This window comes from Rhizobium sp. KDH_Rht_773_N (assembly GCF_052946295.1).
On sequence record NZ_JBRFNB010000002.1, the window covers coordinates 1140746 to 1256088 of the forward strand.

Sequence of the window (115343 nt, forward strand, 5' to 3'; positions counted from 1 at the left end):
ATGACGGGCTTGTGCTCACCCGCGAATTGCGGGCCGGTAAACACAAGGCGACGCCGATCCTGATGCTGACGGCCCGCAGCGACGAGATGGACCGTATCATCGGGCTGGAAATGGGCGCCGACGACTATCTGCCGAAGCCCTTTGCCGCGCGCGAATTGCTCGCACGCATCAAGGCTGTTCTGCGCCGAACCCGCGCCCTGCCGCCCAACCTGCAGATTTCAGAAGCCGGACAGTGGCTTCGTTTCGGCGACTGGCGCCTCGATACGGTCGGCCGGCATCTTCTCGACAAGCAGGGTACGGAAATTGCTTTGAGCGGCGCCGAATATCGGCTGCTGCGCGTCTTCATCGATCATCCGCAGCGGGTCCTCAACCGCGACCAGCTCCTGAACCTGACCCAGGGCCGGGACGCGGACCTCTTCGACCGCTCCATCGACCTGCTTGTCAGCCGCGTTCGCCAACGGCTCGGCGACGATGCCCGCGAACCGACTTACATCAAGACGGTGCGCAGCGAAGGATACGTCTTTTCCGTTCCGGTGGAGATTGAAGAGGCAAGGTCATGAATCTCGCCGCCGCTCTTCGTTCGGGCTTTTGGCCGAGCACGCTGCGGGCCCGGCTTTTCCTTATTCTGCTGCTGGGTCTGGCGGTTGCCTACGGTCTGTCCTTCACGGTCCTCTTCGTCGAGCGTTCCATGTCGGCTACGGCCGTCATGCTCGGCACGCTGGAAAGCGACGTCGCAACGTCGATCGCCGTTCTCGACCGCCTGCCGGCGGATCAGCGCAGCGGCCTGCTCGATCGCCTGAGCCGCGGCAACTACCGTTTCGTGCTTGGGCCGGGCCTGCCCGGTGTCCCAGACAATTCCGCCAAGGGCAGGGAAATCGGCAGCAGGATCGAAGAGGCGGTGGGCGGCGCATACCCGATCCGTCTGGAATCCATTCCGGGCAATATCAGCCGCCTGCAGGCGCACCTGACGCTGAGCGACGGGAGCCCCTTGACGATCGACATCACACCGCGCCCGCCCATGCCGATAGCGGCATGGCTGCCCTATGTGCTCGCCGTCCAGATGCTGCTCCTCGTGCTTTGCACCTGGTTTGCCGTGCGCCAGGCGATCCGCCCGCTTGGTGCATTGGCGGCTGCCGCCGACGCGCTCGACCCCAACAGGAAAGGCCCGCCGCTCAGCGAGCGCGGGCCAAGCGAGGTGGCGCATGCGGCGCGCGCCTTCAACGCCATGCGCGAACGGATTGCCCACTATCTCGAGGAGCGGGTGCAGATCCTTGCGGCAATCTCGCATGATCTGCAGACACCGATCACGCGCATGCGGCTGCGCGCCGATATGGCCGACGATTCTCCCGAAAAGGACAAGCTGGTGCGTGATCTCGGGGAGATCGAGCGGCTTGTGCAGGACGGTATCGCTTATGCTCGCAGCGCCCATGGCAACGGCGAGAAATTTTCCCGCATCGATCTCTCGTCCTTCATCGACAGTATCGCCTACGACTATCAGGACATGGACAAGGCCGTCAGCGTGGCCGGCCTCGTGCAGGGCGTCGCATCGACGAAACCGCACGCCCTGCGCCGCATCCTGACCAATTTCATCGACAACGCGCTGAAATTTGCGGGGCGCGCCGAAATCGGCGTCGAGCGAAAAGATGACGGCGCGATCGCCATTACGGTGATGGATCGCGGCCCCGGCATTCCCGATGCCATGCTGGAGGCGGCAATGCAGCCCTTCTTCCGGCTGGAGCAGTCGCGCAACCGCGAGACGGGGGGGGCCGGTCTCGGTCTCGCCATCGCCCAGCAGCTGGCGGCCGCAATTGGCGGTTCGGTGCGGCTCTACAATCGCGAGGGCGGCGGTCTGGCCGCAGAAGTCACAATTCGCGCCAGCTGATCTTGGCCCTGTCTTTGTGTGCGAGAATGTCCGGTTAAGCTGGCGCTACGTTTTGATACAGTTCGGCCGAATTTGGAAACATGGGGGATACGTCATCAGGGCAAAACCGCTCCGTCATCAGATGTCGCAGGTCGCGACACCAAAGCAAGGAGTGCTCTCATGACCACGATTGAAAAGGTTCTTTACACCGGCAAGACCCGCACGACAGGCGGCCGCGACGGATCGGCCCGCAGCAGCGATGCGCAGCTCGACATCAAGCTTTCGCCTCCGGGCAGCGCCCATGCCGGCACCAATCCGGAACAGCTCTTCGCAGCCGGCTGGTCGGCCTGCTTCATCGGTGCGATGGGCCTGGCCGCCGGCAAGCGAAAGCTCAGGCTTCCCGGTGAAACCGTCGTCGATGCGGAAGTCGATCTCGGCGTGACGGGCGACGCCTATTTCCTGCAAGCACGCCTCCACATCAGCTTGCCGGGCCTTGAGCCCGAGATCGCCCGCGCGCTTGTCGAGGAAGCGCACCAGACCTGCCCTTACTCGAAGGCAACGCGCGGCAACATCAATGTCGAACTGAACCTTGTCCAGGTCGGGGAGGCATAGCCTGGCAGGGTCCAAGGAGCTTCGATGAAACGGATCATCATCATCATTCTGGGGGCGGCAGTCTTTGCAGCTCCATGCGTCTATGACGTATTCTCCGACGAACCATCGGCGCTGTCTGGTTTGCTTGATGCGGCCTCCGGAATACCGGAAGCCCTGTAGGCGAGCGCCGCCCGATATCGTCGAAGACAAGGTTCAAGGCACCCGCCGGCAACGGGTGCCTTTGTTTTTGCGCGTGTTTTTCGCGATCCTCACGTCGGCTGCACTGCGTCAAGGCACAGGGCGGCCGGCCGATGTCTACGCCACCATGGAAAAGGCACATGAGGCGCTGGCTTTGTCGCACTACCCGAAGCTTCTTTTCGCCGGCGATCCGGGTGCGCTCATCCCGCCTGCCGTTGCCGAAGATTATGCGAGGCGCCTGCACGACTGCCGGCTGGTGAAGCTCGGGTCGGGCCTGCACTATCTGCAGGAAGACCATCCGGAGATCATCGGCGAGACGGTTGCCAAGTTCATCGCCGAGATCGAGGCGGAAAGTCTCGTCGCATGAGCTGACGTGGTTCGGTTCGATGGGAGAACGAAGGCGATCCTCGGCTTCGTTCTCGTTTTAACCGCCCAGGCTAAGCGATCGCTCAATGTGCCCTTCTCACCGGGCGAACAGTGCGTTGCTCGATCCGACCGGCGACGGAGAAGATCAGCACATCGACATCGGCATCGATCGTCGCGCCGTCCAGAAGCCGTATGACATCGTCTATTCCCGAAACCGGATGCCCGCCGATGGCGAGCAGATAATCGCCTTCGCGAAGGCCGGCACTGGCGGCGGGACCGCCATCTTCGATACGGCGCAGACGGACAGTCGTGCGCTGCGGCACACCGGCCTCGAGCGCGATGCGCCGATGCAGATCGACGGTATCGGCCGCAATACCGATATAGCCGCGCCTGACCTCGCCGAAGCGCAGGATCTCCGAGACCACATGCCTGGCGGTATTCGAGGCGACCGCAAAGGCGATGCTCTGCGCGCCCTGGATGACCGCGGTATTGACGCCGATTACCTCACCCGAAGACGAGACGAGCGGGCCGCCGGAATTGCCGGGATTGAGCGCCGCATCCGTCTGGATGATATCCTCCATCAGCCGGCCGCTCGCGGCGCGCATCGAGCGGCCGAGCGCGGAGACGACACCGGCAGTGACCGTCCATTCGAAGCCGAGCGGGTTGCCGATGGCGACTGCAATATGCCCGCGCTTCAGCTTCTTGGAATCGGCAAGCTGCGCCCAGGCGCCGGACCAGTCATTGGCGCGGATGAGGGCAAGGTCGGTGTCCTCGTCACGGCCGAGAACACGCCCCTCCACCACGGCACCGTCAGGTGTCTTGATGGTAACGGCCTTCGCATCGCCGACGACGTGATTGTTGGTAACGACAAGTCCGTCAGGCGAGATGGCAAAGCCGGAGCCGTGCCCCGCCCGTCCGCCGATGCGTTCGATGCGGCTGACTGCCGGGCCGACCGTATCGACGACGCCGGACACCGTTTCGGAATAGGCATCCAGCAGCCCGGCGTCCGACGACGGCTGAATGTCACGATCAATGAATCCCATGAAATCTCCTCCGACGCCGCGAGGCGTCGATGTTGAGGACCGGCAGCGACTGCTGATGGCAAAGGGCTGTCGTTCGACAGGTGAACAATGGAGAATATCAGGTGAGACTTGCGTGCCTGTCTTTCAAGGGCCGGCATGTTCTGCAGCTGCGAGGCGCTGGGCCGCGGCCTTACAGCCGGCCAGTGCCGCCGCGTCGGCATCGAGGCCGCGCACCATGGCATCGATGTAACCGCCGGCAAAATAGTCCCCGGCTCCCGTCGTGTCGCGCACGGGGGCGGTGGTTGGGACATCGACGATAATCTGATCCCGCCGGCTGACGATCTCGATGGGTTGCGTGCCGCTCGTCAGGACGAGTGTTTCGAGCCGCGGCCCGGCGACCTCGGCAGCTGCCTGCCAGGCCGTTCGTGCCGCGCCCTTCACGTCCGAGCGCGATGCGATCAGGACATTCGCCGGCCGGCGTTCGGCGAATAGCGGGTACTGTGAGACCACCTGATCGAAATCGTCCAGCCGCTTCAATGCGGCCTCGCTCATGCCGCGCGTGTTGAGATAGACAAGGGAGGCATCGACTTCTGGCAGAGCCTCGATGCCGGGCCTGCGGCGGCCGGCTGGCGCGATGATGGTGCGTTCCCCATGCGGATCGACAAGGATCTCCACCGATGGCGTGGTGCCGGGTACGAGGTTGACGAAATCGGTATTGAAGCCGCGCTGGCGGAGATCGTTCAGGTAGGTGCGGCCCTTGTCGTCATCGTAAAGGCTGGTGACGAGCGTCACCTCATGACCGAGGTCAAGCAGGACAATGCCGGTATTATAGCCGCCACCGCCGTAACGTTCCTCGATCGCCTGGCAGGAAAGCCTGCTGCCTGGCGCGACTGGCCGGTCGAGCCACCAGATCCGATCGACATTGGCGTTGCCGATCACCATTATCCTTGCCATTCAATTTCCCTTGCCACGCTCTTCCGTTGCCTAGCGCAGACTGTCGTTCTTGCCAATGATCCTGCCACGCAGCCAGGCGGAGGAAAGATCGATAGCATAAACGACGGCGACGATCAGGAAGATGATTGTCCATGCTTCCGGCCATCGATACGCGGCAATGCGATCTGCAAGCAGAAAGCCGATTCCGCCGGCGCCGACAATGCCGAGGATGGTACCGGAGCGGGTGTTGGATTCGAAATTGTAAAGCATGATCGACAGGATCACCGGCATGGCTTGCGGCAGGATGGCGAGCCGGATGGTCTGCAGCGGCCCGCCGCCCGATGCCAGAACACCATCGACGGGTTTGCGCGAAGTATTTTCGATTGCCTCCGAAAAGAGCTTGGCGAAAGTGCCGATTTCGGAAACGGCGATGGCGAAGACACCCGGAAGCGGGCCGAGCCCGAAGGCGCGGATGAAGATCAGCGCAAGCACGATCTGCTCGACGGCACGCAAGGCGTCGAAGCCACGCCGTGTGGAGAGACGCACCCAGCCGAGCGGCATGATGTTCTTCGCGCCGAGAAAGGCGAGCGGAAAGGCGACGAGAGCGCCAAGCAGCGTTCCGAGGAAGGCCATCGAAATTGTCTGTCCGAGGCCGACAAGCACGTCGCCCCATTCCTGCCAGGTCGTCCAGATGTAGGGCGGGAACATGAAGGAGAAGATCATGCCGAGCCGCGTCAAGCCGTTCAGGATGCGTGCAGGCGAGAAGTCGAAAAGGTAGAGGCCGGCAAGGAGCGGCAGGATAAGGGCAATGGCGCCGGCATAACGCATCATGCGCACGCGTGGCGGAACCGTAAACGCGCCGGGCACGCGCTGCCGCAGTTCGGATAGGGAGGAAATGTCGGTCATGGCTCAGATACTCGGGCTTTCGATGCCGATGATGCGGTGGCGCAGCATCTCGCTCAGGAAATCGATGACGACGACCGTAACGAGGATGATGACGAACAGCGCCGAAAGATCGGTATACTCCTGCAGCGACATGGCGGTGCGGATCTCCTGACCGAGGCCGCCGGCTCCGACATAACCGATGATCGAGGAGGAGCGCACGTTGATCTCGAAACGCAGCAGCGTGTAGCTGATGATGTTCGGGATCACCTGCGGCACGACGCCATAGCGCATCTGCTGGAACCAGGTGCCGCCGGAAGCCTTGACGCCTTCCAGCGGCCGCATGTCGATATTCTCGTTGACCTCGGAATAGAGTTTGCCGAGCGAACCCGTCGCGTGCGTCGCGATCGCCAGCACACCGGCAAGCGGTCCGACGCCAAAGCAGAAGACGTAGATCAACGCCCAGACGATATCGGGAACGGTGCGGATGACCTCCAGATAGCGGCGCGAGGCGATCAGCAGAAAACCGCTGGGGCTGAGGTTGCGGGCGGCAGGGAAACTCAGGATGAAGGCGCCGACGACGCCGAGAAGCGTCGCGACATAGGCGATCAGGATCGTTTCGCCGAGCAGTTCCAGCCAGACCGGCCAGCGCCAGAACCATTCGGCGAGATCGCCGCCGAGCGTTTCGAGGCGCAGATGCGGCAGCGTCTTGTAGAGATATTCGCCAAGGCGGGGCAGGGAGGCCCACAATTTCCACGTGGTGACGCGCTCGCCCGAGGGCAGGTTGACCTCGGTCATGTCGAAGAAACCGCCCGTCCAGGCCGTCAGCAGCACCGCGGCGGCAAAAAGCACGCCCGAAACGAGTTGCACGATCCTGGCGCGACTGCGGATGCGGCGGTATTCGGCCTCGAACTGGCGGACGGCGATGGAGGGCGATGCGGTCGTCATGTCTGGTCCCGGTCGTGGGAGCGCCTGATGGCGCGGCGCTCCCGTTGTCTGGCGTGGACGAAAAGTGTCAGCCGTTGCGGCGCTGCTTCTTCAGCCAGTCGCGCATGTCGACGATCCACTGGTAGCGCTGGTGATCGACATCGACATAGCCCTTGGAGGTGGAGTTGTCGCCGCCGCTCATTTCCTTGAAGGCTTCAGGTGCCTTTTCCGGCGTTGCCTTTACCGCTGCCTTGACCTCGGCGATCATGTCCGCCGGCAGGTTGGTGCGGGTGGTGAAGGGACCGTTGGTGATCTCGGGAGACTGCCAGATGCGGCAGATTTCGCCCTTCGGGATCATGCCCTTGGATTCCATGCGCTGCGGAATGCCGCTGATCTCGTTGTTGATGTAGGTCGCGGCAGCATCGAACTGTTTGTTGGCGACAGCCATGACGCCGGTTTCATGCGCACCGGAGAAGGGGATGGCCGAGAAAAAGGTCTTCGGATCGTAGCCCTGTTTGACCAGGTTATAATAGGGGACGGCATAGCCGGAGGTCGAATCCGGATCGGCGAAGGCGAGAACCTTGCCCTTGAGGTCGTCAACCGACTTGTAGCCGGAATCGCAGCGAACGGTGATGACGGAATAATAGCCCGTCGAACCGTCCTGTTCCTGGCCGGCGAGCAGCGGCTCGACGCCGCCATTGGTCTCGGTATAGGCCGCGGCATAGGCCGAGGAGCCGAGGAAGGCAAATTCGATCTGGTCGGAGGCGAGCGCCTGGATGACGCCGTCGTAATTGCCGGCCGTGAAGATCTCGACCTTCACGCCGAGTTCCTTTTCCAGATATTGCTGGAAACCGACGCGGCGCGCGATACGGTCCTTTTCGTTCTCGCCCGAGAGAACACCGAGGCGGATCGTCTTGTACTGATCTTTCCAACCGTCGGCATGGGCGGCCTGGCTGGAAAGGGCAAACGCAGCCGTCACGGCCGCAAGCATGAGGACGTTTTTCATTCCAACTCTCCTGTTGCAAAAATGCCCGTGGCCTGGCGGGGCCGCGGGTGAAACTCACACGGCCAGGTAGACCTTCTCTTTTGCGGTGCGACCTGTGTTGAATGAGGTGGATGTCACGGCCTCGTCGATCTCCGCGTCGAAATCGTCGGTGCCGTAGATTTCGCGGACCCGTTCCTGGGTCAGATCCGCCGGTGCGCCGTCAAAACGCACCCGCCCGGCCCGCATGGCGATGATGCGTTCGCAATAGTTGCGGGCAGTATCGAGCGTATGAAGATTGACGAGGACGGTAATGCCGTCCTCACGGTTGATCTTGCGCAGGGCCTCCATGACGCGCGTCGCATTGGCCGGGTCGAGCGAGGCGATCGGCTCGTCGGCAAGCATGATCTTCGGGTTCTGTACCAGGGCCTTGGCGATGGCGACACGCTGCTGCTGTCCGCCCGAGAGGGTGCCGGCCCGCTGCAGCGCTTGCGGCACGAGATCGAGCCGGTCGAGCGCGCGAATGGCCATGGCCTTTTCCTCATCCGTGAAGCGACGCAGCATGGAGGAGAAGAAGCCGTGCCGGGCGACGCGGCCGATCAGCACATTCGTCAGCACATCCATGCGTTCCACCAGATTGAACTGTTGAAACACCATGGCGCAGGAGGCGCGCCACAGACGCAGCTCGCGGCCGCGCAGCCGGGTAATGTCCTTGCCCTCGAACATGATCGTGCCGGATGTCGGCTCGAGCAGACGGTTGATCAGCCGCAGCAAGGTTGATTTGCCGGCGCCGCTGCGGCCGATGATGCCGACCATTTGCCCAGCAGCGATCGACAGATTTACGTCATCGACTGCGTGTGTTTGACCGAAATTCTTCTTCAGAGAGTGAAGTTCAAGCACCGGAAGACCTCCGCTTGCCAGAAGTGCCGAAGATGAAGCTGAATTATATTTAGGTATCATCCTGTAAATATAAAATAACACCTCACTGTGACAATTTTATTAAGTAATTCTCCAATATTTCCGGCAATTTGCGGCGCTTTTATCAAGTAATACATCCGGAATTTCCGGATGTATTTTGCCGGCGGGGCGTATCCCGCTTCTCTGCGCCAAATCGCTCATGCAGCCTGCTGGAATCGCCCGATGATCCCGTCGGAATAGACTTGCCTGCCTTGGCTGAACGTGGCTCGTACCCGCGGAACGCGCCCGCGCTCGGCTATCACGAGGTCGGCGCGCAGTCCGATCTCGATCGCGCCGCGGTCCGTAAGCCCGAGTGCGGCCGCCGGGTTGGCGCTCACCAGCGCCGCAGAAGCCGGCAATCCGCCGGGGCCAGCGTCCGCAAGCGCGATGATGGCCGGCAGCATGGCCGAAGGATGATAATCGCTGGCAAGAATATCGAGAACGCCGCGCTCGTAAGCTTCACGTGCGGAGAGATTGCCCGAATAGGACAGACCGCGAAGGGCATTCGGTGCGCCCATGGCGGTTGCCAGCCCGAATTTGCGCGCCTCCTGTGCGGCAGCCATCGTCACCGGAAACTCGCTGATGCGCGCGCCGAGCCCTTCGACGATGGCCACTTTCTCGACACTGTCGTCATCATGGGAGGCGATGATGACGCCATGGTCGCGGGCAGTCGCGGCAATGCCTTCAAGATTGTCGATCGCGTCATTGTTCTGGGCACGGTTCTCCATGCGTTCGCGAACGCGATGGGCAGCCTGCTCCAGCGTGATCTTGTTGTTGCGGGCGATGGTCTCGATATGCCGTTCGACGTCCCGGTACTGGCCCTGGCCCGGCGTGTGATCCATCAGCGAGACGAGATCCAGCGCGCCGGCCCGCAGCAAGTCTTCGATGACGGCGCGCGCATGGGTGAAGGTAATTTCGAACCGTGCATGAACCCTGTGATCGATCAGAAGATCGTTTTTCCGCAGTTCGACGAGCGTCTGGATGATCGAGCGCGAATGCTCCTCCGAGCGGATGTGGCCGTAGCTGCTGTTGGCATGAAAGGAGAGTGCCGCATAGGCGGTCGTGATACCGTTGCCGGCAAGCTTCTTGTCGAGCTCGAAAATGCCGAGTTCCAGCGGAAAGCGCACATTCGGACGCGGCTCGATCTCGCGCTCGATCATGTCGCCATGCATGTCGATGAAGCCCGGAAGCAGCAGTCTGCCGTCGCCGGAAATATCCGCCGCAGCGACGGGCGCCTCCCTGATCTCGGCGATCACGCCGTCTTCGATCCTGACGGCACCGCGCGATACGACCCTATCGCGCAGCACGATTTCGAAATCACTCAACCACATTCTCTGCTCCATCCTGGATCTGTCGGGTTTGAAGGCTGATTTCGCGGTCGATGAGATCCGCGACATCGTCGGGGTGATGAAAGACGCCGATCATTGCCACGCCTGCAGCCTTCAGTTCGGCAAGGCGGGCAACGAGCGCACGACGCGCATTCTTGTCCAGCGAGGCGGTCGGCTCGTCGAGGAAGAGAAGCCGCTGCGGCAGGATGAGGGCGCGCGCCAGATTGACCTTCTGCTGCTCGCCGCCGGAGAAGGTGGAAGGGTAGGCGGCCCAGAGCCCCGGCTTGACGCCGAAGGCGGAGAGCCAGCGGCGCGCCTCTTCGATCGCCTCGTCGTAGGGCCGGCCGGCAAGCCGCAGGGGCTCGGCGACCAGCTCCTCGGCCGCGACGCGCGGACGGGCCTGCAGGAACTGCGTCACGAAGCCAATCTCGCGCTTGCGCAGAAGGGCGATATCGACATCGGCTGCGACTGTCAGATCGATGACGCCTTCGCGCGTATGGTAATAGGCGTGGCCGGCGCGCGGTACGTAGGAGCGGTAGAGCGTACGCAGCAGTGTCGATTTGCCAGCGCCGTTTTCGCCCGTCAGCAGGATGAATTCACCTTCGCGCAGCTCGAAATCGACCTTGTCGAACGCGTAGAGCGTGCGTTTCAGGTGATGCATCTCGAAATGCTTGGCGAGGCCCTGAACGGAGAGGATCGTTTGTGCGGAAGCCGCAGGATGTGTGTGCATGTTCACCTGATGGCTCTCCTGTCAAAGCTTCGCATGCACGAGCTGCTGGGTATATGCATGCTGCGGGTCCTGGAAGATCTGGTCGGCAAGGCCCTCTTCGACGGCTTCGCCGTTGCGCATCACCATCACCCGGTCCGCCATCGTGCGGATAACACCGAGATCATGCGAGACGATGACGATGGTGATGCGGCGCTCGCGCTGCAGCCGCTTCAGCGTGTCGAGCACCAGCGCCTGGACGCTGACGTCGAGCCCCGTCGTCGGCTCGTCGAGAAGCAGAAGTGCCGGTTCAAGCGCGATGGCCTTGGCAAGCTGCACGCGCTGCTGCATGCCGCCGGAAAGTTCCGCTGGACGGGCGTCCATGCGCTGGACCGGAAATTCCGAAGCGTCGAGCGCGCCCCTGGCGCGGGCGCGAAGTGTCGCGAAATTCCGCTCGCCGGCAATCAGCAGCCGCTCGGCGACATTGCCGCTGCTCGTGTGGTTCATCCTCAGGCCAAGATGCGGGTTCTGGTAGACGATGCCGATATGGCGCGCCCGCAGCATGCGCCGCTCGAAACGGTCGAGCGTGAAGAGGTTCAGATCCTCGCGACCGGGCAGCGCCAGCCGGTATTGCCCCTCATCCGGCCTGTCTTCGAGGTTCATCATCCGAAGCAGCGTCGATTTGCCGGAGCCGGATTCGCCGACAATGCCGAGCACTTCGCCGGGATAGACGGTGACATCGACGCCGCGCAGCGCCTGAACCTCGCCAAAGCTCTTGCGGATGCCGTTCATCGTCAGGATCGGTGAGGACAGCATCAGCCGCGGCGGCTGACGGACCGGGGCAGAAGGATTGGGGGCGGAAAGACTTGCGGCGCTCATTGCTCGATCCTGCCCTGCTTGTAGTAAGTTTCACCGATAGCAACGGCTTCGCCGTCCCGCTTGCGGATATGTTTGACGCCGTACTGGCTGTCGGAGACCTCGAAGGCGGATGAGCCATCGTCCTGCGGCAGCTCGTTCATGAAGTAGCCTGTTACGCCGCTGCGGTGACAAATCTTGTCAGCATGGTCCTCGACCCGGTAGGGCACATCGTCGAAGACGAGCGGCTCGACGCGCGTATAGGGCGGTACGGCATGAATGCGCTTTTCGCGGCCGGCCGACAGGATGGTGAGGTTTGCCGCCAGATTCATCTTCGGCACGTCCCAGCGCGGGATCGGCGAAGGCGTCATCACATGGCGGCCATTGACCATGCTCGGATAGCTGGAGCCCTGCATGATGCGGCCCGAGCGCACGAGCTGTTCGTAAAGCGTAAGCCAGAGCTGACCATAATCGGCGTCGCCATGCATGATGCGGGCTTCCGACATGTCCGGCTGGACCGGCCGCAGCGGCTCGGGATTGGGAACCTGCAGCACAAGGATCTGGTCCTCGCGCAGCTTCTCTTCGGGAATGCGGTGGCGCGACTGGATGATGTCGGCCTCCAGCGTATCCAGCGTCTCCCGGGCCGAGCTGACACGGCGCAGGAATTTGCGGATGCTGCTGGCATTGACGGAATCGTCGGCGCCCTGGTCGATGACCTTGACGACCGAGGTCGGTTTCAGGAGCGTCAGCGTCACCTGCAGGCCGCCGGTTCCCCAGCCACGGGCAATCGGCACCTCGCGGCTGGCATAGGGTACCTGATAGCCGGGAATGGCGATGGCTTTGAGGATGCGGCGACGCATCTCGCGCTTGGCGGATTCATCCAGGAAGCCGTAGCTGAAGGCCGCCCAGGGTTTGGTCAGTTGATCGAGTTTCACGGCATTGCCTTTTCGAGTTCGGCCTGTTGGACCGCGCCGCTCTCGGGCGCGCCGGGTTTGCTGGCTGCCTTGTCGGCCTTCACGCGCCTGATCGCATCGAGGCTCGACTGGAAGGTCACGTAATGCGGCAGCTTGAAGTGGATGCAGAAGCCCGAGCTTTCGACCGGCTCGGTGTGATAGAGAACGAACTCCTCGTTCGAGGCCGGATGCGGATTGGGCTGATTGGAGGCGAGATCGAGCGAGGCGGCCGCAATCACCTTCACCTCGTTCCAGCCGAAGGTGGCCGAAAAACCGAGCTCCAGCCCCTTGCTCTTGGAGATGATCTCGCTCTGGCTGACGCGCACGCGACCGGCGCTGAAGAGCGTGCCGCGCGGATGGCGGACACGGACCTCGGCCTCTCCGAGCCTGAGCTCGTTGACGGTCGGATGCACGCTGCCATAACCGCGCATGGTCGAATAGCCGAGCGCCAGCGTCCCGCCCGTATCGGCACGTGCGAGGCTCTGCAACTTGTGGGCGCGGCTTGCCGGGAAGAGCAGCGGCTCGCGCGTCACGTCGGGGATCTCGTCGAGCGGGAGGTCTTCCGCTGGCGTCTCGGCGATCAGGCCCTGCGCCTTCTGCCAGTCCGTGAGGGACGGCTGCGTGGCGGGTGCCGGCCTGTCTGCCGATTCCACGGGTTCGGGGACGAAAGTCGCGCCATCGAGCACGCCGACATTCAGCAGCCGATGGGAGTAGTCGAGCGTCGGTCCGAGGATCTGCCCCCCCGGAATGTCCTTGAAGGCTGCCGAAATACGCCTGACGGTAAAGAGATCCTGCTGGCGAACCGGCTCGGCGATCGTCAGGCGTGGCTGGGTCGTGCGGTAGGCACGCAGCAGCAGCACCGCTTCGTAGAGGTCGCCGCCGGATTGGGCGAGCGCCAATGCGGCAAGCTCAGGCGCGTAGAGCGAGGCCTCGCCCATGACGCGATCGACGAGGTAGGGCAGGCTCTCGCCGATCGCCTCGATGCGGGCCTTGTCGATCTGTCCGAGCTCTTCGCGGTAGAGACGCTCGGATTGTTCGATGGCGTGTTCGCCGCCACGTGTCGCAACATAGGCCATCAGAGCACCTCAATCTTGGTGGAGCGGGGAATGCCGATCAGGCTTGCGCCATCGGCGAGGTAGATGTCCCAGCCGAGGGGATAACGGATGATTTCGGCCCGCAGCGCCCAGAAATCCGGATGCACACCGCCGATCGCGATATCGAGGGCGCCGTTGATGCCGGGGCCGGTCAGGCGAAGCCCTGTTCCGCTGCCGATCTGTGTCTCAGCGAAAATCGTCGCCGAGGCGTCGGGATAGAGCAGGTTGCCGCTCAGCATTGTCGAAAGTGCAAACAGGTCCGCCTGGTTGCCGACAGACGCGAAGACATATTCGGCTTCGTTCAACGCAACGGCATTGGCGCCGGTCCTGGCGATATCGGCCTTCAGTGCCTCATTGGAGCAATAGAAACTGCATTCGCGGTCGAGCAGGCTTTCGGCGAGCGCAAGCAGGCCCGGAAAGGGCAGGGGCTGGACACGGCCGGGGCGCGCGAGCGCCCACATCAACGCATCGAAGGTGGCATTGGTGCGCATGTCTTCGGCAGTCGGAAGAAGCAGGGCTTGGCTCATCAGAAGGTCTCCATCCGCACGCGCGTCGCTTCGACCTTGCGCAGCCTGACATCGTCGTCCTGCATCTGGCGGCGTTGTTCGCTCGTCAGGAATTTCTCGATTCCCGTTTTGCCGATACCGCTTGCAAAGCTTGCATCGATGACGGCCATCGCCATCGCATGTTCGAGATCGCGCCCGACGACGGCGCCGTAGCCTTCGACGCCATGATCGGCCAGACGAATGTGAGCTTCGGCCATCAGCACCTCGCCGAGATGGAAGGCTGTGTTCTGCACGGTGTCGGTATAGGGGAGCATCGCAAGGCCGGTGCGGTTGACGAGAACCTCAACCGCTCCGGCCTCATCGAGCAAATTCTCTGCAACGGTCTTGATTCCCTTGGCATCGGCCCTGGCAAGTATGTCGAGCATGCTTGCATGGCTGAAGCTGGCAGGGCGCGCGCCGGCGTCCATGGTGTCATTCATCGTCCTGTCCTTTCGCCGGTGTCGCCGCGCGATCCTCCGGCTCGTTGTCAATGCTGAATTGCACGCGCTCTCCGGCCCAGACGGTCTCGGAATAGGCGATCGGCCGGCCTTCCATGTCGACGTCGGTCTTCTGGACGACGAGCACCGGCTGCTGTGGCGATTGGGCGAGAAGCTGCGCCTCGTCGCCGATCGCCCGGCGGGTGAGGATCATGGTGCTCTGCCTGACATAGTCGGGGATGCCGAAGGCAGCGTAGATGCTGGTGACGGATTCACCCGCGCGGCGGCGCAGATGCATGTTCGGGAACCGCTCCACCGGATGATAGGAGTGGCTGAGGCTGATCGGCACGTCATCGGCAAAACCCCGCCGGGCGATCATGTAGACCTTGGCGCCCTCGGGAAGCCTCAACGCAGCGGCGATGCCGGGCGGTGCGACAATCTCGGATTCCGACACCGGCTGCCCGGAAGGCACGCGCCCCTGTTCCAGCAGGTTTTTGCGGAAGCGCGTTCGCCGGGCAATATTGTAGGTGATGACGGAGTGCTCTTCCACGAAGGTGCCGCGGCCCTGCTCGACCCGCACCTTGCCGGCGGATGCCAGTTCGGCGATCGCCCGCCGGACGCTGTGGCGGCCGACCTTGAATTGCTCCATGATCTCGGATTCCGTCGGCAGGCGGCTTCCCGGCGCGAGCGCGCCCGAGGCGATATCCCGGTTGATGTGTCGCTCGACGATCTGCCACTGGCCGGAGCGCGATTTCATGTCGATCGGATGTTTTTCGTCTGTCATTCGGATGAATCCAAAATTCATTCGGATGACCTAAACATAGCTGTCGTCGGTGACGCTTTTGTGTAGGGCGACGCAAAATTGGGCACAAAAGAAATGTCACCTGCCGGCTTGCCGGTCGGCAGGTGACGAAGTTCGGCTGCCGCTGATGCCCCAGCCGGCCGAACTTAATTTTCCGGCATCGCCTGGCTCGGTACTGCGCCCGTCCGCATCGTCCGCTTGAAGCCGCCGCTGCCATCCATGCCGGGTGTGACGATTTCCGGGTAGAGGTAGAGGAAGTCGTGGAAATGGACGACGGTCGAGGGGCCGTCGATCAGCGTGATGGCATATTCTGCCGGGCCGACGCGGTCGCGGTGGCGGGAATCGCCGAGGTTCAGTGCGGCCTGGTGGTTGAGGCCGTAGCACATGGACATCGGAATACCGTGCCAGGAGCCGGCGATCGGCCGGTGGACGTGGCCGAAATACATATGCCGGATCGCCGGATGTGTCTTCAGCACGGTCAACAGCGCCTCGTCGTCGACCATGCGGATATTGTCGACGCCGTTCATGCCGATACGGAAGGGCGGGTGGTGGAAGAAGAGATAGACCGGCCGGTCGCTCGCCTCGGCAAGCCGCCTTTCGAGCCAGGCAAGGCGGGCGGCGTCCATGTGACCGCTATGTTTGCCGTGTTCGATCGTGTCGAGCATGATGAGCCGGCAGCTGTCGTAGTCGATCACCGACTGCACGAAGCCGTTTTCGTCGACCGGCTGGTCGGGGAAGACGGATCGGAATGTGTCGCGATTGTCGTGATTGCCGATCATCAGGCGGTAGGGAATGGTCGTTTCCTGATCGAGAATGTCGCGCAGCAGAGCATAGGCCTCGGCCTCGCCGTGATGGGCGAGATCGCCGGTGAAGATCAGCCAGTCGGCATCGGGTTGGTGGGCGCTGATATCGCGCAGCGCCAGGCGCAGGCGCACTTCCGGGTCTGTATCGAAGAGCGAGCTGCCGGGCGACATGAGGTGGACGTCGGTCAGCTGGATGAATTTCGGCATGTCTGTCTCCTGGGGATATTATGCGGCTGCGCTGGCCGGCTGCGTTTCGATGAGGCGGCCGTCGCGGCCGAAGAAATGAAGATGTTCGGACGGCAGGGTCACCGTCAGCGCCTGGCCGACGGCCCGCTTGTCGGTTGCAGGCAGCAGCGCCGACAATGCGGTCTGGCCGATGCGCAGATGGACCTGCCGGCCATTGCCGAGTTCCTCGACGAATTCGACCGGAAGGTTCGCTCCCGCGCCGACCTGCATGTGCTCGGGTCGGATTCCGGCAACGATTTCCGTGCCCGGTGCGACCGGCAGCACATGCTCGAGCGGAACCTTGATATCGCCGCCGAGTACGATGCCGCGGCTGTCGCCATCGACGACGGCCGGAATGAGGTTCATCGGCGGCGAACCGAGGAAGCTTGCGACGAAGGCGCTTGCCGGCTTCTCATAAATGTCGGCCGGTCGGCCCATCTGCTCGATCCGGCCCTTGTTCATGACGATCAGGACATCGGCGAGCGTCATCGCCTCGATCTGGTCGTGGGTGACGAACAGGCTGGTGACGCCCTGGCGGCGGTGCAGGCGCTTGATTTCGAGCCGCATCTGAGTACGCAGCTTGGCGTCGAGGTTCGACAGCGGCTCGTCGAACAGGAATACTTTCGGTTCGCGGATGATGGCGCGGCCCATGGCGACACGCTGGCGCTGACCGCCGGAGAGCTGGCCAGGCTTGCGCTTCAGATAGTCCTCAAGCTGCAGTACCTGGGCGACTTCGGCGACGCGCCGGTCGATCTCGGCGCGCTTCACGCCTGAAACCGTCAGCGAATAACCGAGGTTCTGGGCGACCGACATATGCGGATAAAGTGCATAGTTCTGGAAGACCATGGCGACGTCACGCTCGCGCGGCTGCAATTCCTCGACCTGCCGGCCGGCAATCGAGATCTTGCCGGTCGAAACCCTTTCGAGGCCGGCGAGCATTCTGAGCAGGGTGGACTTGCCGCAGCCCGACGGGCCGAGGATGACGGCGAAGGCGCCGCGCTCGATCGACAGGCTGAGGTCGTGAAGTACCTGTGTCGTTCCGAACGACTTGGTGACGTTGGTGAATTCTATTTCGGACATTTGAAATCGATCCTTGCGCGCGGCCTATTTTTCCGAGTTGACCAGGCCCTTGACGAACCATCGCTGGGCGAAGATCACGACTGCGACGGGCGGCATCATCACGAGCAGCGCGCCGGCCAGGATGACGTTCCAGTCGTTGGCGCCATCGGCACCGGGCTGCATGAAGGTGAGGCCGATGGTGAGCGTGCGGTATGCCGGGCCTGATGTGACGAGAAGCGGCCAGAGATACTGGTTCCAGCCGAAGACGAACATGATCACGGCCAGCGCTGCGATATTCGTCCGCGACAGCGGCAGCAGGATATCCCAGAGGAAGCGCAAGGCGCCCGACCCGTCCATCTTGGCAGCCTCGGTCAGTTCATCCGGAATGGTCAGGAAGAACTGGCGGAACAGGAACGTGCCCGTCGCGGTGGCAATCAGCGGCAGGGTCAGTCCGGCATAGGTGTTGATGAGGCTGAGATTGAGATCGATGCGGATACCGGCTGCCGCCTTCACCAGCCAGACGATACCGGTCCATTCCATGATTTTCTGGAAGGGCAGGAGCACGTTCGAGGCGACCTCGTAGGTCGGAACGATGCGTACCTCGAGCGGCAGCATCAGCGTGATGAAGATCATCCAGAAGGCCACGCCGCGAAAGCGGAAGCGGAAATAGACGAGGCTGAAGGCGGTGATCATCGCGATCACGATCTTGCCGACCATGATCGTCACGGCCGAAATCAGCGAGTTGACGTAAAGCGTCGAGAAGCCGCCCCGCTCCCAGGCGGCGGCCATGTTGACCAGCAGGTGGTCGCTCGGCAGCAGCGGCCTCGGGATCTCCGCCATGCGTTCGAGCGGCAGCGTCGCGGTGATGAACGATACGTAGATCGGGAAGCACATGAGGGCCGCTCCGCCGATCATGATCGCGTGCGTGACGGTGTTCAGGATCGGTGTCTTTTCGATCATTCGCCGGCCTCCCCCTTGTCGGAGCCGGCGTAGTGAACCTTGCGCTCGACGAAGCGGAACTGAAGGAGGGTGACGGAGATGACCAGCAGCATCAGGATCAGCGATTGGGCCGAGGACGAGGAAAGGTCGAGCCCGATGAAACCGTCCTTGTAGATCTTGTAGACCATGGTCTGGGTGGCATTGCCCGGGCCGCCCTGGGTCATGACGTTGATGATGCCGAAGCCCTCGGTGAAGGAGGTCGCGACGTTGAGCACCAGAAGCAGGAAGAAGGTCGGCGAGATCAGCGGGAAAACGAGATCGAAGAAACGGCGCACCGGTCCGGCTCCGTCCATGGCGGCGGCTTCGACGAGATTGTTCGGAATGGCCTGCAGGCCAGCCAGGAAGAAGACGAAATTGAAAGTGATCGACGTCCAGCTCGAGGCGATGACGACCATGATGAGGGCGTCCGTGCCGCTGAGCGACGGGTTCCAGATACCCGGATACCATTGGTTCAGGATACCGATGAAGCCGATCTGCGGCTGGAAAATATACTGCCAGGCGACCGCGGCGACGGGTGCCGCGACCGCATAGGGCCACATGATCGCGGTCTTATAGAAGATCGTTCCGCGCAGGCCGCGGTCGGCGAAGACCGCAAAGATCAGCCCGAGGCCCAGCGAGATGGTCGTGGTCGATACCGACATGATCAGCGTGTTGCGAATGGCAGTGTGATAGACCGGGCTGGCGAGGATTTCGGCAATGTTGCGCAGGCCGACCCAGACGGCGTCGCCGCCGAATGGCGGTTCCAGCGTGAAGGACCAGAAAAGGGCCTGGCCGGTCGGCCAGTAGAAGAACACGAAGATGATCAGCAGTTGCGGCGCTATCAGCAGATAGGGCAGCCACCGGTCTTCGAAGATGACGCGTTTGATCATGCGGAATGCTCGGGCGATGGGACATCGGGGAGCCAATCCGGGGCGCTGGCGCAGTCCGGATTGGCGTAGTCAGGCAAAGGCAGGTCTGCCGATCAGGGCAGCTTGGCGCCCGGATAGGTATCGGCGAAGCGCTTGAGCAGCTGGTTGCCGCGCTCGGTCGCGGTGTCGAGAGCCTGCTGCATCGTCACCTGGTTGTTGAGGGCCTTCTGGATCTCTTCGGTGATGATGTTGCGGATTTCGACGTAGTTGCCGAGGCGAACGCCCTTGGAGAGCGGCGTCGGCGTTGCGCGGGTCAGGCTCTTGACGGCGAGGTCGCGGTTGACCTTGCCGTCCTGCTGGTAATAGCCTGACGCAACGAGGTCGTTATAGGCCGACTTGGTGACCGGGATATAGCCGGTACCGTCGGACCAGAGCTTCTGCTGTTCCGGCTGGGCGATGAACTGGTAGAAGGCGGCGACGGCCTTGTACTCTTCCTTGGAGAAGCCCTTCATCGTCCACAATGCGGCGCCGCCGACGAGGCTGTTGATCGGCGCTACGTCCTTGTTGTGCGGCAGCTGGGCAACCGTCCAGTGCGTGCCCTTCGGACGCGCCAACTCATCGGTCGTGGTGAAGCCGGCGATCGAGTCGAAGAAGATCGCGCACTGGCCGTTGACGAACATGTCGCGCCGGGTATCGACGTTCGGATCGTATTTGGCGAGACCCTGATCGAACCAGCGCTTCTGGCGTTCCATATGCTTGACGAACAGCGTCTTGTTGATTTCGAGCTGGGCGTCGAGGCCGTCGTAACCGTTATTTTCGGTGGCGACCGGAATGTTGTGGATCGCCGAGAACTGCTCCATGTCGGACCAGAGATCGATCGTCCAGGCGACCGGGCACTTCGAGCCGGCCTTGTCGCGCAGTGCCACCAGCAGGTTGTCGAAGTCTTCCCAAGTCTCCGGGAAGCGGTCGTAACCGGCAGCCTTCAGCTGATCGATGTTGTAATAGACCATGGCGGTCGAGGAGTTGAACGGGAAAGCCCAGAGCTTGCCGTCGCGGCCGGCGTAATAATTGCCGATAACCGGGAAATAATCGTCCCAGTTGACCTTGATGCCGGTCTCTTCGACCAGCTGATAGGCCGGAATGACTGCGCCCGAGAGCATCATGGTGCCGGTGCCGCGATCGACCACCTGCAGGATGTGGGGCTGGTTGCCGGCGCGAACGGCGGCCATCGCCTTCTGGAAGATTTCGTCGTAGCTGCCTTCGCGGGTGCAGTTGATGTGGTAGTCGTTCTGGCTCTGGTTGAAGCGGTCGCACTGGGCAAGCACTTCTTTCTGCAGACGGCCCGAGAGGCCGAACCACATGTTGATTTCGGTCTTGGCGCTCGCGGGCGCAGCACTGGACAGCACCGCAAGAGTGGTGGCTGCGATAAGAGCAGTCTTGAACATCCCTATCTCCAAAATTCGTTTCATGCGGCAGCCGGAAAATGATTGGCCCCGCGATAACGTGCGATTTCCTATCGTGGAAACGTTTCATCGGCGTGACGGCTTTGTGTAAGATTGGTGACGTTTCAGTCGTCGGTGGGAGGATCGCCTGCCGGCCGGCAATATGTTGGGGACTTCCCGCGTGGTGGCGCGGGAAGAAAAAAGGGTGGGAATTTGCAGGCGGGCTCAGGATCCGGCGGATTCGCTCAGAGCCGCCAGGCCCTGTGTTACCAGTTGGGCGGTGATTTCGACCGCGTTCACCCCGACGGCGCCAGTGGAATAGGAGGCGCCGACCGCCGCCCAGCGTGCCGCCAGTTCCGCATCGCGGCTATTAAGGTAGACGGCGAGGAACACGCCGACGAAGATATCGCCAGCCCCTGTCACATCGACAGGCTCCACCGCAAGCGCCGGCGCAATGATGGGCGCGACGCCGGGCCGGATAAGCGCCGAGCCGACGGCACCCATGGTCAGCACCACGCTGGCGCCATCACCTTCGACACGCTTCGCCAGAGCTTCCACGAGCGCGGCTTCGTCTATCTGTCCGCCCAGCAACTGGCGCGCGGCGGGCCGGCTCATGAAAATGAAGTCGCAGGCGCGGCGCAGCTCGTCGAATGCGGCAGGAGTCTGCCAATGCGCCGGCAGGCCGGTCGTGTCGATCGTCACGAGTTCGGGGCGCATCGCGCCGGTCAGGCGCAATTCGTCGAGCAACCCTACCCGGAAACCTTCCAGATGCAGGCAGTGGCGTCCGCCCTTGGCAACCGCCTCGCCCAGATAATCGCGAATGCGCGGCACCGGCAACGACAGCGGCTCGTTGAGGATCGTTCGCCGGCCGCCCGTTTCCACGATGATGACGCTGCGTGACAGCCGCCCGCCGGCGACACGCTCGACGGCCTCGACATTAAGACCGCATTCGAGCAGCTGCGCCAGCGCCCAGTCGCTCTCGGGATCGTCGCCGAGCGAAGAAATCAGGTTGACCGCGACCGGAAAGTCGCCGCCCAGGCGGCTGGCGGCAATCGCCACATTCGTGGCAGGCCCGCCGACCGAGCGATGAATGAGCCGGGCCGAAACGCGGCTGCCTGCCGGCGGCATCTCGTCCGTCAGAATGGAATGGTCGATGCTGACATAGCCGATCGTCGTCAGCCGCGGCGCGTCGGGCGGCAGCGTGATGCCGCGGCGGGCCTGTTCGGTCTGTCCGACCAGGGAGCGTGCGACGGAGCTTGGCCTGTATCCCAGCCGCTGGATCGCGTCGAAGACGGCGCGGCGGTTCTGCTCTGTCACGGCAGGATTTCCGTTGACGACACGGCTCACCGTGCCGACGGATACGCGCGCCAGCCGGGCGACATCCTTGATGGTGGCGCGGGCTTTCATGGCGTGATGACGCCCGTGGAGAGCGGGGCGGCGCGCATTCCGGCAGTTGCGGTTCCAGTGCGGGGGATGGAAATCGTGGTCGGGTGGGACTGAAGGTTCATGCAATCATCATAGAAGCGTGTCGGAAATTTCATATTCGCGGATTAGCCCTCGCGTGACTACACAATGAAACGTTTTCTTGGTGTAGCGCAACTCAAATTTATGCGAGGCTTCATGCTGATCACCACCTATAATATTCAGTACACTCGTGGCCGGGATGATCGCTACGATCTGGAACGGATCGTCGAAACCGTCAAGGACAGTGACATTATCGCCCTGCAGGAGGTGGAGAATTATTGGGACCGTTCGGGTAATGTCAGCCAGTCGGACGAGATCGCGCGCCTCTTGCCCGATCATTTTTACGTCTGGGGTCCGACGGTCGATGTGCTCAAGGTTTCGGACGCTGCCGGCCGGCGCCCGACCGACTACAAGCGCCGTCAGTTCGGCAACATGATCCTTTCGCGCTACCCGATCCTGTCGACACGCAATCACATGTATCCGAAATTCACCGCACCCGGTCCACACACCATCCAGCGCGGTGCGATCGAGGCGCTGATCGAAACATCGGCCGGCCCGGTCCGCTTCTATTCCACCCATCTCGACCACCTGGCGAGCCGCTACCGGATGGACCAGCTGCAGGAACTGGTTCGCATCTCCAACCGTGCCTTCTATGACGGCCCTGCAATCGGCGGGCGCGAGATCGTCGCCTCCTGGCGCGAAGAACCGGCTTTGCCCGACATGCCGCGCGAAGCGATCCTGCTCGGTGATTTCAACTTCGAGCCGACATCGCCGGAATATGAATGGATGTGCGGTCCGGTCAACCGCTGGCATGGCAGGCTGCCGGATGCTTCCGGCTTTGTCGATGCCTTCGTCGCGGCAGGCGGCGCGGAAGATCAGGGGCACACGCTTTACCGGGACTTCGACGCCAAAAGCGGCATCCGCATCGACTATTGCTTCGTGCCGACGTGGTATTCGAGCCGCCTCCGCAAGGTCTGGGTCGATGAACGTGCGGACGGATCGGATCATCAGCCGCTGCGTATCGATATCGACCTTTGATTGTTGCTGGGCTGATATTAGCGGAACGACAATGCCTGACGCTGCGGCTGGAGCTGCGGCGTCAGGACATCTCGCCCGCCCTCGCGCGGCTAGACAGCGTAGGGATTTTCCGCCGGTTTCGTGAACCAGTGCGGGCCGTCCTCGGCCATATAGATATGGTCTTCGAGGCGAACGCCGAATGTGCCGGGAAAGACGACCATCGGCTCGTTCGAGAAACACATGCCCGGTGCCAGCGGCGTTTTGTTGCCGCGGACGATATAGGGCGCCTCGTGGATTTCCAGGCCAAGGCCGTGGCCGGCGCGATGCGGCAGGCCAGGCAGGCGATAGTCCGGGCCGAGCCCGTGCCGTGCAAAAGTGCTGCGGGCCGCGGCATCGAGGCTTTCGCAGGTCTCGCCCAGTCTGGCCGCATCGAATACGGCCTGCTGGCCTTCGCGCTCGATTGTCCATGCCCGCTCGAATTCGCTGTTGCCCGCTTCGAGCATATAGGTGCGCGTCAGATCCGAATGATAGCCATCGATGCGGCAGCCGGTATCGACAAGAACGACGTGACCCGCCTGCAGGATCTGTTCGCCGTCCGCCCCGTGCGGCAGCGAGGTTGCCGCGCCAAACGAGACGATGCAGAAGCTCGAGCCGCCGCTGGCGCCGGCGGCGCGATGCTGCTGGTCGATGAAGCGCACCACATCCGAGGCAGCCGTGCCTGCTGTCAGCGTGTCGCGAACCTTGCGGTGAATATCGAGTGTGACGCCCATCGCATAGCGGATGAGGGCGATCTCCGCCGGAGACTTGATGGCGCGCAGCGCGCGGATCATCGGACCGCCATCGACGAGGCGTGCTGCGCCCATCTGCTCGGCAAAGGCATGATAGAAGGCAAGCGGCAGGGCATCGTCCAGCGCGAGCCTGCCGGAGGGGCCGGCCAGTTTCGAAACCAGCGCCGACGGGCTTTCCTCTTCCTGCCATACTGCGATCTCGCCCGGCAGGTGCGGCAGGGTTTCGACGCGGCTGTTCTCGAAGCCGGGCACGACATAGATCAGCCTGTCTTCGGTGACGACGGCGCCGAGCAGACGCTCGCTCAGGTGCCAGACGAGGCCGGTGAAATAGCGTAAGCTCTCGGTTGGCCCGAGCAGGGTCGCAGCGATACCATGCGCCTGCATACGTTCGCGCAGGCGCGACAGGCGGCCTCGCCGCTCCTCCTGTGTGATGGCTGCGACGGGATGGGGCCAGGCAGAATGAGACACGCTATATATCCGTAATTTTTGCCAGAATTAGATGCTTGATTCGAACATAGGGCAATTGTAGGCACTGTGTCGACAAACATTCTACAGGATCTTGCCATGCTCGTCAGCGAATACACGATCCCCGGCGTCCATATCCGCGACCACCTCGTCGGCGTGCCGCTTGTTTGGAAAGAACCGGATGGCGCATCGATCAAGGTCTTTGCACGCGAAGTCTGCGATCCCGCACGCAGACAGGAAAAATTGCCGATCCTGCTCTTCCTGCAGGGCGGTCCGGGCGGCAAGTCGCCGCGTCCGGTCGGAGGCGGTCCATCCTGGCTTGGCGAAGCGCTCAAGCATTACCGCGTCGTGCTGCTCGATCAGCGCGGCACGGGCAGGAGCACGCGTATCGAGAGCGCCACCATGTCCACCTTTGCGGACGGCAGGGCCGCGGCCGAATATCTCGGTCATTTTCGTGCCGACAGCATCGTTGCCGACTGCGAACATATCCGGAAGACCGTCTTCGACGGCGTGCGTTGGGAGACGCTGGGGCAGAGCTATGGCGGCTTCCTGACGCTGACCTATCTGTCGCAGGCGCCGGAAGGGCTGGCCGCCTGCTATGTTACCGGAGGGCTGGCAGGACTTTCCGCCACGGCAGATGACGTCTACCGCCGGACCTATCCGCGCGTGGCTGCGAAGAACCGCGAGTATTACAAACGTTATCCTGCCGATCTCGACCGGATTGCCCGGATCGCCGAGCGCATCGCGGAGGGTGATGTTCGCCTTCCGGACGGCGACCGCCTGACGGTTCGCCGCCTGCAGACCATCGGCATCGATTTCGGCATGGCGACCGGTTATGAAAACATACACTGGCTGGTGGACGAAGCCTTCACCGACCCGGAGGAAACGCGGTTTTCCGACGCGTTCCTGGCCTCCGTCATGTCGCTGACCTCCTATGACGGCAACCCGATGTTTGCCGCGCTGCAGGAAAGCATTTACGGGCAGGGCAAGGGCGCGACCGGCTGGGCGGCCGAGCGCATCCGGTCCGAATTTGCAGAATTCGGCGAAGGGAACCGGCCGCTCTACCTGACCGGCGAGATGATGTATCCTTGGATGTTCGAGGACATCCGGTCGTTGCGGCCGTTCCGTGACGCTGTCGAAGCGCTGGCACGCTACGATGCGTTCGAACCGCTCTACGATCCGGCACGGCTCGCGTCGAACGAGATCCCCGTCGCCGCGGCCATCTATTTTGACGACATGTATGTCGATGCGGAACTCTCGCTCGCCACGGCTCGTGACGTCGGCAATGTGAAGACCTGGGTGACGAATGAATTCGAACATGACGGCGTGCGCCAGTCGCCCGCCGTTTTCACGCGTCTGCGGCAGATGGTTCGCGACAGCGGCGGCCCCCTCGGCTGATCGAGGCTTGCGCCGCCGCAGGTGCCGGATATCAGGCCGAGAGCGATTTGCCGCCGACGCGATCGAAAAGATGCATGCGGTTCATGTTGAAGGAAAGCGGCCCGTGCAGGCACGTTGGCCTTGCCTGCCAGAGGGCTGGCCCAGGGGAAGGTGAGGCGATCGAGCCCGGTGTCGAGAGCCTGACGCCGGCCTGCCATGGCCGGTCATCTATACGCGCGCTGCCTGATTGGCTTCGCTGTCGATCCGCACCCTGCTGTCGGTTGCGCGCGGCTTCAGCGCTTTTGTCAGGCAAAGCGCCGCGATGATGATCGGCAGGCAGACGAGGTAGGAAATCCTGATGCCTGCGTGCTCGGCGACGAAACCGAGCAGCGGCGGCGCGAGGAAGAAGACGACGAAGGACATTTGCCCGAGGGCCGCGACGTTCAGATGGGCCGGCCGATCGGTTCTTTGTGCGGCCGCCGAAACGGCCAGGGGGTAGACCGCGCTGCAGCCGCCGCCCATCAGCGCGAAACCGAAGAGCGCGACATAGGGGTGCGGAGCAAGCCAGACGGCGCAAAGGCCAACCATCGAGAAGACCAGCAGAAAGGTGGCCACGGCGCGCGCGCCGAACCGGTCGACAAGCGGGTCGACGAACAGCCGGGCCAGGGCCATGAAGAAGGTGAACATCGTCAGCCCGAGGCCGCCGACAAAAGGTTCGGCCGCGAAGACATCGCGCATGTAGATGGCCGACCAGTCGATGCCGGCGCCTTCCACGAGAAAGGCGGCAATGCCGATGATGCAGAGCGGCATGAGCCCCCATGTCGGCAAGGCGACGCTCGGGCCTTCCACATGCTCGATCCCGGCACGGGCCGGGGCATTCTTCATGCCGGAGATGACGATGGTGCCGACGATGAGGACGAACGTGAATGTCAGCGCAAGATGCAGGTGCATAGACACGCCCGCCTGACGAACGGCCGAGCCGACCAATGCAGTCAGGAAGAATCCAAGGCTCCAGAAGCCATGCGCCCTGTTCATCACGCCCCGGCCGAGCTGGGCTTCGATGCGATCGATCTCGACATTGAGATTGATCTCCAGTGCGCCCGCAAGCAGCCCTTCGCAGAGCAGAATGAAGAAGACCAGCCAGGCGGCACCGGCCCAGGGAATGGTTGCCAGCAGCGCAGACGTGCCGAGCACCGTCAGAAACGCTGTCCTGCGCGCGCCGAAGCGCGCAATGAGCGGTGACGCGAATGTCAGGGAAATCAAGGCGCCGATTGCCGCGCCGATCAGCGTGAGACCGAGTTCGGACTTGTTGACAGCCAGGGCATCCTGAAGATCGGGCAACCGCGAGAGCAAAGCTCCCATCGAGATGGCGAAGAGAAAGAAGCAGACATAGATCCGGTGTTGCGGCTGGATATGCATTCGATCGCTCCGGGATGTGATCGGTTCGGAAGTTTGGCTTCAATCGCAACGATAGCGAAAAAGACAATTTCGAGTGGCATTTCCGAGATATATCTTGTTGGTGGTAACCGCAACAGCAACTTTAACTGGTTGCCTGCCGGCGCTCGGATTTTCCGCTTCGCCGACCGCGAGGCAGGATGTTAAACCATCGTATATCTGACCTTTCGCCGTACGCGGACTTAGCCTGCCCGGATCGTAGCGAGCCCCAGAGGAGAAAGATACGATGCTCAAGTCCATGACCATGGCCGCACTGGCGTTGATTCTTGCCGCTGCCCCTGTTTCTGCGGCCCAGCAGGCCCACAACGCCAAGATCACGGTTGTCTTCGATCACGAATTGCCGAACGTCCCGGGCAAAAGCATGCGCGGCGTTCTCGTCGAATATGGGCCGGGCGGGTATAATCCTGCACATACCCATGCCAAGAGCGCCTTCATCTACGCGACGGTCATCGAGGGCGAAATCAGAAGCAAGGTGAACGACGGGGAAGAAAAGGTCTTCAAGACCGGCGAGAACTGGATCGAAGTACCCGGTGACCATCATCTGGTCAGCGCCAATGCCAGCAAGACCAAACCCGCCAAAATCCTCGCGGTGTTCGTCGTCGATACGAAGGAAACGGAGCTGACAACGCCAGACCCCTGATTGCGATGCTGCTTGCGGGAAGGGGAATTCCGTCGTGACCTTCCCGCCAGACGGGACGTTGGCTGCGACAGGAGCCTGCGTGTTATTGCTTAATGTTGACTATTCGAAATTAAGTAAAAAACAAGTTTTCCTCTCAAGAATTGGGGTATTCGATATTTGAGGGGACGTTATGCACGAGGAAAAGATCAAGCGGCCGATATGGATCCGCATTACGGCCTATGGGTTTGCGGCCGTTATGTTTGCAAGCGCGGCAATCGGTGGTCTTGCCTGGCATCGCCAGAACGCGATGAGCAATCAATCGCTCCAGAAAGAGCTTTCGTCTGACCTGCATGTGATCCAGGCGGATATGGAAGCTCAGAGGCGGGCGGCTGCGGGTCTTGCGATAGCCCTTGCCGGTGAGCCTGAGACGGCCGACCTGATTGCCAGGAATGATCGGGCATCCATTCTTGCAAAATATGCCGCCAGCCTGCCGGCGATCAAGGCGCAGGGTCTTCAGCTCATCACGTTCAGCAGTTCCGATGGCGTGGCCGTTGCGCGTATTCACACGCCCGACGTCTTTGGCGACGATCTCAAGGGACGTCGCAAGATGATCGTTGCGGCGCTGACGCAGGGTAAGCTCAACGCAGGCATCGAACCCGGGCGGACCGCCGTCAGCATGTTTGCCTCGGCGCCGGTCATCAAGGATGGCAAGACCGTCGGCGTCGTCGATGTCGGCACCTCGCTCACGAACGACTATTTTGCGCCGTTGGCGCAATCGGTTGATGCCGCGGTTGCAGTCCATATCCTTCAGGACGGAAAATTCGTCCCTCAGGCCTCGACATTCGGCGACAAGACGATCCTTACTCAGGAGCAGTTGCAGGCGGCTTTCAACGGAGACCGCGTTCGTGTCCATGCCATTCGCGGCGACAAGGATTATGAAGTTGCCGCCATCCCCTTCGAAGATTTTTCCGGCCGCAAGATCGGCGTTTTCGAAATCGGCTCGGATGTGACGGAGATCGTCGAAGCGTCGCGGCAGGCGCTCTGGATGGCCGCGATCGGCGCCGTCGTCGTTTCGCTGATTTCGCTTGTCGGCTTCCTCGTCTTTGCGCGTTCGATTGCCGCGGTCATCAAGAAGACGACAACTACCATGGCGCGCCTGGCCGCAGGCGATCTCAACGTCGAGGTTCAGGGCCAGGCCCGGCCGGATGAGATCGGTGCAATGGCTCGTGCCGTCCAGGTCTTCAAGCAGAATGCGATCGAGCGGGTTCGCCTCGAACAGGAAGCAGAGACCAATCGCAGCATGAGCGAAAGGGAGCAGATCGAGCGCGAGGAGGAAAAGGCGAGGGACGCCGCCGACGTGCAGTTTGCCGTCGACAATCTCGCCGCCGGTCTCTCGAAGCTCGCCGAAGGCGACGTGTCCTACCGCATCGATCAGCCTTTCGTGGCAAGGCTCGACGGCGTCCGCAGCGATTTCAACAATTCCGCGGAGAAGCTGCAGTCGGCGCTGAACCGGGTGTCGCAGAATGCCCGCGGAATCGATTCCGGCGCAAACGAGATCAAATCGGCCGCCGACGATCTTGCCAAGCGCACGGAGCAGCAGGCAGCCGCACTCGAGGAAACGGCTGCGGCACTTGAGGAAATCACCACGACGGTGAAGGATTCAAGCAAGCGCGCCAAGGAAGTCGGTGAACTCGTCTCGCGGGCCAAGACGGGCGCCGAACAGTCGGGCGAAGTCGTCCGCCGCGCGGTTTCGGCCATGCAGCAGATCGAGAAGTCTTCGGGCGAGATCTCCAACATCATCGGCGTCATCGACGATATCGCCTTCCAGACCAACCTTCTGGCGCTGAACGCCGGTGTCGAAGCCGCGCGTGCCGGTGAAGCCGGCAAGGGCTTTGCGGTCGTCGCCCAGGAAGTGCGCGAACTGGCCCAGCGTTCGGCCAACGCCGCCAAGGAAATCAAGGCGCTGATCACCACGTCGAGCGAACAGGTCAATGCCGGCGTCGGCCTCGTCGGCGAAACCGGCAAGGCGCTGGAAACGATCGCCGCAGAGGTCCAGGAAATCAATCGCCACATAGTGGCGATCGTCGAAGCATCGCAGGAACAGTCTTCCGGCCTCGACCAGATCAACCTCGCCGTCAGTCAGATGGACCAGGATACGCAAAAGAACGCGGCGATGGTGGAAGAATCGACCGCCGCAAGCCACAATCTCGCGAAGGAAGTTGCTTCGCTCAACGAGTTGCTTGCCCAGTTCAAGCTCAGCGAGACGGGTCTTGCGCTACGTTCGGCCGCACCTCGTGCTGCCGCCCGCAGCGATGTACCGTCGCCGTCGCCGGTCCGCGCCCTCGGACGCAGGATCGCCTCGGCATTCTCAGGGAATGCGGCACTCGATACGAAGGACGGCAACTGGGAAGAGTTCTGAGGCTCGAACCGCTGAAGAAAGCGGTGCGGCCGCTATCGCCGCACCGCCTTTAGTGCCAAGTCTGCATTCGTCAGCCCGAAGCAACCGCTAGGCGAGCAGGAGGCGCTTCTCAGTCTTGACGTCGAAGAGATGCAGCTTGCTGAGATCCGGCATCATCCTGACGGTGTCGCCGGCCTGCAGGGAAAGCCGGTCCCGCACTGTGGCAACAAGCGGATCCGACCCAAACTTGGCGTTGATCTGGGTTTCGGCGCCTGTCGGTTCGATGACCGCAACTTCGGCGTTTACGCCGTCCTGGCTGATGATCAGGTGTTCCGGGCGGATGCCGTAGACTACCTCTGCGCCGCGTGCTATCGCCGCAGCCTCCGGCAGCGGCAGGCGCCCGCCGCCATCTGCGACAAATTCCAGCGGCCCGGACGCGCTGATCTTTCCCTTGATGACATTCATGCCCGGCGAACCGATGAAGCCGGCGACGAAGAGATTGGCAGGCCGATCGTAGAGATCGAGCGGCGAACCGATCTGCTCGACATAACCGTCGCGCATGACGACGATCCGGTCAGCCATGGTCATGGCTTCAATCTGATCGTGCGTCACATAGATGGTCGTGGTTTTCAGCCGCTGATGCAGCTGCTTGATCTCGGAGCGCATCTGCACACGCAACTTGGCATCGAGATTGGACAGAGGCTCGTCGAAGAGGAAGACCTGGGGCTGGCGGACGATGGCACGGCCCATTGCGACACGCTGGCGCTGACCGCCGGAGAGGTTTCTCGGATAACGGTCGAGCAGGTGTTCAAGGCCCAGGATCTCGGCCGCATCACGTACACGCGCCCTGATCTGCTCTTTCGGCGCTTTTGCCAGGCGCAGCGAAAAGCCCATATTCGCTTCCACCGTCATATGCGGATAAAGCGCATAGGACTGAAAGACCATGGCAATATCGCGCTCTTTCGGAGCGACGTCGTTGACGACCTTGTTTCCGATCGAGACGTTGCCGCCGGAGATTTCCTCGAGCCCTGCGATCATCCGCAGCAAGGTCGACTTGCCGCAGCCGGAAGGGCCGACGAGGATCACGAACTCTCCGTCGCGGATGTCGATATCGACCCCGTGCAGCACTTCGAAGTGACCATAGCTCTTGCGGACATTTGCCACATTTACGGACGCCATAACTGCCTCCGGCTGAAAAACTGATTTCGGATCTGTTGCCGCTCTGAAAGAGCGACATGCTGCGCCTCTCTCATCGAAGTGCGGTAGCGGCGGCGTAGGGGGCCAGGGCCGCGTCAACGGCGGCAAGGCAAAGATCGCGGGCTTTTGCCGCGACGCGTTTCTCGACAACGTCCGGATAGAGGTGGGCGAGATACTGGCTGACCAGCGTTTCCGGAATCGTGCCGGGCAGCCGGGCAAGCAGTTGGTCGACTGCCTGTGTTGCCCGCGCATCGGGCCAGTAGTAGCGGATGCGGTCGCTATAGCTGAAATGTCGCTGCAGGCGCTGTTCCCTGCTCGTGCCGCTGTAATGACCGGCCCAGTGGTCGGGTTGAGCGAGCATGATCTCTTCCATGGTCGCCGCCAGTCTGCCGGCTCCCTTGTCTCCGGAGAGTATGTCTGCGATCGCGTCGAGGCCGTAGAGCGCTTCCCGCAACGCAAAGGTCAGGCCGGGGCCGACTTTAAGGATTGCAAACCCGCCATCGACCAGCGCCGCAAGCGAGCCTGCCGGCTGATAGTCGGTGGAATGGGCTTCGAAGAGCAGTCCCTTCATCTCGTCGAGCGCGGAGATCAGATCCCGTGTGCGCTCGGGTTGGTAGAGCGCGATATTGGCATTGCCGAATTCCACGCCCGGCTGAACGACGATGGCGATGACGCGCTCCAGCGCAGCATCGACGCCGGCCTCCGCAAAGGCTCGCCGGTGAATATCAAACGTCCGCAACGCGGCTTCCCGATGCGTGATCTCCAGCTCGTCCAGTGCATGCGTCGCGCCGCCGGGTGGGGGCACTTCCGTGCCGATGACATAGACCGGCAGACGACGACCGCTGCGGCCGGCCGCCGCCTCGGCGGCTCGCGCCAGACGTGCCGCCCTTGCGGCGGTCAGTTCGTCGGCAAGGGCAACCGGTTCGCCGGCACAGCCCATCGACGTGTCGAGATGCAGCTTTTCGAAGCCGGCCTCGACATAGGCCATCACCATGGCCTCAGCGCGCGCCATCGCGTCCTCGGCAGCAAGTTTTCGCCACGGGTTCGGGCCAAGATGATCGCCGCCGAGAATGATGCGGCCGACGGGAAAACCGATGCCTGCGGCGATACGTTCGATGAAGCTCCGGAAATCCGCCGGCGTCATGCCGGTATAGCCACCTTCCTGATTGACCTGGTTGCAGGTCGCCTCGATCAGGGCAGCCTCGTCCTGCCGGGCCGCGCGCCGCAAAGCCGCCTCGATGACCAGCGGATGGGCGGAGCATACCGATGTAATGCCGCGTGGCAGAGGCAGGCCTCTCCCGCCGAAAAGCTTTGCCAGGGCGATCCGGCGGTTCTGATCGATGGCCGCGCTCATACCAGTGTCACGACCTTGGTGAGATGACGCGGCGAGACGGTGTCGATCTGCCGCGACTGCGCGGCGCGTTCGCCGAGGATCTGCAGTGCCGGCAGGACGACGAGACCGGCGAGCGACAGATCGACATCAACAGGAAGCTCCAGATCACCGGGGCCGCCGAAGCCGATGACCACGGCGCCTTTTTCCCGCAATTCGCCGACGAGCTTGGCCTCCGCCTGTCTCTGGTCCGAGCTGTAGAGCATGATCGCGGCCGTCTTTTCGTCGACGAGGCTGATCGGGCCGTGGCGGTATTCGAGCGGATGGAAGGCCTGCGTCATGAGCTGGCTCATTTCCATCAGCTTGAGGGCACCTTCGAGCGCGACGCCGAACAGCGGGCCGCCGCCCAGAAAGACGAAGTGCGAACGATCCTTGATAATATCGGGCAGGGCATCGTCGAGCGCATTTGCGAGCTGACGTGCCGATGCGACGACCGAGGCTGGCACGATCTGGCCGATCAGTTGCAGGCTGAGCAGAACCATAAGGCTTGCCGAAACCGTCATGACGATGCCTTCCTCAGGATGGGTCGGCGAGCAGATCAGCTGGTCGCAATTCTTCGCCAGCGCGCTTTCCGGCTCGACCGTTACGGCAGTCACGAAGGCTCCCGCCGCACGGCTTGCCTTTGCGGAGGCGACCGTCTCGGTGGTTTCCCCGCTGCGGGAGAGCGCCACCACATGGGTCTTCCGCCATTCCGGCCAGAAACAGGAGGGCCGGTTCAGCCATTCCGCGCCGGGAACCGCGATCGCCTTGCGCTTCAGGCTGTTGGCGTAGGCGGCCAGAGACAAAGCGAGGTTGAAGGAGGTGCCGCAGCCGACGAAGACGAGGAGATCGTCCACCTTGCCGCTTGCCGCATTCGAGCCGATCGCTTTTTCCCAATAGGGGAACTGCTCGAAGATTACCTTTTCGGTCGTGTTCATGATGTCTCCGATTATTTGACCGAACCAGCCAGCAGGCCGCTGACGAGGTATCGGTTGAGGAAGATGACGACCAGGGCGGGGATGACGATCGCGATCGATCCGCTTGCCGTGATCAGTCCGTAGTCGATGAAATTCTTGGTGACGAATTCCGGGATGAGGACCGTCAGGGGTTTCGTCGCCTGCGGCGAGAAGATGAGGGGAACGAGGTATTGGCCCCAGGCTCCCAGGAAGGTGAGGATGGCGGCTGCCGTCAGACCCGGTCCTGCCAGCGGCAGCACGATGTTGAAGAAGATGAAGAGGCGTCCTGCGCCGTCCAGCTGCGCGGCCTCTTCAAGCGCGATCGGAAGCTGCTCGAAAACGCTGCGCAACAGCCAGAGCGAGAGCGGCAGATAGGCCGAGACATAGATCAGCGAAACGCCGGTATAGGTATCGACGAGGCGCATCTTGATCATGATCTGATAGAGCGGGATCAGCACCGCATAGGCCGGGATGGCAAGCGTTGCGACGACTGCCGCAAACAGGATGTGCCGACCGGGAAAACGCATCCGGGTGAAGGCATAGGCGCCGAGCGCCGAGATCGCCACGCAGAGCAGCGTGGCGGCCGCAGAGGTGATCACGCTGTTGAGCAGCGCAGCGCGGAACTGCTTCCAGACCTCCACCCCGCCGATCCGGTCGATGTCGATGCCGAGCAGGCGAGAATAGTGGTCGAGCGTGAAATGCTGCGGGAAGAAGTGGATCGGCCGCGTCGAAAAATCCTCCGTCGGCGTCACCGAGCTTGCGAGCGTCCAATAGATCGGTCCGAGCGACCAGACCAGCAGCACGGCAATACCGGCCCATATCATCAGGCGATAGAGAATGGTTGGTTTCATCAGTCGAACCGTGTGTTGCGATAGACGCGAAGGACGTAGACGAGCGACACCAGCAGCGACACCAGGGTGATGACCACCGAAAGGGCCATGCCGTAGGAGAAGCGGAGGTTCTGGAACGTCTCGAGATAGATCTGCACGAGGATCGGCCGCGTTTCGAGGCTCGATCCGGCAAGCACCCAGGCCTCGTCGAAGAGGTTGAAGGCATTGACCGTCGCGTTCGTCATGGCAACGGCAATGGCGCTGCGCACGAGCGGAAGCGTGACCAGACTGAACATCTGCACGCGCGTTGCGCCGTCGATGCGGGCCGCCTCATAGAGGTGGGCCGGGATGCTCTGCATGGCGGCGAGCACGATGACGATGGTCAGCGGCATCATGCGCCAGACGTGCACGACGGTTACAGCGATGATCGCGCTCGTTCGGTCGTTGAACCAGACGTGATTTTCGAAAGGCAGGCCCATGGCGACGAGGATGCCGTTCAGCAGGCCCGCGCCTGGCTGATAGATCCACAGCCAGATGACGGAATTGACGACGCCGGGAAGTGCCCAGGGCAGGATGACGGCTGCAAGCACCCATTGCCGCCCGACCTTCACCTGGTTGATGAGGGCTGCGGCAAGCACGCCGAAGACGGTTTCGGCAACGACGGCGAGGACGACATAGACGAGCGTGTTCGCCCAGGTCGATGCCAGTTGTCCGTCGGACAGCATGCGCGCGTAGTTCTCCAGTCCGACAAAGGGGGTTCCCGCCTGCATCGGATTGACCCGATGCAGCGAGTCCCAGACCGTCCGGCCCATCGGATAGAAGACCAGTGTCGCCATGGTGAGAAGGATCGGCAGCACCAGCAGCAGTCCGAGCATGGTGTCGGCGTTGAGGCCGACACTCCGCTTGGCTGCGACACCTTCGGCGGTGACTGTTGTCATTGCGCCATAGCCTGCTTGGCGGCGTCGGCGATGGCCTGCATGGCCTGGTCGACAGTCATCTGATCCTTTGCCGCGCTATTGATCGCCGTGTTCACCGCGCTCGAAAACTGCGGATACCATGGCGGCGTTCCCTGCTGGAACAGCGGCTCGACGGTCTTGGACTGCGCGACCAGCGTGTCGCCGCTTGTCAGCTTGCCTTCCTTATTGAGCTCGGAGAGGGCGGAGGTGCGCGTCGGCAGGAAGCCGTTTGCCGCATTCTTCTTCTGGAATTCGCGGCTGGTGAACCATTTGACGAAGGCGACCGCCGCTTCCTTGTTCTGCGAGACGTTCGGAATGGCGAGCGCTTCCGGAAGACCGAAGCTGCGGGTCTGGCCGCTTTCGGTCGGAACGAGGATCGCCTCCACCTGGCCGGCAACCTTGGACTGTTTCGGATCGTTCATCTGGCCCAATCGGCCGGGCTCACCGGAGATCATGATGCTGGTCAGGCCCTGGGCAAACATGCTCTCGTTGATCTGGCTGTCCTTGAGACCCGTGGAGGCCGGATCGACCAGGCCGTCTTTCAAGAGCTGCAGTTCGAAGGCGAGCGCCTTGTAGCCGGCTGAATCGGGCGTGAGGAAAAGCGGCTTGAAATCCTTGTCGAAGAGTTCGCCGCCGAAGGCCTTGGTCAGCAGATACCAGCTGGTGGAGGCGCCCTCGGTCGCCGAGAGCGGCAGGCCGATCGGATAGGTGGCAATGCCCTTGTCCTTGATCTTCTTGGCGGCAGCGACCAAAGCGTCGAGCGTCTTCGGCATTTCGGCGACACCGGCATCCGTGAAATGCTTCTTGTTGACCAGCATGACGCGGAAGTCGTTCGTATACGGTACGCCGAGCAGCTGGCCGTCCACGGTGAAGATCTTGGCGACGCCGATGTCGGCGACCGTGTCCTTGTCGATCACGTCGTTCAGCGGCATGTACCAGCCGGCTGCGCTGAACTGCCCTGTCCAGGACCAGTCGAATTCCGTCACATCGGCGGGCGCCGTGCCGGCGACCAGCGCCGTTACCAGTTTCGGGCGGATGTCGTCCCAGGAGAGGGTCTGGAGATCGACATGAATGCCGGTCTCGGCTTCAAAATCGGCCGCAACGGTGGCGCCCTGCGGCGAGGGCATCAGCACCGTGATCGACTGGCCGGCAAGCGGCTTGGCGTCGTCTGCCATGGCAGGCAGGGCAACCGTAAGGGCAGCTGAGGCAAGCAAAGGCAATATGAAATTACGCATGTTCCCATCCTTCGTTATCATTGACACTCATTGTCTTGATCGCGCGATCACGGCTTGCGCCGCGACCGCGATTTGCCCGAACCAGCGCTCGTTCAGGGGCCAGCCGAGAAGTTGGGCGGCGGCCAGAAGCGCGCCGCCAATGGGAGGAAGTACCGGCGAAACCGCCGGTCGGCCGATCCGCCTCTCGACGGCATCAAGCAGCAGGCGGCTGGAAAAAGTACCGCCCGCATAGGTCCAATCGGTGCCGGCCTCGCAATGGCCTGATATCGCCCGATGGTGCTTGGCGAGTTCGTCGGCCGCCCTTTCGATCAGACCGATCGCTGCCTCGTCACCCTGGCTCGCCACCTGGTCGACAAGAACGGAGAGCGCGGCAATACCCGCGCGTGGCCGTGCGAGCCCGCTGATCCAGCTGCCGAGTGCGTTCATCGGATCGGAGATGTCGAGTTGCAGGTGGTCGTAGGCGGCCTTCGCCAGCGCGGTCGGCCCGGCGCGTCCGTCCAGGCTCTGGCTGATGAGATGCAGCGCCTGCCGGCCGATCCAGTAGCTGCTGCCCTCGTCGCCGACCACATCGCCCCAGCCGCCCGCGCGTGCGGAGATTCCCGCGCCGTTGCGCGCCCAGGACATGGAGCCGGTTCCCGACAGGACGAGAATGCCCGGCCGACCGGCAAAGGCGCCAAGGTGGGCGGCATCGACGTCATTCAGCACGATCTTTGGGATATCCGGAAAGGCTTCGTCGATGCACTGTTTCTGCAGGGCGGAGAGATGCGCGACTTCGCCATAAGCGGGCAGGGCGGCACCGAGGGCAGCCAGTCCCGCCTCATTGCGGAAGGGGGCGATATGCCGCTCCAGCTCGCGACGCCAGTCCGGATTGTCCATTGGATTGACGCCACCGCCAAGCGCGGTCCGCAGGATCTCGCCCTCCCTGTCGGCCAGAGTGACAAGCACCTTGCTGCCGCCACCATCGATGCCGAGGATCAGCTCGCCGCTCATTCCTTTGCTCCGAGCTGGGCATAGGTCGTATCGACGCCGAAAGTGGCGAGTTCGGCGCGCCAGTGCGGCGTCAGGCCCTTGTCAGTGATCAGCTTCGCGGCGTTGAGCGGCGCGACCTTGTAAGTCGCCATCGTTCCGAATTTGGAGGAATCGGCGAGAACATAACCGTTGGCCGAGCGGGAGAGCATGCGCCGGTTCAGGCTGGCTTCAGCGCTGTCCACGCTGTAGATCGCTCCGTCCGGGCTGATGGCGCTAGCGCCGAGAAACAGCTGGTCGAACCAGATCGTCTCCAGCATCGCCTCGGCCTGCGGGCCGACGAGCGAGGCGTTTTCGCTGCGCAACTGCCCGCCGAGCAACACGACCTCGAGATGCGGAATGTTGAGAAATTCCTGTGCGACGATCAGGCCATTCGTGAAGATGCGCAGCGGCATCGGATTGATGCGGATCAGCCGCGCAAGTTGAAGGACGGTCGTGCCGGCATCGAGGAAAATCGCCGTTCGCGGCTGAAGCCTCTCGTAGGCCGCATTGGCGATTGCCCGCTTGGCCGAGAGATGACGCTTCTCCCGCTCCTGAAAGGCAAGTTCGACCGAAGAGCCCTCGGCAATGCGGGCGCCGCCGTGCACGCGGTCGATGGCGCCATCCTGTTCCAGGATCTGCAGATCGCGGCGTACTGTCGCCAGCGAAGCGCCGACGGCATCGGCCAGGTCCTGGATGGTCGAAAAGCCGTTCGCATAGAGATGGCTTCTGATGGCATCGAGCCGGTCCGTCTTTACGCCGCCACTCTGGTTCATCGGCTGTTCCCTGCTGCGGTTTTGCTTGTTGCGTCAACGTTCCCACCCAATACGATCAATGTCAATCATGATTTTGATCGTTTATGATCTTTTTGAGGCTGTCGGCCGAAGCGTGAAAGGGAACGCGAAAAACGCGCCGTAATGGAATACGGCACGCTTTCTCGTCGGTCCTATCGGAGCGGCTTGGCCGCCGGCCAGAGCTCAGTGGTACTTGGGCAGAAGGTTTCCGTGCGCTTCGATCAGGTCGTCGACCATGCTCCAGATTTCGTCTGGCGACAGTTCGGCCGACGTATGCGGATCGAGCAGGGCCGCCTGATAAATGCGGTCACGTCTTCCCGTCAGAGCCGCTTCCACTGTCAGTTCCTGGACCGAGATGCTGAGCTTCATGACAGCGGCAAGCTGTGACGGGATCCTGCCGATACGGGTCGGTTGAATACCGTTCCTGTCCACATGGCAGGGCACTTCGACGATACATTCGGCCGGCAGGTTCTCGATCAGGCCGTGATTGGGAACGTTGCCGTAGACCAGCGCCGGATTACCCGTCACTGCGGCGTTGATGATGCCGGCCGCGTATTCATTGCTGCGGCAGACCTCGATCGGCCTGTCACCTTCGAGATCGCGGCGCAGTGCATGCCATTCGGAGATCTGCCTTTCGCATCGGCTGATATATTCGTCGAGCGGGATGTTGAGCTTGTCGATGAGCTCGGGGCGGCGGTCCTTTATGTACCAGGACGTGTATTCGGAGAAATGCTCGCTGGATTCCGTTACGAAATGGCCGAGACGCTTCAGCACGTCGAAGCGTACGCGGTCGTCGGACGGTACGCGACCCTCGCCGGCCAGGGTTTTCAGGCGGGGATAAAGATCCTCTCGCCGCCCATCGGCATGCAGCTTCTCGTATTTCAGGAAGAAGGCGACATGGTTGATGCCTGCAGAGATGTAGTTGATGTCGGCAATGTCTTCGCCAAGGCAGGAAGCCAGATGGGCGGCCGTGTGCTGGACGCTGTGGCAAAGGCCGACCGTGCGAATGCTGGGCGCCAGTTCCTTGATCGCCCAGCAATTGATCGCCATTGGGTTTACATATTGCATCAGCAATGCGTCCGGGCAGACTTCCTCCATATCGCGGCAGATCGCCTGCAGCACGGGGATGGTGCGCAGCCCGCGGAAAATGCCGCCGATGCCGAGCGTGTCGGCAATCGTCTGTCGCAGCCCGTATCTTTTCGGCACGTCGAAATCCGTTACCGTGGCAGGCCTGTAGCCCCCGACCTGCATCATCAGGATAACGAAATCCGACCCGCGCAGCGCCTCGCGACGATCAAGGGTCGCTTCGATCTTCACCTTTCGCAGATTGAGCGCCTCGCAGATACGCCTCGCGACGATCTCCGACGTCTTCAGCCGTTCCGGATCGATATCGAACAGGCTGATCACATAGTCGCTGCCCGAGGGCGTTGAGAGCACATCCCCCAGAATATTCTGCGCAAAAACGGTGCTGCCCGCACCCACGAGACAAATCTTCGGCATTTTGGTCTCCGGCCAGTCGATGTTGCCATAGTGGTGCCTCTTCCAATCGAGAATTTCTTCCTGATATTGGCGCAAGTGTTCCCGGATCGAAGCGGAGCGGAAGTATGGTGGATCATTTCGACGAAAGCAGTGAGTGGAAGGGATCGCCACGCGACTTCCTGATCGAACGCCATACGGCAGATGCCATGAGTGCTGCACACTGGCACGACCATGTCGAAATCAACCTGCTTCTCGACGGCGCCATGACCTATCTCTTCAACGGCCGTCAGGAGCGGGTCGAGGCAGGACGGCTCGTCTTGTTCTGGGCCGCCATCCCGCACCAGACGATTTTGGTGACACCGGAGGCCCCGCTTATCTGCATCTATCTTCCGCTCGTCGATTTTCTCGCGCTCGCCATCGACAAGAAGGCTAGGCAGGCGATCATGCAGGGTGCCTTCTTGGCCGAACCTCACTGCCGCGAGACGACCTCGTCAATTGTTTCTGCATGGGTCGAGGAATGGGGCGGGGGCGATCCCCTGAGGCGCCAGCTGATTGCCGACGAGGCCAAGCTCATGGTGCGTCGGCTCGTCCTCGATCACGCCGATGATCAAGGCCCGTCGGTCGCGGCCGCCGCGACACCCGTAAGCCCCGCCATCCGCCATTCGGAAACACTGACCGACCTCATCAACCGACATTTTTCGGAGCCGCTCAGCCTGGCGGATCTCGGCCGGCGCGCCAATCTGCATCCGACCACCGCCAACCGGGCATTTCGCGATGTGCTCGGCATTTCCGTCATGGAATATCTGACGCGCTATCGTCTTGCGAGAGCGATGCAGCGGCTGGCTGAGACAGAGGATTCGATCCTGGAAATCGCCCTCGACTGTGGTTTCGGTTCCAGCAGCCGTTTCTACGATATCTTCAAACAGCGAACCGGCACGACACCCCGGCAGTTTCGTCTGTCGCTCGTCAGGCCGTGACGCCTGTCCGGTCCGGACGAGGAGAACGACCGATAGATTCAAGCGCAAACAGGCTATCGAATCTTTCCGCGGGCGCGTTAATGTCCGCAGACGATCCATGCGAACGGATTGAGGGCCATGACGAGCGACAGTAGAAGTTCCACCGGCGACCTGGTGCCCCTGGCGGCGATCGCGGATTTCTGCCGAAAGGCCTTCCTCGCCGCCGGCGCTGACCGGGAGACTGCGGATGCGGCGACACGAGGGATGCTGCATGGTACGCGCTACGGCATCGACAGCCACGGTGTCCGCCTCCTGCCGCATTATGTGAAGGGATTGACCGAGGGGCGTCTCAACCCGCGCCCACGTCTTGCCCTGGCAAACAGTTTCGGCGCCGTTGCTTCACTCGATGCGGACAATGGGCATGGTGCGCTTGCGACCTACACGGCGATGGACCATGCAACGCGCCTTGCCGGTGAATTCGGCATCGGTGCGGTCGCCATCCGCAATTCCTCGCATTTCGGCCCGGCGGGCGCTTATGCGATCGATGCGGCCGATCGCGGCTTCATCGGCTTTGCCTTCTGCAATTCCGACAGTTTCGTGCGCCTGCACGGTGGCGCCATGCGCTTTCATGGCACCAATCCGATTGCCTGCGCCGTGCCCGTCAGGGGCGATAACCCCTGGCTCTTCGACATGGCGACGAGTGCCGTGCCTTACAACCGCGTCCAGCTTTACCGCAGCCTCGGCCGACAACTCCCGGAAGGGGTGGCCTCCGACGAACGGGGCTACGATACGACCGATCCCGGCGTGGCCGACATGCTGGCCCCGCTCGGCGGCGAGTTCGGCTTCAAGGGTGCGGGGCTTGCCGGCATTGCGGAGATCCTCAGTGCCGTCCTCACGGGCATGAAGCTGAGTTTCGACATTGCGCCGATGCCCGGCCCGGATTTTTCGACCCCGCGTGGATTGGGCGCTTTCGTCATCGCGCTCAATCCCGCCGCCTTCCTCGACGTCGAGACCTTCGATGCCGCCATGAAGCGCTATGTCGAAACTTTGAGGACATCGCCGGCGCGCGAGGGTTTCAAGGTGATGGCGCCCGGCGATCGGGAATGGGCCGTGGCCGCGGAGCGGGAAAAACATGGCGTCACCCTGGACCCGGCAACAGTCGACGCGTTCAGAACGCTTTCCACCACTTATCGGCTGGTGAGCCCGGCCTGACCGTTTGCGGCGGATTGACGCATACCTTTCCCGATGATAGCTTCGGATCAATTGGTCAGGCCAGTTGACCAGTTGTGCGCGTGAGGAGAAGCGCGCCGGGGAGGCCACAATGTTTTCGGCAGTGGAATCACGCCGCCTCTACAGGCAGGTGGCGGACCAGATTCGTCTGATGATCATCCGGGGCGAACTCGCCGTCGGCCAGAGGCTGCCGGCCGAGCGCGAGCTTGCGGAGCAGCTCTCGGTTTCGCGCCCCACGCTGCGCGAGGCGTTGATCGTGCTGGAAGTCGAGGGCTACATCAATATCCGTATGGGCTCCGGCATCTATGTCACGCGCAAGCAGCCGGCCGAAGCGACCGGCAGCGAGCGTGAACCGGCGGAAGGCCCTTTCGAACTGCTGCAGGCGCGCGCCATCATCGAATGCGCGATATCGGAGGAAGCCGCAAAAAACGCCCGCCCGGAAGACATCGCCATTCTCGACGAGGCGTTGAGTGCGATGAGCGGCGTGGTGGAGGATGCGCGCGCCGTGCTTGTCGCCGACCGGGCCTTTCATACCGGCATCGCCGCGATCGTCGGCAACGCGACCCTGATCCGCGTCACCGGCGAAATGTTCGACATGCGCATGACGCCTTATTTCGAGAAGCTTGCCAGCCATTTCGAAGGGCCGGTGTCGTGGCGCAGCGCGCTGGAAGAGCACCGTGCCATCCGCGACGCGATCGCCGCCGGCGATGCGGCAGGGGCGAAGGCGGCCATGCGCACGCATCTTGCGAATTCTCAGAAGAGGTTTTCCGAAAGCTTCGGGGAGGAGTTTTCGGGCGAGGAGGGGCGTGGCCATACGGCCGGGCCCAAGAAGGGAAAAGCAGCCATTTAACCGGAGCTCAGGAGGAGAGAGCGATGAAGCTGAAACTGACGACGATACTGTGCACAGCCGCCGCAATCATGGCGACGACGGCGGTCGCACATGCGCAGACCGTGCTGAAATGGGCGCATGTCTACGAGACCTCGGAACCCTTCCACACGGATTCCGTCTGGGCCGCGGAAGAGATCAACAAGCGCACCAACGGCCGCTACAAGATCGAGGTTTATCCGGCCTCGCAGCTCGGCAAGGAAGCCGATATCAATCAGGGTCTCAAGCTCGGGACGGTCGATATCATCATTTCCGGATCGAGCTTTGCCGCCCGCGACTACAAGCCGATCGGCGTGACCTATTTCCCCTATATCTTCCGCAACCCGGAACATCTGATCGCCTATACCAAGAGTGACGTCTTCAAGCGCCTCGCCAAGGGTTACGAGGACAAGACCGGCAACCATATCGCCGCCGTCAGCTACTATGGCACGCGCCATACGACGGCCAACAAGCCGATCGCCAAATGCGCCGACATGCAGGGGCTGAAGATCCGCGTGCCCGACGTTCCGGCCTATCTCGCCATGCCGCGGGCCTGCGGCGCCAACACCACGCCGATCGCCTTTGCCGAGGTCTATCTCGCGCTTCAGAACGGCACGGTCGAGGCCCAGGAGAACCCGCTGACGACGATCGAGGCGAAGAAGTTCTACGAAGTTCAGAAGAACATCATCCTCACGGGCCATATCGTCGATCATCTGAATACGGTCATCTCGAAGACGCTCTGGTCGAGCCTTTCGGACGAGGACAAGAAGATCTTCGGCGAAGTCATGCAGGAGGCCGCCGAGCGCACGACCAAGACCATCGAAGGCAAGGAAAACAGCCTGATCACGACCTTCAAGGAGAAGGGCCTCAGCGTCACCGAGGTGGACAAGGCCGATTTCGAAAAGACCGTCGCGGAAAAGGTCAAGTTCGAAGACTTCGGCTACGAAAAGGCCGATTGGGAAGCGATCCGCGCGATCCAGTAAGAGCCCGAGGGCGTGCCGGCGCGCGGCGCGCCCTCATTTCCCAACCGGAACAAGGCCGATCATGTCGCAAGAAATTCACACGCCAATCACTGCCGAGGAGATCGGCCACGAGTTCGAGGGACATGCGCCCACCGCCAATGTCTCCGATTACGCCATCGAGGACTGGATCACGCTGATCGTCTTCTGGCTGATGGCAGGCTGCGTCTTCCTGCAGTTCTTCACCCGTTATGTTCTGAACAACAGCTATGCCTGGACCGAAGAGATCGCCGTCAACTGCCTGATCGGCGTCGTCTTCCTGGGCGCCGTCATGTGCGTGCGCACGTCGCGCCATATCCAGGTGGATGTCTTCTATCACTACATGCCGGCAGGTCTTGCGCGTATTCTCGCGACCTTCGTGGATATTGTCCGCATCGGCTTCTTCGCCTACGGCTGCTATCTGATGTGGCGTTACGTGCAAATCGTCGCCGACGAACAGATGGTCACCGTCGACCTGCCGCGCAACATCGTCTTCTATAGCGTGCTTGCTGCCTTCGTTCTGATGCTGATCCGCGCGGTGATCGTCTTCATCGCCAATGTTCGCCGCGGCTATTCCGTCCTGGAACGCCCCGAAGAATTCCACGCTGTCGAAGGATGATCTGATGCTGCTCCTGCTTGGCTCGTTTCTGCTGCTGATGCTGATCGGCGTGCCCGTCGCAATCTCGATGGCCGTCGCATCGGTTCTCTATATCGTCCTCTACGGCGTTGCGCCTGACATCATCGTCGCCCAGCGCATGATCGCGGGTGTCGAGAGCTTCCCGCTGCTCGCCGTTCCCTTCTTCATCCTCGCCGGCAACCTCATGAATTCGGCGGGTGTCACCGGCCGTATCTATTCCTTCGCCGTCGCGCTCGTCGGCTGGATGAAGGGCGGCCTCGCGCAGGTCAACATTATCGGCTCGGTCATCTTCTCCGGCATGTCCGGTACGGCACTTGCCGATGCGGCCGGTATCGGCACGATCGAAATCAAGGCGATGAAGGATCACGGTTATCCGGTCGAGGCTGCCGTCGGGGTGACGGCGGCGTCCGCCACGCTCGGCCCGATCTTCCCGCCATCCTTGCCCTTCGTGATCTACGGCATGATGGCGAATGTCTCGATCGGCGCCCTCTTCATGGCCGGCATCCTGCCGGGCGTCGTCATGACGCTGCTGATGATGATCACCGTCGCGGCCTTCGCCTATGCGAAACGGTGGGGCTCCGATGCGCCGTTCGATATCAGACAACTCCTTTCGGCGGGACTGGAGATCGTCGTTGTACTGCTGGTGCCGCTCGCGATCTACCTGATGATGCGATCGGGATTGTCGATGAACGCGGCGGCGGGCATTGCTCTTGTCGTGCTTCTGGCACTCGACTGGTATTTCCGCTTTTCTGCCGTCATGGCGCTGATGACGCCGGTCATCCTGATCGGCGGCATGACGATGGGCTGGTTCACGCCGACGGAAGCGGCCGTCGCCGCCGTTCTCTGGTCGCTGTTCCTCGGCTTGGTGCGCTATCGCACGATGACGCTTTCGACGCTTGCCAAGGCGAGCTTCGACACGATCGAGACGACGGCTTCCGTTCTCTTCATCGTCACGGCGGCTTCGGTCTTCGCGTGGCTGCTGACGGTGAGCCAGGCGGCACAGCTTCTGTCCGACGCGATCCTGTCGATCACCGACAACAAGTGGGTGTTCCTGATCCTCGTGAACCTGCTGATGCTCTTCGTCGGCTGCTTCCTCGATACGATCGCGGCCATCACGATCCTCGTGCCGATCCTTCTGCCGATCGTTGCGAAATTCGGCATCGATCCGGTGCAGTTCGGCCTGATCATGACGCTGAACCTGATGATCGGCCTGCTTCATCCGCCGCTCGGCATGGTGCTTTTCGTGCTGTCGCGGGTGGCGAAACTATCGGTGGAGCGCACGACGATGGCGATCCTGCCCTGGCTTGCGCCGCTGTTCATCGCCTTGATCCTGATCACCTTCGTCCCCTCGGTATCGCTGTGGCTGCCGCAGCAGCTTGGGCTTCTGAAATAGGAGGATGCAATGCAGACGCGTCTGGCACGGCTTTATGCAAAGGGCGATCTGAGGATCGAGACCGCTCCGGTTGCCGCACCCGGTCCAGGCGAGGTGCTGCTGAAGATGGCGGCCGCAGGTATCTGCGGCTCCGACCTGCATTATTACCAGGATGGCGGTTTCGGACCGGTCCGGGTTCGCGAACCGATGATACCCGGCCACGAAGCGTCGGGAACGGTGGAATTGGCCGGCGAGGGGGTGGACCTGAAGGTCGGCACCCTCGTTGCGGTCAATCCGAGCCAGCCCTGCGGAACCTGCGAATATTGCAGCAGCGGGCTGCCGATCCATTGCCTGGAAATGCGCTTCATGGGAAGCGCGATGCGCCTGCCGCACGAGCAGGGGATGTTCCGTGAATGGCTGGTCGTGCCGGCCGGACAATGTTTTGAAGTCGCTGCCTCGACCACGCCGGCGGAAGCGGCCTGCAGCGAACCTCTGTCCGTCTGCCTGCATGCCGCATCGCGCGCGCCCGGCATTGCCGGCAAGAAAGTCCTGGTGACGGGGGCCGGACCGATCGGCTCGCTGATGGTTGCGGTCGCCAGCTATTATCAGGCAAGCGAAATCGTCGTCACCGACCTTGCCGATGCGGCGCTCGCGCGGGCCAATGCCATGGGCGCCAGCCGCACGATCAATGTGACGCGGGATGCGGCCGCTCTTGCCGAGTTCCAGACGGGAAAGGGCCATTTCGATCTCGTCTTCGAATGTTCTGCTGCCGCTCCGGCCATTCACAGCGCGATTGCGGCGGTCCGGCCGCGCGGCACCATTGTCCAGGTCGGCGTCTCAGGCGATGTGCCGGTGCCTCTCAATGCCATCGTCGGCAAGGAGCTTCACATCCACGGCACTCAGCGCTTTCACGAGGAATTCGGTGTCGCCGTCGATCTCATTTCGCGCGGGAGCATCGATGTGCGGCCGATCATCAGCCACAGCCTGCCGCTCGAAGAGGCCTCTTCGGCCTTCGACATCGCCGGCGACCGTTCGCTGGCATGCAAGGTCCAGCTGACCTTCCCGTGAGGCTGAACGGCGGTCCTGAGCGCGCCGGCCGGCAAGGCGCTGTTGGTGTTGAGTTGATGGTCGCCACGGGCTATCACCACGGACAACACATTTCCGGTTCAGAGAGACGCATCTGACAATGACCCCTTCATACCTGGTTACGCATTCCGGCGGCTTCCACGCGGATGAGCTGCTTTCGAGCGTCGTCCTGACCCGCCTGTTCCCCGAGGCAAGGATCGTTCGCAGCCGGAACGCCGAATGGACCACCCCCGGTGCCGACCGCATCATCTATGATGTCGGCGGGCTTTATGATCCCGCCGCCGGTATTTTCGATCACCATCAGCGCGGTGCGCCCGTGCGCGAGGATGGAAGGCCCTACAGTTCCTTCGGCCTGATCTGGAAACATTACGGGGCCGGTTATCTCGCAGAACTGGGCGTGCCGGAGAGGCATATTTCCGCGGTACACGCCGCGTTCGATGCCAAGTTCGTCCTGCCGGTCGATCTGACCGACAATGGAGCGCTTGATCCCTCCATCGTGGGCGAACTGGGCGGCCTGACGCTGCCCGCTCTCCTGGAAACCCTGAAGCCGGTTTTCGACGCCAAGGATCCCGATGCCGACGACCGGGCGTTCCATGCCGCCCTTTCGATCGCACGAAGCTTCGTGGAGGCCGGCATCGCAACGCAGGATGCCAAGCTGCGCGCCGAAGCCCTTGTTCTCAAAGCGATCGGCGAGGCGGGTCAGCAGCGCGTCCTCGAGCTGCCGATGGGCATGCCCTTCCGGGCGGCGATCGTCAGGGCGAAGGCCGATCATCTGCTCTTCGTCGTTCACCCCCGGGAAAACGACTGGTGCCTGACGGGCATTCGCCGTGCTGACGAGGGTTTCGAGCTACGCGCCGATCTGCCGGAGGCCTGGGCAGGACTGACCGGCCGGGAACTCGAGCGCGCCTGCGGCGTAGAGGGAGCCACTTTCTGCCACAAGGGGCGCTTCGTCGCGGCCGCAAAGACCCGAGAGGCAGCCCTTGCGATGGCGCAAATTGCCGTAGAGCAGGCGCATCCGCTTGCCGGCTAACGCTCTCCTCAAACTTCCATGACGTCTTCGAACGCTTCCGGGAAATTCTGGCGCGCCAGCTTTTCGTTGATGACAAGCATCGCCTCATAAGACATCGGATCGAAATCCTTGTCGGCAGCCACGACTTCGCGTCCGAAGAGCAGGTTGAGCCGAGCCGCGTCCAGATTGCCGCGCTCGAAGGGCTCCGCGCCGAAATGATGCCAGAGCGCATGCAGGAAGGCTGCGTCGACCCTGTGTTCTGCCGTACCGGGCCGGGCGCGGCGGGGCAGAGCCTTGATCGGTGTCACCCCCCTCGGATTGGCGCGGCGGATGGTGAACTGGATGCCGCTTCCCGGCATTCCCGACGGAAAGCCGCGATGTTTCGTCATATCGGGAAGATTGGCCATGGCCGGCTCTCCTTCGTAGTGATCCCGCCGCAAGGCCGGGTTTCAGGTCGCCACACGAATGGCGATGTAGGCGCTGCCTGGCGAGCGTGGCAAGACCCTATCCATCGAAATTTCTCGCCGGTTGTTCCCCGACACCCGACTTTCGGCACACAGGCACGGAACCGCCGGCGACCGACCGGGCCGGTTAACCGTCGGCAAGGCGCAGTCGCTGGTCAAGTGCCAAGGCTGCGCGCTGCAGCCAGAGAGCGAGGTCGCGAAACTCTGCGTCGCGCGGATCGCTCCGGCGCCAGGCAAGCGCTATCGATCGCGTATAACGGCGCTCGGACAGCGGGCTGTAGTGGATGGGAGCCCCCTCGGTTCGCGCGAGCGCTGGTACGAGCGTACATCCTTCGCCGGCTGCCACCATATATTTCAGGGTTTCGAGGCTGGTGGCGTGACGGGTCGCCGCCTCCGATGGCGAGCAGGCCGCAAGCGCCTGTTCTCGCAGGCAATGTCCTTCGTCGAGGAGAAGCCGCTCGCTCCCTTCCAGGGCTTGCCAACCCGGACCGCCCGACCGGCTGGCGGGATGTCCCTCGGGCGCGGCGAGCAGGAAAGGCTCGACGAACAACGGGGTGGTGGTGAGCAGCCGCTGATCTTGCGGCAGTGACAGCAAGACCGCATCGAGCTCGCCGGCGAGCAATTGCTCGACCAATCGGTCCGTCAGGCCCTCGCCGAGATTGAGTTTCAGGCGAGGGAAATCCTTTCTGAACCGTCCGACGATCCGGGGGAAGAGGTAGGGGCCGAGCGTCGCGATTGCCGCAAGCCGCAGAGATCCTCCGAAGGGTTCGTCGGATGCCCGCACGACGGCCAGGAGCGTGCGCGCTTCGCCCAGCACTTTGCGCGCCTGCTCCACAAATCTCTGCCCCTCGGCTGTGACGATCACTTTGCGGGTGGTCCGCTCGAAGATCGTGACGCCCGTCCAGGCTTCCAGCTTCCGGACCTGGCTGGACAGGGATGGCTGGGCGACGCCGCAGATTTCAGACGCGCGGACGAAGCTGCCATGTTCCGCGATTGCGACGACATATTCGAGGTCCCGCAGAGACAGGCCGCTCAGGTTTATGGAGGTCTTCACGGCAGCAACTCCACCGGTTGGCGCAATCTATAGTTATCAACTATTAATGGGATAGAATTAATATCATTCACCTGATGAAACGCAATTGGCAAGTTGGGCTCGGATATTCAACCACTGGAGCGCTTCATGACCTCTGATCCGACCCGACCGCATCTCACCCACGCCAACGGCACGCCCGTCAGCGACAACGTCAACATCCAGACGGCAGGCCCGCGCGGGCCGGCATTGCTGCAGGATGTCTGGCTCATCGAAAAGCTTGCCCATTTCGCAAGAGAAGTGATCCCTGAGCGCCGCATGCATGCCAAAGGCGCGGGCGCCCACGGGACATTCACGGTAACACACGATGTCACGCGCTATACGAAGGCGAAGATATTCTCCGAGATCGGCAAGCAGACGCCGATGGTCGTGCGGTTTTCCACGGTTGCCGGCGAGCGCGGAGCGGCTGACGCCGAACGCGATATTCGCGGCTTTGCGCTGCGCTTCTATACGGAGGAGGGGAACTGGGATGTGGTCGGCAACAACACACCGGTCTTCTTCTTCCGCGATCCCCTTCGCTTCCCCGATCTCAACCATGCCATCAAGCGCGATCCGCATACGGGCATGCGGTCGGCCGACAGCAATTGGGACTTCTGGTCCCTGCTGCCGGAAGCGCTCCACCAGGTCACGATCGTCATGAGCGAGCGCGGTATCCCGAAGAGCTATCGCCACATGCATGGCTTCGGCAGCCATACTTACAGCTTCATCAACGCCGCCAACGAACGGACCTGGGTGAAGTTCCACTTTCGCACCCAGCAAGGCATTGAGAACCTGTCCGATGCCGAAGCCGAGGCGCTCATCGGCCGGGACCGTGAATCGCATCACCGCGATCTCTTCGACAGCATCGGCCGCGGCGATTTCCCGCGATGGACGCTGTTCATCCAGGTCATGACGGAAGCGCAGGCGAAAAGCTTCAGGTTCAATCCGTTCGATCTCACCAAGGTCTGGCCGAAGAAGGAGTTTCCGCTGATCGAGGTTGGCGTGATGGAACTCAACCGCAATCCCGGTAACGTCTTCGCCGAGATCGAACAGGCGGCCTTCACGCCGGCAAACATCGTTCCGGGCATCGGCTATTCGCCCGACAAAATGCTTCAGGCGCGTCTGTTTTCTTATGGCGATGCCCAGCGTTATCGCCTTGGCGTCAACCACCATCACATTCCGGTCAACGCTCCGCGCTGCCCGGTTCACAGCTATCATCGCGATGGCGCCATGCGCACCGACGGCAATCTCGGCGGCACGCCGACCTATTGGCCGAACAGCAAGGGGGAATGGGCCGACCAGCCGCAGCTCAACGAGCCACCGCTCGAACTCTCAGGCGCAGCCGACCATTGGGATCACCGGATCGACGATGACCACTACCAGCAGCCCGGCGATCTCTTCAGGATGATGACGCCAGCCCAGAAGCAGGTTCTGTTCGACAATACCGCGCGTGCGATGGGCGACGCCCGAGCCGAGGTCAAACAGCGGCACATCGACAACTGTACAAAAGCCGATCCGGATTACGGCAAAGGTGTTGCCGAAGCGGTCGCTCGTCTCGCCGCAGGCTGATGCGCAGAGAATACCCGGCGAGCAGCGCTCGCCGGGCATCGTTTCAGGATCGGCTCACTTCGGCGTAACGTCGAAGCCGAACCACTTTTCCGACAGGGTCTTGATCGTGCCATCGGCCTTTGCGGCTGCGATCGCGTCGTTGAACATTGCCTTCAGCTCGGTATCGCCCTTGCGCAGGCCGACGGAGCTGCCGCGACCGAGGAAGCCGCCCTGGAAGCGCGGGCCGGCAGTCGTCATGTCTTCGTTGCCCGGCTTCTGCGATGCCGTCGTCAGATAGGCCATGGACGCCATGACGATATCGACACGGCCGGCCTTGAGATCGAGATCATGCTCTTCGGTCGTTTTGTACTCGCGGACCTCGACGACACCCTTCAGATACTTGTCGACGAAAGCGGCTGCGGTCGAGGCGGTCTGCACACCGATCGTCTTGCCCTGCAGCGCCGGCTTGATCTTCTCGATCTCGGCGGCGGCACCGGCTTCATCGCTGGCGAGCGAGAAGACTTCACCCTTTTCCGGCAGGTTGGCGAGATCGCTCGTCTTCGAGGTCGCGAAGGCCTGGCCGGTGGAGCCGTAGGAATCGCTGAAGGCGATAACCTCTTCGCGCTTGGCCGTCGCCGACATGCCGGAGATGATGGCGTCGAACTTGCCGGCGTTGAGTGCGGGGATCATGCCGTCGAAATTCTGGACGACGATCTTGCACTCGACCTTCATGTGATCGCAGAGATATTTGGTCAGTTCGATCTCGTAACCGTCGAGCGTTCCGTCCGGCTTGGTGAAATTATAGGGCTTGAAAGCGCCTTCGGTGGCGATCGTCACCGTCGTCCACTTCTTGTCTTCGGCATGTGCGATACCGGCCGTCGCGATGATGGCCGCGGCTGATGTTGCCATCAGAATCCGTGAGAAGAATGTCATATTTTGCTCCCCTTTTCTTTGTTGGGCTGAGAAAACTATTGGCTGATGAACTGGCGGAAACGGTCTGACCGTGAATTGGCGAAGACCTCCTGCGGCCTGCCATCTTCTTCGACGACGCCCTTGTGCAGGAAGACGACCCGGCTCGAGACGTCGCGGGCGAAGCCCATTTCATGGGTGACGACCAGCATCGTGCGGCCTTCTTCTGCAAGCGCACGCATGACGCGCAGAACTTCGCCGACCAGTTCGGGATCGAGCGCAGACGTCGGCTCGTCGAAGAGCATCACCTTCGGTCGCATGGCGAGCGCGCGTGCGATTGCTGCGCGCTGCTGCTGGCCGCCGGAAAGATGCGAGGGATAAAAATTGCGCTTTTCGGCAATGCCGACCTTGGCGAGCAGCGCCTCGGCTTCCTCGATGCATTCGGCTTTCGGGCGACCGAGCACATGTACCGGCGCTTCGATGACGTTTTCGAGCACCGTCTTGTGGGACCAGAGATTGAAGCTCTGAAACACCATGCCGAGCTGGGAGCGGATACGGTCCACCTGCCGGCGTTCGGCCGGCCTGCTGCCGCCCTTGCAGTTGGCCACCATGCGGATCGTCTCGCCGGCAACCGTTACCGAACCGGAATTCGGCGTCTCGAGAAGATTGATGCAGCGCAGGAAGGTGGATTTGCCGGAGCCGGAGGAGCCGAGGATCGAGACGACATCGCCTTCATGGGCATCGAGCGAGATGCCTTTGAGAACCTCGACGGGTCCAAAGCTCTTGTGCAGATCCTTCACGCTGAGCGCGATCGGCGCAGTCATCGGGCGTCTCCTTCGAGTGCGGATGCGGTGGGCGCCACCGGATGGTGGGGGACGGGCTGGCGCAGATGCGGGCTCAGCCAATATTCGACGAGATGGACGAGGCGCGTCAGCAGGAAGTTGATTGCCAGATAGATGGCGCCTGCCACGACGAACACTTCGATCGCCCGGTAGGTCTCGGAAATGATCCTGGCGGCGACGCCGGTCACTTCCATCAAGGTGATGATCGAGGCGAGCGATGTGGCCTTCACCATGGAGATCATCTCGTTCGAGTAAGCCGGCAGCGCCTGCCGGATGGCGAGCGGCAGGACGATGCGGCGGAACTGCATGAAACGGGGCATGCCGCAGGCCCGCGCCGCCTCGATCTGGCCGAAGGGAACTGACAGAAGCCCGCCCCGAATGATCTCGCTGGCATAGGCTGCCGTGTTCATGGTCAGTGCAAGAACGGCACACCAATAGGCCTGGCGCAGGAACGGCCAGAAGATGCTGTGCCGGACTTCGGGAAACTGGCCGAGCCCGTAATAGATGAGGAAGATCTGCACGAGCAGCGGCGTGCCGCGGAATATGAAGACGTAGGCGCGCGCAAACCATTCGAGTATGGCGATGCCGGAGAGCCGGCAAAGCGCGATTGCGAGCGCCAGAACAGCCCCGAGCGCGATCGAGGTCGCGGCGAGTTCAAGCGTCAGCGGGACGGCCGAAACAAGACTGACGAAGGTCTCGGCGAGAAATTGCCAATCCATCAGCCTCTCCTCACGCCGCGAGAGAAGTGTCTTTCGGCCAGCCGCAGGAAAAGGCCGGAACCGGTTGAAATGATGAGGTAGATGGCCCCCGCAACGACATAAAAATCGAAAGGCAGGCCGGTCGAGCCCGCCGCAACCTGTGTCTGGCGCAGCAGTTCGGCGACGCCGGTGATGGAGACGAGCGCGGATTCTTTCAGGACGACCTGCCAGACGTTTCCGAGGCCCGGCAATGCATGCCGCAGCGTCAGCGGCGCGACGATGCGGCGGAAACGCAGTGAGCGGCCCATGCCGCAGGCGATCGCCGCCTCGATTTCACCCGCATGCACTGCCTTGAACGCACCGCGAAAGACCTCGGTAAATTGCGCACCTGACGTGACGCCGACGGCGAGCGATCCGGCGAGGAACCCTGGAAAGCCGAGGAATCCTTCAGCGCCGAAGAGCCGGCCGAGCGCTGTAACGGCGGCACTGCCTCCGAAATAGAAGAGGTAGATGACCAGGAGATCAGGTATGCCGCGAAGGACCGTCGTATAGGTATCGGCGGCGATGCGAAGGCCGCGGCCGCCCGAAATCTTCGCCCAGGCACCGAAGGTGCCGATGACGGCGCCGATGGCATAACCGGCAAGCGCCACCAGAATCGTCATCCACGCGCCGGCCATCAGCGCCTTGCCCCATCCGTCGGGGCCGAAGCTTATGAGCTCGAGGATGCCGGGCTGATTCATGATGCCTGTTTCTCCGGCAGCGGTGGCTGAACGTTATCCGGGATCGGATTGACGAAGGGCGTCCCGTCAAGACGGCTCCTGAGGTCCGCCTTGGCCGCCTCGATGAGAGCCGGATTGCGGATCAGGTCGATGGCGGTGCTCGCCATGACCTTTGCCGCATGTTCCGTACCCTTGTGGGCCGCAGGCAGCTTGCCCTGGGCGACAAGCTGCCAGGAGTGGCCGGGCGTGCCGATCGCGTAGGTCGCGCCGCGCATCTGGACCGTCGGCACGACCCAGCTGACGCTGCCGACATCGGTGGAGCCGACGATCGTGCTGTCACCGGCATAGAGCGGAAAGATTTCCTCGCAGAGCGGCTGGTCCTTCTTCGCCTTCAGTCCGAAGCGGGCATAGGAGGCGGCGATATCCTCGGCGCTCATCGTCGCCTGGAACATCCGGGCACGTGCCCGGTCGTCGTCGTCGAAGACGGGCGGGCCAAGGCGTTCGAGATTGGCAAACATCAGCTCTTCAAGCGGAACATTGCCGACGAGATTGGCGTCGCCGCTTATCACTTCGCTGCGCACGGACGTCTCGGTCATGAGGGCGGCTCCCTCTGCCACCTTCTTGACGCGAGCGACGAGCGACAGGAGTTCGGGCAGGTTCCGCGCCCGGATGAGGTAGCGCACCGTCGCGCGTGCCTGGACCACATTGGGCGCCGAACCGCCGGTATCGGTCACGGCATAGTGGATGCGTGCAGTCGAGGGCATATGCTCGCGCATATAGTTGACGCCGACATTCATCAGCTCGACGGCATCAAGCGCGCTGCGGCCGAGATGCGGCGTTGCCGAGGCATGCGAGGAGCGGCCGGTGAAATGGAAGTTGATCTCGTTGCAGGCAAGCGAGACGGGATTGTTGACGCCGGCAAAGGCGGCCGGGTGCCAGGAGATGGCAATGTCGACATCGTCGAAGACGCCTGCGCGGACCATGAAACCCTTGGACGAGCCGCCTTCTTCTGCCGGGCAGCCGTAGTAGCGTACACGGCCCTTGAGGCCGTTTGCGGCGAGAAAATCCTTTACCGCAGCTGCCGCCAGCATCGACCCGGCACCCAGCATGTTGTGGCCGCATCCGTGGCCATTGCCGTTTACCGTCAACTCGCGCTTTTCGGCGACACCGGCCTCCTGGCTAAGCCCCGGGAGCGCATCGAATTCTCCGAGGATCGCAATGACCGGACCACCTTCTCCGGCTTCACCCATCACAGCGGTCGGCAATCCCGCGACGCCGCGTTCGACACGGAACCCTTCCGCTTCCAGCTGGCGGGCATGCTCTTCGGAGGAGCGATACTCCTCATAATTCGTCTCCGGCATATCCCATATCCGGTCGCTGAGCGCAAAGAAGGCTTCGCGCTTGGCTTCGACGATGTCCCACACGGCGTCCGAGTTTTTCATGGCTTCCAAAACAGCTTCATTTTGCATAGTATCCAAAATTGGCGCCAATTTAGGATACAAAAAATTTATGCGCAATCCATGTGCACGAATAAATTTTCATCACGGCAAACTGTTCGGGCTGCCTTACGGACACGCAGCAGCCCGTGGTATCGATGCAGATAGTGAGGGGAAATTCGAATGGCGGATGTCGTGATGGATTCGGGGCAGGGAACGTCCAGCGGGCGCGACGTAACGGACCTCGTGCTTCAGGACATCCTGGCCGGCGTGCTTCTGCCGGGGACCTGGTTGAAGCAGATCGATCTCGAGCGGCGGTATAATTGTACGCGGCCCGAAGTGCGCCGGGCGCTTGATCGCCTTGCCCAGAAGCGGCTCGTGGAACATGTGCCGAACCGTGGCTACCACGTCTACGAGCCGGATGGGCGGCGCGCACGGGAAGTCAGCGAGATCCGCATCATCCTGGAAACGGCGATCGCCGGAACCATCGTTCAGAAGGCGTCGCCGGCCGATATCACCAATCTGCGCGGGCTTGCCCAGCATTTCGACTTCATGGTGCTGAACGGCACGATGCTGGAACTTTACGAGGCAAATCTTGCCTTCCATCGCCAGTTGCTGGTCCTCGGCGGCAATCAGGAACTGGTCGACCTCATCACGGAAATTCGCCAGCGGACGTCATCGGCGCCGGTTTCCCAGTGGCGCACGCGTGCGCGCGTGGAGCAGTCGAGCCGGGAGCACCACCTGATGATCGATGCGATCGAAGCCGGCGATACGGAGCATCTGAAGGAACTGGTGCGACAGCATATCCTTCAGGGCTGAACGTCGGCTGCCGCTACTCGGCAGCCTCGTTATGGCGCTCAAGATAGTGCCCCTTCAGGAAGGAGCGATAGGCATCGGCTATGCCCTCCTTCAGGCCTATTTTCGGCGACCAGCCAAGGGTGTGCAGCTTTTCGGCACTCATCAGCTTGCGCGGTGTGCCGTCGGGCTTGCCAAGGTCCCGCGTGATTTCGCCTTCGAAGCCGACGATCTCCGCAACGAGCCCTGCCAGTTCGAGGATGGCAATGTCTTCCCCTGAACCCACGTTTACGTGACTTTCGGCCGAATAGGTCTTCATGAGATGGATGCAGGCGTCAGCGCAATCATCGACATGCAGGAACTCGCGCAGCGGCGTTCCGGTGCCCCAGATGCGGATCTGCTTCTCGCCGTTGATCTTGGCCTCGTGCGCCTTGCGGATCAGGGCCGGCATGACATGGCTTGAATCGAGGTCGAAATTGTCGCCCGGCCCATAAAGATTGGTGGGCATGGCCGAGATGAAATCCTTGCCGTGCTGTCTTCGGTAGGCGGCACATAGCTTCAATCCGGCAATCTTGGCGATTGCGTACCATTCATTCGTGGGTTCGAGCGCTCCCGTCAGAAGGGCATCTTCGACGATCGGCTGATCCGCGAATTTCGGATAGATGCAGGACGAACCCAGAAACATCAGCTTTTCGACGCCGACTTCGTAAGCGGCGTGGATGACGTTCGCCTCGAGGATCAGGTTGTCGTAGAGGAAGTCGGCCGGATAGGTATCATTGGCGAGAATACCGCCGACTTTGGCAGCCGCCAGGAAAACGGCATCGGGACGATTCTTCTCCATCCATGCCTCCACCTGATCCTGCCGTCTGAGATCGAGCTCGGCGTGCGTGGCAGTCAGGATTTCGCAGCCCTCGGTCGCGAGGCGACGCACGATCGCAGAACCCACCATGCCGCGATGGCCCGCGACATAGATCCTCTTTCCGGCAAGGCTGTAGATCACCTCAGGCATGGACAAGGCCCTTGTTCGCGCCGACCGCCGGAACGTTGCGGGCCATGACTTTCAGGTCCTCGCGAACCATTTCCGAAACCAGTTGATCGAGGCTGATCTCGTGTTTCCAGCCGAGTTTCGTGCGCGCCTTGGTGGGATCGCCGAGCAGGAGATCGACTTCCGTGGGCCGGAAGTAGGCCGGATCGATCTCCACCACACAGCGGCCGGATATGGTGTCGTAGCCCTTTTCCTCGATACCTTCGCCACGCCAGTCGATCGGCATGCCTACCCTGGCAAAGGCCTTCTCGACAAAGGAGCGGACGGTGTGGGTCTCGCCGGTTGCTAGAACATAGTCCTCCGGTTCGTCCTGCTGCAGCATCAGCCACATGCCGCGGACATATTCGCGCGCATGTCCCCAGTCGCGCTTGGCATCCAGATTGCCGAGATAGAGCCGGTCCTGGAGGCCGAGGTGGATGGCCGCCGCCGCGCGGGTTATCTTGCGCGTCACGAAGGTTTCGCCGCGGATCGGGCTTTCATGGTTGAACAGGATGCCGTTCGATGCATGCATGCCATAGGCCTCGCGATAGTTGACCACGATCCAGTAGGCATAGAGCTTGGCGGCGGCATAGGGCGATCGCGGGTAGAATGGCGTCGTCTCGTTCTGCGGCACTGCCTGGACCTTGCCGTAGAGTTCCGAGGTCGATGCCTGATAGAAACGGGTTTTCCTGGTCAAGCCCAGAAGGCGAATGGCTTCAAGCAGCCGCAGCGTGCCGGTTCCGTCCGCGTTGGCCGTATATTCCGGCGTCTCGAAGGACACCTGAACGTGGCTTTGTGCGGCAAGATTGTAGATCTCGTCGGGCTGCGTTTCCTGGACGACCCGGATGAGGTTTGTCGCGTCGGTCATGTCCCCATAGTGCAGGATGAAGCGCGGATTCTCGACATGCGGATCCTCGTAGAGATGTTCGATGCGATTGGTATTGAAGGACGACGACCGCCGTTTGATGCCGTGGACAATATAGCCCTTATCCAGGAGCAATTCGGCCAGATAGGCACCGTCCTGACCTGTTACCCCGGTAATCAGTGCAACTTTCCTGTTATGTCTCATGCCGGTATCCATGATCGTTCTCCAACTCGAATACTAACGCTGTTTCTGAGAGGCGGATGCTGTCGTGCGCCGAACAGGCGCAATGCCTCGTCGAGTGCCATCGGCAGAGCGTTGGCCGCCTGAACGTGCGGTTCCGGCCTTGACTGTGATGCGGGTGATCGAGGGGCCTGGCGGTCATTTTTGCATCCCCAGATACGGGTGCAGCCAGCGCAGGGTGAACCATGCCGCGATCGGCGATAGCTCGAAATTCTGATAGGCCATCAGCGACCTTGCGTACAACTCGGAGTCGCGGAAGTTGTATTTGGCGTGTCGCTTGGGTTTGACATTGTTGATGGCGACGACGATGTCGGCGTTGCGGGCGCTCCTGAGCTGCTGCAGGCAGAATTCGGCAGCGCGGCGGCTGGTCTTTGCCCATTGCACGACCATCAGCGTGCGCTCCGTCAGCGCCGTCAGATGCATGGTGTCGGCCGAGGCGAGCACCGGCGCGCTGTCGAAGATGACGACCTGGCCTCGGGCGCGGGCCATCTCGATGATCTCGGCCACGTCGGTCAGCCGCACGCGCCGCTGCAGGCGGGGACTGCCGGCCGGGATGAAGTCGATCCCGCTCGGATGATGGTGGACGACGTCCTCAAGGGCGGCCTGTCCGCTCAGGAACTCGTTCAGCCCCTGTTTCAGGCCGGACCTGAACAGCGTGTCGAGATGGCCGCGCCGGATGTCGCTGTCGACGAGCAGCACCGGCGTTCCGTTGGCGGCCAGTTCGATGGCCAGCGATCCGGCCACCAGCGACTTGCCTTCGCCGCTATGGGCCGAGGTCACGGCGATGGAGTGCGGCAGCTTGCCGCCATTGGCCTGTTTGAGCGAGATCATCACGGTGCGGATGGCTTCGTCGAACATGCCGATCTGCGTCTGGCCGAACAGCCTGGAGGGATCCCTGCGCTCCTTGCGCCGCAGATGCGGGACGAAGCCGGCCGGCACGATGCGGCCCATCGTGGAGATCTGGTCGAAGCTGCGCACCGTCCGGTCCATCATCTCGACCACGAAGGCGGCCGTCACCGCAACGGAGACCGAAGCGAAGAAGGCGCCGATCAGATAGAACAGCCGGCTGCGCCCCTGCGGCACAAGCGGCACGGCCGCCGGTGACAGGACCTCCAGTTCGGCGCCCGGCAGCATGGCCTGCCCGGCCAGGCCGCGGCGCTGTTCCTCGAGCTTGTCGAGGGCGGCCTGCTCCTTGTCGGCAATGCGCTGCAGCCGCACCAGCTCGGTCTGCGCCAATGCGGAACGGGAGCGCTGTTCGTAGGCGGCCGTCAGTGCGGAGCGGACCGTCCGGTCCTCATCGTCAAGGGCGGTCAGCCTGGCGCGCAGGGACTGCAGGTAGCGTTCGATCGCGGCGCCGAGATCGGCGCGGGATTTGTCGATCCGGGCTCGCAGGTCGACCACGGCGGGGGCATCGTTGCCATAGATGTCGAGAAGACGGGCAAGGTCCTGCTGCTGGGCGCGAAGGTCGGCCTGCATCACGCCGATGCTGTCGGGGATGGATTTGTTCTGCGCGGCCAGGGAGGGGTCGCGGGCGGCTTCCAGCGCGGCAATCGTATCCGTGATGTCGGTGCGGTCTTGCGCGATCTTCGTCTGCCGGTCGCTCAGTGCGACGATCGCCTTGATCTGCTCGCTCTGCTCATCGTCGTCTGGAACAACACCCATTCTCTGCTGATAGGTGTCGGCGGCATCGCGGGCGGTTTTTGCGCGATCCTGCTGTTCGGCGATGCGCTGGCCGATCCAAGTTTCCGCCGTGTCCAGGCTGGAGCGGATACTGTCCCTGCGCTCTTCGAGATAGATGGTGATGAGGCGGTTGGGGACGGCGGCGGCCAGTTCGGGATCGCCGGCGGTAAAGCCGATCTCAACGACGTCGCTCTGGCCGTCGCGCCACACGCTGAGTGCCTTGTAATAGGCCTGGACGACCGGCTCGATCGTATCTCCGGCCGGCTGCGACGGCCTGTCGGTGCTGACGAGGCCCCGCAGCGTTGCCCTGATCCTGTCGACGACGGAGGCCTGGCGCAGGGCCGGGTTGAACTCCGGCCGCTCGTCGAGCCGCAGGTCGCGGATGACCCGTTCCGCCACGTTTCTGGACAGAAGCCGTTCGGTCTCGGAGGTGACGTTGAGCGGCGCATCGCCGCCGGCATCGCCTGTGCTGAGCGCGGTCGCCAGGGGCTTGTGGATCATCAGCCGGGACTCGGCATGGTAAGCCGGCTTCAGCCCCGATATCAGCACGATGGAGGCCGCCATCACAACCGCCATCACAGCCACGATCATCCCCATCCGCCGGCGCAGCAACCGCAAGCCCGACGTCAGCCCCCTTGCTTCGGTTGGAAACCGGATCGCAAACATCAGCACGGCAGCAGAAAACAGGACGAAGAGAAGACTGTTCTGCGTGAGAATGATCGTTTCCGTGAGGTTCATCACCAGGAACATGATGACCAGCACGTTCAACCACAGCCAGCCTTCCTCGGGGGCGTCACACAGCAGCGTTGCGCCCTGCCGCACCGCGCGGACAATCGTCCAGACCAGGGGTACGAAGCCCAGGAGCCCGAGGCTCAGCAACGTATCGCGAAATCCGTTATGGGCGTGCGGCGCCGGCCATCCGGCCGCAGCCCGGACGCGCCAGCCGTCGGGCGTGGAGTCCGCCCAGAAGGCCTGATAGCCGTAGCCGAACAACAGCCGCCTGCCGATCGCGTGATCCACCTCCCGCCAGAGCGGGACGCGGCCGGTCAGCGTCGCGTCCTTGCCGATCGCTTCGAGCAGGGGAACGAGCAGTTCGCTGAGGCCTACAAGAACCAGCGCGACCAGTTGCAGGCAGACCAGTACGAGGGTTGCCCTGCCAAGGTCACGGGTCTTCGACAGGGCGAGGAAGAAGACCGTCGCCACCGTGGCACTCGCGAGAGACGTCATGGCGGTCATCGACTGGGATGCGACGAGGCAGACGAGGCTGGCGCAAAGCAGCGGTATGCTGACGATTCTCCGCCCCGCCCGTCGATCCGTCGCCATTATGGCGCATGCGAAAGTCGCGATTGCGGCGTTCCAGCCGAGTGCGTTCTTGTTGTCGAAGACCCCTCTGAGCGAGCTTTCGCCCATGGTGAAGGCACGACCGGGCCATGCCACAGCCATCAGCAGACTGAACACCATGCCGGTGCCGAGCACCGCCACCGTCAGCAACAGCAATTGTCGCGGCGTGAACAGGATGGCGAGAAGATATGCGAGCGACACGGAAAGAATGAGCGCAATACCGCGCTGCAGGGTGAGGGCAGGGCTGGACGACCACAGCACCGAGACGAGCGGCAAAAGGAGGAGCACGGCAAACGGCAGGCTACGGCGAACGGCAATCAGCAGCTCTGTCTGATTTCGCGCCAGAAGCCCAAGGGAGATCAGATAGATCGGTATGCCAAGCAGGCGAAGTTTCGCCATCTCGCTGGCATCCAGGTAGCCATCGCGATCGATGAGGGGGAAGACGCAACCGCTCAGGAGCAGCAACGCGACAATGACGCCGACGCATTCCATCGAGCGCCAAGGCATGATGACTTTGTGACTGTAGACTGCCGGGTAGCAAGCCTTGTCCAACATATCATTCAGCCGGATACTGGCTGCTCAACTGGCCTTCCGGCGCCCTTGCGCCTGCTACCGCTGAACCTGCAGCAATACCGACCCGCCGCCGTGGGCCGGTGCTGCCCGGTGCGCCACGCCGTGCCTGATCGGCAGCGGTGCCATTGGCCGCTCCCACCGCGGCCCGGCCGGTGAGATGCTCCACCAGGTACAAAGGCCGTTGCCGGACCTCGATCGCGATACGGCCGACATATTCTCCGAGAAGCCCGACGGAGATCATGTTGAAGGCGCCGAACACGAGGATGACGACCATTATCGACGCGTAACCGGGCGCATCGACGCCGAATATCAGCGTTCGTCCGATGATGATGGCTGCGTAGAGTTGCGCCAGAAAGACGACGACAAGGCCGACATAGGTCCAGATCCGCAGCGGCATCGTCGTCGATCCGGTGATCCCGTCCAGCGCGAAGTTCCACAGCCGCCAATATACCCACTTCGACGTGCCTGCGGTGCGCTTCGGCCGGTCGTATTCGACCGTCGCCTGCGTGAAGCCGACCCAGGAGAAAAGGCCTTTCATGAAGCGGATACGCTCCGGCATGCCGTTCAAAACATCGACGACGCTGCGATCCAGCAGCCGGAAGTCGCCGACATTGTCCTGAATCGGATAGTCGGCCATCCTGTTATAGAGGCCGTAGAAGGCGTTGGCGCTCCAGCGCTTGAGCCAGGTGTCGCTGCTGCGTCTCTTGCGGCGCGCGTTGACCACCTTCGCGCCGCGCATCCAGGCGCTCACCATATCCGGAACGATGTCCGGCGGATCCTGCAGGTCCACGTCCATCGGTATGATTGCGTCGCCACGAGCGTGAGCAAGACCGGCAGCCAGCGCCGCATCCTTGCCGAAGTTTCGGGACAGGCAGATCAGTCCGATATCCGATCGCTGTGCGGCCAGACCTTCGATGATGTCGACGGTGCGATCCCGGCTGCCGTCGTCGACGAACAGAATCTCCACCTGCCCGCCCGGTCCGAGAGCGCTGCGGATCGCGTTGGTCTGCGCATCCACGGCCTGGAGAAAGAGCACGATCGTCTCCTCCTCGTTGAAAACCGGAACGACGATGCTCAGCACAAGGCCTTCCGCATCGGACATGCTGCGGGGCGAAAGGTCAGTCGTGGCAACCGGCCATGTGCGAGGGAACTCCGTGCTGCGCGGCAACATGTCAAACCCCCGGTGCGATGAAATGGATTGGACCATCGGATCGAGGCCGACAAAGGTCTTGTCCAAGGTGGCGAGACCGCCGCCCGTAGGTCTTTTGGGGAAACCGCTCGATCCGATCACTCTTTACAACAGTCTTACTCTTGACCATCCCCGGCTCCATCCAGCCTGCCGAACCGGCAGGCTCCAAGGCTCATCGAATTTTCCTCGACATCCCTGTCTGCGATGACACGCAAGCCCCTGTAGAAATGAACTTTATTCTTTATGCCGGCAGGTCGAAAGCGAGCCATAAGACGTACGCGTACCACTTTGTGCTGATTGTTGCTCGAGCGGAGAAGGCGTTAGTCTTGGTGCCGGCCTAAGCCGGGATGGATGTATTGCCGGCAAGGTACTGGGTACGGATTTAGGACTTGTGGGCGTATGGGCATATCTGACCTCAATCCGGTGCTGGGCACGGAGATCGCGGGGCCACCGAACCCGGTCAAGGAATCAGGATCGCTTTTGCGGAAGTCGCGCCCTCTCTCGGGGCATCTCGCGCTGTGGTTTGCCATGGTCGCGGCGCTTGCGGCCCTCTGTACTGCCATCAGCGGACAGAGCTACTGGATAGATGAGGCCAACACCGCGTGGCGCGCGGCAGAACCGCATTTCGGGGTGCTTCTGGCCCGCATGGTCGCGGAGACGGGCTCTGATGCGCAGATGCCGTTTTTTCTCGTGGCGATCTGGGCCTGGGAGAAGGTCGCCGGCGATGGCGAGGTCGCGTTGAGGGTAATGAACCTGCTTTGGCTTGTGCCGGGCCTCTACATCTTCGCCAATGGCCGGGTTGATCGTCTTCTGGTGGCCGGGGTGAGCGCCTTCCTGTGGTACTATATCGATGAGGCGCGGCCCTATGGCATGCAGATCGGGGCGAGCCTGATGGTCTTCGGCCTGCTCGAACGTGCGGTCGTTGCAGCGAGCGATCGCAGCGCGGGCGGTCCCCTCCTTCGCCCTTACCAAGTCTGGCTTCTTACGTTTGCGCTTATCGCCCTTTCCGGCAGCAGCTTGCTCGGTGCCATATGGGCCGCCGCCGCGGTCGCTGCAGCCGCCTGCGCCGTTCCCTGGAGCGCTCGCCGGCTCGCCGCAAGCCACATCGTCGGGCCTTCGATCCTGCTCATGGCCATTCTGGCGCCGCTCGGGCTCTACTATCTCTGGACGGTGATTGCAGGGGCAGGTGGCACGAAGGTTGCGGTCACCGATGCACGGACGCTGGTATTTTCGGCCTACGAACTGTTGGGTTTTGCTGGTCTCGGTCCGGGCCGCACGGATCTGCGGGCCGGGGAGGGGGCGGTTGTCTCTTCCTACATTGTCGTACTGGCGAGCTACGCCGTGCTGGTTGCGACGGTGACACTGGCCGGCGTCATTCAGGCCATGCGCAATATTCCGCCTCGCGCATTGGCGGCTTGCGCGATCGCGGTCGCGGCGGCGGCCGCACTGATCCTGATTGCCGGATATATTCTCCACTGGCGCGTCGTCGGTCGTCACCTTGCGCCTGCAATCGCGGTCGTCCTGGCGTTGCAGGCAGCAGGCGTGACGCTGCTCTGGCGCCAGCCTGTGGGCAAACTCGTGGTGATCGGCTTTCTGGCGATGGCACTGGCCTCCGGCGTAAGCATCAGGTTTGCGCCCCGCCACGCGAAGGACGATTACCGCTCCGCGGCCATTGTCGCCCGCTCAGCCCTGACGAGGGGTGAACGGGTCTGGTGGAGCGCCGATGCACTTGGCGCCCTTGTCTACCATGTGCCGCTGGGTCAGGCGTGTGGCAGCGCTCTCTACGTGTCGGAGCCGCATCCAGGCTTTGCTTCAGCACTCGAAGCTCCGACCGTGGTGATTACCAGCAAGCCCGATATCTACGATCCGCAGGGGCTGCTGGCGGCCTTTCTGTCCGAGCAGCACTTTCAGATCGCCGAAACCTTTCAGGCTTTCCAGATCTGGCGACGCACGCCATCGACCGGCCCTTTGCCTTGCGGCTGAGCGCGCGTCGGCGCCATTGGGCTGGCGATGATCCAGTACAGTTGGTGGATGCGTTCGGCGGCGGCATTCATCGTAATAGCGAGCCGGAAATATCCTTGGCATCGGGTGGCGTCCCCGCGCTGGAATCGGCCTCATCCGCTCCGATATCGACCTTGCCGTTCACACGGTCCTGCCCGTCCATGTCGCTAGATCCTAGGCCAAAAGCGGACGTTCCGGCATTGATGGCCGGCGAACCCGGCTTCAGGTGAAAATCTCCGGTGGTCGGATCTGCAAGCTGCGGATCGAACCCGAGGAGGTTTCCGTTTGCTGCGTCGGGCATGAGGCCGTCCGAAAGCACCGATGCCTCGCGCGGAGTGCCGTTGAAGGTGATGTTGTTATACCATTTCACATCCTTGTTGACGTAGCCGTTGGTACTGACGTCGTTGATGGCACGATTCCTGGAATCGGTCGCCGGGTCCGCCACCGCGATATTGTTCACCCAGGTATTGTGGCTGCCCATGGCGTTGCTCAGTTCGCCGCGCCAGCTTCCCTTGTTGGCATTGTCGTGGTTGTTGTGCCAGACGGTATTGTTGCGCACCGTGACGAAGTCGCTCAGGAAGACGTGGATACCCTTGCCGCCATTGCCGTAGGAAAGGTTGCCCTCGATCAGCGTGCCGTAACGGTATTTGGTGTCCTGAAAGCCGTCGATGATGATGCCGTTGCCATCCGTGTGCTCCCAGTCGATGGCGGGTCCCTGCACGTTGTCGTAGCTTGTGTTGTTCCTGATGACGTTGCGGAATTCGGCATTACCTGCGGCGAGATCCATGTTCTGCCAGAGCGAGATGCCGCTGCACTGATAACCGTTCGTCGCGGCATTGCCATAGACCCGGTTGCCCTCGATCGTCAGCCAATCCGATTTCGCGCTGGAAATGCCTGAGCCGCCGCTGTCATGGGCGATATTGTCCTTGATCGTGACATGGTGCGACCCTTCGATGTCGATCGCATGTCCCTGGCCGCCGACGACGTCGAAGCCCTCGATCTTCACGTAGTTCGCGCGCACGCTCAACGTACTGTAGGTGTCCGAAGACGGCGGCCTCAGCAAGGCGTTGCCCGGCAATTCGGATCGGATGGTGACGTAATTGTCCGCCGTGCCATCCCTCGTTACCACGATCTGCTCATGGTAGGTTCCAGACTTGACCACCACCTGGTCGCCGGGTCTGAGCTGCGCCTGCATGGCGCGGCCGATTGTCTTCCATGGAGCTGACAGGCTGCCTTTGGCGATGTCGCTTCCGTCAGCGGCAACGTAATAGTCGGTCATCACCCTTCTCCTGTCCCTGCAGTTTGCTGATCCCTCGGGGTACCGGCTGTGATGATTGATGTCTCTCACCGGCCCAGGGCGACGGTGGATCGATCAAGAATATGAAATCCTTCGATGTTCAGGTTCACGCTTTGAAATCGTGATATTTCATCAGCGACCTTGCGTACAACTCGGAGTCGCGGAAGTTGTATTTGGCGTGTCGCTTGGGTCTGACATTGTTGATGGCGACGACGATGTCGGCGTTGCGGGCGCTCCTGAGCTGCTGCAGGCAGAATTCGGCAGCGCGGCGGCTGGTCTTTGCCCATTGCACGACCATCAGCGTGCGCTCCGTCAGCGCCGTCAGATGCATGGTGTCGGCCGAGGCGAGCACCGGCGCGCTGTCGAAGATGACGACCTGGCCTCTGACGCGGGCCATCTCGATGATCTCGGCCACGTCGGTCAGCCGCACGCGCCGCTGCAGGCGGGGACTGCCGGCCGGGATGAAGTCGATCCCGCTCGGATGATGGTGGACGACGTCCTCAAGGGCGGCCTGTCCGCTCAGGAACTCGTTCAGCCCCTGTTTCAGGCCGGACCTGAACAGCGTGTCGAGATGGCCGCGCCGGATGTCGCTGTCGACGAGCAGCACCGGCGTTCCGTTGGCGGCCAGTTCGATGGCCAGCGATCCGGCCACCAGCGACTTGCCTTCGCCGCTATGGGCCGAGGTCACGGCGATGGAGTGCGGCAGCTTGCCGCCATTGGCCTGTTTGAGCGAGATCATCACGGTGCGGATGGCTTCGTCGAACATGCCGATCTGCGTCTGGCCGAACAGCCTGGAGGGATCCCTGCGCTCCTTGCGCCGCAGATGCGGGACGAAGCCGGCCGGCACGATGCGGCCCATCGTGGAGATCTGGTCGAAGCTGCGCACCGTCCGGTCCATCATCTCGACCACGAAGGCGGCCGTCACCGCAACGGAGACCGAAGCGAAGAAGGCGCCGATCAGATAGAACAACCGGCTGCGCCCCTGCGGCACGAGCGGCACGGCCGCCGGTGACAGGACCTCCAGTTCGGCGCCCGGCAGCATGGCCTGCCCGGCCAGGCCGCGGCGCTGTTCCTCGAGCTTGTCGAGGGCGGCCTGCTCCTTGTCGGCAATGCGCTGCAGCCGCACCAGCTCGGTCTGCGCCAATGCGGAACGGGAGCGCTGTTCGTAGGCGGCCGTCAGTGCGGAGCGGGCCGTGCGGTCCTCGTCGTCAAGGGCGGCCAGCCTGGCGCGCAGGGACTGCAGGTAGCGTTCGATCGCGGCGCCGAGATCGGCGCGGGATTTGTCGATCCGGGCTCGCAGGTCGACCACGGCGGGGGCATCGTTGCCATAGATGTCGAGAAGACGGGCAAGGTCCTGCTGCTGGGCGCGAAGGTCGGCCTGCATCACGCCGATGCTGTCGGGGATGGATTTGTTCTGCGCGGCCAGGGAAGGGTCGCGGGCGGCTTCCAGCGCGGCAATCGTGTCCGTGATGTCGGTGCGGTCTTGCGCGATCTTCGTCTGCCGGTCGCTCAGTGCGACGATTGCCTTGATCTGCTCGCTCTGGTCATCGTCGTCTGGAACGACACCCATTCTCTGCTGATAGGTGTCGGCGGCATCGCGGGCGGTCCTGGCGCGATCCTGCTGTTCGGCGATGCGCTGGCCGATCCATGTTTCCGCCGTGTCCAGGCTGGAGCGGATACTGTCCCTGCGCTCTTCGAGATAGATGGTGATGAGGCGGTTGGGGACGGCGGCGGCCAGTTCGGGATCGCCGGCGGTAAAGCCGATCTCAACGACGTCGCTCTGGCCGTCGCGCCACACGCTGAGTGCCTTGTAATAGGCCTGGACGACCGGCTCGATCGTCTCTCCGGCCGGCTGCGACGGCCTGTCGGTGCTGACGAGGCCCCGCAGCGTTGCCCTGATCCTGTCGATGACGGAGGCCTGGCGCAGGGCCGGGTTGAACTCCGGCCGCTCGTCGAGCCGCAGGTCGCGGATGACCCGTTCCGCCACGTTTCTGGACAGAAGCCGTTCGGTCTCGGAGGTGACGTTGAGCGGCGCATCGCCGCCGGCATCGCCTGTGCTGAGCGCGGTCGCCAGGGGCTTGTGGATCATCAGCCGGGACTCGGCATGGTAAGCCGGCTTCAAGCCCGATATCAGCACGATGGAGGCCGCCATCACAACCGCCATCACAGCCACGATCATCCCCATCCGCCGGCGCAGCAACCGCAAACCCGACGTCAGATCAAACTCTTCCGGCCTCACCTCCGCCTGAAACCGGGGTTCATAGGGCATCGCCGGGAGCGATACGTTGCGATCTGGCGGAAAAGTTGAAATGGTCATAGTGCGCTAACCCTTGCTTGAGGTTGCGCGGAGATGGTTTCGTAGAGCTTTTCCATCGACCGCATATATGCCTTCATGCTGAAATGGTTGAGATAATGGGCGCGCGCCCCGGCCGAGAGGCGGCTGCGGGCGTCTGGATCCGTAACCAGCTTCGCCAGGGCGGCGGCCAGGGCATCCTTGTCTCCGACAGGGACGAACACGCCGTTTTTCCCGTCTGAGATAACCTCCTCGTGCGCTCCGACACGGGTGGTGACGACGGCAAGTCCGTGAGAGAGCCCTTCGAGCACGGCCATCGCCAGGCCCTCGGCATGCGAGGGCAAGGCGAGGATATCGGCACGTGCGCACAGCGCACGCGCTTCGTCGGCGCCAAGCCACCCCGGCATCTCCACCCGACCTGAAAGGCCCAGGTCTGCAGCTTGGCGGCGATAGTCTTCCACAGGTCCGTCGCCTGCCAGTACCGCCCGCCACCGAAGCTCCTTCATCAGCGGATGGCTGAGGGCGAGCAGCAGTTCCGGAACGCCCTTGCGTTCGCTCAGGCGGCCAAGAAATACGATCAACGGCGGCTCGCCGGCACGAATGCTGTGCGGGCCGGGGTCGGGAACGCAATTGTGGGCGATGACGAGGCGGCGCTCGTCCACGCCCAGACGTGTCGCGAGCGTCGTGCGATCCCGTTGGCCGAGCGCCACGACGCAATCGGCGCGCTGAAACATCCGGCGTATGAGCGATTGTTGCCGCGGCGAGCGTTCTGCAAAATCGCCGGCATAGTCGTAGTCGTGCAGGTGCAAGATGTGAAAGCACCCGAGCCAGCGGGCAGCCTCGGTCAGGATCAGCTTTCGCGAGGTGCTGCCGCGGCCGGCGACGTGAATATGATGAATACGTGCGGGATCGAGGATTCGATCCTTCGCCATCGCAAGGATAGCGCCCAGCAGGCGCAGAGGGGACGTTGCCGCAGACCACCGTGGCCCTCTGGTGTCGGTGACGGTATGTTCTGCACCGCCTTCTTTCGCCGTGCCGACTATGTAACCGACCAGCCTGCCAATGCCGCCGCCGTTCTCGCAGCCACCGGGAACGTAGTGACGGACGCTCGCCGTGCGGCGCATCGCCATATGATGACCATCCGTCGAGAGCTTCATCAACATGATCCGACCACCTCGCGATAGACGGCGGCCGCCCGGGCGCCGACCTGTTCGGGCGAATTCGGTCCCCTGGCCCATTCGAGCGCGTTGGCGCCGAGATTGTTTCTGAGTGCGTTGTCGTCGGCCAATGTCCGGATCGCCTTTGCGAGCGCTTCCGCATCGCCCGGCGGGACCACCATTCCCAATCCGTTGGGCTCGACGGTGGTTCGCAATTCGCCCACGTCGGTCACGATAACGGGTTTGCCGAATGCCGCCGCAAGGTTCAGCACGCCGCTCTGGGATGCTTCCGTATAGGGAAGGACGACGATATCGGCGTCGAGGAAAAGCTGGGCGACCTCCTCGTCTTCGATGAAGCGGTTGCGGATATCGTAACGGCCGGCTTCCCCCATGAGGGACCGGAAGACCCAGGGATCGTCGCCACGACCGGCGACCGTAACGTGCAGGTTGGGGAGCGCATCCTTGAGCATCGCCTCGGCACGGATCAGGTGTTCCAGGCCCTTGTAAGCGAAAATCCGCCCAAAGAGCAGGACACGCACCGTCCCATCGCCGCCACGCCGCTTCATTTGCTGCCGTCGCGCGAGTTCCGCATAGCGATGAATGGCAGGATGCGACAGGACATGCACACAGTCGGGCGATTTCGAGTACCGGTCGAGGACCATCCGCTTCAGCCCCTCGCCATGCACGACGATATGTCCCGACTGCTTGACCATCAGTTCCGGAGCCCAGCCGGGAAGGGTGCGCGTGTCGGAATCGCCGGGATGCACTTCCACGTCGTGAACGGTGGTCACGAGCGGGATCGGGCGCCAGAAGGGTACGGCAAAATTCAACCACAATGTGGAGTTGCTCAGCAGGTGAATGAGGTTCGGCCGCTCGTGCCGGATCAGACGCGTGAGCTGGTGCAGGAACCACGGATTGGCAAGCGAACGGTGCCGGGGCCAGTCCAGAAGGTGAAGATCGACGGCCGGATCGAACCAGGAAGCAAGATGCGCATAGCGCCGGCGCGGCACGCCCAGGACGACCGGCATGTGGCGCGCGACGCCGCTCGCGAAGGATATTGTATAGTCCTCCAGTTCGGAAACCAGCAGCAGCGCTTTCATTTCGCCGCCTCCGACAAGCCGATATCTCTGCCCGGGCGGGGGAGGTGGTAGGCGCTGCGCAACGCGTCGCGCGTCCGCCGCAGCAGGTTTGGTTCTCCGGAGAAAAACAGCCCTTCGACAGCGAGCTTGAGCCGGGTGCGCACATTGACGCCATCCAGCCCTGCCGCCGCCATCTGATAGGGGTAGTGATCCCTCAGGCTGAGCCTCGCCGGCAAGTCGTGGAACGAGAGGAACCGGTTCGTCGCCTCGACGCTGCGCTGCCAATGGGCCATACGCCTTTTCAGCATCGAGGCGTCATCTGCTGGCCGGTACCAATTGTTGTTGTGGATCCGATAGAAGCCGAGCGTTTCCGGCAAGGCGGCAACGTCGCCCAGAAACGGATAGATTCCCGTGAGCCAGGCATCGGCGGATATGCGGAACTGTTCGGGAATCGGCCCGGCGGCATCCCACGCGCTGCGTCGTACGGAGATGGCTGACGTCATGGGGAAGGGCCACCAGCCGGCCGAACGCGTCAACTGCGGCGACAGGTCTCCTGAACACAGGGTTCGGGGGATCGGCTTGAGGATCGGCGAGCCGTCGATCGAAATTGGCTGAAGTCGATGATAGGCAAGCGATACTTCGGGATGCGAGCGGAAAGTCTCAGCCGTCGCCGACAGCTTGCCGGGCGCCCACCAGTCGTCGGCGTCCAGAAAACAAAGGATGCCGCCGCTGCTGGATTTCACAGCGGCGTTGATCGCGGCGGCCTGTCCCGAGTTCTCCTGAAAGATCACCTTCACCCGGTCGCCATAAGCTTCCAGAACGGAGCGCGACTCGTCGCTCGATCCATCGTCCACGACGATGATCTCGACATCGGCCATCTCCTGGCTCAGGGCGCTGTCAATCGCGCGTCCGACGAAGCGGCCGTAGTTGTAATTGTTGATAAGAACGCTGATGCCTGGTCGCTCCATGACACCCTCTCACGCGGCTTGCCGGATTGGACCGCAGCGCCGCGACGTGTTCCTTGGGACCTCGATGATGGCGGCGTGCAGGGCGCTCCCTTGCCCGGCCGGGATCCTGCATTGAACCGAAGAGGTCGCCGCCAACAATGCCGGGACGGGTGATGCTTCCGTCACACAATGTGCAGAACCAGGACCAGAACGCGAAACCATAGGAATCCCAACCCTCTAAGCATCAACTACGAACAATCAGCCTGCGCGGGAACCATGGCCTTGCGCTATCGGGATCTGCTGCCGAGCCATGTCCTTCGCGCCATGCATTCCTCTCCAAGCTACCGGTGAATGGACACACGTAACATCTGCTCTTATTGGCAATCCCTTAGGCCCTGACCGCCACCTTTTGGGGGAGGGAGCCGCAGAAGGCCTAAGGACGGAGCGGCTATGGGGGTATGGGCTCATGCTTTGGACGTAGATGCCGCGGTCACGGCGTTGGTGCGCTGCGGATGCGGGCGGATGCCCGCAAGCCCGTCCGCGCTGTTGCAAGCCATGTTGCTGCGTTTTCTGCACTGCCGCCGGTCCGCTTCGGGAGCGGGCCGAGGGGCGCAGTCCTGCGCACCATTTCGACGGTGCGCAGTTGGTCGATCGTGTGCGCGAGGCCAGGGTCTGAAACCGGGCGCGGCTAGGCAGGCGCCCCGATAATCGGCGGAACGACCTTGTTGACCGCAAGCTGGGCCAGCACATCCGGGCTCAGCGTTCCCCGAACGCCGGGATGGCGGTGGCGACCTTCCTCGGCATAGGAATAGGTCTCCGCATCCGACGGGCCGAAAGTCATGAAGACGGCGACACGGTCAGGCGTTCCGGTGATCCGTCGAATGATCGATCGCGTCACGGTGAATGCCTTTTGAACGTCCAGGTGAAGCAGCGGCCCGATCCGTTCGAAAAATTTGCGCAGACTCCTGTCAACCAGGGTCGGCATCTGCCCTGCATGTTCGATGCGTACGTCGAAGATGATCGCATCGCCCGCCCGGACTCCAAGACCCCTTGCCGGCAGGCTCTGGACCAAGCCTTTCAGGTGAGATTTCGGCCGCACCTTCAATGTTGCGCTCGAGTTCTCGTCCTGGTCCTGCAGGTAGAACGCGATCTTGTAGACCTTGAAATTCTCGTCCGAGAAAATGCTTCCATCGACGCAGCGCGGATGGTGCGGGACGTCGTTATGCCACGACGACGTCGTGTTGATCATGAGATCGCACTCGCCTGTCAGAACGACATCGAGCGGTTGGGTAATTTCCTTGAGACGGTTGAGGATCGTATCGGAAGTCATGAATCTCGCGACTTCGTCGACGACATACATGGCATGAAGCTGGAATTTGCCGCCGTACAAATACTTGCCGCCGGATTTTAGATACTGTCTGGCAACCCGCCGCAATCTTTCCACCTGTTCAGGCGTCAGCACATCCCTGATGACAGTATAACCATTGGAGGTCAGATCGTTCTGCAGCTGGTTGGTTGTGCTGGGCGCCTCTGGAGGCCCGCTGGCCGGCACCCACAATTCGTCTATTGAATTCACCCCTGTTGAATTCACCATTGTCTCTCTCCCCGGCTTTCTCGCGCTCAAACCTCCCCAGCTTTGGTCGCGCTAAAGCGACTGTCTTCTGCAGCTTCGCGAAGGTCAAACCGCTCTTTTCGGGGTAACGCTTATCAAAAAGAGCAATCGAGCCTACCCCGGGGATAGGGCCTTACTTCCAATATTGTATCTATTTCTATGAAGAACGCAGAAATGTGAAGTCTTTCTACGTCCAATAGCTGGAGCTGAAAGTATGGAGGCAGCGAGCCTGCCAGCATATTCTGGCGGCAGTTTCAGTTGGCAAAAGCGTAGATCATGAGAAATTCACCGGCAGACAGAAACCAAACTTCAGTCCCTGATTCAAAGGATTCCCTGAAGTGGACGAATGTCCTTGGTGTTCGAGTTTCCGCAGTCAATCTCGAAAGCGCGACCGGACTTATCGAAAAGGCGATCGAAGACCGCAGGAAAGAATATGTGTGCGTTCGCGACGCACACGGTGTCGTGCGGTGTCAGAAAGATCCCGAGCTTCGGTCCATTCATAACCGGGCGTTCCTGGTAACCCCGGACGGCATGCCGTTGGTCTGGGCGCTGAGACATGCCGGCCACGCGGAAAGCGACAGGGTCTACGGACCGGATCTCATGCTGTCCGTTTTCGATGCCGGCAGTTCCAAGGGTTTGCGCCACTTCCTTTACGGCGCGACAGCCGAAACGCTCGGCCAGCTGCAGACGCGACTTCTGGCAAAATATCCGCAGGCGCGGATCGTCGGTTCCTATGCGCCGCCTTTTCGCCAGCTGTCCATGCAGGAGGAAACGGATATTGCCGACCGGCTCAACCGGTCGGGTGCCGACATCATCTGGGTTGGGTTGAGCAGTCCCAAACAGGAACTCTGGATGGCGCGCATGCGCGAGCGCCTGGACGCGCCGATGCTCATCGGCGTCGGCGCTGCTTTCGACTTCCACGCCGGTCTCAAGCGGCAGGCTCCCAGGATCATTCAAAGAAGCGGCTTCGAATGGGCGTTTCGCCTTCTCTGCGAGCCGCGACGGCTGTGGCGGCGCTATGCGCTGGTCGTGCCGACCTTCATCTCACTGACCGCCTTTCAGAGACTGGGCCTTCGAAAGTTTCCGATCGAGGACGCCGTCTCCGGGTCGGGACAAAGGCCGTAGAGGAGTAAAGCATCATGTCCTCATTTGCGCCGTCAGCGATGACATCGGGTCCGTCGAAGGCATCTTCCACAAACGACATGGCGTCGCGAGCGATCCCGGCAGGGTCGGTGCCACCGATCGCAGCCAGGACGGGGGATCGCATTGGCTCGACAGGGCTGAGTATGCCGGCCGCACTGCAGCGCCGGCTTCCACGGTTTGCAACGTCGTCGCTTCTGGTTGCCGGCGACATAGCGAGCTATCTGGTTGCCTATTTCGCCCTTCTGTCGTTCCTTCCAGAGGGCGCGGAGGGCAGGCTAGCGGAGCGCGCCTTCATCCTCACGGCACTGGCTGCGATCGTTCTTTATGCCTCGGCCGGCCTCTATCCCGGATATCGGCTGCACGACCACGAACATCTGCGCCGGCGCACGATAGCTGCCGTCAAGGTGGCCGTCCTGACGGTATTTGGAGCGATCATCCTGCCGGATGGCGAACGGCTGCTGCTTGCCATCATCGGCTTCCTCGGGCTCGGGCTGATCGTTCAGCCAATCGTGCATTGGCTTGCGAGAGGCCTGTGCTGGAAACTTGGCATCTGGGGAGAGCGCGCGGTGATCATAGGGGGGCGCAATCTTGCTCCCGCGCTCGTGGCGCACTTCAAGCGCCACTGGCAGTATGGCATCAGGCCGGAATCTTTCTCCCCCGACACGTCGGAAGCATTGCCGGACGGTGGGCCATCCATTGCCCTGATCGCAGCTGACGCGGGTTCGCTTGCACCCGATCTGGCGGCCATGCGCCGGAAGTTTGCGGAAGTCATTCTGCTCTCCGACACACCGAGCCTCAAGGTCAGCGGCCTGCGGCCGGCGGATGTAGGCGGAGAGATCGGTATTCGCCTCGCCACCGGCGGAAGTCCGGTGAATTCGGATCTGGTTCGCCGAGCCCTCGATCTTGCAATCGCTATTCCTGCCGCGATTGTCGTCGCGCCCTTCATTGCGATTGCGGCCGCCGCGATCTACGTCATCGATCCGGGTCCTGTCTTCTTCCGGCATGCCAGGGAGGGACTGTCCGGCAAGCCGGTCTATGTGCTGAAACTGAGGACGATGTACCGGGATGCGGAGCAGCGTCTCGAAGCCTTGTTCCGGGAAAACCCGGCCATGCGCGCCGAGTGGCTGGCCCATTTCAAGCTCAAGGACGATCCGCGCGTCCTGCCGGTCATCGGGCATCTCCTTCGCTCATCGAGCTTCGACGAGCTCCCGCAACTGGCGAACATCATTGCGGGCGAGATGGCCATCGTCGGACCGCGTCCGTTTCCGGAATATCACCTGCTGGCGATGGACGGCGAATTTCGCGACAAGCGCCGTTCCGTCACGCCGGGGCTCACGGGCCTTTGGCAGATATCCGAACGAAGCAATGCGGATATCGAGCTGCAGCAGCAGCTCGACGAGTTCTACATCGACAATCGGTCCCTCTGGTTCGACTGCCAAATTCTTCTCAGCACGATCCCTGCGGTCTTCAAGCGCAGGGGAGCTTACTGACCATCCTCGCTTCTGCGGGGCAACCATCAACAACGGAGCACACCAATGCACGGACAAAAGCGAATTATGGTAACCGGCGGCACCGGATTTCTGGGATCATTCCTGTGCGAAAGGCTGTTGCGAGAAGGCAATGATGTCCTCGCGGTGGACAACTACTACACCGGCTCGCGCGACAACGTGCTGCATCTTCTCGACGACCCGCGCTTCGAGATCCTTCGCCACGACATTACCTTCCCGCTCTATGTGGAAGTCGACGAGATCTACAATCTCGCCTGCCCGGCATCCCCGGTCCATTACCAGGTCGATCCCGTTCAGACGATCAAGACCAATGTGCACGGCGCCATCAATATGCTTGGCCTTGCCAAACGCACCAAGGCGAAGATCTTCCAGGCCTCCACGAGCGAAGTCTACGGTGATCCGGCAGTCCATCCCCAGCCCGAGGAATATCGGGGCAGCGTGAACCCCATAGGGCCGCGGGCATGCTACGACGAAGGCAAGCGCTGTGCCGAAACATTGTTCTTCGACTACCATCGCCAATATGGCGTGGAAATCCGGGTGGCGCGCATCTTCAACACGTACGGGCCGCGCATGCAGACCAATGACGGCCGCGTCGTCTCCAATTTCATCGTTCAGGCGCTTCAGAACGAGCCGATCACCATCTTCGGAAACGGAACGCAAACCCGCTCGTTCTGCTATGTGGACGATCTGATCGAGGGCTTCATCCGCCTGATGGGCGCGCCTGCCGGCGTCACCGGGCCGATCAATCTCGGCAACCCCGGAGAATTCCAGGTTCGCGAACTGGCCGAAATGGTCATCGAAATGACCGGGTCGAAATCAAGCATCGTTTACAAGCCTCTGCCGATCGACGATCCGACGCAGCGCAAACCGGATATCAGCCGCGCAAAACAGGACCTCGGCTGGCAGCCGACAGTAAATCTGCGCGAAGGGCTGGAGAAAACCATCGCCTATTTCGAATGGAAGCTTTCTGGCGGAGCCAGGAGCATGCCTAGCGCGCGGTCCCAGCAAGCGGCTTATGCCCATCTGCCGACCCCGGCCGTCGGCTTTCCCGTCCAGGAAGCCGTATCGATCGGGCCGTGAACGGCAACGCCGGTCCTGGCGGGGCGAAGCTCGGTTTCTTTCGATGGGATGGTGCCGGAAACATGAATGTGCATAGGATACCAACAGGAGCCGCCCCTGCGGGCACGAAACAGCGGCTGGGGCCGATCGTCTTTGCGGTCGATGCGGCCTATGCTGTTCCCCTGGCGACCGCGCTTAGATCGGTCGCCGAAAACAACAGAGATGCATGGCCTCTGGATATCCATGTCATTCATGAAGGTATAGGCGAAGAAACAAAGCGCCGGATCTTTGATTCCCTGCCGGCAAACTCCACAGTCATCCAGTGGCATCCCATCGGCACCCTGTCTTTCGCGAGCGGATTTTCCACGCGCCCCGGCGTCTCGAAGATGACCTTCGCAAGGATCCTTCTGCCGCAGTTCCTTCCGGAGAGCTGCAACCGGGCTCTCTATCTGGACGGCGACATCCTCGTGCTGGCTGCGCTTGAACAGTTGTGGAATGCCGATCTGGGCGAGGCGGTAATCGGCGCGGTGCCGGACTACTGGCTGGACGATGTGGTGAGCAAAGAGCCGGGGGCGGCAGGCCCTCCCCGGGTGGAGCGCTATTTCAACGCCGGCATTCTTCTTATCGACCTTGAGAAATGGCGGAAGGAGCGGATATCGGAACGGTCGCTGGATTATCTCGATCGCTTTCCGACGACGGAATATTCGGATCAGGACGCTCTGAACGTCGCCTGCGACGGAAGGTGGAAAGTCCTGGATCGCGCCTGGAATTTCCAGTTCGAGCCCACACAGGCGATCGGTCGCATCGCGCTCGAACAGAAGCTCGGGATCGTGCATTTCGTAACCAACGTGAAGCCCTGGAAATCGGGAAGCTTGAGCCCGAACGTCGCATTCTACGATGCGTTCCGATCCCGGACCCGATTTGCGCTGACGCGCCGGGAGCGCATTCAAAGTGGCCTGAAGCGCGCAGGCTCGCGGCTGCTTGCCCGATCCGCGCTGTTGCGGGCCGTGTGGTCCTGCACGAAATCGGCAATGCAGACGTACACATCAACTTTGGCGCGAATGAACCGGAGAGCGAGGAACGTCTGAAGAGCGAAGCGAAGCCGAGCGGCGCCCGTGGAGGAAGAAACTTGCAACGAGTTGATGTCGTAATTCCCTGCTACAACTACGCTCACTTCCTGCGGGAATGTGTTGAAAGCGTTCTCTCGCAGGCCAATGTCGAAGTACGTGTGCTCATCCTGGATGATTGCTCGCCGGACCATACGCCCGAGGTCGGAATGGCCTTGGCATCCCGCGACAAACGGGTTGCCTATCGTCGGCATGCGGCAAACAAGGGACACATCGCGACCTATAATGAGGGTATCGAGTGGGCAGGCGGTGACCTATTCCTGCTTCTGTCCGCGGACGATTATCTATTGCCGGGTGCGCTGGGCCGCGCGGCAGCGCTGATGCGCGACAATCCCGATGTGGGGTTTGCGTTCGGGAACGCGCTTGTGGCCGAGCCGGACGGCGTCATAACCAAGCGCGTCGATCCTCTCGGCGACCGGAATGTGCCGCCCATGCAGGTCCTGTCCGGTCCGCAATTCATGCGCATAAGCGGGGCAAGCAACCTCGTTCCGACACCGACGGCCGTCGTCAGAACGGCGCTGCAAAAGCATGTTGGCGGCTATCATAAGGAGCTGCCGCATGCCGGGGACATGGAGATGTGGCTGCGGCTCGCATCACATGCCGGGGTTGGCTATATCAACGAAGATCAGGCAGTATATCGCAGACATGCTTCGAACATGTCGCTGCAATACTACGGCCAAAGTATTCTCCCCGACCTCCGGCAAAGAAAACATGCTTTCGATATCCTGTTTCGCCAGGGCGCCGACAGCCTCAAGACAGATGAAAAACTGAGGCGTTTCCTTGCCAGAGATCTGGGGAAAGAGTCGCTTCGCCTGGCTGGAATGGCATTCAACAATTCCGATCTTGCCACTGCCGCGGCGCTTCAGCGCTTTGCCCTCGAGGTTTCTCCGGAGGTGCGAAATTCACTGCCCTGGATCAAGCTGGCCTGCAAGCGGATCATCGGACCAAGATACTGGTATGCCCTGAATTCCATCGGGCGGTGGGTTGCAGGATGAGCGGGCAGGGATGTGCAGCGGAATTGTCGATCACGGCCCCGGCGGCGGTCGGTGCCGCCGGGATGATCTGGCGCAGAAACGCGTCTGCTGCAGCCGAACCATTCAATCGTCTGACGGTGTCAGCACAGTGTCTTGTTGGCGCTGACGCCGGAAATGCTGTTTTGAAACAGGTCGTTGAGCTTGAACACGACTTCAGTTCTGTTCGTTGCCTTGACCTTTTTCATGATGTTGCGGACATGCACCTTCACGGTGCTTTCCCGCAGGTTGAGTTCATAGGCGATGATCTTGTTCGCCTTTCCGCGCCGGAGCGCCTCGACCACCTCTGCCTGACGGTCCGTGAAGATGCCGGCCAGGGGACGGGCGGTCGTGTTGCTGGATTCCAGCAAGTGACGCATGGCGAAGAGCGTGCTGGCGGGCACAAAAACACCACCCGCTACCGACAGCGCGATCAGCTCCATGCAGACGCTGATACTGACCGAGGCGGGTATGTAGCCCTTGGCGCCGTATTCGATCGCCTTGACGATCTGGCCGAAATCGTCGCTATCGGCCAGTATGATGACGGGTATCGCGCCGAATTCCGCAGCAAGGCTTCTGATCTGCCCCGAGACGGCAGGCTCGTCGATTTTCTTGCCACCGATATTCAGGAGGATAGCTGAAAGCGGCGGATATTCGTCGCATTTCTGCTTCCACTCCTCAATACTTCCGAATGCCAGTATAAGTAGATCCGTCTTGTGAGCGGCCATGCACTGCGCGAGGCATTGCCGATCAAGTTCACGGTTGTCGAGGATCACCAAAGAGTGCTTTGGCCTCGATTGCGAGCTCAATCCGGTAGAGGTATTCTCTACTTTAAGTGGAAGAGCCACATTTTCCTGTCTAAGGTCTAAATTTGGAACAAGCGCTGAATTCACTGCTTCATCCTCCCCAGCCGAGTTTCCCTACGCCCCAACAAAACCGAATACTCAAGCCCTTCAAATATGAGGGTTTGGCAGCACTAAAGTAGGATTTAAATACCACAGTTCCTGTTATCTTAAACTAGCTAATATAGGCTAAAGGATCAGATTAGTTCCATCGTAAGGTGTAAATAGGACGTAATTCTTGGTATAAACTTATACGATACTATGCCATTCGCGGAATGGTTGATTGTGTTGCTCCCCGGTTACGAACGCAGCCGCTAAACGCATGAAAACAATGCCCGCCCCACGGCGCATGGCTCGGATATGCCAGGACCTTGTCCTTCACCAATCTTGATCGTTGGCTATGAATTTCGGCGTACATCGTCGTAAGTAGATACGTCTTTAGGTGAATAAGCTTAGACGTTTTGTTTCTTTACTCTGGTTGCGAAAACAATTCTCTTTGAATGGAAAGAAATATTTGTTTCTTCGAGATGAAATCTTGGGCGCAATCATCCGGTTGACGGTTTCATCTAGAAGTCAGGGTTTGATGAAGAGTAAGGGGTGCATGCGTATGATTGCATCAGATGTAAAGCTGGATGATAGCAGCGTCATCCATCATCGAGATCTCGTGAATCTCTATGGCTGCACGATCGGCGCGGGAACCCGCATCGGCACCTTCGTTGAAATCCAGAAAAACGTCGTCGTCGGAAAAAACTGCAAGATCTCCAGCCATTCCTTCCTGTGCGAAGGCGTGACGCTGGAAGACGGCGTTTTTATCGGCCACGGCGTCATGTTCACGAACGACACATACCCGCGCGCCGTCAATGCGGACGGCAGCCTGCAGACAGAAGCGGACTGGGCCGTGGTGCGCACTCTGGTCAAGCGCCACGCATCGATCGGCAGCAATGCGACCATTCTCCCTGGCGTCACGATCGGAGAGGCTGCGCAGGTCGGCGCCGGAGCGGTCGTAACGAAGAACGTGCCTGACGGCGCCATTGTCGCCGGCGTTCCGGCCAGGATTACCGGTCGCGTTCATGACCGGTCCGTCAACATGCAAGCGTTGGGAGGAATGCGATGATCGGCATTGCAGTTGTTGGATATGGCTATTGGGGTCCCAACCTGGTGCGCAACATTTCGGAAGCGGCCGGTGCAGAACTCATCGCGGTCTGTGACCTCAATGTCGAGCGCCTGGCGGCGGTCAAAAGCCGGTACCCCGCGGTAACGATCACCGACAATTTCGAGGAAGTTCTGCGCGATCCGCGAGTGGATGCGATCGCTATCGCGACGCCGGTCTTCACACATTTCAAACTTGCCATGCAGGCGATGATGGCCGGAAAGCACGTCTTCGTCGAAAAGCCCATGGCCTCGACCGCAGAAGAAGCGGCACGCATGGTCGAGGAGGCCGCGCGCCGGCGCCTCGTGCTCGCCGTGGACCATACTTTCGTTCACACAGGTGCCGTTCGCAAGATGCGGGAGCTGGTCGAGAGCGGTCTCGGCGACATGTATTATTACGACTCGGTCCGGGTCAATCTCGGGCTCTTCCAGCACGATGTCAGCGTCATCTGGGATCTTGCCGTGCACGATCTGTCCATCCTGGACCATGTGGTGCAGGAGAGGCCCGTAGCCGTTTCCGCGACGGGCATGAGCCATGTGCTCGGCGAGCCGGAGAACATCGCCTACCTCACGCTCTTCTTCGAGAGCAAGCTTATCGCACATATCCACGTCAATTGGCTGGCGCCGGTCAAGGTACGCCGCACGCTGATCGGCGGCAGCGCCAAGATGGTCGTCTACGACGACCTGGAGCCCAGCGAAAAGATCAAGGTCTACGACAAGGGCATTACGCTGAACCCCAATTCCCAGGCCTATGGCGAGAACGTGCATCAGATGATGGTCGGCTATCGCAGCGGCGACATGTGGGCGCCCAAGCTCGACATGACCGAGGCGCTGAAACGCGAACTGGATCAATTCGTCGATTGCATCGAGCAAAATAAGCGGCCGATTACCGACGGGAATGCCGGGCTGCGTGTCGTGCGCATTCTTGAAGCCGCAAGCCGGTCGCTCGCCCAGCGCGGTCGCATCATCGAGCTGGAAGAGGCGAGGCTTATCGCATGATCCCGTTTTTGGACCTCAAGGCACAATATCAGTCCCTCAAGAGCGAAATCGACGCCGCCGTGCTCGGCGTCCTGGCGTCGGGCCAATATATACTGGGCGAGGAAGTCGCCCGGCTCGAGCAGGAATTCGCTGACTATTGCAACGTGAAGCATGCGATCGCCGTCAATACCGGGACGAGTGCCCTGCATCTGTCGCTTCTTGCGGCAGGCGTCGGCCCCGGCGATGAGGTCATCACCGTACCGTTCACCTTTGTCGCGACGGTATCGGCGATCTGCTACACCGGCGCACGGCCGGTCTTCGTCGATATCGAGCCTGTGACGCTCACGATGGATGCGGCTCAGCTCGAGGCGAAGATTACGCGCCGGACCAGGGCCATCATTCCCGTCCACCTCTACGGCCAGATGGCCGATATGGATGCCATCAAGGCCATTGCCGACCGCCACGGTATCCCGGTCATCGAGGATGCCTGCCAGGCGCACGGGGCGCGATACAGGGGCAAGCGCGCCGGCAGCATCGGTCTGTCCGGCTGCTTCAGCTTCTATCCGGGCAAAAATCTCGGCGCCTGCGGCGAGGGCGGCATCGTGGTGACCGACAGCGACGAGCAGGCCAAGACCATGCGCATGCTGCGCGACTGGGGACAGGAACAGCGCTACCACCATGTGCTGAAGGGCTTCAACTACCGTATGGATGCCATTCAGGGCGCCATCCTGCGCATCAAGCTTCGGCATCTCGACGCCTGGACGGAAGCGCGGCGCAGCCATGCCCGGCGTTACTCGTCGCTGCTTGCGGGCGCGACGCAATTGACGACGCCTGTCGAGGCCGCCGATCGCCGCCACGTCTATCACGTCTATGCCATCAGAAGCCCTGATCGCGACGCGCTTCAGCGTGTGCTGACGGCGGAAGGCATCCCTTCGGGATTGCATTATCCCGTTCCCGTTCATCTGCAGAAGGCGCATGCCGACCTCGGCCATCGGGCCGGCGACTTCCCGGTTTCGGAAGCTGCCGCACGCGAGGTTCTCTCCCTGCCGATCTATCCGGAGATGCCTGCCGCGCACGTCGATCAGGTGGCGGCAGCACTGGAGTACGCTTATGTCAATTGATCGCGCAGGCGAGGCGCGCGTTGTACAGGCGGTCCACGGACGCAGTCGCAAGCCAGCGGATCCCGCCTATCAGGCGGGACTTGCCGAGGAGCTGAGGCAGTCATACGGCCGCGCCGGCCTTATCGAACTCTACGGGCGCTTTGCTGCAGGCGACGGTGTCGTGGACACGCTGATGCGCAAAGCCATCTGGCAGGCGCTCGCGCGCAGTTGCGGCGAGGGCCTGCAGGTTGCGGGCGGCGCCGGTTTCAAACATCCCGAAACGTTCGATATCGGCAGCGGCGTGTTTATCGGCGCTCAGGCCTATATCCAGGGCCGCTATGACGGCACCTGCAAGATCGGCAACAATGTCTGGATCGGGCCGATGGCCTATTTCGACGCGCGCGATCTGGTGATCGAGGATTTCGTTGGATGGGGACCGGGTGCCAAGGTGCTCGGCTCGACCCACACCGCGTTGCCGGTAGACGTGCCGATCATTCGCACGGACCTCGAAATCAGGCCGGTTCGGATCGGCGCAGGCGCCGATATCGGAACGAACGCGACAATCCTGCCCGGTGTCAGCATCGGTGAAGGGGCGATCGTGGGCGCGGGAGCAATCGTGGTTTCCGATGTCGAGCCCTATTCGGTCGTCGCGGGCGTACCGGCAAAATTCATACGCTGGCGCAAGGAAGCCGATCCTGCGCTGGACATATCGCGTGGAGGAAGATCGTGAGAAATCAGCGGATACTCATTACCGGCGGGGCCGGCCTGATCGGGTCGCACATTGCCGATCTTGTTGCGCTGGAAAGACCGCGCGAGATCATCATCCTCGACAATTTCGTGCGTGGGCGGCGCGACAATCTCAGTGTGGCAATAGCCGGCGGAGCCGTCAACATCGTCGAGGGAGATATCCGCGACAGGGCGCTGCTGGCGAAAATCTTCGAGGGCGTCGATATCGTTTTCCATCAGGCGGCCATTCGCATCACGCAATGCGCGGAAGAGCCGCGACTTGCCTTCGATGTTCTGGCCGAAGGCACGTTCAACGTCCTTGAAGCTGCCGTCAATGCGCGCGTGTCCAAGGTCGTCGCCGCCTCATCGGCCTCGGTACTGGGGCTTGCCGAGAGTTTCCCGACGACCGAAAACCATCATCCGTACAATAACCGGACGATTTACGGCGCGGCCAAGACGTTCAACGAGGGGCTGCTGCGCAGCTTCGCGGACATGTATGGCTTGCGCTATGTGGCGCTGCGCTACTTCAACGTCTACGGGCCGCGAATGGACGTCTACGGCGCCTACACGGAAGTGCTGATCCGCTGGATGGAGCGCCTGGCGGCCGGCATGCCGCCCCTCGTCTACGGCGATGGCAGCCAGACGATGGATTTCGTGGATGCGCGTGATATCGCCCGGGCAAATCTGCTGGCGGCAAAAAGCGATGTCACCGATGAGGTGTTCAATGTCGCGAGCGGCAGGGAAATAAGCCTCCTGGAACTCGCGCAGATGCTAAGCGGCATCATGGGAGTCTCGCTTGCGCCGGAGCACAAGGAGGCCCGCGCGGTCAACGGCGTGACCCGTCGTCTTGCCGATGTCAGCAAGGCCGAGAGGCTCCTGGGCTTCAAGGCGGAGATATCGATGGAACAGGGGCTGCGCGACCTCGTCGAATGGTGGCAGTTGAAGACTGCAGCAGGGGGGCAGGCTGCATGAGTGCGTCATCGTCCACGATTCCGGTCGCCAAGCCCGTTCTGGGCGAGGAAGAGGCCGAGGCCGCGCGTCGCGTCATTCTGTCGGGATGGGTGACGCAGGGGCCGGAAGTCGCGGTATTCGAGCGTGAATTCGCCGACTTCGTCGGTGCGGCGCATGCCTGCGCCGTATCCAACTGCACAACCGCACTGCATCTCGCCCTGAAGGCCGTCGGCGTGGGTGCCGGTGACGAAGTCATCACCGTCAGCCATTCCTTCATCGCCACCGCGAACGCCGTTCGGTACTGCGACGGGGTGCCTGTCTTCGTCGATATCGAAGCGGATGGCTACAATATCGACGCCAGCCTGATCGAAGCGGCGATCACGCCCCGCACCAAGGCAATCCTCTGCGTGCACCAGCTCGGCATGCCTTGCGATCTCCGCTCGATCGTGGAGATCGGCAGGCGCCACAAGATTCCGGTCATCGAGGATGCGGCCTGCGCGACAGGAAGCGAAATCCTTTGGGACGGACGCTGGGAAAAAATCGGCAAGGCGCATGGTGACATTGCCTGCTTCTCCTTCCATCCCCGCAAGGTCGTCACGACAGGCGACGGCGGTATGCTGACCACGGCCAACCCCGATCATGATCGAAAATTCCGGCTGTGGCGCCAGCACGGAATGAGCGTCACCGATGCCGTTCGCCACGGCTCGAAACAGGTGATCTTCGAGGATTATGACGAATTGGGCTTTAACTACCGCATGACCGACCTGCAGGCCGCCGTCGGGCGGGAACAGCTGCGGAGGTTGCCGCAACTGATCGCGCAACGGCGGCGGCTCGCAGAGCTGTATCGCAAGCGCCTGTCCTTACTCCCCGGGCTTTCTCCGGTCGAGCCGCACTGGGCGCGCAGCAACTGGCAGAGCTTCTGTGTGAGGTTGCCTGAGACAGCCGACCAGCGGGCGGTCATGCAGGCCCTCCTTGATCAGGGGATATCGACGCGGCGCGGCGTGATGAACATACATCTGGAAGGCGCCTATGCAGACCGGAACTCGCATCGTGCTGCCTCAAGCCTGATGCGAAGCGTATCGGCGCAGCGGCAAACGATCATCCTGCCGCTTTATGCCCAGATGACGGAATTCGACGTCGCACGCGTTGTCGATGCACTTTACGCAGCGCTTGCGGAAGCCGCGGCCCCCAATGGGAGCGCACAACCTGACCTGGACGCCGCTCTGGTCTGACGCGCCATTTGCATGACGTCATATTTGCACAGCGAACAATGCGCGCATCGCCCGATGCGCGCATTGTTCGTCATGCGGATTTCGCGATCCATCCTCTGATGACCGCCGGCACGGACTCGGGCGGAAGCAGGTCAACCAGCATACGCAGCGAATAGAGCCCGGTGAGAGCTACGGCGATAGAGCCGATCGCCGTCGCGGGCCACAGCGGCAGAGCCTGGAAGGCGAGAAAGACCAGTCCCGACAGCGGCAGGAAAAGCAAAGCGTGTCTGCGATTGGCGCAGGACCAGCGAAACCCGGCAAGCTTCCGGACGACCACGTAGATCAGGATGCTGTGCCATACATAGAGCCCGAAAAACGCCATGCCGGCTCCCGGCGTTCCGAACAGCGATACGAGGAGCCAGGCGAGCCCCACATGCACGACCGCGGCAGCGACCTCGGTCCAGAAGAAAATCGCCTGGGTGCGTTTTGCAACGACGATAAAGCCCATTGGCCAGGAGATAATCCGGAGCATCATTCCAAGGCAGATCCAGCGTAGGAGATCCACGGCTCCGTGAAATTCCGTGGAATAAAACAGGCTCATCATCAGCGGCGCGAGCGTCAGTGTGGCGAGCAGGCCGGGGCCGGCGAGCAGCATGCTGATTTCCGCCTGTTCGTTGACCAGCCGATTGCATTCGGCATTGTTGTTGGCGGCGGCGGTCAGGCGCGGATAAAAATCCGTTCCCATCGCCTGGAGGATGAAGCCGGCGTAGAGGCCGCCAAGGCCCCAGGCCGCCTGATACAGGCCCGCCGCCATCACGCCCCCCTCCTTCAGCACGATGAGGCGGATGGCATAGGCCGCGCCGAAGGTCAGAAGCCCGCTTGCCATGAAGACGAAACCGAGCCTCAGCAGCGCCGATACTTCCCGGCCGAACTGGTGCGCAGGCATGGGCGGGGGACGCGTGCAGATCCGCCGGCTGTACCACCAGGTCGGCAGGACCGAGGCTGCTGCAATGACGATGAGCGAGGGGGCAATCGCCTGCATGCCGAACAGATAGATCAAGGGAATGCTGACCGCCGTGCCGAAAAGCCCGGCAAGCACGTTGATGCGGGCGAGGTCGGCAATGCCGCGCAGGCCCTGGATCAACGCGGTCTGCCCGGCGGAAACCAGCCGAAAGAAGATCGCCAGCGACAGCAATGCAATGGCGCCAGCGTGCTGGTAGTCGCCAAAGGTGAAATCCGAGATCGGGAACGCCAGTGCCAAAAGGAGAAACGCACCGAACAGGCCGAGTGCCAGCGAGATGCGCCTGAGCACTGCCGCCGATCGCGCGATCCGATCTGCGTCGTCGGTGCCCGCAGCTTCGGCAATCTGGCGCACGCCGCTGCTGCCAACGCCAAGTCCGGCAACCGCCTGTGCGATGTCGAGTATCGCGCTGTAGAGGCCCATGAGCCCCACGCCTTCCGGCCCAAGCAGAACAGCCATCGCCTTGTTTCTGACGATGCTGAGCGCGACGTTCACGAGCGAAGAGCCGCCCATCAGAATCGTCGATTTGAGGATCTGGCTGTAGGTCTGGCTGTTGGGCGGGGTCATGCGCATGGTCATCGGAGGCCCCTAGATATTGGTCGCGTGGGGGCGTTCAGCCGCCCGCGGAAAGTCCGGCCGCAGCCCATACCCTGCGCACCTCACCGGCTTGCCTGACTGACATGTGCCTCAGTCTGGGCCGGCGCTGTGACGGCCGCTTTGGACGGCGCATCCGTGAGGCGGGGCTGCGTCACTCTGACCACATCGCCCGGCGCCAGTTCTGTCGTCTCGGAGGCCTGGAACTGGTTGACCTGCCCTCCCTCTCGCCGGCTCACGGTGAACGTCAGCGGCATTTCTTCGCCGCGCTCGCTGATGCCGCTGCCGTTCGAGAGTTCCTCAAGAAGCAGTTGTTGCGTCGTATCGCGCTTCAGTCTCAGCTGATCGAGATTGGCCTTTTCTGCCTGCACTTCGGACGCGACTTCGCTCCGCCGCGTATCGGAAAGGCCCTCGAGATTGCGCGTCGTCTCGTTGATCGCCTGGCGCCCCCGCATGATGGCCGTGACGAGATCGAGCCGGTCGGAGCGGTAGGTGGTGAGCAGCCGTTCCAGATCCATCTGCCGTGAGGTGATCGTCAGGCCCTTCTCGACCAGCGTCTTGACGCTGGTCAGCTGCTCCTCGACCGACTGGATATTGTCGTCGGAACCCTTCAGCTTCTCTTCCAGCGTATCGATTTCCGCCTTGAGCAGATTGCGCAATTCGATAAGCGCCGTCGATTGCCTGTCCAGCGCGCTGGCGCGGGCCTGGAATATGACCCTCTCCTCGTCATAGATACTCTCGGCATATTGCCGGTCGGCGGCGGGCGGCAGGTCGAAGGTTATTTCCTTGGCCCCGGACATCTCCGCCTGCAGTCGCGCAAGCTTTGCGGAGCTGCGCAGCAGCGAATGGTCGATTTCCCGCAAGTCGCCGGCAAGCGTGATCGTCTTCGATCGCTGCTGTGCGGCCGCCCGAAGAGGTCCGCCGCTCATGGCCAGAGATTGCAGCACGCTGAGGCCGGAGTGGAACTTGTATTCTCCCGGCGTGGTCACGTCTCCAACGACGTAAATGGACGGGTAGTCGAGAATATCGACGCTGACCGCAGGTGTCTGGGCCAGACCCATCTTTTCCTGCAGGCGCTTGCCGATCTCGCCCGCGAGGCCGGCATTGTCGAGATTTCCGACCGGCAGCGACCCCAGAAACGGCAGGGAGACAGCGCCTTCATTCGAGACCGTATATTCGCCGCTAATCGCGTCCCATCGCTCGAACTGGCCTTTGGACGGCATCCATTGGACGACCGTCAGGCGGATTTTCGTTTGCGGAGCAAAGGACGGACCCTCGGCGAAAGCCGGCGACATGGCGCCGGCGAAAAAGACGAATGCGCCGGCGGCAAACGTCGCACGAAAGAACATGCGAGGAACGCGGTACGAAAGCTTCTTATACATGTCCAGCCTGCAAAGCATCCTTAAACGGATACAGGTTCAATGCCTTAGACGCTGCGCGCACACCGGACACCAGGCCCGGGACGGCAGCATCAGTGTGCAGCCTGGAGAAGGCTTGAGGAAGATGAAGGCTGGGTGCTTTGCTTCATCATTATTGATGAGACGGGGTAGGCCGGTTCAACCCGACCCCGGCGACGGCAGGCCGATCGAGCGTTGCCGGCAGGATCGACGTCATGGAGAGCCCGCAATCATGTGGCATCGCGCTCGGTGCGCAGATTGGCGACGACGCGCCTGTTCTGCACCTTGCAGGACCGTTCGGTGCAGTCGCGGACTTCGCGGTCCGCGCCGTAGCCCTTGGCCCACATGCGGCTGGCATCGACGCCCTTCGCGACGAGATAGGCCATGACCGCATCGGCGCGCTGTTGCGACAGGGTCTTCATTTTCGATTCCGAACCGGAATCGTCGGCAAATCCCTGCAGCTTGATCAGCCAGGACGGATTCCTGTTCAGCCAGGCTGCCTGATTGTCCAGCGTCGTCATGGCGACGGTATCAAGCTTGGCGGAATCCTGCGTGAAGTAGATGCGGCGGCCGACATTCAGGATGAAATCCTCTTCGCTGCCGGCCTTGACAGTCTCGAAGCCGGGCGCGGGATCGTTGGTCTGGCCAGTCAGGGGTGCCGCAGGGGGCTCCTCCACGGAGGCGATATCGGTGGTGGTGCAGGCGGCAAGAGCCAAAAGCATGGCCGCGGCAGAGAGGCGCGTTGCATATCCGGTCATAACAGACATCAGCGTGATATTCCTCATTGAACCGGGGTTGCCTGGCTGACCTCAGCGGGAGGCGCTTGGTCGGCTATATGCGGCAGGACCTGCACCGCGGTGCCGATCGGGCACCGCTGATAGAGGTCGATGGCATCCTCGTTGAACATGCGGATGCAGCCGCTGGAGGCGTCCTTGCCGATGCTCCACGGTTCCAATGTGCCGTGGAAACGATAGCCGGTATCGACGCCGTCGCGCAGCAGGTACATGGCGCGGGGGCCGAGCGGATTCTTCGGCGAGCCGCCGGCCACGAATTCGGGCAGTTCAGGATGGCGCTTGCGCATCTCCGGAGGCGGCGTCCAGCGCGGCCACAGCGATTTGCGGTCGATCGTAGCACGACCAAACCATTTGAAACCCTCGCGGCCGACGCCGACGCCGTAGCGTATGGCCGTCTTGTTCTCCATGATCAGGTAGAGAAAATGATGGCGCGTATCGACGACGACTGTACCGATCGGCTCACTGCTGAAATATTTGACGACCTGGCGGTGCCACTTCCTGTCGATCTTGGCGAAGTTGGTCGCCCGGAATGTTACGCCGTTATCGACGGCCGTGCCGGCGAAATAGGAAGCGGCCTGGGCTAGAGCCGGTTTCTGCACCGCGCCGGTACCAAGTAATGCCAATCCACCAAGCAGAATATCCCTGCGAGTCCACACCATCGGCCAAATCCCCCTCAAAGCCAAGCAGCGCGATGCCAGTAAATCAGATTTTTCATTTGCCACAACACAAAACTCTTCTCATCCCCTGTAGTTTGAGTTCTCGTTGCCAATAGGCGGGTCCTGCGTTGCTCTGATCGTTACTCGCCATGAGCTGCGATATACCCAACTGCATCGCACGACCGGGGAGCGACTACGATTCATGCGGTTGCGTCCGGTGCCGATTGCGATTCTGCACGCCGAACCGTCGTACGGCTCAAAAAGTCCTACAAATTCAATTGCGGAAAAAACATGCTGGAAATTGTCAAGTTTTTTTGATTTACCTCTCCCGTTGCGAAATATGCGGAATTTGCAATCCGGCGTTTAGCTGGCGGCCGATTGTTCGTCTCCGCGTTTCTTTATGGATATTGCTATGGGCATCAGGGAGGACGACCGGCGGTATGCGGTCTATGCGGCACATCGCTCCGACCTCATTCGATACGCTACGCCCATCGTCGGTTCACGAGAGGAAGCGGAAGATCTCGTCCAGGAGGTTTTCATAAAATTCGTGCCGGAAGATGCGGCCACCCCGCAGAAACTCAAGGCCTACCTCTTCCGTATGGTGCGCAACCTGGCGCTCGACGTGCGCCGGCGCCAGAAGCGCGATTTACGTTCCCGCCCGGAAGATACGCCCTGGTGGGGGCTGCCGCTCGATGCGGGAACACCGGAGGAAAACGCGCTCTTCTGCGACCAGGTCAGGCAAGTCGAGGCGATCCTTTCCGCAATGCCGGAACAGACACGCATTGCGGTGGAAATGCATCGCTTCGGCGGATACCGCATGGAAGATATCGCCAGTCATCTCGACATTTCGGTGGCCGGCGTTCACAGGCTGATCAAGGCCGCAATTGTCGAATTCGCCAAAAAGATGGGATGATCCGCAAAAATTGCGAATCCGCGTGAAAAAAACAGGCGAGATAAACGTCATTGTTCGTGACGCGGCAAAACAGGGGGATGCGAGTTGGTTTGGCTGGAACAAAGACTGGAAGCTGATGGTGGTCGAACCCGATAATGGGCCAGGCGTCTCGGACGAGGCGCTGGCGGCGGCAGCGGACTGGTTCCTTCTCCTGCAGGAAGGGCCTGAAGAGGCGGCGCTCAAAGCGCGTTTCGATCGCTGGCTCTGCAGCGATAGCGAACACCGCCTGGCCTGGGAACGCACACATAGGGCATGGGCGGCGATGGGGCAGGTGCGCCCGGCCATGCGCTCGCAATGGGAGTATGCGGCAAGGTCCGATGCCCAGCCTATCATGCGCGGACCATCTGCGACCCGGCGGCGCGCGCCGTGGCGGCGGGCGGCTGTGGCGGCGGCGCTCGCCGGCGCGCTCTGTCTTGGACTTGTCGTTGCGCCCGGCCTGATGCTGCGCTTGCGCGCCGACTATTCAACCTCCACGGCCGAGACCCGCACAATCACCCTGCAGGACGGCAGCACGGTAACAATGGCTGCGGCGACCTCGATCGCCTTGGACTACGGCGAGGGACGGCGGGGCATCACGCTTCTTGCCGGTGAGGCGTATTTCGAGGTGGCCCCGGACAAGGATAGGCCCTTCAGGGTGGAGGCGAACGGCGTGCGCGTCGAAGTGCTCGGCACGGGTTTCGATGTGCAGGTTGCCGACGGGCTGACGAGCATCGCGCTTGCGCACGGTTCCGTCGAGGCCTCCGTTGCCGGTTCGACCGCGATCCCGCCCGAACGGATGGTGCCCGGAGATCTGCTGACCGTCGATCCGAACAGCGCCGTCATGACCAAGGATACGATCCCGGTCGACGAGATCGCCAATTGGCGCAACGGCGAGCTTTACGTCGTGAACGCCACGCTTGCCTCAGTAATCGAGCAGATCCAGCGCTACCACCAGGCGTGGATATCGGTTCCCGATGCGGCACTCGCCCGTCAGCGGGTCACGGGCTTCTACAATCTCAAGCAGCCCGATCAGGCGTTGCGCGCGCTTGTCGAGCCCTATGGCGGGAAGGTCCGTTCGATATCCTCGCTGGCACGCATCGTCAGCCGGTACTAGAAAAATTTGAGTGTAATTATCAAGATTTAGCGAAATCCGCTCAAAACCCTGAAAAAACTCTGAGCACTAATCGTCATTTGGTTGAAGGCGCCGGGCACGACATCGGCGCAGGCGACTGGAGAGACGAGAGTGAGCATGCGAGTGAGGGTAGGGGTTTTGGGATTCAACGGCGCGCGCCGGACTGACGGACATACGCGGCGAGCACGGTTATCGGCGACAACGGCTTTTGCAATCCTGTCGGTCGTGACCGGCGTTCACGCGCAGTCTGCGCCGGCTGATCAGACGCGGGCACAGGTTGCCACGGTTGCTTTCAATATCCCGTCCCAGCCCCTGGCAAGTGCAATCCGTTCGTTCGGGCGCCAGTCCGGCATGCAGGTCACGCTGACGGCGGCGCCGACAGGCACAGTGAACACCAATGCCGTCATCGGCCGCCTGACGCCCGCCGATGCGCTGGCCCGAATGCTGTCAGGGACGGGAATATCCGCACATGTCTCCGGAGACGGGGGTGCGGCGACGATCGGCGGCGCCGAGATCGTGAATGCCATCCCGCAGCCCGATGGCACTACCCAGCTGGCCCCGATCGTCATCAAAGGGGGGCGGCGCGCAAGTTCCGGTTCGGGCTATCGCGGCACGCCGGACTGGGTCTACGAGGAGCCGGCAAGCGTCAGTGTCATCTCCAGGGAGGCCATTCAAAGTTCGCCTGCCCGTAACGCGCGTGATCTTCTCGACACGGCCGCCGGCGTCTATGCCAACCGCTCCGAGGGGCAAAACCCCGGCATAACGGTCAATATTCGCGGCCTCCAGGATCAGAACCGTGTCGTCACCATGATCGACGGCGCCAGACAGAATTTTCAGCGCAACGGCCACGGATCAACGCAGCGCACCTATGTCGAAACCGCCTTCATCCGCGAAATCGATGTCGAAAAGAGCGGTACGTCGGGCGTTGGCGGGGCCGGCGCGCTTGGCGGCTCGGTCAACTTCCGCACCATCGAGGCCGATGACCTCATAGAGGATGGCCGCCAATGGGGTGGCGAGTCGAACGCGACCACCGGCACCAACGAGTTCCAGTTCGATGGCGCGAGCATGGCGGCAGTGAGACTGTCGGACAGTTTCTCGATGCTCGGCGGCATCAGCCACAAGAAGATCGGCGCCTACGACATCGGCAAGAACGGCGAGATCAAGCTCTATGACACCTCCGTACGTGACGGCGCGGCGATCTTCACGGGGCAGGACTCCTACTCTTATCTGCTGAAGGCCGAGGCGGAACTCGCCGACGATATCGACACATCGCTGACCTGGCTTCGCAACGATTCCGACTTCAGCCAGGGTTCCTACAACAATGACGGCGACCTCGACGAGGATACACAGGAAGTCCTGAACGATACGCTCACCAGCAGCCTCCATTGGGATCCCGACAGCGAGCTTATCGATCTCAATGCCCGCCTCTGGTACAACCACACGCGCAACCGCGAGAAGCGTTACGGCTCGGCCATCAACGACGATGGTTTCCCGGTCAACTACGCTCTCGGCACACTGGGCTTCAGCATCGACAATACCAGCCGCTTCGAAACCGCGACCGGCTCGCTTTCGCTGAATTACGGTGTCGAGGCCTTCTTTGATCGCGGCAAGACGGAGACGCTCGAGGACTACTTCCTGAATGGCGTCGATATGACGGCCACCTATACCGGCATGACCCCGTCAGGCGATCGCGACGTCTACAGCACCTTTGCCAATGCGACTTTCGAACATGACGATTGGCTGATGGCGCAGGCCGGCCTGCGTTACGACTACTACAACCTGTCGGGCGACGCATCGCTCTACGGCGTGGAAGTCAAGACCATCGACAACCGCACTTGCCGCTTGTACTACCCGGACGGCGTGACCTGCCGGATATGGACGGGAACCATCGATCACGTAACGGTCTATCCCGAAAACCTCATCCCGGTCGACAATTCGGACGGCGCGCTGCTGCCATCCGCCATGCTCGCCGTCAAACCCGTCGATTGGCTGCAGCCCTTCGCCAAATACTCGCGCAGCTTCCGCCCCCCCACGATCATGGAAACCTTCCTGACGGGCGGACACCCCGGCGTCAACCTCGTGGAGAACGCGCCCAATCCCGATCTCGTCGCCGAAGAAGGCGACACGTTCGAGCTTGGCGTCAACGTCACGACCGACGGCCTCCTGTCCGCCGACGACAGCCTGCGCCTGAAGGCCGTCGGTTTTTATCGCGCGATCGAAAACTATATCGCGCTCGGAACCGTCCATCGCGCCGAAACGGACCGCGATTATGCCGCCTACGTCAATGTCGATGGCACGACGCGGATGAAAGGCATAGAGCTGGAGGCGAGCTATGACGCCGGCAAATGGTATGCCTGCCTGTCCTACACCTATCTGAAGACGGATTTCGGCACCAGCTACAGCTATGACGGCGCGAGCTACGAGATCGAGCCCTCGATCATTTTCATACCGCCGCGCAGCAAATTCACCATCGATGCGGGCATGCGGCTGTTCGACGACAAGCTGACCATCGGCGGTCGCGCTACCCATGTCGGCGGCACATCTCCCAATATCGGCGTACTGGCGAGCAGCTACGTCACCGAGGACTATTCGCTCTACGACATATACGGGTCCTACGCCTTCAACGACACCGTCAAGCTTCGCTTCGCCGTCAACAACGTCACCGATGTCGCCTACGTCCCGGCGCTCGGTACGGTCAGCCTGCCAGGGCCGGGGCGCACGGCCACCGCATCGCTCAACTTCAAGTTCTAAGCAATTTCCCGGCCGAAGGGCCGAGGTCCGAGGTTCGTCGATCGACGGACAAGCAACCATCAATGGAGAAAGACAATGAGTGTAGGAATTCAGGTCCCTGCCGGTGCGCCCGATTGGGTCAATTATCTCGAAACCACGTGGCTCAACTCCTTCTCATATCGCAGCCATGGTTCGTTCAGCCCGGGTTCGGCGCCCTATGATCAGTGGGTCGCCGGCAATGCCGGAACCGCCCAGTCCGGCGTCATTCTCAACGGTGATTTCAGCTACGTTCCGCCGGGAGGGTTCGTCGGCTCGCTCGACACGCTGGAATTCGGCTCGCACCTGACCGGCAGCACGGCCGCCGGCTACGATCTCAACACAGTTCTGACGCTGGATCTGTCGGATGCCACGGCCTCGGCCGCCTTCACCTATGCGATCTACTACCTCTCCAACGCCGGCGACCTGACGCATCTCTACGACTATCTCGGCGAACAGGGGACGACCCAGACCGGCAATAGCGGCGGCCTTGGCGAGACGCTCTACAGCTTTGCCGGCAACGATGTGCTGACGGGTGCCGGTGCAAGCGACTTCGATACGTTCTTCTATCGCGCCGATCTGAATGCCGGCGGATGGGGCGACGACACCATCACCGACTTCGTTGACGGCAACGACCTGATCGTACTCGACGGTTTTGGCTGGGACGACTACAGCGACTTCGTTTCGGCCGGCGGCAGTATTTCCGGCTCGACGATTTCCTACGCCGGCAACACGATCGCCGTGGCCTTTGCTGGCGGCGGTACGCTTGACAGCTCCGATCTGATCTTCGCCGCGTGATCGATCGATGAGGAACCAGCTCCTGGTTCGGGCGCCGTCGCAGTGCTTCGCTGCGGCGGCGATCCTTCCGCTGAAGGCGAACGCCGTCGCCATTGGCCTGATCAGCGGGGTCGTCAACCTGCTTGCGCTGACATCGCCCCTGTTCATGCTGCAGGTCTATGACCGCGTTCTGGCAAGCGGCAGCGTTCCGACGCTGATCGGTCTGGCGATGCTTGCAACCGGCCTCTATGCCTTTCAGGCCGTGCTCGATATCGTTCGCAGCCGCGTCCTGCTGCGGATTGGCGAGCGGTTCGATGGAAAGCTCAGCGCCCGGGTCTATGAGGCCGTGATCCGCCTGCCGTTGATCGGCAGAACCCAGGGTGACGGCCTGCAGCCCCTGCGGGATCTCGACAATGTCCGCGGTTTCCTGTCCGGTACCGGGCCGACCGCCTTCTTCGACCTTCCGTGGATGCCGCTATATCTCGGCATATGTTTCCTCTTTCATGTCTGGATCGGCCTCACCGCGCTTGCCGGCGCGGTCGTCCTCGTCTCCCTGACCCTGCTTACGAATGCCCTGTCACAGGCCCCGATCCGCGAAGCCATTGCCCGGAACATGGTGCGAAACGGCCTGCTCGAAGGTACCCGTCGCAATGCCGAAGTCGTTCGGGCGATGGGATTGGAGCTGCGGCTTGCCAAGCGATGGCTGAAGGTCAACGCCGCCTATCTCTCTGCCAATCGCCGGGCCGGCGATATCGGTGGCGGCTTGGGAAGCGTGTCGAAATCCCTGCGCATGATCCTGCAGTCCGCAATCCTTGCCGTCGGCGCCTATCTCGTGATCACGCAGCAGGCAACGGGCGGCATCATGATCGCGAGCTCGATCATGATGGGCAGGGCGCTCGCCCCGGTCGAGCTCGCAATCGGCAACTGGAAGCCGTTCCTGATGGCGCGCCAGAGCTGGGCAAGGCTTCAGGACCTGCTTGAAAAAATCCCCGAACCCACCGCTGTCACGCCTCTGCCTCGCCCCGAACGTGAGCTGCGCATCGAGGCCGTGACCGTTGTGCCGCCGGGCGGAAGAAAGCCGACGCTCGCAGGGCTCGGATTCTCGCTGGCCGCGGGAAGCGCGCTCGGCGTGATCGGTCCGTCCGGATCCGGGAAGTCGACCCTGTCACGAATCCTCGTCGGTGCCTGGCAGCCATCGGCAGGCAAGGTCAGGATCGATGGCGCAAGCCTTGACCAGTGGGACAGCGCCGCGCTCGGCGAACATATCGGCTATCTCCCGCAGGGCGTCGAGCTGTTCGACGGCACCATTGCCGAAAACATATCGCGGTTCGAGGAAGCGCCCGATGCGCAAGCGATCGTCGCCGCGGCGCGCGCGGCCGGTGCGCACGAACTCATTCTGAAATTCGAACTCGGCTATGAGACGCAGATCGGCGAAGCCGGAACCGCACTGTCTGCGGGCCAGCGCCAGCGCATAGGCCTTGCGCGTGCCCTGTATCGCGACCCGTTTCTGGTCGTCCTTGACGAGCCCAACGCCAATCTCGATGCCGAGGGTGAAGCGGCGGTCGTCAGGGCGATTGCCATGGTTCGTGATCGCAAAGGCATCGTCGTCGTTGTTGCCCACAGACCCAGTGCGCTCGGAATAGTCGATCATGTGTTGATGATCGACGGCGGCAGGCAAAGGGCGTTTGGCCCTCGCGACGAGGTTCTTTCAAATGTTCTCAAGAGCGCTTCCGGCCTGCCGGCGGGCCGCGGCTTTCAAGCCACAGGCGTCAGCACGGCACCGCTGCGGGTGATCGCAAACGCCGCCCAGGTTACACCCGATACGGCAAATGATGCCGCTGCGGACAGTCAGGAGGATGCAGATGTCAGGCATTGACGACCTCGAAATCAGCCGTTCCATCCGGCGCCACCTGATGGTGGGCGTCATCGCTTCGCTCGCAATGGTCGGCGGCGCCGGCGCATGGGCGGCGGTGACGAATCTCGCCGGAGCCGTCGTGGCGCCGGGGCATTTCGTCGTCGATTCCTACGTCAAAAAGGTCCAGCACCCGAAGGGCGGGGTCGTCGGAGAAATCCTCGTCCGCGAGGGAGACAAGGTCAGAGCCGGTGACGTGCTGATGCGCCTTGATGCCACGCAGACCCGTGCCAATCTGGCGATCGTCACGAAGCGGCTGAACGAGCTGGCGGCGCGTCTGGCCCGGCTCGAAGCCGAACGGGACGACCGGAATGCGATCATTTTTCCGGACTGGCTGCTTGCCAATGATGGAGATGCGGAAGTGGCCGCCGCCATTCATAGCGAATCTCGTCTCTTCCAGTCCCGGCGGGAGGCGAGAGAAGGGCAGAAAGCCCAGCTCAATCAGCGCATCGAGCAATTCGAGCATGAAATCGCGGGGCTGAAGGCGCAGGAGGTTGCCTATGCCGAGGGAATAGAGGTTCTCAATACGGAAATATCCGCATTGAACAGGCTGCGCGAACAGGGCATCGTTTCCGACCAGCGGCTGAACGGTCTCAAGACCCAGGCTGCGACCTTCGGCGGGGAACGCGGCGAGAAGATCGCCTTCCAGGCCCAGTCCGCTGGCCGGATTACGGAAACGCGGCTGCAGATCCTGCAGATCGATCAGGATCTCAGGACCGAGGTCGGGCGCGAGCTGCGCGAAGTCCAGGCGCAGATCGGGGAATATGTCGAGCGCAGGGTGGCGGCCGAGGATGAACTGAAGCGCATCGACATTGTCGCACCGCAATCCGGCATCGTGCACCAGTTGGCCGTCCACACGTTGGGCGGTGTAATCTCACCTGCCGATCCGATCATGCTTATCGTGCCGGAAGGGGACGATCTTGCCCTCGAAGTTCAGATCGCGCCGAAGGATGTCGATCAAATCCAGATCGGACATGCCGCCTTGTTACGCATGACCGCCTTCAATCTTCGCACGACGCCCGAACTTAACGGTTTTGTCAGTCGGATTGCGGCCGATCTGACCACCGACGAACGCTCCGGCCAGTCCTATTACCTCGTGCGTGTCGCCATTCCGCAAGCGGAAAAGGAAAAGCTGAAGAACCTCACGCTCGTTCCCGGCATGCCGGCCGAGGTGATGATCAAGACCGGTGAACGCACCGCGCTTTCCTATCTCGTCAAGCCGCTTTCCGACCAGATCTTCCGCGCGTTTCGGGAAGAGTAGGAAAAGCCCGGCTGGCCGGCGCTACCAGGCTGTCCGGGCAGTGCCGAGTGCGAACGTATGGGAAGAAGTGACAAGGGCGACATGAGCCTTGAGCGAAACCGCACAGTTTCCCGGATAGGAAAGGTTGTGCTGGACCAGATGCTTCAACAACTCGTCGACATTGCGCTTTTCAGTCAGCGGAAACGTCACGGTCATAAGCGTTCCTCCGAGAGCAGATTGACTTTTCGCAGGAATTTAGGCCCGGATTCTTTTGCGCTGCAACAAGAAAATTTTAACCACAGAATTAAAATCGATTAGCTTTTGAGGCGATGATTTTAAAATCGTTTTAAATCCGGCCGCGGTTTTCGGCGCCACTGCACAAGGCAGCTGCGACAAAATGCACATGGCTGAATAAGACCTTGTTAACCATGCAGGTCGCAGATGAGGGCAGGTGTTAACGTTCTGCCGGAGCAGCAAAACTCTGGCCCAGCGCTTGGAGCTTTAAATCCACTTACCGCTTGAAGGTCAGGCGGACGAGCGGCTCTGCGCTGGTGCGTCCTGTTTTGGTGTGTAGCAATGTCGATCATTCACAGTATCAGCGTAAGAAGCGGTCGATTGGTGAAGCTCACCTTCGAATCCGCCCCGTTCACGCGGGCCGCTCGCAAGACCACCGGAACGGCGCGGCTGGCCAGAAGCCGTATCGTCACCCTCGCAGCCGTTCTCGGCATCGTCTACGCGGGAATGTTCGGCAAGCTGATCTACTACGGCCTTGCCGTGGACACGACGACATCGAGCATTCCGCCCAATCCGATCATGGCCTCCCGGCCCGATATCCTCGACCGCAACGGCGAGCTTCTGGCGACCGATATCCGCACGGTATCGATGTTCGCCGAGCCAAGCCATATGGTCGATGTCGACGAAGCGGTCGAGAAGCTCACGCAGCTCTTCCCCGAGCTCGACCGGAAGACGCTCTATCAAAAATTGTCGGACAAGCGTTCGCAATTTACATGGCTGCGCCGCCAGCTGACGCCGAAGCAGCAGAGCGAGGTTCTGGCCCTCGGCCTTCCCGCGATCGGCTTCCGCCCGGAGGTGAAGCGCTTCTATCCCGGCGGGCGCACGGCAGCTCACATCCTTGGCTATGTCGATATCGACAACAAGGGCATGGCCGGCATGGAGAAATATCTCGACATGCAGGGTCTTTCGGACCTGGAATCGACCGGGCTTGCGGTGCGCGAAAATCTCCAGCCGGTAAGGCTGTCGATCGACATTCGGGCGCAGAATGTGGTTCATGACGTCGTCACCGACGCGATCACCACTTACAGGGGCAAGGCCGCCGGCGCCGTCATTCTCGACGTTCACACCGGCGAGGTGCTCGCCATGGCGTCCGCCCCCGATTTCGACCCGAACGACCCGCAGGCGACCGGCAGCGAAGGCTGGCTGAACCGCATGTCGAACGGCACTTTCGAAATGGGGTCCACCTTCAAGACCTTCTCGATGGCACTGGCGCTCGACACCGGCACGGTGAAGCTTTCCGACAGTTTCGACGCCACCGCGCCGCTGCACTATGGCGGCTTCACCATCCACGACGACCATGACGTGCCGCGCCGCTGGCTGACCATTCCGGAAATCTTCCGCTACTCCTCCAATATCGGCACGGCGAGAATGATGGACCTGGTCGGCATGGATCGTCAGAAGGACTATCTCACCCGCTTCGGACTGCTGACGAAAATGCAGACCGAGCTGCCGGAAGTGAAGACGCCGACGCAGCCGAAAGTCTGGAAGAAGATCAATTCGATCACGATCTCCTTCGGCCATGGTGTGGCGACCACGCCGCTGCAGACCGCCGTCGCCGGTGCGGCCCTGGTTGATGGCGGCGAGTTGATAGAGCCCACGTTCCTGCCGCGCTCGGCAGAAGAGGCCGCGAAAACCGAACAGCAGATCGTCAAGAAGAGCACCAGCGATACGATCCGTTACCTTTTCAAGCTCAATGGCGAGCAGGGCTCCGGGCGCACCGCCGACGTGCCGGGCTTTCATGTCGGCGGCAAGACGGGCACGGCAAACAAGGTCGTGAACGGCCATTATTCACATACGCTGAGCTTCAACGCCTATCTGGCGGCCTTCCCGATCGATGCACCGAAATATGTCGTGCTCTCCTTCATCGACGAACCGCTGACCGGCCAGCACGGGCTTACCTTCGCGACGAATACGGCCGCGCCGATGGTGCATGACATCATCAGCCGCGTCGCACCGATCCTGGGCGTCGAACCGGATTTCGGGCAGAACCTGCTGGCTTCCTATTGAGGACGGCTGAAGGCGCTGTTCGCAGCCGAACCGTGTGCATCGAAGGCTCAAATCGCCGCACTAGACATTGGTCCTCGGTGCGATCGTCAGCTCCGAACCATAGGCGCCGCGCATTTCCGTCGCGGCTGACGGATCGCGGTCGCTGGCCTTGTGCAGAAGCGTCGACTGATAGCCTTCCGCATGCGTGCCGTGGATCAGCGTTACATCTGCGTTGCCGGGATTGTCGGAGCGCTCGAACCATTCGACGCTGTGATGCAGGAAATTCATCTCGAAGGCACGGTTGGTGACGCCGTGGCCGACGATGATCACGATATCGTTGCCGCGGCCAATGTCATGCATGACGGTCAGAAGAAACATCCGCACCCGCTGGGCAACGTCGGCCCGGCTCTCACCGTCCGGCGGGCGCGCATAGAATTTGCCGCTGTTGTTGCGCAGCCGCGCCCATTTCTCGAATTCCTCGGGAAATTTGCGCCGTTGCTCTGCCCGGTCGTAGATATCGGTAAAGAGGCCGAAATCCTGTTCACGCAGCAGGTAGTCCTCGTGCACGTCGCCGATCGCGTCTGCGGGCAAAGCCTCGATGATCGCGTCCTTGGTCTGGCGCGTTCGCAGATAGGGTGAATGCCAGATGGCCGCCTTTGGCTTGGTACCGGGCAGCGCCGCAAGGTAGGATGCAATCGCGTGGCCGGCTGCCAGCGCCTGCCGATACCCCCATTCCGTCAGCGGCACATTATGGTCGCCGAACTGGCGGTAGGCGCTCTCGCTGATATTGCCGAGAGATTCGCCGTGTCGAACGAGAAAGATGCGCATGGCTGTCCGTCTATGCTGAGGATGAGCGCATCATGACGGGCGCGAGAGCAGTGTGCAATGGCCGAAGGCGTTGGAGCGGGGACGCGGCCTGACGTCGATCGGCACGAGCGATGCGTTGAACGGCGGGGTCGGCCACCTGGATGTCCGCCGGCTGCTGCGCGGAGCCGGTCACGGAGCGGCCGTTCCATGTCGAGGGCTCTATCGCAGGCCTGCAACCAGTGAAGGGGCGTCGGGACGGACATTTTCGGCAAGGAAGACAAGGGCGGCGGCTCCGATCAGGCCGGAATTCTGTCCGAGAGCCGCGCGCACGATCCTCACGTCCTTGAAGCCCGGCATCGCGCGCTGAGCGATATAGGCCTGAATGCCGGGTTGAAGCCGGTCGAATTCATTCGAGAGGCCGCCTCCCATCACCAGCATGTCGGGTGAGAATATGTGGATGAGGCTGGTGAAGCCTCGCCCGAGTATCTCGGCCTCCTCATCGATCAGCGCGTTGGCGAGCGAGTCGCCGGCTCTCGCGGCCGCGAAGACATCACGGCTGTGAATGTCGTCACCCGATCTGCCGAGTGTCGTCTCGCTGCATTCGGCGGCGCGGGCGCGCGCGCGCCGGGTGAACGCCGTGCCCGAGCCATAGGCCTCGAAGCACCCCCTGTTTCCACAGGGGCAAAGTTCACCGTCGGGTACGACCGACATATGACCGATATGAGCCGCCATGCCCTTGCGCCCGCGCAACACGCGCCCGTCGGCGATCGCGCCGCCGCCGATACCCGTGCTGACGGTCACGTAGATCAGATTTTCTACGCCCCGGCCGGCACCGAAGGTCCACTCGCCGATCGCTGCGGCAATACCGTCATGCTCGAGACTGACAGGGAAGGGGAAGCGCTGCTGCAGTTCCGCTCTCAGGGGGAAATCAACGAAACCGGAAAGCGTCGGGATGCTGGTGGCGATACCGGAAACAGTGTCTATCGGGCCTGGAGCGGAGACGCCGATGCCGGCGACACCGGCTGGGTTCACCGCCGCCAGAAGTTCATCCGAAAGCGCCCGGATCTGCGAAAGGATACGATCGGGGCCACCATCGGCGTCGGTCCGTTCTTCGCGCCGTGCGATGAGGCTTCCCTTCTCGTCGACAAGCGCGGCCCTGACCTGTGTCCCGCCCAAATCTATCCCAATGGCAATCTGCTGCATTTCCGAACCATGCGTTAGAGGGCACGAAGCCACGTCATCCGCTCTTCAAGGGACGGGGCGTTGAAAGCGAGGGATCCGAGCACGACAGTCTCCGCGCCCGACCGACGTAGGAACGGAACCGTATGTTCCCTGATGCCGCCATCGGCGGCAAGCACGATACGCCGGTGCACACCAATACTGGAGATCAGCGCTTTCGCCTCGGCAAGACGGATGCCGGCATTTTCGTTCAGTCCCTGTCCCTTTACCCCGATCGCCGTGCCGAGCAGTGTGACGAAGCTGAGGCGGGAGAGGTAGGGTTCTATCGCCTTGACCGATGTATCGACCTTGATGACCATGCCGGCCGCAACGCCGAGCTGTTCGAGACGATCGAGCGCTTCGAGGGCGATGCTCTCGTTCTCGACATGGATGCTGATCAGGTCGGCTCCGGCATCGGCAAACTGGTCGATCTGCGAAAGAAGAATATTGTCTGCGACCATCAGATGAACATGGATAGGCCGAGCGGAAACCTTTCTGATCCCCGCGACGAGATCGGGAAAGAACAGGATTGCCGGCGCGAAATGGCCGTCGGCAACATCGATATGGAGGATATCGACGTAGGGATCGACGCGGGCAAGCTCATCTGCAAGGCGCACGAGGTCGGCCGACCAGACGGAGAATTCGGCGATCAGGCAATCGCGCGGGAGATCGTCGATCCAGCTCTTCGAGACGGCAGACATCGGCTAAAGCTCCTTCAGGAAATTGCCTATGGCCTCATGGAAGCCGGACACGTAGCGAGCCCGATCCTCTGCCTTCGGCGTAATCTCGACGAGATGGGCGGCAGGGATCAATCCGGCAATGGCATGCGCATGCGAAAATGGGTGGATGAGATCTTTCTGATGGCCGATAACGAGTGTCGGTATCCGGAGGGCGCGAACCTGTCCTTCCGTTACTCCAGGCCCGTCGTTCGATATGGCCGTCAGGAGTGCCGCGGTGACATCGATCGGTCGGCGCGCGAAGAAGCCCATAAGGGAGGCCAGATTGTCCGGAGCCTCGCCGGCGAGACGTTGTCCGGTCTCGCCGGCGGCGAAGGCGGCCTTCGCCGCTTCCGGATCGAGCCGGTTCAGCAGACGCCCGACTTCCGCGTTCGGCACCATGTTCTCCGGCGCACCGGCGGTTATCCAGGCAGGTCTGGCAATAATCAGAGCTTTGACGAGATCCGCACGTTTGACGGCAAGACGCAGCGAAATCGCCGCGCCCATCGAAATCCCGCCAATCACCACCGGGGCTCCGAACTCTTGTTCGATGAAATCAGCGATATCATCGGCGAACGTGGCGATCGACAGCCTGCTGACATCCCCGGCCTGCGACGAGCCATGGCCGCGCGCCTCGACCGTGACGCGCCGAAAGCCACTCCCGGATGGAAAGGCTTCGCGGGTCTGGCCGCTATCACCACATAGTCCATGCTGGAAGACAACCGCCGGACCGTCGCCTGTCGTGTCGATGTTGAGCTTCGTGCCGTCCCTTGTCGTGAAGGTCCTGACATCGGTCATCGTCAAGCTCCGGCGCTTTCTTTAAGCCCGGCTGCGAGGAAGGCCGCAACGCCTTCCGCTTCATCGGCCGCAAGCCCGTGGGTGATCAGGCTGCCGCCAAAGCCGATCGACGCCAGTTTGCCCAGATAGTGGCGGTAATCGAGTACGCCCTTGCCGGCGGTCGCAAAACGCCCGTCGCTCGTGCGGTCCTTGGCATGCGCCATGACGATCCGATCGGCAAGCAGGTCGATCGCCGAGGAGACGATCATATGCTGCTCGGCGAGCGTTCCGACCTCGAAAAGGTTGGCCGGATCCATGACGACCTTGATCCGCGGGCTCCTGATCTCGTCGATCAGCCGGCGGGCTTTGGCGGCTGAATTGACGACATTGGCAAGTTCCGGCTCGATGCCGAGATCGACATCGCAGCGGTCGGCAATCTCGACCGCCGTCCCCATCGCATCCAGCAGATCGCGCCATGCCTCGGGCGAATCGTTGTCGGGGTGTGCCTTCCACTGGTCGGCGGGATCGCGCGTGCCCGTGCACAGCGTGATGAGCCTGGTGGACATCGCGGCGCAGCGCTCGGCCAGCACCGCCAGTCTGCGATGGCCGGCCCGGCGGGTGGCGGGATCGGGATGGATCATGTTGTAGGTGCCGGAAACCGCGACGATCTCAAGGCCGTACCTTTCCGCTGCTTCAGCGACCGATCGGGCCTCGGCCGCCGTGATCTCGTCCGGCATGGAAGGCAGGCCCGAGCACGCCATGTTATACTGGGCACAGGCAAAGCCGGCTTGGGCGACGGATTTCAGGACCCCGTCGGGATCGGTTCCCTCGAACGTCCTGGCGAAGATGCCGAGCTTCATCAAACGCCACCTTCGGCATCAGCCAGTGCCACGGCCTTTCTGCTTTCGACGGATCGGGCGATGGCAACCATGGCCCGGACTGATGCAAGACCGTCATCGACATCTGCGCCTTCCATCGGGGCGCCGTCCAGAATCGTGCGCGCAAAACCCTCGACCTGCCGGCGATAGAAATGGCCGTCCGCCCCCAGAACGCGGTGGGTGGCGCCGTCGGCCTCGCGGAAGATGTCCACATCGCTCGTCTTGTAGTACCAGGGATTATAGATCTTTCCGAGAATGCTGCCGTTCTTGCCGTAGATCTGGAAGCCTTCATGCCAGTCCATGCGGACCTGTACGGTCAGATCGAGATGGCCGAGCGTGCCCGAGGCGAACTCGACGTCGACGAACCAGCACCAGATGCCGGCGCGCTCGGAAAGCCGCGCGTTGACCGAGACGATATCGCCGGCGAGGTAGCGCGCAGTGTCGATCAGGTGGCAACCATGCGCGAGCATGTAATAGCGCCTGAGATCGGCCTTCGGGTTTTCTGATGGCTTCTTCGCCTTGGCGCTGGAAACGATAAGCGGCTGGACGGCATCCGTCATCGGATAGCGGTGTGTGTTGTCGCAATACCAGGCCTTCAGGGCAATGACCTCGCCCATTTCGTCGCGGATGAACGATTTTGCTGCCTGCAGGCCCGCGTCGAAGCGTTTCATGTGGCCGACCTGGAAGACCTTCCCGGACTTTTCAACGGCCGCCTTCAGCTTCAGGCATTCCTCGACGGTCACGCCGACGGGTTTTTCGCAAAGCACGTGCTTGCCGGCTTCCAGCGCTCGCAGCGAGGCAGGCACATGGAAGGCGTCGGCCGTGGCAATGATGACCGCATCGATATCCGGATCGGCGAGCATCCTGTCATAATCGTCATAGGTTTTCTCTGCGCCGTGCATGATGGCCATACGCTCGCGCAGGTCGTCGGCGACATCGCAGATGGCGTAGAGATCGGCATTGGCGGCCTTCGTGCAGCTTTCAAAATGTGCCGCCTGAGCGATCTGCCCCGCGCCGAGCACACCCACGCGAAGGCGGCGTTCCTGTTTCGCTGGCATCTGCAGTTTCCTCGTTTCGACAGTTGGAGAGCAACGCGGGTTCGGCCTCGAAGATAGCAGCTTTCTGGAGATCGGCTGCATGGCCTTCCGGGCGGTGCGTCACTGCGGCGGGATGGCGCCCTTGCGCAGGATGACGCTGCCATAGAAGCGCCGTTCGCCGGTGACGACGATCGTATGGGCGGCGCGCACGCGATCCTTGAAGTCGTGAGGAGCGACAGCTGTCAGTTCTACCGGCTTGCCCTGGCTCTTGCGGAGGCTTGCGCCGTAATCCTCGAAGACGGGCAGGATCATGGCCGGGTCGTTTTCCGCGATCATGCGCCACGCCACCTCCGGCTCCCGTTCCTCCAGAGGGAAGACGCCGAGAATGGCGTCAAGCGCATGCGGACCCGAGACACCGTCAAGGCGGATGAGCCGGTCATCACCGGCGTCGCATGGGAAGTTTGCATCGACGACGGCGATATCGTGGCGATGACCCATCGCGCGAAGCGCGTAAAGCAATTCGGGAGACAGGATCGGATCGATGCGTTTCAACATGGTTTCCTCCATTGATCGTCTCTTTTGCGTTTGTATTATACAAATACAAATTAAGTGTCAAATAGGTTTGAATGCAAGGCCGCATTAAACGGAGGGCAGTTCGGGAAGGTCGAATAGGCTCTCGCGCAGCAGCGCGGCCGCACCGATCGCCGCGCCATCGCCGCCGAAGCGGGCGACCGCTATCGGCGGCACGTGAAAACCGTGAACGAGGTTGCTGGCGAGCAAGTGCTCGACGCGGGCCGAGACCTTCGGGTAGAGAACGGCGAGGGGGCCACCGAGCACGATCGTTTTCGGGTCGAGGATATGGATCAGGTTGAGCAGGCCCGTGGCGAGCGCAAGCGCCCATTCGGCAAGTGCCTCCTCAAACGCCGGAGAACTTTCGTGACCTGCAAGTTTCGCCAATCCTTCGGGGATGGGGATATCCTGGTCGATGAAAGGCAGGAATTTCTGATAGCCTGCGAGGATTTCGAACGTATGGGTTGCTGCCATTCCAGGCTGGCTGCCCATCACCATGTGACCGACCTCGCCGCCAAGGCCGTGCGCGCCCTCGACGACACGGCCCTGCCGCAGATGCGCGCTGCCGATACCCTGCGCAAGAAGGAGCAGGAGCACATCGCTCAGATCGCCTTCGGCGGCATCCGCAGCGACAGCGCTGGCAAGGGCGACGGCATCGTTGCAGATGTGAACCTTCAACGAAGGCTGCATTGCCTCTGACAGGGCGGCAACAACATCCACGTCCTGCCAGTCCAGCCAGGGCGCCGAGATGATCCTGCCGTCGCGTACGATGCCCGGAACGGAAATACAAACACCTCGCACGCGGGACGCGCGTACCTTGGATATCTCGATAAGTTCCCCGGGCAGGGATGCAAGCAGATCGATCACCCTTTCGGGATCGTGATAGCGGTCCGCAATCGACACGATCCTCTTGGCGACCACGCGCATCGAGAAGTCGATCAGGACCGCGTTGATTTCCGCCGAGGAAATGTCGAGCCCGATGAAATAGGCGCCACCCGGGTTGAGCGCCACCAGAGCGCCAGGCCGGCCGGCACCGCTCGCCTCGGCGCTCTCGTTAAGGTCGATGACGAGTTTTTCGGCGAGAAGCTGTTTGATGGAATTGCCGACGGTCGCCCGCGTCACGTTCAGTTCGCGCGCAATATCGGCACGCGACAGTGCGGTGCCCCTGCGCAGGACGCGCAGGCAACGCACCGCATTCATGTGTCGCAAGACACTGTTCGTCGTCAATATTCCTCCCAGGACACCGTGTGCCGATCAGGAGCTATTGGGGAATGCCGGCGGGCCTTTCGAATCGGCGCCGGCAACAATCCCTGACGAAGTAGCAGATGCCTGCCGGCAAGCAAAGATTGGCATCAGGCGCGATGTCACGCGACCGACCACCCTCCGTCGACGAGCAGGTTGGCGCCGGTGACGAGGGCGGCTGCCGGCGAGGCAAGATAGACGATCGCACCGACGACGTCGTCCGTATCGCCGATCCGTCCCAACGGAATATGGCCGACGGTCCGATCGTAGAAATCCTGATCGGCCAGTGCCGGGCGCGTGGAATCCGTCCAGATGAAAGTCGGCGACACGGTATTGACGGTAATGCCGTACCGCGCCCACTCGGCAGCAAGACAACGCGTCAAATGGTTGATGGCGGCCTTGCTCATGCAATAGATCGCTTCGCCGCGCAGTGTCACAGTTCCGGCCTGAGAGCTGATATTGATGATGCGTCCGCTCTTTTTCTCGATCATGTGGCGGGCAACCGCCTGGGTGACGAGGAACGTGCCCTTGATGTTGACGTTCAGGATCTCGTCGACGTCCTTTTCCTCGACCAGTTCCGCCAGATTGCCGGGCGCCACCCCGACATTGTTGACTAGGATATCGATTCTGCCGAAGGCTTCGATCGAGCGAGCAACCGCCTGCGAAATCTGCCGGCTGTCGGAAATATCCATGGTGACGGCAAAGACCCTTCCGCCTGCTGTCTCCAGTTCGGCGATGAGATCCGCCGCCGCCTCCACGTTGCGCACGCCGACGATCACGTCGGCCCCTGCGGCTGCGCAGGCCAGCGCACATGCGCGCCCGATGCCGCGGGCGGCGCCGGTGATGAGCGCGACCTTGCCCTGAAGGCTGAAATTTGGTGCTTTTACCGTCATCTGTTTCCTCCACTTCGCTTCGGGCGTCACGCTGTTGCGGCGGCAAATCGTGCCGGCTTGCGCCCGAGGATAATCATTTCCAGAGCATCGTCCTGAGTCAGGTTGCGTGTCGGGTACGAGCCGACAACCTTTCCGGACTTCATCACGGTGATCCGGTCAGACAGCGCGAAGACATCGTGCATGTCATGACTGATCAGGAAAATACGCAGGCCCTGCTTTTTGAGCTCCCGAACGAGAAGGCCGACGTTTTTCGTCTCCTCCGGTCCAAGCGCTGCGGTCGGCTCGTCCATGATCAGTGTCCGCGCGTTGAAATGCAACGCCTGAGCACGGCATCGACCTTATTGTCGTTTGCCGTAAGCACCTGCTCCATCAGCGCCTGGGCGACGTCGGGGTTGCGCCGGCGAGCAGCTTCGTGAACTTGGACATGGATTCCTCCCTTTGGAAATCTGATGCGCGCAGCAACCTTGGCTGGCCCAGGCAAAGCCTCCCGCCTTGCTATTTGTATTTGTTTAAAGCGGATACATAGTGAAATCAATCCGGATGACTGGATTGACTCTCCGGGCGGCGGCCGAGCCTTTCCATGCAAGCAATTCAGAGGCGAGGGGAGGGCGGCGCCGGTGATCCCGCGCCCGCCCTGTCGATTGCGCATCAGGTTGCGCCAGCCGCCCCGCCAAGTTTCGGGGCGAACATATCGTGCATGCGTGCGCGATAGTGGTCCTCCGAAGTGGACCAGCGCAGTTCGGCGAGCATCTTGCTGTCGGCGCCGGCCGGATAGCGAAGACGGGTGCCTTCGTCGGTCGCGGCAAGATAGGCGGCTTCCGCGACTTCCGCTTCGGTGCAGTATGCCGTCGGGTAGTTCGCCATCTTCTCGAAATAGGCGTGCGCGAAAGCGCCATAATCGGCAGGGATCAAGCCCTGCATGCGCTCGCCGGCATTGGCCGCGAAACGTGTGGTCGGAGCGTAGCCCGGTTCGACCAGTCGGGCCTTGATATTGAACTGTTCCAACTCGTAGGAAAGGGACTCCGTATAGCCCTCGACCGCGAACTTGCTGGCCGCATAGATCGCAACGAGCGGCATGACGCCGATCGTCACGCTCGAAGTGACGTTGATGATGGTGCCGTGCCCCTGATTGCGCATCTGAGGGATGATGGCGCGGCAGACGCGGAACACCCCGAACGTGTTGGTATCAAAAACCTCCTGGATCGTAGGATCCGGCGTTGCCTCGACGGCAGAGGCAATCCCGATCCCGGCATTGTTGATCAATACGTCGATCGATCCGAACATTGCCACGCTGTCGGAAAGCGCCTTTTCGATCGTCTCTGGCTTCGTAGTATCGAGGGGCAGCACCTTCAGCCTATCGGACGAAGGAGGGAATGCCGAAGGATCCGGACGGCGCATCGTCGCAACGACATTCCATCCGCGTTGAAGAAAGAGTTCCGCGATCGCCTTGCCGTAGCCGGACGAGGTGCCCGTGATCAGGACTGTCTTTGTCATTTTCATCTCCATACATCGATATCACGAGGTTATGGCCAATCGGTCGGACTATGAATAATATGATGTCCATATTACATTATGGATCGTCCAAGAATTTGCAGGAATGCGGCGGGCAGCTTCGATCGAGAGGCATTCGGCGCTGGATCGGCGGCGGAGTGCGATCCATAATGAGGAACCCACTTTGCTTTACGGATCGTACCATTGGACGCTTTGACGGATGTGGTTCAACTGCTGAGACCGAGGACAGTGCTGATGGGCAGCATGGTGGCCTTCGGTGACTGGGGCATTCAGGTTCCGTCTCAACCGGGGCCTATGCTGTATTTCCTGATCGAGGGAGCGGCCCTGTTTGCCGCCGGCGGCGAAAGCATCCGGTTGGAAGCCGGAGACTTCGTCCTCTCAGGCAGTCCGGCTGCGGATTCCTTCTTCAGCAGGCCGGGTGAGCGCGTCGTTCTCTCTGACGACGATTTCAAGGCTCGCCATCTGGTCGACGGTGAGATCGTGATCGGTTCCGTCGATGACGGCAGCGCCACCAGGATCGTCGGCGGCTGCATCCTGTGTGATCCGACCAACGCAGACCTCCTGGCTGAACTCCTGCCGCGGCTTGTTCACGTCCGGGCGGGCGAGGGGATCGGCCCGCGGCTTGGCGGTCTGATTTCCTACATCCGCGACGAGGCGGCAAACGCGCGCGCCGGCAGCGATCTTATCCTGTCCAGATTGCTCGAAGTGCTGCTGATCGAAACCCTGCGCAGGGAAGCTTCCAGGCTGCTTCACCCTGGCATGCTGCGCGGGCTTTCCGATCCCCAGCTTGCCCGGGCAATCGGCGACATTCATTCGGACGTACGGCGCGGCTGGACGATCGCCGACCTGGCGCACCGGGCTGGCATGTCGCGCTCGGCCTTTGCAAGGAAGTTTTCGGAGGCGGTCGGGCTTGCGCCCGTCGAATACCTTTTGCGGTGGCGGATGGCTGTTGCCAAGGACGCCTTGCGCCACTCCCGCAGCAGTCTGGAAGAGATTGCCGAAAAGGTCGGCTACCGTTCTGCCAGTGCGTTCAGTACCGCGTTCAGCCAGAGGGTCGGCTGCCCTCCAAGCGAATATGCGAAAATGGCGATTATCGCATGATCGGCTGCGCTTCGGGATCGGCCGCCCGACAGTCGGGCGGCCGCATCGTCGGCGAAGGTTAAGGCAGGGTGTGTCCGGCCGCCCTGAACAGGCGATACCATTCCTCGCGGGTCAGCGCGACAGAAGAACCGGCGGCGGCTTCGGCGACGCGCTCCGGTTTTGTGGTGCCGAGAACGACCTGGATTTTTGCCGGATGGCGGGTGATCCAGGCAACAGCAATGCCAGTCGGGGTCACGCCATAGGCTTTCGCGAGCTCGTCGATGGCGTCGTTCAGATCGGCAAAGTTCTCACGGTCGCCGAGGAACACGCCATCGAAGAAGCCCTTCTGGAACGGCGACCATGCCTGCAGCATCATGCCGTTGATACGGGAATAATCGAGCAGGCCGTTGTCGCGATCGACCGACTGGTCAAGTCCGGCCATGTTGGCCGCAACACCCGATGCGATCAGCGGCGCATGGGTGATGCTGAGCTGCACCTGGTTGACGATGAGCGGCTGCTTGACCGCGGTCTTGAGCAGCTCGATCTGGCCGGGTGTGTGATTGGAGACGCCGAAGTGCCGGACCTTGCCCGACGACTTGAGCGCGTCGAAGGCTGCCGCGACCTCCTCGGGCTCGACGAGCGTATCCGGGCGGTGCAGCAAAAGCACGTCCAGATAGTCGGTCTTCAGTGCGGCGAGCGACTGGTCCACCGAGGCCAGAATATGCGCGGCGGAGAAATCGAAAAATCCCTTGCGGATGCCGACTTTGCTCTGGATGACGAGTTTTTCCCGCTCGGCCGCGCCAAGCGAGATCGCCTCGCCGAAACGGGCCTCGCAGCGATGCGGCGCGCCGCCGTAGATGTCGGCATGGTCGAAGAACGTCACGCCGGCGTCCCGTGCGGCGCCGACCAGTTGCTGGATTTCGCCATTGCTCATATTGGCAATCCGCATCATTCCGAGAATGATGCTCGACACGTCGAGGTCGGTTTGCGGAAGCCTGTAGGATTTCATGATGATTACCTCGGGGTTGAGAAATAACTAGATAGTTATCCGCTTAATAGGCGAAGGACGGCGGCGTGGCTAGCCGAAGCGTTCCCATGTTAGGCTGGATATTGCCGTCTTCCGGCAGGGAGGCGGCTGTCGAATCGGAGGGAATTTGCGTGGCGGATCAAGCGAAACAGGCGGCATCCCGCAGGGTGGCCCAGCGGGTGACATTGCGCACTGTGGCGAAATCCCTCGGTCTTTCCGTTACGACCGTCAGCCGCGCACTGAAGGATGGCCCCGAGGTCAACCGGGAGACGGTCGATCTCGTCAAGAAGGCCGCATCCGACCTCGGCTACCGGCCGAATCTCGGCGGCATCAATCTGAGAACGGGCAAGACTCATGCTGTCGGTGTCGTGATGCCGTTTCAGCGGGACGGGGAGATGAACATCGTCGTCGCCTCCCTGATCGAAGGCTTCTGCGGCGCAATCAAGCAATATGGCTATCGCACGACGGTCGCTCCGCAGTTTCAGGCTGACGACCCACTGGCAACCGTGCGCGATCTTGTCGAGGAGGGAACTGTCGACGGCATCATCCTCACCCATACGCGGCCACAGGACGATCGCGTGAAATATCTGCTGGAGGTCGGCATGCCTTTCGTCACCTTCGGCCGCACCGAACTGCTCAGCAAACATCCGAGCATCGATATCGACCACGAAGAGATCGGTGCAGCGGCGGCCGCGCGTCTGCTCGATGCCGGACACAAGGCGCCACTGCTCGTCGCCCCCTCCAGCCAGTTCACCTACAGCCTGCAATTCATCAAGGGCTGGACAGCCGAGTTCAACCGCCGGAACCTGACCGTTCCCGACGAACGCATGTTCTTTACCGCGACCACGCCCGACAGCGGCAAGAAGATTGCCGTCGACGCGCTTGCCAAATATCCCGATGTGACGAGCGCCTTCGTGGCAAGCGACGAGGCGGCTCTCGGCTTCGTTTCCGCGCTGGCCGATCTTGGCAGAAAGGTCGGAGAGGATTTTTCCATCCTCACTTACTCCGGCAGTCGCCTCCACGACTTCTACAATCCGCCGCTCAGCACCTACTACTTTCCGAATTTCGTCATCGGACAGCGCCTGAGCAATCTCCTCTACAGGTCGATGCAGGGCGAACCGGCATCCAGCCT

General features: G+C 61.8%; 105 protein-coding genes and 2 pseudogenes (2 of these 107 running past the window's edge). 40 read left to right on the top strand and 67 right to left on the bottom strand.

All coding sequences use genetic code 11. The features are described 5' to 3' along the window. The 5 genes from ACU8HS_RS27150 to ACU8HS_RS27170 all read left to right on the top strand — a co-directional run. Nucleotides 1-560: the 3' portion of a response regulator gene (locus ACU8HS_RS27150; protein ID WP_112570719.1), read on the top strand. It extends 181 nt beyond the left edge of the window; 560 of the gene's 741 nt are visible here — the last part of the coding sequence; its start codon lies off the left edge, out of view; it ends in the stop codon at nt 558-560. Continuing rightward, complete coding sequence (locus tag ACU8HS_RS27155; protein WP_113414528.1) at nt 557-1882, top strand: ATP-binding protein; 1326 nt, start codon at nt 557-559, stop codon at nt 1880-1882. The genes ACU8HS_RS27150 and ACU8HS_RS27155 overlap by 4 nt, the downstream gene beginning before the upstream one ends. Nucleotides 1883-2041: 159 nt before the next feature. After that, a complete protein-coding gene (locus ACU8HS_RS27160; protein ID WP_112704017.1) occupies nt 2042-2473 on the top strand; it encodes an organic hydroperoxide resistance protein in 432 nt (143 codons plus the stop codon). Between the two features lie 24 nt (nt 2474-2497). Further along, nucleotides 2498-2632 (top strand): hypothetical protein, encoded by a 135-nt coding sequence (locus tag ACU8HS_RS27165; RefSeq protein ID WP_377312750.1) that lies wholly within the window; start codon nt 2498-2500, stop codon nt 2630-2632. Between the two features lie 145 nt (nt 2633-2777). Beyond that, complete coding sequence (locus ACU8HS_RS27170; protein WP_447016108.1) at nt 2778-3017, top strand: hypothetical protein; 240 nt, start codon at nt 2778-2780, stop codon at nt 3015-3017. A gap of 82 nt (nt 3018-3099) precedes the next feature. Here the strand turns inward: ACU8HS_RS27170 and ACU8HS_RS27175 are convergent, their stop codons facing one another. The 20 genes from ACU8HS_RS27175 to ACU8HS_RS27270 form a co-directional block, all read right to left on the bottom strand. Further along, complete coding sequence (locus ACU8HS_RS27175; protein ID WP_447016109.1) at nt 3100-4059, bottom strand: S1C family serine protease; 960 nt, start codon at nt 4057-4059, stop codon at nt 3100-3102. A 123-nt stretch (nt 4060-4182) separates the two neighbouring features. After that, nucleotides 4183-4992, bottom strand: a complete 810-nt coding sequence (locus ACU8HS_RS27180) for a PfkB family carbohydrate kinase (RefSeq protein ID WP_447016110.1) — start codon at nt 4990-4992, stop codon at nt 4183-4185. 30 nt (nt 4993-5022) lie between these two features. After that, nucleotides 5023-5877: a phosphonate ABC transporter, permease protein PhnE gene (phnE, locus tag ACU8HS_RS27185; RefSeq protein ID WP_113414524.1), complete on the bottom strand. Its 855-nt coding sequence runs from the start codon at nt 5875-5877 to the stop codon at nt 5023-5025. A gap of 3 nt (nt 5878-5880) precedes the next feature. Further along, a complete protein-coding gene (gene phnE / locus ACU8HS_RS27190) occupies nt 5881-6801 on the bottom strand; it encodes a phosphonate ABC transporter, permease protein PhnE (RefSeq protein ID WP_113414523.1) in 921 nt (306 codons plus the stop codon). 67 nt (nt 6802-6868) lie between these two features. Then, nucleotides 6869-7786, bottom strand: coding sequence for a phosphonate ABC transporter substrate-binding protein (phnD, locus tag ACU8HS_RS27195; RefSeq protein ID WP_377312760.1), 918 nt, complete (start codon nt 7784-7786; stop codon nt 6869-6871). Between the two features lie 54 nt (nt 7787-7840). Then, nucleotides 7841-8662 (bottom strand): phosphonate ABC transporter ATP-binding protein, encoded by an 822-nt coding sequence (gene phnC / locus ACU8HS_RS27200; RefSeq protein ID WP_112757492.1) that lies wholly within the window; start codon nt 8660-8662, stop codon nt 7841-7843. A gap of 215 nt (nt 8663-8877) precedes the next feature. Next, nucleotides 8878-10050, bottom strand: a complete 1173-nt coding sequence (locus tag ACU8HS_RS27205; RefSeq protein ID WP_447016111.1) for an alpha-D-ribose 1-methylphosphonate 5-triphosphate diphosphatase — start codon at nt 10048-10050, stop codon at nt 8878-8880. Continuing rightward, a complete protein-coding gene (locus tag ACU8HS_RS27210; RefSeq protein ID WP_447016474.1) occupies nt 10037-10777 on the bottom strand; it encodes a phosphonate C-P lyase system protein PhnL in 741 nt (246 codons plus the stop codon). The genes ACU8HS_RS27205 and ACU8HS_RS27210 overlap by 14 nt, the downstream gene beginning before the upstream one ends. 21 nt (nt 10778-10798) lie before the next feature. Further along, on the bottom strand, nt 10799-11632 hold the full coding sequence (locus ACU8HS_RS27215; protein ID WP_112704025.1) for an ATP-binding cassette domain-containing protein: 834 nt from the start codon (nt 11630-11632) through the stop codon (nt 10799-10801). Beyond that, nucleotides 11629-12543, bottom strand: coding sequence for an alpha-D-ribose 1-methylphosphonate 5-phosphate C-P-lyase PhnJ (locus tag ACU8HS_RS27220; RefSeq protein WP_112704026.1), 915 nt, complete (start codon nt 12541-12543; stop codon nt 11629-11631). Before ACU8HS_RS27220 ends, ACU8HS_RS27215 begins: the two co-directional genes overlap by 4 nt. Continuing rightward, nucleotides 12540-13637 (bottom strand): carbon-phosphorus lyase complex subunit PhnI, encoded by a 1098-nt coding sequence (locus ACU8HS_RS27225; protein WP_447016112.1) that lies wholly within the window; start codon nt 13635-13637, stop codon nt 12540-12542. Before ACU8HS_RS27225 ends, ACU8HS_RS27220 begins: the two co-directional genes overlap by 4 nt. After that, complete coding sequence (gene phnH, locus ACU8HS_RS27230; protein WP_112753508.1) at nt 13637-14182, bottom strand: phosphonate C-P lyase system protein PhnH; 546 nt, start codon at nt 14180-14182, stop codon at nt 13637-13639. Before phnH ends, ACU8HS_RS27225 begins: the two co-directional genes overlap by 1 nt. Next, nucleotides 14182-14640, bottom strand: coding sequence for a phosphonate C-P lyase system protein PhnG (locus tag ACU8HS_RS27235; protein WP_113414516.1), 459 nt, complete (start codon nt 14638-14640; stop codon nt 14182-14184). The genes phnH and ACU8HS_RS27235 overlap by 1 nt, the downstream gene beginning before the upstream one ends. Next, on the bottom strand, nt 14633-15421 hold the full coding sequence (phnF, locus tag ACU8HS_RS27240; RefSeq protein ID WP_447016113.1) for a phosphonate metabolism transcriptional regulator PhnF: 789 nt from the start codon (nt 15419-15421) through the stop codon (nt 14633-14635). The genes ACU8HS_RS27235 and phnF overlap by 8 nt, the downstream gene beginning before the upstream one ends. Before the next feature lie 164 nt (nt 15422-15585). Next, nucleotides 15586-16449, bottom strand: coding sequence for a phosphodiesterase (locus tag ACU8HS_RS27245; protein WP_447016114.1), 864 nt, complete (start codon nt 16447-16449; stop codon nt 15586-15588). Nucleotides 16450-16467: 18 nt separating this feature from the next. Continuing rightward, on the bottom strand, nt 16468-17547 hold the full coding sequence (locus ACU8HS_RS27250; protein WP_447016115.1) for an ABC transporter ATP-binding protein: 1080 nt from the start codon (nt 17545-17547) through the stop codon (nt 16468-16470). 24 nt (nt 17548-17571) lie between these two features. Next, entirely contained in the window at nt 17572-18486 is a 915-nt protein-coding gene (locus ACU8HS_RS27255; RefSeq protein ID WP_113414512.1) for an ABC transporter permease subunit, read from the bottom strand. After that, nucleotides 18483-19394 (bottom strand): ABC transporter permease subunit, encoded by a 912-nt coding sequence (locus ACU8HS_RS27260; protein ID WP_112753498.1) that lies wholly within the window; start codon nt 19392-19394, stop codon nt 18483-18485. Before ACU8HS_RS27260 ends, ACU8HS_RS27255 begins: the two co-directional genes overlap by 4 nt. Nucleotides 19395-19486: 92 nt before the next feature. After that, nucleotides 19487-20818: an extracellular solute-binding protein gene (locus ACU8HS_RS27265; RefSeq protein ID WP_447016116.1), complete on the bottom strand. Its 1332-nt coding sequence runs from the start codon at nt 20816-20818 to the stop codon at nt 19487-19489. Nucleotides 20819-21040: 222 nt separating this feature from the next. Next, nucleotides 21041-22222, bottom strand: a complete 1182-nt coding sequence (locus ACU8HS_RS27270; protein WP_447016117.1) for a PfkB family carbohydrate kinase — start codon at nt 22220-22222, stop codon at nt 21041-21043. A gap of 213 nt (nt 22223-22435) precedes the next feature. Here ACU8HS_RS27270 and ACU8HS_RS27275 point away from each other — a divergent pair, with 213 nt between their 5' ends. Next, nucleotides 22436-23317 (top strand): endonuclease/exonuclease/phosphatase family protein, encoded by an 882-nt coding sequence (locus tag ACU8HS_RS27275; RefSeq protein ID WP_162706973.1) that lies wholly within the window; start codon nt 22436-22438, stop codon nt 23315-23317. Nucleotides 23318-23406: 89 nt separating this feature from the next. On the opposite strand, the gene ACU8HS_RS27280 is transcribed toward ACU8HS_RS27275, so the two are convergent. After that, nucleotides 23407-24552, bottom strand: coding sequence for a M24 family metallopeptidase (locus tag ACU8HS_RS27280; protein WP_447016118.1), 1146 nt, complete (start codon nt 24550-24552; stop codon nt 23407-23409). Nucleotides 24553-24648: 96 nt separating this feature from the next. On the opposite strand from ACU8HS_RS27280, the gene ACU8HS_RS27285 reads away from it, so the two are divergent. Further along, nucleotides 24649-25947, top strand: coding sequence for an alpha/beta fold hydrolase (locus ACU8HS_RS27285; RefSeq protein ID WP_112704060.1), 1299 nt, complete (start codon nt 24649-24651; stop codon nt 25945-25947). Between the two features lie 207 nt (nt 25948-26154). On the opposite strand, the gene ACU8HS_RS27290 is transcribed toward ACU8HS_RS27285, so the two are convergent. Further along, on the bottom strand, nt 26155-27345 hold the full coding sequence (locus tag ACU8HS_RS27290) for an MFS transporter (protein WP_447016119.1): 1191 nt from the start codon (nt 27343-27345) through the stop codon (nt 26155-26157). Between the two features lie 262 nt (nt 27346-27607). Here ACU8HS_RS27290 and ACU8HS_RS27295 point away from each other — a divergent pair, with 262 nt between their 5' ends. Continuing rightward, nucleotides 27608-28021 carry a cupin domain-containing protein gene (locus tag ACU8HS_RS27295; protein WP_112570668.1) on the top strand — a complete coding sequence of 138 codons (414 nt, stop codon included), beginning with the start codon at nt 27608-27610 and terminating at the stop codon, nt 28019-28021. Between the two features lie 169 nt (nt 28022-28190). After that, nucleotides 28191-30419 (top strand): methyl-accepting chemotaxis protein, encoded by a 2229-nt coding sequence (locus tag ACU8HS_RS27300; protein WP_447016120.1) that lies wholly within the window; start codon nt 28191-28193, stop codon nt 30417-30419. Between the two features lie 87 nt (nt 30420-30506). On the opposite strand, the gene ACU8HS_RS27305 is transcribed toward ACU8HS_RS27300, so the two are convergent. From ACU8HS_RS27305 to melA, 9 genes are all read right to left on the bottom strand, one after another. Then, entirely contained in the window at nt 30507-31577 is a 1071-nt protein-coding gene (locus ACU8HS_RS27305; protein ID WP_447016121.1) for an ABC transporter ATP-binding protein, read from the bottom strand. A 70-nt stretch (nt 31578-31647) separates the two neighbouring features. Continuing rightward, a complete protein-coding gene (locus ACU8HS_RS27310; RefSeq protein ID WP_447016122.1) occupies nt 31648-32949 on the bottom strand; it encodes a D-tagatose-bisphosphate aldolase, class II, non-catalytic subunit in 1302 nt (433 codons plus the stop codon). Then, a complete protein-coding gene (locus ACU8HS_RS27315; RefSeq protein WP_447016123.1) occupies nt 32946-33902 on the bottom strand; it encodes an SIS domain-containing protein in 957 nt (318 codons plus the stop codon). The genes ACU8HS_RS27310 and ACU8HS_RS27315 overlap by 4 nt, the downstream gene beginning before the upstream one ends. A gap of 11 nt (nt 33903-33913) precedes the next feature. Further along, nucleotides 33914-34771, bottom strand: a complete 858-nt coding sequence (locus tag ACU8HS_RS27320) for a carbohydrate ABC transporter permease (RefSeq protein WP_112571642.1) — start codon at nt 34769-34771, stop codon at nt 33914-33916. Continuing rightward, entirely contained in the window at nt 34771-35688 is a 918-nt protein-coding gene (locus ACU8HS_RS27325) for a carbohydrate ABC transporter permease (RefSeq protein WP_377312780.1), read from the bottom strand. The genes ACU8HS_RS27320 and ACU8HS_RS27325 overlap by 1 nt, the downstream gene beginning before the upstream one ends. Continuing rightward, nucleotides 35685-36941, bottom strand: coding sequence for an ABC transporter substrate-binding protein (locus ACU8HS_RS27330; protein ID WP_447016124.1), 1257 nt, complete (start codon nt 36939-36941; stop codon nt 35685-35687). Before ACU8HS_RS27330 ends, ACU8HS_RS27325 begins: the two co-directional genes overlap by 4 nt. A gap of 27 nt (nt 36942-36968) precedes the next feature. Next, entirely contained in the window at nt 36969-37931 is a 963-nt protein-coding gene (locus tag ACU8HS_RS27335) for an N-acetylglucosamine kinase (RefSeq protein ID WP_447016125.1), read from the bottom strand. Next, nucleotides 37928-38722 (bottom strand): DeoR/GlpR family DNA-binding transcription regulator, encoded by a 795-nt coding sequence (locus ACU8HS_RS27340; protein WP_112571650.1) that lies wholly within the window; start codon nt 38720-38722, stop codon nt 37928-37930. The genes ACU8HS_RS27335 and ACU8HS_RS27340 overlap by 4 nt, the downstream gene beginning before the upstream one ends. A 201-nt stretch (nt 38723-38923) precedes the next feature. After that, nucleotides 38924-40240: an alpha-galactosidase gene (gene melA, locus ACU8HS_RS27345; RefSeq protein WP_447016126.1), complete on the bottom strand. Its 1317-nt coding sequence runs from the start codon at nt 40238-40240 to the stop codon at nt 38924-38926. A gap of 107 nt (nt 40241-40347) precedes the next feature. Here melA and ACU8HS_RS27350 point away from each other — a divergent pair, with 107 nt between their 5' ends. From ACU8HS_RS27350 to ACU8HS_RS27385, 8 genes are all read left to right on the top strand, one after another. After that, complete coding sequence (locus tag ACU8HS_RS27350) at nt 40348-41196, top strand: helix-turn-helix domain-containing protein (protein ID WP_447016475.1); 849 nt, start codon at nt 40348-40350, stop codon at nt 41194-41196. 117 nt (nt 41197-41313) lie between these two features. Continuing rightward, nucleotides 41314-42387 carry an Ldh family oxidoreductase gene (locus ACU8HS_RS27355; RefSeq protein WP_447016127.1) on the top strand — a complete coding sequence of 358 codons (1074 nt, stop codon included), beginning with the start codon at nt 41314-41316 and terminating at the stop codon, nt 42385-42387. A gap of 109 nt (nt 42388-42496) precedes the next feature. Further along, on the top strand, nt 42497-43255 hold the full coding sequence (locus tag ACU8HS_RS27360; protein WP_112571656.1) for a FadR/GntR family transcriptional regulator: 759 nt from the start codon (nt 42497-42499) through the stop codon (nt 43253-43255). Between the two features lie 23 nt (nt 43256-43278). After that, complete coding sequence (locus ACU8HS_RS27365; RefSeq protein WP_112571658.1) at nt 43279-44253, top strand: sialic acid TRAP transporter substrate-binding protein SiaP; 975 nt, start codon at nt 43279-43281, stop codon at nt 44251-44253. Nucleotides 44254-44314: 61 nt separating this feature from the next. Further along, nucleotides 44315-44887, top strand: a complete 573-nt coding sequence (locus ACU8HS_RS27370) for a TRAP transporter small permease (protein ID WP_112571660.1) — start codon at nt 44315-44317, stop codon at nt 44885-44887. A gap of 4 nt (nt 44888-44891) precedes the next feature. After that, on the top strand, nt 44892-46298 hold the full coding sequence (locus tag ACU8HS_RS27375; protein ID WP_112753476.1) for a TRAP transporter large permease: 1407 nt from the start codon (nt 44892-44894) through the stop codon (nt 46296-46298). A 9-nt stretch (nt 46299-46307) separates the two neighbouring features. Beyond that, a complete protein-coding gene (locus ACU8HS_RS27380; RefSeq protein WP_447016128.1) occupies nt 46308-47345 on the top strand; it encodes an L-idonate 5-dehydrogenase in 1038 nt (345 codons plus the stop codon). A 118-nt stretch (nt 47346-47463) separates the two neighbouring features. Then, nucleotides 47464-48393: an MYG1 family protein gene (locus ACU8HS_RS27385; protein ID WP_447016129.1), complete on the top strand. Its 930-nt coding sequence runs from the start codon at nt 47464-47466 to the stop codon at nt 48391-48393. 8 nt (nt 48394-48401) lie between these two features. On the opposite strand, the gene ACU8HS_RS27390 is transcribed toward ACU8HS_RS27385, so the two are convergent. Continuing rightward, nucleotides 48402-48779 (bottom strand): hypothetical protein, encoded by a 378-nt coding sequence (locus ACU8HS_RS27390; RefSeq protein ID WP_112571669.1) that lies wholly within the window; start codon nt 48777-48779, stop codon nt 48402-48404. Nucleotides 48780-48963: 184 nt separating this feature from the next. Next, nucleotides 48964-49890: a LysR substrate-binding domain-containing protein gene (locus ACU8HS_RS27395; RefSeq protein ID WP_447016130.1), complete on the bottom strand. Its 927-nt coding sequence runs from the start codon at nt 49888-49890 to the stop codon at nt 48964-48966. 126 nt (nt 49891-50016) lie between these two features. On the opposite strand from ACU8HS_RS27395, the gene ACU8HS_RS27400 reads away from it, so the two are divergent. After that, complete coding sequence (locus tag ACU8HS_RS27400; protein ID WP_447016131.1) at nt 50017-51474, top strand: catalase; 1458 nt, start codon at nt 50017-50019, stop codon at nt 51472-51474. Between the two features lie 54 nt (nt 51475-51528). On the opposite strand, the gene ACU8HS_RS27405 is transcribed toward ACU8HS_RS27400, so the two are convergent. Genes ACU8HS_RS27405 through ACU8HS_RS27425 form a run of 5 tightly spaced genes read right to left on the bottom strand, consistent with a single transcriptional unit; the run spans nt 51529 to nt 56063 of the window. After that, nucleotides 51529-52386 (bottom strand): transporter substrate-binding domain-containing protein, encoded by an 858-nt coding sequence (locus tag ACU8HS_RS27405; protein WP_112759040.1) that lies wholly within the window; start codon nt 52384-52386, stop codon nt 51529-51531. 35 nt (nt 52387-52421) lie between these two features. Continuing rightward, a complete protein-coding gene (locus ACU8HS_RS27410; RefSeq protein WP_113414670.1) occupies nt 52422-53186 on the bottom strand; it encodes an ABC transporter ATP-binding protein in 765 nt (254 codons plus the stop codon). Further along, complete coding sequence (locus ACU8HS_RS27415; RefSeq protein ID WP_112759038.1) at nt 53183-53923, bottom strand: ABC transporter permease; 741 nt, start codon at nt 53921-53923, stop codon at nt 53183-53185. The genes ACU8HS_RS27410 and ACU8HS_RS27415 overlap by 4 nt, the downstream gene beginning before the upstream one ends. After that, nucleotides 53923-54642, bottom strand: coding sequence for an ABC transporter permease subunit (locus ACU8HS_RS27420; RefSeq protein WP_113414671.1), 720 nt, complete (start codon nt 54640-54642; stop codon nt 53923-53925). The genes ACU8HS_RS27415 and ACU8HS_RS27420 overlap by 1 nt, the downstream gene beginning before the upstream one ends. Further along, nucleotides 54639-56063, bottom strand: coding sequence for a M20 family metallopeptidase (locus ACU8HS_RS27425; RefSeq protein ID WP_447016132.1), 1425 nt, complete (start codon nt 56061-56063; stop codon nt 54639-54641). The genes ACU8HS_RS27420 and ACU8HS_RS27425 overlap by 4 nt, the downstream gene beginning before the upstream one ends. Before the next feature lie 177 nt (nt 56064-56240). Here ACU8HS_RS27425 and ACU8HS_RS27430 point away from each other — a divergent pair, with 177 nt between their 5' ends. Next, entirely contained in the window at nt 56241-56876 is a 636-nt protein-coding gene (locus ACU8HS_RS27430; protein ID WP_113414672.1) for a GntR family transcriptional regulator, read from the top strand. A 13-nt stretch (nt 56877-56889) separates the two neighbouring features. Here the strand turns inward: ACU8HS_RS27430 and fcl are convergent, their stop codons facing one another. From fcl to ACU8HS_RS27455, 5 genes and pseudogenes are all read right to left on the bottom strand, one after another. After that, nucleotides 56890-57861, bottom strand: coding sequence for a GDP-L-fucose synthase (gene fcl / locus ACU8HS_RS27435; protein WP_113414673.1), 972 nt, complete (start codon nt 57859-57861; stop codon nt 56890-56892). Then, the gene (gmd, locus tag ACU8HS_RS27440) at nt 57854-58957 is read right to left on the bottom strand and encodes a GDP-mannose 4,6-dehydratase (protein ID WP_113414674.1); all 1104 of its coding nucleotides are present in this window, start codon (nt 58955-58957) and stop codon (nt 57854-57856) included. The genes fcl and gmd overlap by 8 nt, the downstream gene beginning before the upstream one ends. Before the next feature lie 162 nt (nt 58958-59119). After that, nucleotides 59120-61327 (bottom strand): GumC family protein, encoded by a 2208-nt coding sequence (locus tag ACU8HS_RS27445; RefSeq protein WP_447016476.1) that lies wholly within the window; start codon nt 61325-61327, stop codon nt 59120-59122. A gap of 192 nt (nt 61328-61519) precedes the next feature. Further along, nucleotides 61520-62557: pseudogene (locus ACU8HS_RS27450) on the bottom strand (O-antigen ligase family protein); the annotation flags it as partial. 1 nt (nt 62558) lies between these two features. After that, on the bottom strand, nt 62559-63656 hold the full coding sequence (locus tag ACU8HS_RS27455) for a glycosyltransferase family 2 protein (RefSeq protein ID WP_447016133.1): 1098 nt from the start codon (nt 63654-63656) through the stop codon (nt 62559-62561). Nucleotides 63657-64163: 507 nt separating this feature from the next. Here ACU8HS_RS27455 and ACU8HS_RS27460 point away from each other — a divergent pair. Further along, nucleotides 64164-65747: a hypothetical protein gene (locus ACU8HS_RS27460; RefSeq protein ID WP_112706480.1), complete on the top strand. Its 1584-nt coding sequence runs from the start codon at nt 64164-64166 to the stop codon at nt 65745-65747. Between the two features lie 67 nt (nt 65748-65814). On the opposite strand, the gene ACU8HS_RS27465 is transcribed toward ACU8HS_RS27460, so the two are convergent. The 6 genes from ACU8HS_RS27465 to ACU8HS_RS27490 all read right to left on the bottom strand — a co-directional run bounded on the left by ACU8HS_RS27465 (nt 65815) and on the right by ACU8HS_RS27490 (nt 74132). Next, entirely contained in the window at nt 65815-67044 is a 1230-nt protein-coding gene (locus tag ACU8HS_RS27465) for a right-handed parallel beta-helix repeat-containing protein (RefSeq protein ID WP_112706481.1), read from the bottom strand. Between the two features lie 124 nt (nt 67045-67168). Next, entirely contained in the window at nt 67169-69379 is a 2211-nt protein-coding gene (locus ACU8HS_RS27470) for a GumC family protein (RefSeq protein ID WP_447016134.1), read from the bottom strand. Next, nucleotides 69376-70518 carry a glycosyltransferase family 4 protein gene (locus ACU8HS_RS27475; protein ID WP_447016135.1) on the bottom strand — a complete coding sequence of 381 codons (1143 nt, stop codon included), beginning with the start codon at nt 70516-70518 and terminating at the stop codon, nt 69376-69378. The genes ACU8HS_RS27470 and ACU8HS_RS27475 overlap by 4 nt, the downstream gene beginning before the upstream one ends. Further along, nucleotides 70512-71612 (bottom strand): glycosyltransferase family 4 protein, encoded by a 1101-nt coding sequence (locus ACU8HS_RS27480; RefSeq protein WP_112755704.1) that lies wholly within the window; start codon nt 71610-71612, stop codon nt 70512-70514. The genes ACU8HS_RS27475 and ACU8HS_RS27480 overlap by 7 nt, the downstream gene beginning before the upstream one ends. Then, nucleotides 71609-72559, bottom strand: coding sequence for a glycosyltransferase family 2 protein (locus ACU8HS_RS27485; protein ID WP_447016136.1), 951 nt, complete (start codon nt 72557-72559; stop codon nt 71609-71611). Before ACU8HS_RS27485 ends, ACU8HS_RS27480 begins: the two co-directional genes overlap by 4 nt. A gap of 667 nt (nt 72560-73226) precedes the next feature. Then, nucleotides 73227-74132, bottom strand: coding sequence for a phytanoyl-CoA dioxygenase family protein (locus ACU8HS_RS27490; RefSeq protein ID WP_113413335.1), 906 nt, complete (start codon nt 74130-74132; stop codon nt 73227-73229). Between the two features lie 294 nt (nt 74133-74426). Here ACU8HS_RS27490 and ACU8HS_RS27495 point away from each other — a divergent pair, with 294 nt between their 5' ends. From ACU8HS_RS27495 to ACU8HS_RS27515, 5 genes are read left to right on the top strand one after another with little or no spacing between them, the layout of a single operon-like run. Beyond that, nucleotides 74427-75275 carry a WecB/TagA/CpsF family glycosyltransferase gene (locus ACU8HS_RS27495; protein WP_112704067.1) on the top strand — a complete coding sequence of 283 codons (849 nt, stop codon included), beginning with the start codon at nt 74427-74429 and terminating at the stop codon, nt 75273-75275. A 14-nt stretch (nt 75276-75289) separates the two neighbouring features. Next, complete coding sequence (locus ACU8HS_RS27500) at nt 75290-76783, top strand: sugar transferase (RefSeq protein ID WP_113500452.1); 1494 nt, start codon at nt 75290-75292, stop codon at nt 76781-76783. Nucleotides 76784-76828: 45 nt separating this feature from the next. After that, nucleotides 76829-77881, top strand: coding sequence for a UDP-glucuronic acid decarboxylase family protein (locus ACU8HS_RS27505; RefSeq protein ID WP_112704069.1), 1053 nt, complete (start codon nt 76829-76831; stop codon nt 77879-77881). Then, nucleotides 77878-78948 (top strand): glycosyltransferase family 8 protein, encoded by a 1071-nt coding sequence (locus ACU8HS_RS27510; protein WP_447016137.1) that lies wholly within the window; start codon nt 77878-77880, stop codon nt 78946-78948. Before ACU8HS_RS27505 ends, ACU8HS_RS27510 begins: the two co-directional genes overlap by 4 nt. Nucleotides 78949-78989: 41 nt before the next feature. After that, a complete protein-coding gene (locus ACU8HS_RS27515; protein ID WP_447016477.1) occupies nt 78990-79982 on the top strand; it encodes a glycosyltransferase family 2 protein in 993 nt (330 codons plus the stop codon). Nucleotides 79983-80101: 119 nt separating this feature from the next. Here ACU8HS_RS27515 and ACU8HS_RS27520 read toward each other — a convergent pair whose 3' ends face one another. Beyond that, on the bottom strand, nt 80102-80890 hold the full coding sequence (locus tag ACU8HS_RS27520) for a response regulator transcription factor (protein WP_112564194.1): 789 nt from the start codon (nt 80888-80890) through the stop codon (nt 80102-80104). Nucleotides 80891-81446: 556 nt separating this feature from the next. Here ACU8HS_RS27520 and ACU8HS_RS27525 point away from each other — a divergent pair. The 6 genes from ACU8HS_RS27525 to ACU8HS_RS27550 are packed head-to-tail and all read left to right on the top strand — an operon-like array spanning nt 81447 to nt 86975. Further along, complete coding sequence (locus tag ACU8HS_RS27525; RefSeq protein ID WP_447016478.1) at nt 81447-81953, top strand: acyltransferase; 507 nt, start codon at nt 81447-81449, stop codon at nt 81951-81953. Further along, nucleotides 81950-82987 carry a Gfo/Idh/MocA family protein gene (locus tag ACU8HS_RS27530; RefSeq protein WP_447016138.1) on the top strand — a complete coding sequence of 346 codons (1038 nt, stop codon included), beginning with the start codon at nt 81950-81952 and terminating at the stop codon, nt 82985-82987. Before ACU8HS_RS27525 ends, ACU8HS_RS27530 begins: the two co-directional genes overlap by 4 nt. Continuing rightward, on the top strand, nt 82984-84087 hold the full coding sequence (locus ACU8HS_RS27535; RefSeq protein WP_447016139.1) for a DegT/DnrJ/EryC1/StrS family aminotransferase: 1104 nt from the start codon (nt 82984-82986) through the stop codon (nt 84085-84087). Before ACU8HS_RS27530 ends, ACU8HS_RS27535 begins: the two co-directional genes overlap by 4 nt. Then, a complete protein-coding gene (locus ACU8HS_RS27540; RefSeq protein ID WP_447016140.1) occupies nt 84077-84796 on the top strand; it encodes an acyltransferase in 720 nt (239 codons plus the stop codon). Before ACU8HS_RS27535 ends, ACU8HS_RS27540 begins: the two co-directional genes overlap by 11 nt. Then, entirely contained in the window at nt 84793-85764 is a 972-nt protein-coding gene (locus ACU8HS_RS27545; protein ID WP_113413341.1) for an NAD-dependent epimerase/dehydratase family protein, read from the top strand. The genes ACU8HS_RS27540 and ACU8HS_RS27545 overlap by 4 nt, the downstream gene beginning before the upstream one ends. Continuing rightward, nucleotides 85761-86975, top strand: coding sequence for a DegT/DnrJ/EryC1/StrS aminotransferase family protein (locus ACU8HS_RS27550; RefSeq protein ID WP_113413342.1), 1215 nt, complete (start codon nt 85761-85763; stop codon nt 86973-86975). The genes ACU8HS_RS27545 and ACU8HS_RS27550 overlap by 4 nt, the downstream gene beginning before the upstream one ends. A 70-nt stretch (nt 86976-87045) precedes the next feature. On the opposite strand, the gene ACU8HS_RS27555 is transcribed toward ACU8HS_RS27550, so the two are convergent. The 4 genes from ACU8HS_RS27555 to ACU8HS_RS27570 all read right to left on the bottom strand — a co-directional run bounded on the left by ACU8HS_RS27555 (nt 87046) and on the right by ACU8HS_RS27570 (nt 91419). Next, the gene (locus ACU8HS_RS27555) at nt 87046-88554 is read right to left on the bottom strand and encodes an O-antigen translocase (RefSeq protein ID WP_113413343.1); all 1509 of its coding nucleotides are present in this window, start codon (nt 88552-88554) and stop codon (nt 87046-87048) included. An 80-nt stretch (nt 88555-88634) separates the two neighbouring features. Next, the gene (locus ACU8HS_RS27560; protein WP_447016141.1) at nt 88635-89951 is read right to left on the bottom strand and encodes a polysaccharide biosynthesis/export family protein; all 1317 of its coding nucleotides are present in this window, start codon (nt 89949-89951) and stop codon (nt 88635-88637) included. A gap of 245 nt (nt 89952-90196) precedes the next feature. After that, a complete protein-coding gene (locus ACU8HS_RS27565) occupies nt 90197-90733 on the bottom strand; it encodes an OmpA family protein (protein ID WP_112755681.1) in 537 nt (178 codons plus the stop codon). 14 nt (nt 90734-90747) lie between these two features. After that, on the bottom strand, nt 90748-91419 hold the full coding sequence (locus ACU8HS_RS27570; RefSeq protein WP_112704079.1) for a L,D-transpeptidase: 672 nt from the start codon (nt 91417-91419) through the stop codon (nt 90748-90750). Nucleotides 91420-91828: 409 nt separating this feature from the next. Here ACU8HS_RS27570 and ACU8HS_RS27575 point away from each other — a divergent pair, with 409 nt between their 5' ends. The 6 genes from ACU8HS_RS27575 to ACU8HS_RS27600 all read left to right on the top strand — a co-directional run bounded on the left by ACU8HS_RS27575 (nt 91829) and on the right by ACU8HS_RS27600 (nt 100195). Beyond that, entirely contained in the window at nt 91829-92329 is a 501-nt protein-coding gene (locus tag ACU8HS_RS27575; protein WP_112704080.1) for a sigma-70 family RNA polymerase sigma factor, read from the top strand. Between the two features lie 115 nt (nt 92330-92444). After that, entirely contained in the window at nt 92445-93461 is a 1017-nt protein-coding gene (locus ACU8HS_RS27580) for a FecR family protein (RefSeq protein WP_113413345.1), read from the top strand. A gap of 369 nt (nt 93462-93830) precedes the next feature. After that, nucleotides 93831-96230 carry a TonB-dependent hemoglobin/transferrin/lactoferrin family receptor gene (locus ACU8HS_RS27585; RefSeq protein ID WP_447016142.1) on the top strand — a complete coding sequence of 800 codons (2400 nt, stop codon included), beginning with the start codon at nt 93831-93833 and terminating at the stop codon, nt 96228-96230. Between the two features lie 75 nt (nt 96231-96305). After that, a complete protein-coding gene (locus tag ACU8HS_RS27590; protein ID WP_112704082.1) occupies nt 96306-97043 on the top strand; it encodes a hypothetical protein in 738 nt (245 codons plus the stop codon). A gap of 7 nt (nt 97044-97050) precedes the next feature. Next, nucleotides 97051-98898 carry a type I secretion system permease/ATPase gene (locus ACU8HS_RS27595; RefSeq protein WP_113413346.1) on the top strand — a complete coding sequence of 616 codons (1848 nt, stop codon included), beginning with the start codon at nt 97051-97053 and terminating at the stop codon, nt 98896-98898. Continuing rightward, nucleotides 98885-100195: an HlyD family type I secretion periplasmic adaptor subunit gene (locus ACU8HS_RS27600; protein WP_447016143.1), complete on the top strand. Its 1311-nt coding sequence runs from the start codon at nt 98885-98887 to the stop codon at nt 100193-100195. The genes ACU8HS_RS27595 and ACU8HS_RS27600 overlap by 14 nt, the downstream gene beginning before the upstream one ends. A gap of 21 nt (nt 100196-100216) precedes the next feature. Here ACU8HS_RS27600 and ACU8HS_RS27605 read toward each other — a convergent pair whose 3' ends face one another. Continuing rightward, nucleotides 100217-100390 carry a hypothetical protein gene (locus ACU8HS_RS27605; RefSeq protein WP_377312368.1) on the bottom strand — a complete coding sequence of 58 codons (174 nt, stop codon included), beginning with the start codon at nt 100388-100390 and terminating at the stop codon, nt 100217-100219. Nucleotides 100391-100750: 360 nt separating this feature from the next. On the opposite strand from ACU8HS_RS27605, the gene ACU8HS_RS27610 reads away from it, so the two are divergent. Further along, nucleotides 100751-102475: a peptidoglycan D,D-transpeptidase FtsI family protein gene (locus tag ACU8HS_RS27610; RefSeq protein WP_447016144.1), complete on the top strand. Its 1725-nt coding sequence runs from the start codon at nt 100751-100753 to the stop codon at nt 102473-102475. A gap of 60 nt (nt 102476-102535) precedes the next feature. On the opposite strand, the gene ACU8HS_RS27615 is transcribed toward ACU8HS_RS27610, so the two are convergent. The 11 genes and pseudogenes from ACU8HS_RS27615 to ACU8HS_RS27665 form a co-directional block, all read right to left on the bottom strand. After that, nucleotides 102536-103282, bottom strand: a complete 747-nt coding sequence (locus ACU8HS_RS27615; protein ID WP_112564226.1) for a histidine phosphatase family protein — start codon at nt 103280-103282, stop codon at nt 102536-102538. 198 nt (nt 103283-103480) lie between these two features. Beyond that, nucleotides 103481-104464 carry an ROK family protein gene (locus ACU8HS_RS27620; protein WP_447016145.1) on the bottom strand — a complete coding sequence of 328 codons (984 nt, stop codon included), beginning with the start codon at nt 104462-104464 and terminating at the stop codon, nt 103481-103483. A 14-nt stretch (nt 104465-104478) separates the two neighbouring features. After that, complete coding sequence (locus ACU8HS_RS27625) at nt 104479-105180, bottom strand: ribulose-phosphate 3-epimerase (protein WP_447016146.1); 702 nt, start codon at nt 105178-105180, stop codon at nt 104479-104481. A gap of 3 nt (nt 105181-105183) precedes the next feature. Then, complete coding sequence (locus tag ACU8HS_RS27630) at nt 105184-105993, bottom strand: alpha/beta fold hydrolase (protein WP_447016147.1); 810 nt, start codon at nt 105991-105993, stop codon at nt 105184-105186. 2 nt (nt 105994-105995) lie between these two features. Further along, on the bottom strand, nt 105996-106832 hold the full coding sequence (locus ACU8HS_RS27635; RefSeq protein ID WP_447016148.1) for a sugar phosphate isomerase/epimerase family protein: 837 nt from the start codon (nt 106830-106832) through the stop codon (nt 105996-105998). Then, the gene (locus tag ACU8HS_RS27640) at nt 106832-107908 is read right to left on the bottom strand and encodes a Gfo/Idh/MocA family protein (RefSeq protein ID WP_447016149.1); all 1077 of its coding nucleotides are present in this window, start codon (nt 107906-107908) and stop codon (nt 106832-106834) included. The genes ACU8HS_RS27635 and ACU8HS_RS27640 overlap by 1 nt, the downstream gene beginning before the upstream one ends. A gap of 99 nt (nt 107909-108007) precedes the next feature. After that, nucleotides 108008-108442 carry an RbsD/FucU family protein gene (locus tag ACU8HS_RS27645; protein ID WP_447016150.1) on the bottom strand — a complete coding sequence of 145 codons (435 nt, stop codon included), beginning with the start codon at nt 108440-108442 and terminating at the stop codon, nt 108008-108010. Between the two features lie 84 nt (nt 108443-108526). After that, nucleotides 108527-109684 carry an ROK family protein gene (locus ACU8HS_RS27650; RefSeq protein WP_162758014.1) on the bottom strand — a complete coding sequence of 386 codons (1158 nt, stop codon included), beginning with the start codon at nt 109682-109684 and terminating at the stop codon, nt 108527-108529. Nucleotides 109685-109821: 137 nt separating this feature from the next. Further along, the gene (locus tag ACU8HS_RS27655; RefSeq protein WP_447016151.1) at nt 109822-110592 is read right to left on the bottom strand and encodes an SDR family NAD(P)-dependent oxidoreductase; all 771 of its coding nucleotides are present in this window, start codon (nt 110590-110592) and stop codon (nt 109822-109824) included. A 26-nt stretch (nt 110593-110618) separates the two neighbouring features. After that, nucleotides 110619-110918, bottom strand: a pseudogene (locus ACU8HS_RS27660) (sugar ABC transporter ATP-binding protein); the annotation flags it as partial. A gap of 322 nt (nt 110919-111240) precedes the next feature. Then, nucleotides 111241-112086 (bottom strand): SDR family oxidoreductase, encoded by an 846-nt coding sequence (locus tag ACU8HS_RS27665; protein ID WP_447016152.1) that lies wholly within the window; start codon nt 112084-112086, stop codon nt 111241-111243. 252 nt (nt 112087-112338) lie between these two features. Here ACU8HS_RS27665 and ACU8HS_RS27670 point away from each other — a divergent pair, with 252 nt between their 5' ends. Beyond that, nucleotides 112339-113205: an AraC family transcriptional regulator gene (locus ACU8HS_RS27670; protein ID WP_447016153.1), complete on the top strand. Its 867-nt coding sequence runs from the start codon at nt 112339-112341 to the stop codon at nt 113203-113205. Between the two features lie 58 nt (nt 113206-113263). Here ACU8HS_RS27670 and ACU8HS_RS27675 read toward each other — a convergent pair whose 3' ends face one another. Then, nucleotides 113264-114193, bottom strand: a complete 930-nt coding sequence (locus ACU8HS_RS27675; protein ID WP_112704096.1) for an aldo/keto reductase — start codon at nt 114191-114193, stop codon at nt 113264-113266. Nucleotides 114194-114342: 149 nt separating this feature from the next. Here ACU8HS_RS27675 and ACU8HS_RS27680 point away from each other — a divergent pair, with 149 nt between their 5' ends. Then, nucleotides 114343-115343, top strand: partial view of a substrate-binding domain-containing protein gene (locus tag ACU8HS_RS27680; protein WP_112755651.1) — the 5' portion only. The gene runs 58 nt beyond the window's last position; only the first 1001 of its 1059 coding nucleotides appear in the window; its start codon is at nt 114343-114345; its stop codon lies off the right edge, out of view.

Bases quoted from the DNA above. Each gene is read 5' to 3' on its own strand.
- ACU8HS_RS27155 (WP_113414528.1), top strand. From the start codon at position 557: ATGAATCTCGCCGCCGCTCTTCGTTCGGGCTTTTGGCCGAGCACGCTG.
- ACU8HS_RS27160 (WP_112704017.1), top strand. From the start codon at position 2,042: ATGACCACGATTGAAAAGGTTCTTTACACCGGCAAGACCCGCACGACA.
- ACU8HS_RS27165 (WP_377312750.1), top strand. From the start codon at position 2,498: ATGAAACGGATCATCATCATCATTCTGGGGGCGGCAGTCTTTGCAGCT.
- ACU8HS_RS27170 (WP_447016108.1), top strand. From the start codon at position 2,778: ATGGAAAAGGCACATGAGGCGCTGGCTTTGTCGCACTACCCGAAGCTT.
- ACU8HS_RS27175 (WP_447016109.1), bottom strand. From the start codon at position 4,059: ATGGGATTCATTGATCGTGACATTCAGCCGTCGTCGGACGCCGGGCTG.
- ACU8HS_RS27180 (WP_447016110.1), bottom strand. From the start codon at position 4,992: ATGGCAAGGATAATGGTGATCGGCAACGCCAATGTCGATCGGATCTGG.
- phnE (WP_113414524.1), bottom strand. From the start codon at position 5,877: ATGACCGACATTTCCTCCCTATCCGAACTGCGGCAGCGCGTGCCCGGC.
- phnE (WP_113414523.1), bottom strand. From the start codon at position 6,801: ATGACGACCGCATCGCCCTCCATCGCCGTCCGCCAGTTCGAGGCCGAA.
- phnD (WP_377312760.1), bottom strand. From the start codon at position 7,786: ATGAAAAACGTCCTCATGCTTGCGGCCGTGACGGCTGCGTTTGCCCTT.
- ACU8HS_RS27205 (WP_447016111.1), bottom strand. From the start codon at position 10,050: ATGTGGTTGAGTGATTTCGAAATCGTGCTGCGCGATAGGGTCGTATCG.
- ACU8HS_RS27210 (WP_447016474.1), bottom strand. From the start codon at position 10,777: ATGCACACACATCCTGCGGCTTCCGCACAAACGATCCTCTCCGTTCAG.
- ACU8HS_RS27215 (WP_112704025.1), bottom strand. From the start codon at position 11,632: ATGAGCGCCGCAAGTCTTTCCGCCCCCAATCCTTCTGCCCCGGTCCGT.
- ACU8HS_RS27225 (WP_447016112.1), bottom strand. From the start codon at position 13,637: ATGGCCTATGTTGCGACACGTGGCGGCGAACACGCCATCGAACAATCC.
- phnH (WP_112753508.1), bottom strand. From the start codon at position 14,182: ATGAGCCAAGCCCTGCTTCTTCCGACTGCCGAAGACATGCGCACCAAT.
- ACU8HS_RS27235 (WP_113414516.1), bottom strand. From the start codon at position 14,640: ATGAATGACACCATGGACGCCGGCGCGCGCCCTGCCAGCTTCAGCCAT.
- phnF (WP_447016113.1), bottom strand. From the start codon at position 15,421: ATGACAGACGAAAAACATCCGATCGACATGAAATCGCGCTCCGGCCAG.
- ACU8HS_RS27245 (WP_447016114.1), bottom strand. From the start codon at position 16,449: ATGCCGAAATTCATCCAGCTGACCGACGTCCACCTCATGTCGCCCGGC.
- ACU8HS_RS27250 (WP_447016115.1), bottom strand. From the start codon at position 17,547: ATGTCCGAAATAGAATTCACCAACGTCACCAAGTCGTTCGGAACGACA.
- ACU8HS_RS27255 (WP_113414512.1), bottom strand. From the start codon at position 18,486: ATGATCGAAAAGACACCGATCCTGAACACCGTCACGCACGCGATCATG.
- ACU8HS_RS27260 (WP_112753498.1), bottom strand. From the start codon at position 19,394: ATGATCAAACGCGTCATCTTCGAAGACCGGTGGCTGCCCTATCTGCTG.
- ACU8HS_RS27265 (WP_447016116.1), bottom strand. From the start codon at position 20,818: ATGTTCAAGACTGCTCTTATCGCAGCCACCACTCTTGCGGTGCTGTCC.
- ACU8HS_RS27270 (WP_447016117.1), bottom strand. From the start codon at position 22,222: ATGAAAGCCCGCGCCACCATCAAGGATGTCGCCCGGCTGGCGCGCGTA.
- ACU8HS_RS27275 (WP_162706973.1), top strand. From the start codon at position 22,436: ATGCTGATCACCACCTATAATATTCAGTACACTCGTGGCCGGGATGAT.
- ACU8HS_RS27285 (WP_112704060.1), top strand. From the start codon at position 24,649: ATGCTCGTCAGCGAATACACGATCCCCGGCGTCCATATCCGCGACCAC.
- ACU8HS_RS27290 (WP_447016119.1), bottom strand. From the start codon at position 27,345: ATGCATATCCAGCCGCAACACCGGATCTATGTCTGCTTCTTTCTCTTC.
- ACU8HS_RS27295 (WP_112570668.1), top strand. From the start codon at position 27,608: ATGCTCAAGTCCATGACCATGGCCGCACTGGCGTTGATTCTTGCCGCT.
- ACU8HS_RS27300 (WP_447016120.1), top strand. From the start codon at position 28,191: ATGCACGAGGAAAAGATCAAGCGGCCGATATGGATCCGCATTACGGCC.
- ACU8HS_RS27305 (WP_447016121.1), bottom strand. From the start codon at position 31,577: ATGGCGTCCGTAAATGTGGCAAATGTCCGCAAGAGCTATGGTCACTTC.
- ACU8HS_RS27310 (WP_447016122.1), bottom strand. From the start codon at position 32,949: ATGAGCGCGGCCATCGATCAGAACCGCCGGATCGCCCTGGCAAAGCTT.
- ACU8HS_RS27315 (WP_447016123.1), bottom strand. From the start codon at position 33,902: ATGAACACGACCGAAAAGGTAATCTTCGAGCAGTTCCCCTATTGGGAA.
- ACU8HS_RS27320 (WP_112571642.1), bottom strand. From the start codon at position 34,771: ATGAAACCAACCATTCTCTATCGCCTGATGATATGGGCCGGTATTGCC.
- ACU8HS_RS27325 (WP_377312780.1), bottom strand. From the start codon at position 35,688: ATGACAACAGTCACCGCCGAAGGTGTCGCAGCCAAGCGGAGTGTCGGC.
- ACU8HS_RS27330 (WP_447016124.1), bottom strand. From the start codon at position 36,941: ATGCGTAATTTCATATTGCCTTTGCTTGCCTCAGCTGCCCTTACGGTT.
- ACU8HS_RS27335 (WP_447016125.1), bottom strand. From the start codon at position 37,931: ATGAGCGGCGAGCTGATCCTCGGCATCGATGGTGGCGGCAGCAAGGTG.
- ACU8HS_RS27340 (WP_112571650.1), bottom strand. From the start codon at position 38,722: ATGAACCAGAGTGGCGGCGTAAAGACGGACCGGCTCGATGCCATCAGA.
- melA (WP_447016126.1), bottom strand. From the start codon at position 40,240: ATGCCGAAGATTTGTCTCGTGGGTGCGGGCAGCACCGTTTTTGCGCAG.
- ACU8HS_RS27355 (WP_447016127.1), top strand. From the start codon at position 41,314: ATGACGAGCGACAGTAGAAGTTCCACCGGCGACCTGGTGCCCCTGGCG.
- ACU8HS_RS27360 (WP_112571656.1), top strand. From the start codon at position 42,497: ATGTTTTCGGCAGTGGAATCACGCCGCCTCTACAGGCAGGTGGCGGAC.
- ACU8HS_RS27365 (WP_112571658.1), top strand. From the start codon at position 43,279: ATGAAGCTGAAACTGACGACGATACTGTGCACAGCCGCCGCAATCATG.
- ACU8HS_RS27370 (WP_112571660.1), top strand. From the start codon at position 44,315: ATGTCGCAAGAAATTCACACGCCAATCACTGCCGAGGAGATCGGCCAC.
- ACU8HS_RS27375 (WP_112753476.1), top strand. From the start codon at position 44,892: ATGCTGCTCCTGCTTGGCTCGTTTCTGCTGCTGATGCTGATCGGCGTG.
- ACU8HS_RS27380 (WP_447016128.1), top strand. From the start codon at position 46,308: ATGCAGACGCGTCTGGCACGGCTTTATGCAAAGGGCGATCTGAGGATC.
- ACU8HS_RS27385 (WP_447016129.1), top strand. From the start codon at position 47,464: ATGACCCCTTCATACCTGGTTACGCATTCCGGCGGCTTCCACGCGGAT.
- ACU8HS_RS27390 (WP_112571669.1), bottom strand. From the start codon at position 48,779: ATGGCCAATCTTCCCGATATGACGAAACATCGCGGCTTTCCGTCGGGA.
- ACU8HS_RS27400 (WP_447016131.1), top strand. From the start codon at position 50,017: ATGACCTCTGATCCGACCCGACCGCATCTCACCCACGCCAACGGCACG.
- ACU8HS_RS27405 (WP_112759040.1), bottom strand. From the start codon at position 52,386: ATGACATTCTTCTCACGGATTCTGATGGCAACATCAGCCGCGGCCATC.
- ACU8HS_RS27410 (WP_113414670.1), bottom strand. From the start codon at position 53,186: ATGACTGCGCCGATCGCGCTCAGCGTGAAGGATCTGCACAAGAGCTTT.
- ACU8HS_RS27415 (WP_112759038.1), bottom strand. From the start codon at position 53,923: ATGGATTGGCAATTTCTCGCCGAGACCTTCGTCAGTCTTGTTTCGGCC.
- ACU8HS_RS27420 (WP_113414671.1), bottom strand. From the start codon at position 54,642: ATGAATCAGCCCGGCATCCTCGAGCTCATAAGCTTCGGCCCCGACGGA.
- ACU8HS_RS27425 (WP_447016132.1), bottom strand. From the start codon at position 56,063: ATGAAAAACTCGGACGCCGTGTGGGACATCGTCGAAGCCAAGCGCGAA.
- ACU8HS_RS27430 (WP_113414672.1), top strand. From the start codon at position 56,241: ATGGCGGATGTCGTGATGGATTCGGGGCAGGGAACGTCCAGCGGGCGC.
- fcl (WP_113414673.1), bottom strand. From the start codon at position 57,861: ATGCCTGAGGTGATCTACAGCCTTGCCGGAAAGAGGATCTATGTCGCG.
- gmd (WP_113414674.1), bottom strand. From the start codon at position 58,957: ATGGATACCGGCATGAGACATAACAGGAAAGTTGCACTGATTACCGGG.
- ACU8HS_RS27445 (WP_447016476.1), bottom strand. From the start codon at position 61,327: ATGTTTGCGATCCGGTTTCCAACCGAAGCAAGGGGGCTGACGTCGGGC.
- ACU8HS_RS27460 (WP_112706480.1), top strand. From the start codon at position 64,164: ATGGGCATATCTGACCTCAATCCGGTGCTGGGCACGGAGATCGCGGGG.
- ACU8HS_RS27465 (WP_112706481.1), bottom strand. From the start codon at position 67,044: ATGACCGACTATTACGTTGCCGCTGACGGAAGCGACATCGCCAAAGGC.
- ACU8HS_RS27470 (WP_447016134.1), bottom strand. From the start codon at position 69,379: ATGACCATTTCAACTTTTCCGCCAGATCGCAACGTATCGCTCCCGGCG.
- ACU8HS_RS27475 (WP_447016135.1), bottom strand. From the start codon at position 70,518: ATGTTGATGAAGCTCTCGACGGATGGTCATCATATGGCGATGCGCCGC.
- ACU8HS_RS27480 (WP_112755704.1), bottom strand. From the start codon at position 71,612: ATGAAAGCGCTGCTGCTGGTTTCCGAACTGGAGGACTATACAATATCC.
- ACU8HS_RS27485 (WP_447016136.1), bottom strand. From the start codon at position 72,559: ATGGAGCGACCAGGCATCAGCGTTCTTATCAACAATTACAACTACGGC.
- ACU8HS_RS27490 (WP_113413335.1), bottom strand. From the start codon at position 74,132: ATGGTGAATTCAACAGGGGTGAATTCAATAGACGAATTGTGGGTGCCG.
- ACU8HS_RS27495 (WP_112704067.1), top strand. From the start codon at position 74,427: ATGAGAAATTCACCGGCAGACAGAAACCAAACTTCAGTCCCTGATTCA.
- ACU8HS_RS27500 (WP_113500452.1), top strand. From the start codon at position 75,290: ATGTCCTCATTTGCGCCGTCAGCGATGACATCGGGTCCGTCGAAGGCA.
- ACU8HS_RS27505 (WP_112704069.1), top strand. From the start codon at position 76,829: ATGCACGGACAAAAGCGAATTATGGTAACCGGCGGCACCGGATTTCTG.
- ACU8HS_RS27525 (WP_447016478.1), top strand. From the start codon at position 81,447: ATGATTGCATCAGATGTAAAGCTGGATGATAGCAGCGTCATCCATCAT.
- ACU8HS_RS27530 (WP_447016138.1), top strand. From the start codon at position 81,950: ATGATCGGCATTGCAGTTGTTGGATATGGCTATTGGGGTCCCAACCTG.
- ACU8HS_RS27535 (WP_447016139.1), top strand. From the start codon at position 82,984: ATGATCCCGTTTTTGGACCTCAAGGCACAATATCAGTCCCTCAAGAGC.
- ACU8HS_RS27540 (WP_447016140.1), top strand. From the start codon at position 84,077: ATGTCAATTGATCGCGCAGGCGAGGCGCGCGTTGTACAGGCGGTCCAC.
- ACU8HS_RS27550 (WP_113413342.1), top strand. From the start codon at position 85,761: ATGAGTGCGTCATCGTCCACGATTCCGGTCGCCAAGCCCGTTCTGGGC.
- ACU8HS_RS27555 (WP_113413343.1), bottom strand. From the start codon at position 88,554: ATGACCATGCGCATGACCCCGCCCAACAGCCAGACCTACAGCCAGATC.
- ACU8HS_RS27560 (WP_447016141.1), bottom strand. From the start codon at position 89,951: ATGTATAAGAAGCTTTCGTACCGCGTTCCTCGCATGTTCTTTCGTGCG.
- ACU8HS_RS27565 (WP_112755681.1), bottom strand. From the start codon at position 90,733: ATGTCTGTTATGACCGGATATGCAACGCGCCTCTCTGCCGCGGCCATG.
- ACU8HS_RS27570 (WP_112704079.1), bottom strand. From the start codon at position 91,419: ATGGTGTGGACTCGCAGGGATATTCTGCTTGGTGGATTGGCATTACTT.
- ACU8HS_RS27575 (WP_112704080.1), top strand. From the start codon at position 91,829: ATGGGCATCAGGGAGGACGACCGGCGGTATGCGGTCTATGCGGCACAT.
- ACU8HS_RS27580 (WP_113413345.1), top strand. From the start codon at position 92,445: ATGGTGGTCGAACCCGATAATGGGCCAGGCGTCTCGGACGAGGCGCTG.
- ACU8HS_RS27585 (WP_447016142.1), top strand. From the start codon at position 93,831: ATGCAGGTCACGCTGACGGCGGCGCCGACAGGCACAGTGAACACCAAT.
- ACU8HS_RS27590 (WP_112704082.1), top strand. From the start codon at position 96,306: ATGAGTGTAGGAATTCAGGTCCCTGCCGGTGCGCCCGATTGGGTCAAT.
- ACU8HS_RS27595 (WP_113413346.1), top strand. From the start codon at position 97,051: ATGAGGAACCAGCTCCTGGTTCGGGCGCCGTCGCAGTGCTTCGCTGCG.
- ACU8HS_RS27600 (WP_447016143.1), top strand. From the start codon at position 98,885: ATGTCAGGCATTGACGACCTCGAAATCAGCCGTTCCATCCGGCGCCAC.
- ACU8HS_RS27605 (WP_377312368.1), bottom strand. From the start codon at position 100,390: ATGACCGTGACGTTTCCGCTGACTGAAAAGCGCAATGTCGACGAGTTG.
- ACU8HS_RS27610 (WP_447016144.1), top strand. From the start codon at position 100,751: ATGTCGATCATTCACAGTATCAGCGTAAGAAGCGGTCGATTGGTGAAG.
- ACU8HS_RS27615 (WP_112564226.1), bottom strand. From the start codon at position 103,282: ATGCGCATCTTTCTCGTTCGACACGGCGAATCTCTCGGCAATATCAGC.
- ACU8HS_RS27620 (WP_447016145.1), bottom strand. From the start codon at position 104,464: ATGCAGCAGATTGCCATTGGGATAGATTTGGGCGGGACACAGGTCAGG.
- ACU8HS_RS27625 (WP_447016146.1), bottom strand. From the start codon at position 105,180: ATGTCTGCCGTCTCGAAGAGCTGGATCGACGATCTCCCGCGCGATTGC.
- ACU8HS_RS27630 (WP_447016147.1), bottom strand. From the start codon at position 105,993: ATGACCGATGTCAGGACCTTCACGACAAGGGACGGCACGAAGCTCAAC.
- ACU8HS_RS27635 (WP_447016148.1), bottom strand. From the start codon at position 106,832: ATGAAGCTCGGCATCTTCGCCAGGACGTTCGAGGGAACCGATCCCGAC.
- ACU8HS_RS27640 (WP_447016149.1), bottom strand. From the start codon at position 107,908: ATGCCAGCGAAACAGGAACGCCGCCTTCGCGTGGGTGTGCTCGGCGCG.
- ACU8HS_RS27645 (WP_447016150.1), bottom strand. From the start codon at position 108,442: ATGTTGAAACGCATCGATCCGATCCTGTCTCCCGAATTGCTTTACGCG.
- ACU8HS_RS27655 (WP_447016151.1), bottom strand. From the start codon at position 110,592: ATGACGGTAAAAGCACCAAATTTCAGCCTTCAGGGCAAGGTCGCGCTC.
- ACU8HS_RS27665 (WP_447016152.1), bottom strand. From the start codon at position 112,086: ATGACAAAGACAGTCCTGATCACGGGCACCTCGTCCGGCTACGGCAAG.
- ACU8HS_RS27670 (WP_447016153.1), top strand. From the start codon at position 112,339: ATGGGCAGCATGGTGGCCTTCGGTGACTGGGGCATTCAGGTTCCGTCT.
- ACU8HS_RS27675 (WP_112704096.1), bottom strand. From the start codon at position 114,193: ATGAAATCCTACAGGCTTCCGCAAACCGACCTCGACGTGTCGAGCATC.